The sequence below is a fragment of the Arthrobacter sp. SAFR-023 genome (assembly GCF_051965295.1).
Classification (GTDB): domain Bacteria; phylum Actinomycetota; class Actinomycetes; order Actinomycetales; family Micrococcaceae; genus Arthrobacter.
The window spans coordinates 329,254-420,272 of the sequence record NZ_JBQCMF010000002.1 but is presented as its reverse complement, the minus strand read 5'-3'; the positions used below and the strand labels follow the sequence as shown (position 1 = coordinate 420,272).

85 protein-coding genes, 1 tRNA gene, 2 pseudogenes and 1 riboswitch (1 of these 89 running past the window's edge) are annotated in these 91,019 nt (G+C 67.0%); of the genes and pseudogenes, 49 read left to right on the top strand and 39 right to left on the bottom strand.

The annotated features are described in order from the left end of the window. The 9 genes and pseudogenes from ACTHQX_RS04070 to ACTHQX_RS04030 form a co-directional block, all read right to left on the bottom strand. Nucleotides 1-809, bottom strand: a pseudogene (locus ACTHQX_RS04070) (hypothetical protein); the annotation flags it as partial. An 87-nt stretch (nt 810-896) separates the two neighbouring features. Next, nucleotides 897-2,087, bottom strand: a complete 1,191-nt coding sequence (locus ACTHQX_RS04065) for a hypothetical protein (protein WP_440155784.1) — start codon at nt 2,085-2,087, stop codon at nt 897-899. A gap of 123 nt (nt 2,088-2,210) precedes the next feature. Further along, a complete protein-coding gene (locus tag ACTHQX_RS04060; protein WP_236807613.1) occupies nt 2,211-3,281 on the bottom strand; it encodes a Gfo/Idh/MocA family protein in 1,071 nt (356 codons plus the stop codon). A gap of 193 nt (nt 3,282-3,474) precedes the next feature. Then, the gene (locus ACTHQX_RS04055) at nt 3,475-4,182 is read right to left on the bottom strand and encodes an ABC transporter ATP-binding protein (RefSeq protein WP_236807614.1); all 708 of its coding nucleotides are present in this window, start codon (nt 4,180-4,182) and stop codon (nt 3,475-3,477) included. Nucleotides 4,183-4,184: 2 nt separating this feature from the next. After that, nucleotides 4,185-5,666: an ABC transporter permease gene (locus ACTHQX_RS04050; protein WP_236807615.1), complete on the bottom strand. Its 1,482-nt coding sequence runs from the start codon at nt 5,664-5,666 to the stop codon at nt 4,185-4,187. Nucleotides 5,667-5,914: 248 nt separating this feature from the next. Next, nucleotides 5,915-7,015, bottom strand: a complete 1,101-nt coding sequence (locus tag ACTHQX_RS04045) for a substrate-binding domain-containing protein (RefSeq protein WP_102970605.1) — start codon at nt 7,013-7,015, stop codon at nt 5,915-5,917. Nucleotides 7,016-7,069: 54 nt separating this feature from the next. Further along, nucleotides 7,070-8,347 carry a multiple monosaccharide ABC transporter permease gene (mmsB, locus tag ACTHQX_RS04040; RefSeq protein WP_102970606.1) on the bottom strand — a complete coding sequence of 426 codons (1,278 nt, stop codon included), beginning with the start codon at nt 8,345-8,347 and terminating at the stop codon, nt 7,070-7,072. A gap of 44 nt (nt 8,348-8,391) precedes the next feature. Then, nucleotides 8,392-9,948: a multiple monosaccharide ABC transporter ATP-binding protein gene (gene mmsA / locus ACTHQX_RS04035; protein ID WP_440155781.1), complete on the bottom strand. Its 1,557-nt coding sequence runs from the start codon at nt 9,946-9,948 to the stop codon at nt 8,392-8,394. A 129-nt stretch (nt 9,949-10,077) separates the two neighbouring features. Beyond that, nucleotides 10,078-11,268 (bottom strand): ROK family transcriptional regulator, encoded by a 1,191-nt coding sequence (locus tag ACTHQX_RS04030; RefSeq protein ID WP_236807616.1) that lies wholly within the window; start codon nt 11,266-11,268, stop codon nt 10,078-10,080. 196 nt (nt 11,269-11,464) lie between these two features. Between ACTHQX_RS04030 and ACTHQX_RS04025 the strand changes: the two genes are divergently transcribed. After that, entirely contained in the window at nt 11,465-12,292 is an 828-nt protein-coding gene (locus tag ACTHQX_RS04025) for a nitrilase-related carbon-nitrogen hydrolase (RefSeq protein WP_236807617.1), read from the top strand. On the opposite strand, the gene ACTHQX_RS04020 is transcribed toward ACTHQX_RS04025, so the two are convergent. After that, nucleotides 12,289-14,070 (bottom strand): PucR family transcriptional regulator, encoded by a 1,782-nt coding sequence (locus ACTHQX_RS04020; protein ID WP_236807618.1) that lies wholly within the window; start codon nt 14,068-14,070, stop codon nt 12,289-12,291. The genes ACTHQX_RS04025 and ACTHQX_RS04020 overlap by 4 nt on opposite strands. A gap of 102 nt (nt 14,071-14,172) precedes the next feature. Between ACTHQX_RS04020 and ACTHQX_RS04015 the strand changes: the two genes are divergently transcribed. Next, nucleotides 14,173-15,711: an amino acid permease gene (locus ACTHQX_RS04015; protein WP_236807619.1), complete on the top strand. Its 1,539-nt coding sequence runs from the start codon at nt 14,173-14,175 to the stop codon at nt 15,709-15,711. 33 nt (nt 15,712-15,744) lie between these two features. Next, nucleotides 15,745-17,469: a flavin monoamine oxidase family protein gene (locus ACTHQX_RS04010; RefSeq protein ID WP_440155778.1), complete on the top strand. Its 1,725-nt coding sequence runs from the start codon at nt 15,745-15,747 to the stop codon at nt 17,467-17,469. Nucleotides 17,470-17,535: 66 nt separating this feature from the next. Here ACTHQX_RS04010 and ACTHQX_RS04005 read toward each other — a convergent pair whose 3' ends face one another. The 3 genes from ACTHQX_RS04005 to ACTHQX_RS03995 form a co-directional block, all read right to left on the bottom strand. Then, nucleotides 17,536-18,060, bottom strand: a complete 525-nt coding sequence (locus ACTHQX_RS04005; protein WP_440155776.1) for a gamma carbonic anhydrase family protein — start codon at nt 18,058-18,060, stop codon at nt 17,536-17,538. Nucleotides 18,061-18,138: 78 nt separating this feature from the next. After that, a complete protein-coding gene (locus tag ACTHQX_RS04000; protein WP_440155775.1) occupies nt 18,139-18,459 on the bottom strand; it encodes a DMT family transporter in 321 nt (106 codons plus the stop codon). A gap of 94 nt (nt 18,460-18,553) precedes the next feature. Then, a complete protein-coding gene (locus ACTHQX_RS03995; RefSeq protein WP_440155773.1) occupies nt 18,554-19,966 on the bottom strand; it encodes a PLP-dependent aminotransferase family protein in 1,413 nt (470 codons plus the stop codon). Between ACTHQX_RS03995 and ACTHQX_RS03990 the strand changes: the two genes are divergently transcribed. Then, nucleotides 19,965-20,951 carry a DMT family transporter gene (locus ACTHQX_RS03990; protein WP_440155772.1) on the top strand — a complete coding sequence of 329 codons (987 nt, stop codon included), beginning with the start codon at nt 19,965-19,967 and terminating at the stop codon, nt 20,949-20,951. The two genes, ACTHQX_RS03995 and ACTHQX_RS03990, sit on opposite strands and share 2 nt — an antisense overlap. 12 nt (nt 20,952-20,963) lie before the next feature. Here the strand turns inward: ACTHQX_RS03990 and ACTHQX_RS03985 are convergent, their stop codons facing one another. Then, nucleotides 20,964-21,323: a class I SAM-dependent methyltransferase gene (locus ACTHQX_RS03985; protein WP_440155770.1), complete on the bottom strand. Its 360-nt coding sequence runs from the start codon at nt 21,321-21,323 to the stop codon at nt 20,964-20,966. Between the two features lie 69 nt (nt 21,324-21,392). Continuing rightward, a complete protein-coding gene (gene purU, locus ACTHQX_RS03980) occupies nt 21,393-22,253 on the bottom strand; it encodes a formyltetrahydrofolate deformylase (protein ID WP_440155769.1) in 861 nt (286 codons plus the stop codon). A gap of 42 nt (nt 22,254-22,295) precedes the next feature. Continuing rightward, nucleotides 22,296-22,382, top strand: a riboswitch (ZMP/ZTP riboswitch). Between the two features lie 174 nt (nt 22,383-22,556). Here purU and glyA point away from each other — a divergent pair. The 13 genes from glyA to ACTHQX_RS03915 all read left to right on the top strand — a co-directional run bounded on the left by glyA (nt 22,557) and on the right by ACTHQX_RS03915 (nt 34,288). After that, nucleotides 22,557-23,861, top strand: a complete 1,305-nt coding sequence (glyA, locus tag ACTHQX_RS03975; RefSeq protein ID WP_236807627.1) for a serine hydroxymethyltransferase — start codon at nt 22,557-22,559, stop codon at nt 23,859-23,861. A 3-nt stretch (nt 23,862-23,864) separates the two neighbouring features. Beyond that, complete coding sequence (locus ACTHQX_RS03970) at nt 23,865-24,764, top strand: bifunctional methylenetetrahydrofolate dehydrogenase/methenyltetrahydrofolate cyclohydrolase (protein ID WP_236807628.1); 900 nt, start codon at nt 23,865-23,867, stop codon at nt 24,762-24,764. A 160-nt stretch (nt 24,765-24,924) separates the two neighbouring features. Further along, entirely contained in the window at nt 24,925-26,121 is a 1,197-nt protein-coding gene (locus ACTHQX_RS03965) for a sensor histidine kinase (protein WP_440174536.1), read from the top strand. Then, entirely contained in the window at nt 26,118-26,783 is a 666-nt protein-coding gene (locus ACTHQX_RS03960; RefSeq protein ID WP_440155765.1) for a response regulator, read from the top strand. The genes ACTHQX_RS03965 and ACTHQX_RS03960 overlap by 4 nt, the downstream gene beginning before the upstream one ends. A gap of 138 nt (nt 26,784-26,921) precedes the next feature. Further along, a complete protein-coding gene (locus ACTHQX_RS03955) occupies nt 26,922-27,230 on the top strand; it encodes an SHOCT domain-containing protein (protein WP_440155763.1) in 309 nt (102 codons plus the stop codon). Nucleotides 27,231-27,335: 105 nt separating this feature from the next. After that, nucleotides 27,336-28,307 carry an ABC transporter ATP-binding protein gene (locus ACTHQX_RS03950; protein WP_440155835.1) on the top strand — a complete coding sequence of 324 codons (972 nt, stop codon included), beginning with the start codon at nt 27,336-27,338 and terminating at the stop codon, nt 28,305-28,307. Next, a complete protein-coding gene (locus tag ACTHQX_RS03945; RefSeq protein ID WP_440155762.1) occupies nt 28,300-29,166 on the top strand; it encodes an ABC transporter permease in 867 nt (288 codons plus the stop codon). The genes ACTHQX_RS03950 and ACTHQX_RS03945 overlap by 8 nt, the downstream gene beginning before the upstream one ends. After that, a complete protein-coding gene (locus tag ACTHQX_RS03940; RefSeq protein WP_440155760.1) occupies nt 29,163-29,996 on the top strand; it encodes an ABC transporter permease in 834 nt (277 codons plus the stop codon). Before ACTHQX_RS03945 ends, ACTHQX_RS03940 begins: the two co-directional genes overlap by 4 nt. A 62-nt stretch (nt 29,997-30,058) precedes the next feature. Then, nucleotides 30,059-30,622: a hypothetical protein gene (locus ACTHQX_RS03935; RefSeq protein WP_236807634.1), complete on the top strand. Its 564-nt coding sequence runs from the start codon at nt 30,059-30,061 to the stop codon at nt 30,620-30,622. A 10-nt stretch (nt 30,623-30,632) separates the two neighbouring features. Further along, nucleotides 30,633-31,466 (top strand): exodeoxyribonuclease III, encoded by an 834-nt coding sequence (locus ACTHQX_RS03930; RefSeq protein WP_440155758.1) that lies wholly within the window; start codon nt 30,633-30,635, stop codon nt 31,464-31,466. A gap of 18 nt (nt 31,467-31,484) precedes the next feature. Further along, on the top strand, nt 31,485-32,573 hold the full coding sequence (gene trpS / locus ACTHQX_RS03925; protein ID WP_440155756.1) for a tryptophan--tRNA ligase: 1,089 nt from the start codon (nt 31,485-31,487) through the stop codon (nt 32,571-32,573). A gap of 16 nt (nt 32,574-32,589) precedes the next feature. After that, nucleotides 32,590-33,186, top strand: coding sequence for a 2'-5' RNA ligase family protein (locus tag ACTHQX_RS03920; protein WP_236807637.1), 597 nt, complete (start codon nt 32,590-32,592; stop codon nt 33,184-33,186). A gap of 37 nt (nt 33,187-33,223) precedes the next feature. After that, nucleotides 33,224-34,288, top strand: coding sequence for a YihY/virulence factor BrkB family protein (locus ACTHQX_RS03915; protein ID WP_236809055.1), 1,065 nt, complete (start codon nt 33,224-33,226; stop codon nt 34,286-34,288). Here the strand turns inward: ACTHQX_RS03915 and ACTHQX_RS03910 are convergent. The 5 genes from ACTHQX_RS03910 to sdhC form a co-directional block, all read right to left on the bottom strand. Further along, on the bottom strand, nt 34,245-35,015 hold the full coding sequence (locus tag ACTHQX_RS03910) for an alpha/beta hydrolase family protein (protein WP_236807638.1): 771 nt from the start codon (nt 35,013-35,015) through the stop codon (nt 34,245-34,247). The genes ACTHQX_RS03915 and ACTHQX_RS03910 overlap by 44 nt on opposite strands. 110 nt (nt 35,016-35,125) lie before the next feature. After that, entirely contained in the window at nt 35,126-35,908 is a 783-nt protein-coding gene (locus ACTHQX_RS03905) for a succinate dehydrogenase iron-sulfur subunit (RefSeq protein WP_111904067.1), read from the bottom strand. 1 nt (nt 35,909) lies between these two features. Next, nucleotides 35,910-37,712 (bottom strand): succinate dehydrogenase flavoprotein subunit, encoded by a 1,803-nt coding sequence (gene sdhA, locus ACTHQX_RS03900; RefSeq protein WP_236807639.1) that lies wholly within the window; start codon nt 37,710-37,712, stop codon nt 35,910-35,912. A 105-nt stretch (nt 37,713-37,817) separates the two neighbouring features. Further along, a complete protein-coding gene (locus ACTHQX_RS03895) occupies nt 37,818-38,309 on the bottom strand; it encodes a succinate dehydrogenase hydrophobic membrane anchor subunit (protein WP_236807640.1) in 492 nt (163 codons plus the stop codon). A gap of 3 nt (nt 38,310-38,312) precedes the next feature. Continuing rightward, nucleotides 38,313-38,693 (bottom strand): succinate dehydrogenase, cytochrome b556 subunit, encoded by a 381-nt coding sequence (gene sdhC, locus ACTHQX_RS03890; RefSeq protein ID WP_076798412.1) that lies wholly within the window; start codon nt 38,691-38,693, stop codon nt 38,313-38,315. A 257-nt stretch (nt 38,694-38,950) separates the two neighbouring features. Between sdhC and ACTHQX_RS03885 the strand changes: the two genes are divergently transcribed. From ACTHQX_RS03885 to ACTHQX_RS03790, 20 genes are all read left to right on the top strand, one after another. After that, a complete protein-coding gene (locus tag ACTHQX_RS03885; protein WP_236807641.1) occupies nt 38,951-40,084 on the top strand; it encodes a mannose-1-phosphate guanylyltransferase in 1,134 nt (377 codons plus the stop codon). Between the two features lie 134 nt (nt 40,085-40,218). After that, the gene (locus tag ACTHQX_RS03880; protein ID WP_236807642.1) at nt 40,219-41,418 is read left to right on the top strand and encodes an amidohydrolase; all 1,200 of its coding nucleotides are present in this window, start codon (nt 40,219-40,221) and stop codon (nt 41,416-41,418) included. Between the two features lie 131 nt (nt 41,419-41,549). After that, entirely contained in the window at nt 41,550-41,984 is a 435-nt protein-coding gene (locus ACTHQX_RS03875) for a MarR family winged helix-turn-helix transcriptional regulator (RefSeq protein WP_440155754.1), read from the top strand. A 43-nt stretch (nt 41,985-42,027) separates the two neighbouring features. Continuing rightward, entirely contained in the window at nt 42,028-42,459 is a 432-nt protein-coding gene (locus ACTHQX_RS03870; RefSeq protein WP_440155753.1) for an organic hydroperoxide resistance protein, read from the top strand. Beyond that, nucleotides 42,456-43,484 (top strand): NADP-dependent oxidoreductase, encoded by a 1,029-nt coding sequence (locus tag ACTHQX_RS03865; protein WP_440155752.1) that lies wholly within the window; start codon nt 42,456-42,458, stop codon nt 43,482-43,484. The genes ACTHQX_RS03870 and ACTHQX_RS03865 overlap by 4 nt, the downstream gene beginning before the upstream one ends. A gap of 229 nt (nt 43,485-43,713) precedes the next feature. Beyond that, nucleotides 43,714-44,145, top strand: a complete 432-nt coding sequence (locus ACTHQX_RS03860) for a cytidine deaminase (protein WP_440155751.1) — start codon at nt 43,714-43,716, stop codon at nt 44,143-44,145. Further along, nucleotides 44,142-45,455, top strand: a complete 1,314-nt coding sequence (locus ACTHQX_RS03855) for a thymidine phosphorylase (RefSeq protein ID WP_440155749.1) — start codon at nt 44,142-44,144, stop codon at nt 45,453-45,455. The genes ACTHQX_RS03860 and ACTHQX_RS03855 overlap by 4 nt, the downstream gene beginning before the upstream one ends. 2 nt (nt 45,456-45,457) lie before the next feature. Next, a complete protein-coding gene (locus ACTHQX_RS03850; RefSeq protein WP_440155748.1) occupies nt 45,458-46,075 on the top strand; it encodes a DedA family protein in 618 nt (205 codons plus the stop codon). Between the two features lie 102 nt (nt 46,076-46,177). Further along, the gene (locus ACTHQX_RS03845) at nt 46,178-46,864 is read left to right on the top strand and encodes a DedA family protein (RefSeq protein WP_440155746.1); all 687 of its coding nucleotides are present in this window, start codon (nt 46,178-46,180) and stop codon (nt 46,862-46,864) included. A 121-nt stretch (nt 46,865-46,985) separates the two neighbouring features. Next, on the top strand, nt 46,986-48,131 hold the full coding sequence (locus ACTHQX_RS03840) for an adenosine deaminase (RefSeq protein WP_440155744.1): 1,146 nt from the start codon (nt 46,986-46,988) through the stop codon (nt 48,129-48,131). A 94-nt stretch (nt 48,132-48,225) separates the two neighbouring features. Next, nucleotides 48,226-48,837 carry a MazG nucleotide pyrophosphohydrolase domain-containing protein gene (locus tag ACTHQX_RS03835; protein WP_440155833.1) on the top strand — a complete coding sequence of 204 codons (612 nt, stop codon included), beginning with the start codon at nt 48,226-48,228 and terminating at the stop codon, nt 48,835-48,837. Nucleotides 48,838-48,956: 119 nt separating this feature from the next. Further along, entirely contained in the window at nt 48,957-50,237 is a 1,281-nt protein-coding gene (eno, locus tag ACTHQX_RS03830) for a phosphopyruvate hydratase (RefSeq protein ID WP_236807650.1), read from the top strand. 88 nt (nt 50,238-50,325) lie between these two features. Beyond that, nucleotides 50,326-51,141, top strand: coding sequence for a septum formation initiator family protein (locus ACTHQX_RS03825; RefSeq protein ID WP_440155742.1), 816 nt, complete (start codon nt 50,326-50,328; stop codon nt 51,139-51,141). Between the two features lie 75 nt (nt 51,142-51,216). Further along, on the top strand, nt 51,217-51,927 hold the full coding sequence (locus ACTHQX_RS03820; protein ID WP_440155741.1) for a DUF501 domain-containing protein: 711 nt from the start codon (nt 51,217-51,219) through the stop codon (nt 51,925-51,927). Continuing rightward, entirely contained in the window at nt 51,924-52,880 is a 957-nt protein-coding gene (locus ACTHQX_RS03815; RefSeq protein ID WP_440155740.1) for a Ppx/GppA phosphatase family protein, read from the top strand. The genes ACTHQX_RS03820 and ACTHQX_RS03815 overlap by 4 nt, the downstream gene beginning before the upstream one ends. A gap of 18 nt (nt 52,881-52,898) precedes the next feature. After that, nucleotides 52,899-54,296 carry a S8 family serine peptidase gene (locus ACTHQX_RS03810; RefSeq protein WP_440155739.1) on the top strand — a complete coding sequence of 466 codons (1,398 nt, stop codon included), beginning with the start codon at nt 52,899-52,901 and terminating at the stop codon, nt 54,294-54,296. 34 nt (nt 54,297-54,330) lie between these two features. Continuing rightward, nucleotides 54,331-55,803 carry an NAD(P)/FAD-dependent oxidoreductase gene (locus tag ACTHQX_RS03805; RefSeq protein WP_440155737.1) on the top strand — a complete coding sequence of 491 codons (1,473 nt, stop codon included), beginning with the start codon at nt 54,331-54,333 and terminating at the stop codon, nt 55,801-55,803. Between the two features lie 179 nt (nt 55,804-55,982). Beyond that, nucleotides 55,983-56,933 (top strand): N-acetyltransferase, encoded by a 951-nt coding sequence (locus tag ACTHQX_RS03800; protein WP_440155736.1) that lies wholly within the window; start codon nt 55,983-55,985, stop codon nt 56,931-56,933. A 20-nt stretch (nt 56,934-56,953) separates the two neighbouring features. Beyond that, nucleotides 56,954-57,027 (top strand) — tRNA-Leu (locus ACTHQX_RS03795). A 173-nt stretch (nt 57,028-57,200) separates the two neighbouring features. Further along, entirely contained in the window at nt 57,201-58,547 is a 1,347-nt protein-coding gene (locus ACTHQX_RS03790; RefSeq protein ID WP_111904087.1) for an ABC transporter substrate-binding protein, read from the top strand. A gap of 66 nt (nt 58,548-58,613) precedes the next feature. Here the strand turns inward: ACTHQX_RS03790 and ACTHQX_RS03785 are convergent, their stop codons facing one another. Genes ACTHQX_RS03785 through ACTHQX_RS03770 form a run of 4 tightly spaced genes read right to left on the bottom strand, consistent with a single transcriptional unit; the run spans nt 58,614 to nt 62,727 of the window. Further along, nucleotides 58,614-59,384 carry an ABC transporter ATP-binding protein gene (locus ACTHQX_RS03785; protein ID WP_111904088.1) on the bottom strand — a complete coding sequence of 257 codons (771 nt, stop codon included), beginning with the start codon at nt 59,382-59,384 and terminating at the stop codon, nt 58,614-58,616. Further along, on the bottom strand, nt 59,381-60,457 hold the full coding sequence (locus tag ACTHQX_RS03780) for an ABC transporter ATP-binding protein (RefSeq protein ID WP_440155733.1): 1,077 nt from the start codon (nt 60,455-60,457) through the stop codon (nt 59,381-59,383). Before ACTHQX_RS03780 ends, ACTHQX_RS03785 begins: the two co-directional genes overlap by 4 nt. Further along, nucleotides 60,454-61,422, bottom strand: coding sequence for a branched-chain amino acid ABC transporter permease (locus ACTHQX_RS03775; protein WP_440155731.1), 969 nt, complete (start codon nt 61,420-61,422; stop codon nt 60,454-60,456). The genes ACTHQX_RS03780 and ACTHQX_RS03775 overlap by 4 nt, the downstream gene beginning before the upstream one ends. Before the next feature lie 9 nt (nt 61,423-61,431). Further along, nucleotides 61,432-62,727, bottom strand: coding sequence for a branched-chain amino acid ABC transporter permease (locus ACTHQX_RS03770; protein ID WP_440155831.1), 1,296 nt, complete (start codon nt 62,725-62,727; stop codon nt 61,432-61,434). Between the two features lie 347 nt (nt 62,728-63,074). Here ACTHQX_RS03770 and ACTHQX_RS03765 point away from each other — a divergent pair, with 347 nt between their 5' ends. Further along, nucleotides 63,075-63,953: a Bax inhibitor-1/YccA family protein gene (locus tag ACTHQX_RS03765; protein WP_440155729.1), complete on the top strand. Its 879-nt coding sequence runs from the start codon at nt 63,075-63,077 to the stop codon at nt 63,951-63,953. A gap of 134 nt (nt 63,954-64,087) precedes the next feature. Here the strand turns inward: ACTHQX_RS03765 and ACTHQX_RS03760 are convergent, their stop codons facing one another. Genes ACTHQX_RS03760 through ACTHQX_RS03745 form a run of 4 tightly spaced genes read right to left on the bottom strand, consistent with a single transcriptional unit; the run spans nt 64,088 to nt 68,671 of the window. After that, nucleotides 64,088-65,326, bottom strand: coding sequence for an acetyl-CoA C-acetyltransferase (locus tag ACTHQX_RS03760; RefSeq protein ID WP_236807663.1), 1,239 nt, complete (start codon nt 65,324-65,326; stop codon nt 64,088-64,090). Between the two features lie 35 nt (nt 65,327-65,361). Beyond that, nucleotides 65,362-66,522 carry a galactokinase gene (gene galK, locus ACTHQX_RS03755; protein WP_440155728.1) on the bottom strand — a complete coding sequence of 387 codons (1,161 nt, stop codon included), beginning with the start codon at nt 66,520-66,522 and terminating at the stop codon, nt 65,362-65,364. Next, on the bottom strand, nt 66,519-67,712 hold the full coding sequence (galT, locus tag ACTHQX_RS03750) for a galactose-1-phosphate uridylyltransferase (RefSeq protein WP_440155727.1): 1,194 nt from the start codon (nt 67,710-67,712) through the stop codon (nt 66,519-66,521). Before galT ends, galK begins: the two co-directional genes overlap by 4 nt. Next, entirely contained in the window at nt 67,709-68,671 is a 963-nt protein-coding gene (locus ACTHQX_RS03745; protein ID WP_440155725.1) for a DeoR/GlpR family DNA-binding transcription regulator, read from the bottom strand. The genes galT and ACTHQX_RS03745 overlap by 4 nt, the downstream gene beginning before the upstream one ends. Before the next feature lie 171 nt (nt 68,672-68,842). Here ACTHQX_RS03745 and ACTHQX_RS03740 point away from each other — a divergent pair, with 171 nt between their 5' ends. The 4 genes from ACTHQX_RS03740 (at nt 68,843) to ACTHQX_RS03725 (ending at nt 73,192) form a co-directional block, all read left to right on the top strand. After that, the gene (locus ACTHQX_RS03740; RefSeq protein ID WP_440155724.1) at nt 68,843-69,820 is read left to right on the top strand and encodes an aldose 1-epimerase family protein; all 978 of its coding nucleotides are present in this window, start codon (nt 68,843-68,845) and stop codon (nt 69,818-69,820) included. 145 nt (nt 69,821-69,965) lie between these two features. Continuing rightward, on the top strand, nt 69,966-71,336 hold the full coding sequence (locus tag ACTHQX_RS03735; RefSeq protein ID WP_440155723.1) for an AI-2E family transporter: 1,371 nt from the start codon (nt 69,966-69,968) through the stop codon (nt 71,334-71,336). Between the two features lie 3 nt (nt 71,337-71,339). After that, nucleotides 71,340-72,578 carry a threonine ammonia-lyase gene (gene ilvA, locus ACTHQX_RS03730; RefSeq protein ID WP_236807669.1) on the top strand — a complete coding sequence of 413 codons (1,239 nt, stop codon included), beginning with the start codon at nt 71,340-71,342 and terminating at the stop codon, nt 72,576-72,578. Nucleotides 72,579-72,586: 8 nt separating this feature from the next. Continuing rightward, complete coding sequence (locus ACTHQX_RS03725; protein ID WP_236807670.1) at nt 72,587-73,192, top strand: rhomboid family intramembrane serine protease; 606 nt, start codon at nt 72,587-72,589, stop codon at nt 73,190-73,192. A gap of 98 nt (nt 73,193-73,290) precedes the next feature. Here the strand turns inward: ACTHQX_RS03725 and greA are convergent, their stop codons facing one another. Beyond that, complete coding sequence (gene greA, locus ACTHQX_RS03720; RefSeq protein WP_440155720.1) at nt 73,291-73,785, bottom strand: transcription elongation factor GreA; 495 nt, start codon at nt 73,783-73,785, stop codon at nt 73,291-73,293. 202 nt (nt 73,786-73,987) lie between these two features. Further along, nucleotides 73,988-74,455, bottom strand: coding sequence for a DUF4307 domain-containing protein (locus ACTHQX_RS03715; RefSeq protein WP_236807672.1), 468 nt, complete (start codon nt 74,453-74,455; stop codon nt 73,988-73,990). Nucleotides 74,456-74,539: 84 nt separating this feature from the next. Between ACTHQX_RS03715 and mca the strand changes: the two genes are divergently transcribed. The 3 genes and pseudogenes from mca (at nt 74,540) to ACTHQX_RS03700 (ending at nt 78,065) form a co-directional block, all read left to right on the top strand. After that, on the top strand, nt 74,540-75,445 hold the full coding sequence (mca, locus tag ACTHQX_RS03710) for a mycothiol conjugate amidase Mca (protein WP_440155718.1): 906 nt from the start codon (nt 74,540-74,542) through the stop codon (nt 75,443-75,445). Between the two features lie 181 nt (nt 75,446-75,626). Continuing rightward, on the top strand, nt 75,627-75,905 hold the full coding sequence (locus ACTHQX_RS03705) for a hypothetical protein (RefSeq protein WP_440155717.1): 279 nt from the start codon (nt 75,627-75,629) through the stop codon (nt 75,903-75,905). Continuing rightward, nucleotides 75,883-78,065 (top strand): annotated as a pseudogene (locus tag ACTHQX_RS03700) (thioredoxin domain-containing protein). The gene ACTHQX_RS03705 and the pseudogene ACTHQX_RS03700 overlap by 23 nt, the downstream one beginning before the upstream one ends. Here the strand turns inward: ACTHQX_RS03700 and trhA are convergent. Next, complete coding sequence (gene trhA, locus ACTHQX_RS03695) at nt 78,046-78,765, bottom strand: PAQR family membrane homeostasis protein TrhA (RefSeq protein ID WP_440155716.1); 720 nt, start codon at nt 78,763-78,765, stop codon at nt 78,046-78,048. The pseudogene ACTHQX_RS03700 and the gene trhA sit on opposite strands and share 20 nt — an antisense overlap. A 174-nt stretch (nt 78,766-78,939) precedes the next feature. Here trhA and ACTHQX_RS03690 point away from each other — a divergent pair, with 174 nt between their 5' ends. Then, complete coding sequence (locus ACTHQX_RS03690; RefSeq protein ID WP_236809082.1) at nt 78,940-79,701, top strand: isoprenyl transferase; 762 nt, start codon at nt 78,940-78,942, stop codon at nt 79,699-79,701. A gap of 303 nt (nt 79,702-80,004) precedes the next feature. Beyond that, complete coding sequence (locus ACTHQX_RS03685) at nt 80,005-81,441, top strand: PhoH family protein (RefSeq protein ID WP_236807676.1); 1,437 nt, start codon at nt 80,005-80,007, stop codon at nt 81,439-81,441. A 47-nt stretch (nt 81,442-81,488) separates the two neighbouring features. Here ACTHQX_RS03685 and ACTHQX_RS03680 read toward each other — a convergent pair whose 3' ends face one another. From ACTHQX_RS03680 to ACTHQX_RS03670, 3 genes are all read right to left on the bottom strand, one after another. After that, complete coding sequence (locus ACTHQX_RS03680) at nt 81,489-82,160, bottom strand: GNAT family N-acetyltransferase (protein WP_440155714.1); 672 nt, start codon at nt 82,158-82,160, stop codon at nt 81,489-81,491. Nucleotides 82,161-82,213: 53 nt separating this feature from the next. Further along, complete coding sequence (locus tag ACTHQX_RS03675) at nt 82,214-82,768, bottom strand: hypothetical protein (protein ID WP_440155712.1); 555 nt, start codon at nt 82,766-82,768, stop codon at nt 82,214-82,216. A 107-nt stretch (nt 82,769-82,875) separates the two neighbouring features. Next, nucleotides 82,876-83,658 (bottom strand): hypothetical protein, encoded by a 783-nt coding sequence (locus tag ACTHQX_RS03670; protein WP_440155711.1) that lies wholly within the window; start codon nt 83,656-83,658, stop codon nt 82,876-82,878. A gap of 58 nt (nt 83,659-83,716) precedes the next feature. Between ACTHQX_RS03670 and ACTHQX_RS03665 the strand changes: the two genes are divergently transcribed. Continuing rightward, nucleotides 83,717-84,268 carry a prepilin peptidase gene (locus ACTHQX_RS03665; protein ID WP_440155710.1) on the top strand — a complete coding sequence of 184 codons (552 nt, stop codon included), beginning with the start codon at nt 83,717-83,719 and terminating at the stop codon, nt 84,266-84,268. A gap of 130 nt (nt 84,269-84,398) precedes the next feature. Here ACTHQX_RS03665 and ACTHQX_RS03660 read toward each other — a convergent pair whose 3' ends face one another. The 5 genes from ACTHQX_RS03660 to ACTHQX_RS03640 form a co-directional block, all read right to left on the bottom strand. Then, complete coding sequence (locus tag ACTHQX_RS03660) at nt 84,399-86,102, bottom strand: MDR family MFS transporter (RefSeq protein ID WP_440155709.1); 1,704 nt, start codon at nt 86,100-86,102, stop codon at nt 84,399-84,401. Next, nucleotides 86,099-86,782, bottom strand: a complete 684-nt coding sequence (locus ACTHQX_RS03655) for a TetR family transcriptional regulator (protein ID WP_440155707.1) — start codon at nt 86,780-86,782, stop codon at nt 86,099-86,101. The genes ACTHQX_RS03660 and ACTHQX_RS03655 overlap by 4 nt, the downstream gene beginning before the upstream one ends. 256 nt (nt 86,783-87,038) lie before the next feature. Beyond that, nucleotides 87,039-88,466: a class II fumarate hydratase gene (locus ACTHQX_RS03650; RefSeq protein ID WP_440155705.1), complete on the bottom strand. Its 1,428-nt coding sequence runs from the start codon at nt 88,464-88,466 to the stop codon at nt 87,039-87,041. Nucleotides 88,467-88,553: 87 nt separating this feature from the next. Continuing rightward, the gene (locus ACTHQX_RS03645) at nt 88,554-89,168 is read right to left on the bottom strand and encodes a carbonic anhydrase (protein WP_236807688.1); all 615 of its coding nucleotides are present in this window, start codon (nt 89,166-89,168) and stop codon (nt 88,554-88,556) included. A gap of 9 nt (nt 89,169-89,177) precedes the next feature. Then, nucleotides 89,178-89,846: a DUF4245 domain-containing protein gene (locus ACTHQX_RS03640; RefSeq protein ID WP_440155829.1), complete on the bottom strand. Its 669-nt coding sequence runs from the start codon at nt 89,844-89,846 to the stop codon at nt 89,178-89,180. Between the two features lie 205 nt (nt 89,847-90,051). Between ACTHQX_RS03640 and glpX the strand changes: the two genes are divergently transcribed. Continuing rightward, nucleotides 90,052-91,019, top strand: partial view of a class II fructose-bisphosphatase gene (gene glpX, locus ACTHQX_RS03635; RefSeq protein ID WP_440155703.1) — the 5' portion only. Its footprint extends 64 nt past the window's final position; 968 of the gene's 1,032 nt are visible here — the first part of the coding sequence; the start codon lies at nt 90,052-90,054; its stop codon lies beyond the right edge, outside the window.

Genomic DNA, 91,019 nt, shown 5'->3' with positions numbered 1-91,019 from the left:
TTGCCGAGGTTGACGTCGACCAGGGCGGTGGCGTCGGCGGCGGGAACGACGGTGTCCGTTCCCGACACGGTGGTGTTGCCGAGGTTGACGTCGACCAGGGCGGTGGCGTCGGCGGCGGGAACGACGGTGTCCGTTCCCGACACGGTGGTGTTTCCGAGGTTGACGTCGACCAGGGCGGTGGCGTCGGCGGCGGGAACGACGGTGTCCGTTCCGGGTGCCGCGTTGCCGAGGTTGACGTCGACCAGGGCGGTGGCGTCGGCGGCGGGAACGACGGTGCCGGTTCCCGTCGTCGTGTTTCCGAGGTTGACGTCGACCGCGGCTGCTACGTCAGCGGCGGGAACAGTGGTGCCCGTTCCCGTCACTGCGGTATTACCGAGGTTGACGTCTGCGGCAGCTGCCACAGTGGCTGCGGGAGCAGTCGGGGCGGCATCCGCCGTCGTGTTGCCGAGGCTAATGTCTACAACCGCGGTGGCGTCAGCCACCGGAGCAACCGTCCCCGTTCCGGTGCCACCGAGATTGACGTCGACCAGGGCGGTGGCGGCTGGTGCCACGGCGGCAGTGTTGCCGTTCGGGGTACCGGTGTTGAGATCGAGGTCGGCATTGACGCTGACCGCGGAAGAATTCGACGGCGCTGGGCCACCCAGCAGACCCAGCGACGTCGAAGCATTGAGGTCCGCCGAGGCGGTTTCAGACGCGATATTGACCGCGCCTGTGGCAGTGGTATCCGCGCTCGCCGCGGTTGCGCCGAGGGCCAATAGCCCTCCGGCAAAGAGGGTGCCTAATAGGCCCCTGCGAACTGTCTGGTGCATTGTAATATCTCCTGAAAAGTTGTTGTCAGGTGCTCAGGGCAACCTGATTGGCCGTGTGTCTGCCGCAGGGAGGCAGAAGGGGCCCAACTAGTCAGGAGAGGAGCCGGGGCTGATGGCCACCGGCGAAGGAACATGCTGAAGGGGGCCGCTGACAGGGACAAAGCCCATGAGCGGCAGGTATTCAAAGGGGCTGTTCAGCCAGGCGGCCGAAGCGGAAGGGCCGCCGGATGACGTGCCGCTTCCCGAGCCTGAGGCCGGAGCCGGAAGCAGCGCGTCCGGTGAGGGGGTGCGGTCTTCACCGGATGGCGAGTTTCCGCCGGCAGGAACCTTTGGAGCCGCCCCCGGGTCTGCGGCCTTCGGCGCAACCGTGTGGCTGAAATGAGCCGGTGATCCGACGGCCGGATGGACAGGCAGCGCGGACACCAGAGAAGGCCCGGCGGCGAGGCCAAGCGGGGCCTCTGCACTTGCGGGAATTGGCCTGATTTCGGCGAGCTCAACTCCGGGGAGCCGCTCTGGAACCGCTACAAGGCCCGCCACGACGTCCGTGACGCGTGCAGTGACAGGTGCCGTCAGAGGTGGCGCCTGAGTGAGCACGTCAGTGACCGGAAGCTCGACAGGGAGGGCATCAGTCACCGGGCTCACGGCGTCGGTTACTGGTTTCACGACCTCGGCTACTGGTTTAACTGCCTCGGCCACCGGTTTCGCGATAGTTTCGGCCGCGTCCGTGAGCGCCTCATCAGCAACGGAGGCTACGGGGCCGGTGACTCCAGCCAGGGTGTCATCAGGAAGTGTCTCGCCCAGAGGCAGTCCGCCGAGAGCGGCGTCAACGGGCTCCACAATGGATGCCACAACCGGCGCAACGACGGCGGCGGGTGGCGCTGGCGTGGAAGGAACGGGAGTCACAGGTGGAGGAGCAACCGCCGGAGGCTGTTCGGCCGGCGCCGGCGTAACCGTAGCGGGCAAGGATGCCGGGAGGGCTGCCGGGTCGGCGGCCGGAAGCGGCAGGGGAACTACGGCCGGCGCGGGCTGAGCAGCGGTGCCGGCTTCACGCGCTGTCGCGGAGACCAGCGCGCCAACGGTTCCAGCCACGCTGTCCGTACTGCCTTCGACGGACGAGACCGTCGAGGAAATGCTGCCGCCAAGCGAATCAGTGAGGTGTGAATTGTCGGCGTCGGCGGCCGGGGCGGATACCGCCAGCCAGGCCGCTGCAGCCGCGCCAGCCAAAAGCACCGGGCGCAAAGGGCGCAGCGTAGACCACGACAAAGCCGCAATGGTCATGCTTAACACCCCCAGGTCCATCGAGTGAATCGACGATCGACTACAGCCTAAGCCTGCTCCAAAGTGAGAGTCCAGACCCGGGAGAATAATTCTTTCGATTTGATGAAGGGCCGCAAGGGCTCCTCAGTGGGCATCGTTCGGATACGCGACACCTAGCTGGGCGCGCACGCCATCGAACAGCCGCATCGTATTAAGGGAGTCCTCCAGCGGCATGACCGGGCTCTCGGTGAGACCTTGCTGGACGCACCGCGTCACTTCACGAAGCTCGTACGTGTAGCCCCGGCCCATCACCTCGAAGTGTTCCGCTCGCGGCGGCTCCTGCCCGATCCCCACCACCAGTTTTTTGGGGTTATTGATGGAGCCGAGTGTCTGCAGGTACCCCAGGCTGCCTGCTACCGTTGCGGCGCGGGGGCCATGGGCCAGCAGGGACGAGGTGAGCTGTGCCTGGGCGCCGTGGTGGTAACCCAGCGTGAGCGCATTCTGGGCGTCCACGCCGTCGTCGTTCAAAGTGCCCATGGCACTGACCGTCTGCGGGAAACCCAGGGTGCCGAGGGCCCACAGCAGCGGGTAGACGGTGAGGTCCAGGAGGGCGCCGCCGCCGTCCTGGACGGCCCAGAGCCGGGCGGTGGGAGAGTAAGGCGCCGGGAAGCCGAGGTCCGCCGTGACCCACTGGACGGTTCCGAGTTCGCCGGAATGCGCGATCTCGAAGGCCCTCTGCATGCTGGGCAGGAAGCGGCTCCACACGGCCTCCATCAGGAACAGCTTCTTCTCGCGGGCCACCTCGATCAGCTCGGCCGCCTCACGGGCGTTGATGGTGAAGGCCTTTTCGCAGAGCACATGCTTGCCCGCCCGCAGCGCAGCGAGCACCACCCGGTGGTGCTGGGCGTGCGGGGTGGCCACGTACACCACATCCACAGTGTCGTCGGCGAGGAGCCGCTCGTAGCCGTGCTGTCCGCCGTCGTCCCCGTACCCCACGGCAAAACCGAATTCGGCTGCAAAAGCGTCCGCGGTGTGCTGGGTGCGGGAGCTGACGGCGTAGAGTTCCGCGTCCTCCAGCAGCGCCAGGTCCTGCGACACCAGGGAAGCGATCCGACCCGTGGCAATGACACCCCAGCGCAGCCGGCGGCCTGTGGCGGCAAGGGGATCCTGGTTGGACTGGCTGAAGAGCCACGGCTTGGCGATCGGCGAGGTCATGACGCCATCCTCTCACCCGAGTGCGGGAGCGTTGGGTCAAACCCCGGGAAAAGTGAGGAAGGATCGCGTCAAAACCTGCGAAAGGTGAGGAAGGATCGGGGGGAAACGTGCGAAAGGTGAGGGAGGGTTTTCGGCCCGCCCCCACCATTCCGTTCGTCTGCGACGCTCCAGCTACGCCGCCGCCGCTGCCTGCCTAGACTGCCGCCGGCTCAGCAGCGCGGCCGCGGACGGGCTCCTCCGTCAGCCTGCCCTGCTGCAGCCGGAACCGGCGGTCCGTCTTGTTGGCGAGCGTGCGGTCGTGCGTGACCACCAGGATGGTGGTGTTGTGGTCGCGGCTGAGGGAGCTGAGCAGTTCGATGATGTGCTCGCCGGTCTGCTCATCGAGGTTGCCCGTGGGCTCGTCGGCGAGGATCAGCTTGGGTTCGTTGGCGAGGGCCCGGGCAACCGCCACCCGCTGCTGCTCGCCGCCGGAGAGCCGGTTGATCCGCCGGCCCTGCTTGTCCGGGTCGAGCTGCACCTGCTCCAGCAGCGCCCGTGCCCGCTCTGCCCGGACGGACTTCCGCACCCCGGCGAACTCCATGGGCAGCATGACGTTGTCCAGCGCGGACAGGTTGGGGACAAGGTTGAACTGCTGGAACACGAACCCGATGTCGCGGCGCCGGTATTCAGTCAGCTTGCCGTCCGGCATGCCTGCCAGGCTCACGCCGTTGACGACGACGTCTCCGCTGGTGGGCTTGTCCAAGGCACCCAGGAGGGACAGGAGAGTGCTCTTGCCGCTGCCGCTCTTGCCCACGATGGACGCCAGCGTGCCCTGCGCCAGTTCGAAGCTGACACCGTTGACCGGTTTGATGGTGCGATCGCCGGACTTGAACGTGCGGACCAGATCCTTGACTTCAATCATGGCTATTCTCCTCGGAGGACTTCGATGGGGCGGATGCGGGCGGTGAGCAGGGCGGGAACCAGCGCGCCGATGATGGCGACGCCGAACACTGCCGCGATGCCGGCGGCAAGGATGCCGGGGGAGACGCTGGCGGTGACGGAGGTCAGCAGCTGGGAGGCGCCGCCGAACGGGCCGCCCTGGCCGCCGGGAACCCCTGCGCCGGGGAATCCGCCGGCCGCCCCGGCGAACCCGCCGCCGCGCTGGCCGGAGGGGGCCGCCGTCGCGCTGGTGCTGGAGCTGACCAGTGCGGAGGCGATGCCGCCGCTGGCGAAGGAGGCGACGACGGCGCCCACCACGCTGCCGAGGGCCACCAGAACCAGGGCCTCGAGCACGAACTGCAGGCCAACGGTGCGGTTCGGTGCGCCGATGGCCTTGAGGACACCGATTTCGCGGCGGCGCTCGCGGACCAGCATGACCATGATCAGCAGGATGATCAGCCCCGCGGTACCGAGTGCGGCGATGAACGCCACCATGGAGATGTTCTTGACGCTGTCCAGGGATGTGACGGCGGTTTCGAGGTTGCGCTGGCCCTGGGTGACGTCGGCCTTGTCGGTGCCCAGCGCGTCCTGCAGTGCGGTCTTGGCGGTGTCCACGTTCTCCATGCTGTTGACCGTGACGATCATCGTGGACAGCTCGCCGGGCAGCTCGGCCAGGGTCTGGGCTGTGGGGAGCGTGACGTAGAGGGCGTTGTTGCCGAATGTGGTGCCGGCGTCGAACAGGCCGGCGACGGTGAAGGTCTTGCTGTTGATGGTGAAGGTGGAGCCCACCTTGAGGTTGTTCTTTTCGGCAAGGGTGGCGCCGAGGAGCGCCTTGGTGGACTCGGCCGTGTAGTTGCCCAGGCCGGTGCCCGAGGTCAGTTCCAGCGCCTTGCCGGTGCTGTCCACCTCTGCGCCGGTTCCGGTCGCGGTGATGGGAAGGGACCGCGCCGGCTGGGTAGTTGCGGTGCTGCCGCCGGTCCCTGTAGTCCCGGTGGTGCCTGTGGTTCCGGTGCTGTCCTGGTTGCGCGCGCCGAGCGTTCCGGCGTCGACTGCGGCGGTGAGGCTGGTGGTCAGCGTGGTGGTGGCCTGGCCGCCGGGGCCGCCCTGCCCGCCGCCCGGACCGGCCTGGGTGCCGGCTGCCGCCTGCGCGGCGGCTTCGGTCGCGTTGCGCAGCCGCAGTGCCTTGGTTCCGACGACCGCGGTCACGTTCGGGACGTCGGCCGCGGTCGCAGCTTGCTCGGCGGTGAGCGGCTCGCCGCCGCCTTCGAAGCCCTGGCCGCCGGCCGGGTTCACCGTCAGCACGGTCCCCACCGAAGCGTTCAGCTCCTGGACTTTGGCGCCGACGGCCTGGTTGGCCACGAGCATGGCCAAAGCCAGGCCGATGGCGACCGCCAACACGGCCACAACCGCGGCCGTTCGGACCTTGTTTCTAAACGCATTGCCTACACTTCGGGCGAGGACGCTCACTGCACTCCTTGGGATCACATGCCGGGGGATTGGCCGGCTTCGGATCCCACACTGGTGCCCGCTGCTGTGCGCGAAACGGGCCGAACCTATGTTTGCGCTGTGAAGCCGGGAGCGCGAAAGTGAGGGAGCCTCGGGTCAAAGGTTGCAGGAAGTGATCGAGCTTCACGTGGCAGCGCAAGAGCCCCGGCCCTCCTTTGTGAACTGGTCACTTGCGGGGGAGCCGGGGCTCTGTGGCGTCTGTGTCGGTGTTACTTGGTGATCGGGCCGAGTACCGGATCGTCCACGTAGGCCGTCTTGACGTTTTCCTTGGTTACGATGACCGGCTCCAGCAGGTAGGCCGGAACGGTCTTGACCTTGTTGTTGTAGGACTTGTCGTCGTTGATCTCAGGCTTCTTGCCGGCCTGGATGTCCTTGACCATGACGATCGCGTGCTCAACGAGCTTGCGGGTGTCCTTGTTGATGGTGGAGTACTGCTCGCCGGCCATGATGGATTTGACCGATTCAACCTCGGAGTCCTGGCCGGTGATGACTGGCGTCGGCTTGCCGGCACCCTTGACCGCGGTCAGGACAGCACGGGCCAGGGTGTCGTTCGGGGACAGGACGCCGTCCAGCGAAGCGCTGCCGTAGCTGCCGGTCAGGAGCGTGTCTGCACGGCGCTGGGCGTTTTCTGCCTTCCAGCCCTGGGTCACAGCCTGTCCGAAGGACTTCTGTCCGGAGACCACCTTGAGCGTGCCGTCGTCGATCTTCGGCTGCAGGACGCTCATGGCGCCGTCGAAGAAGACCTTGGCGTTGGCATCGTCAGGGGAACCGGCGAAGAGCTCGATGTTGTACGGGCCCTGCGGCTTCTTGGCCTGCATGCCTTCCAGCAGTGCCTTGCCCTGCAGTTCGCCGACCTTGAAGTTGTCGTAGGCCACGTAGTAGTCCACGTTCTCGGTGTTCAGCAGCAGCCGGTCGTAGGCGATGATGGTGGCGCCGGCGTCCTTGGCCTGCTTCAGCTGGGTACCCAGCTGCGCGCCGTCGATCGCGCCGACGACGATGACCTTGGCGCCCTTGGTGATCATGGCGCTGATCTGGTTCTGCTGCTCCGAAACGCCGCCGTTGGCAAACTGGACGTCCGCTTTGAAGCCCGCCTCCTTGAGGCCGTCGTTGAACAGCTTCTCCGCCAGGACCCAGTTTTCACTGGTCTTCTGGGGAAGTGCGACGCCGATCGAGGAATCCTTGGGGAATGCCTCGCCGCCCGCAGTGCCAGCGCCCGTTGTGCCGGTGTCGGAACGGCCGCAGGCTGTCAGCGCCAGTGCCGCAATGGCAGCGACTGCTGCCGCCTTTCCTGCTTTACCAATCATTCGCATTTGTTCGGTTCACTTTCTATAGGGGTGGGAAATGCATCCGGGAAGTGGCGGTGCTCAGGCTTCCCGGGAGATAGTTTCCTTGGTGGAAGTCACTTCGTCCGGCTGGAGGGGGGTACCGCCGCTGGGGCGGTTGAAGCTCTGAGTCAGCATGCCGATGATGGACCGCTTGCCCTGGCTCTTGTTGTAGACGTCGAACGCGACGGCGATCAGCAGGACCAGACCCTTGATGATCTGGGTCAGGTCGGCGCCGACGCCGAGGAGCTGCAGGCCGTTGTTCAGCACGGCCATGACGAGGCCACCGACGATCGAGCCGATCACGGTGCCCACACCGCCGGTCACCGCTGCGCCGCCGATGAAGACTGCGGCAATGGCGTCCAGTTCCCAACCCACGCCGTCGAACGGTCCGGAGGCCGTGGAGCGGCCCACGAAGATCATGCCCGCGAGGCCGGCCAGGATGGCCATGTTCATCATGACCAGGAAGTTGACCTTCTTGGACTGGACGCCGGAGAGCTCGGCGGCGTGGCGGTTGCCGCCAACCGCGTAGATGTGGCGGCCGACGACGGTCTTGGAGGCGATGAAGCCGTAGATCAGGACCAGGACGGCCAGGATGAGGCCGGGGATGGGGAAGGACGTGCCCGGGCGGCCGGTGGCAAACAGGTAGGTGGCGTAGAGGATCGCGCCGCAGACCAGCACCAGCTTGGTGATGACCACCCAGCCTTCGGGAACCTCGGCGCCGAGGGCCTTGGCAGTGCGCCGGGAGCGGAGTTCGCTGAAGACCACGAAGGCTGCGCCCAGCAGGCCCAGAAGCAGTGTCAGGTTGTTGAAGCCGGTGTTGGGGCCTACCTCGGGCAGGTACCCGGAGCCGATGTACTGGAAGTCCGAGGGGACCGGGATGGTGTTGGACTTGCCCACGAACTGGTTGAAGCCGCGGAACAGGAGCATGCCGGCCAGCGTGACGATGAACGCGGGGATGCCCACGTAGGCCGTCCAGAACCCTTGCCAGGCTCCGATCAGGGCACCGAGGGCGAGGCCGAGCAGAATGCCCGCGTACCAGGGGATGCCCCAGTCGCGGATGGCGAGGGCCACCGTGACGCCGACGAAGGCCGCCACGGATCCGACTGACAGGTCGATGTGGCCGGCGATGATCACCAGCACCATGCCGATGGCCAGGATCAGGATGTAGGAGTTGCCGTTGAAGAGGTTGATCACGTTGCCCGGCGTCAGCGTGCGGCCCTCGGTGGCGAATTGGAAGAAGACGATCAGTGCAACCAAGGCGAAGATCATGCCGAATTGGCGGGTGTTGCCGCCAAAGAGCTTCTTGAGCGCGTTCATTGTGTCAGTCCTTGTTCTGGAAGGTTCTGGAGGATTCCAGAAGGTCAGGCGGTTTTTCGGGCGGAGGTCATGAGTTTCATCAGGCTTTCCTGGCTGGCGTCGTCTTTATCCAGGACGCCGGTGATGGACCCTTCGAAGATGGTGTAGATGCGGTCCGAGAGGCCCAGCAGTTCGGGGAGTTCGGAGGAGATGACGATGACGCCCTTGCCCTGGTTGGCCAGCTGCTGGATGATGCCGTAGATCTCGTACTTGGCCCCGACGTCGATGCCGCGGGTGGGCTCATCCAGGATCAGCAGGTCCGGGTCGGTGAACATCCACTTCGCCAGGACCACCTTCTGCTGGTTCCCGCCGGACAGTTTGGCCACGCCCTCCTCCACGGATGGCGTCTTGGTCCGCAGGGACTTGCGGTACTGCTCGGCCACCGTGAATTCCTTGTTCGCATCGACCACCAGGCCCTTGGTGATCTTCTTCAGCGCCGCCGAGACGGTGGTGGTCTTGATGTCGTCCAGCAGGTTCAGGCCCAGCGACTTCCGGTCCTCCGTGACGTAGCCCAGTCCGGCGTCGATGGCCTGCTTGACGTTCTTCAGGTGGAGTTCCTTGCCGTTCTTGTAGATCTGGCCGCTGATGAAGCGGCCGTAGGAACGGCCGAACACTGACCGTGCCAGTTCCGTGCGGCCGGCGCCCATCAGTCCGGCGAAACCGACGATCTCGCCGCGGCGGACGAAGAAGTTCGAACCCTTGCAGACCAGGCGGTCCTGCACCTGCGGGTGCCCGACCGTCCAGCCCTTGACCTCGAACAGGACCTCCCCGATCTTGGGTTCGTGGTCCGGGAACCGTGATTCCAGGGTGCGCCCCACCATGCCCTTGATGATGCGGTCCTCGTCGACGCCGTCGGCCTTCACGTTGAGGGTCTCGATGGACTTGCCGTCACGGATGATGGTGATGGAGTCGGCGATCTGTTCGATCTCGTTGAGCTTGTGGGAAATGATGATGGACGTGATGCCGCGGCCCTTCAGGCCGAGGATCAGGTCCAGCAGGTGCTGGGAGTCGGATTCGTTCAGTGCGGCCGTCGGCTCGTCCAGAATGAGGAGCTTCACGGACTTGTTCAGCGCCTTGGCGATCTCCACCAGCTGCTGCTTGCCGACGCCGATTTCCTTGATCGGGGTGTCCGGGTCCTCGCGCAGGCCCACCCGGGCGAGCAGCTCGCGGGAGCGGGTGCGGGCTTCGGCCCAGTCGATCACTCCGCGCTTGACCGGTTCGTTGCCCAGGAAGATGTTCTCCGTGATGGAGAGCTCCGGGATGAGCGCCAGTTCCTGGTGGATGATCACGATGCCGGCGTGCTCGCTGGCCCGGATGTCCTTGAACTGCTGGACCTCGTTTTGGTACACGATGTCGCCGTTGTAGCTGCCATAGGGGTAGACGCCGGAGAGGACCTTCATGAGGGTGGACTTTCCGGCGCCGTTTTCCCCGCAGATCGCCTGGATCTCCCCGGCCTTCACCACCAGATTCACATCGGACAAGGCTTTAACGCCCGGGAATTCCTTGGTGATGGACCGCATCTCTAGGAGAACCGGCTCGCTTTGCGTGTTGAGGGACGTCATTTGCCCTTACGCCTCCAATGCATTGACTTCGTTGTCTTCCCTGCAATCCGCAGGGCCGTCTGATGAAAAAAGTAGATGGAGCATGCCGTTGTCGTCAAGTATTTAACGCAACGGCGGGATAACGAAACGCTACGTGCGCCGGATTCCGGCGTGCTGGAAGACCAGGGATGCGGCGCCCAGGGCCTCCGCGCGGTCATTGAGGGATGACATGGTCAGGGTGGTGGTTTCGCCGATCACCGGGACGGCGTGCCGCACCAGACCTCGCCGGATGGGGTCCAGCAGCAGGTCGCCCAGACCCGCCAGGGGTCCGCCCACCACAATGACTTCGGGGTTGATCAGGTTGGCCACGTTCCCCAGCGCCCGGCCCACCGCAAGGCCGGCGTCGTCCACCACGCGCAGGGTGGCGGCATCCCTTGCCAGTGCCTTCCGGACGATGTCCTCGGGGGTCAGCGGACGCTCCTCGCCCCGGCTCAGCAGCTCGATCATGGTGGTGGTGGAGGCGATGGTCTCCAGGCACCCCCTGTTGCCGCAGCGGCAGATCAGGCCGTGTTCGTGGATAGTGGCGTGGCCGATTTCGCCCGTAATCCCGACGTTGCCGTAGTACGGGTTGCCGTTGAGGATCAGGCCCGCGCCGATGCCTGACCCGATCTTCATGAACAGCAGGTTGCTGATGCCGCTGTGTGGCCCCCAGGTGACCTCGGACAGTGCACCAAGATTAGAGTCATTGTCCACGAATATGGGGAACTGGAACGCCTCTTCGAGGCGTTCCAGGATGTCGATGCCCACCCATTCGGGCAGGATCGCCCCCTGCGCTACGGTGCTGGTCCGGCGGTCTATCGGGCCGGGGATTCCGACGCCGGCACCCACCACGGCGCTGCGCTCAACGCCGCTGTCCGCCAGCAGTTTTTCGAGGAGTGCGACGGCGGCCCGGATGCCCTGCTCCGCCTGGTGTCCGAGGGGCAGGAGCACCGATTCCTCGGCGATGATGTGGTAGCTGAGCGAGGCCAGAACCACCCGCAGGTGGCGCCGGCCGAAGTCGATGCCCACCGCTACGGCACCGTTGCTGTTGAGCCGGACGTTGAGTGCGCGCCGGCCGGAACTCGTGGTCGGCTCGGTGGAAGCCAGGCCGGAGTCCTGCATGATCTTGACGATGTTGGACACTGTCGCGGTGGACAGTCCCGTCTGCCGCGCCAGTTCCGCCTGGGTCGAAGGACCATTGAGCAGGCATTCGATAATGCGCTGCTGGTTCAGGTGTCTGAGGGCGGACTGCGACCCGGGGTTTTTGGTACGGCTCCTCGTTGAGCGCGCTGTTGAGGGCATGAATGAACATTGCACTATCCGCGGCCTTGTAGTCAAGAAGTTAACGCAACGGCCGGTGTCGGCAAGGCCTCGGGCGCCGGACGATCCGTCCCGCGGGCCGTCGGGGACAGTGCAAATGGACCGGATCGGCACTGCCGCACGCGGATACGCTGAAGGAAACGACGTCCGGTGCGGCCGGCGTCCACGAAGACTTGAGGTGATCACGGTGAAGCTGGCGCTGATGCAGGGGAACTCCGGTGTTTTGGACATCGCACGGAACTGCGAAGCCATCGACCGGGCGGCACGGACGGCGGCGGAAGCGGGAGCCGGCGTGCTGCTGACCCCCGAGCTTTTCCCGGTGGGCTACGCCCCGTTGCGCGTCAGGGCGGAGCTGGAGACCGACGCCCTGCCGGGCGTCCGGCGTACTCTGGCCGGCATCGCCGCCCGGTACCAAATCGCCCTGGTCTACAGCCTGCCCGCGGTCACGGCCGGCGGGCAGTGGCAGATCACCGCGACGGTCCTGGACAGCGGCGGGAACGAACTGCTCAGCTACGCCAAGGTCCACCTTTTCGGTCCGGAGGAGCGCAAGGTGTTCAGCCCCGCGGAAGCAGCCCCCGCCGTCGTCGATCTGGGTGGCATCAAAACCTCGCTGGCCATCTGCTACGACGTGGAGTTCCCCGAGACCGTGCGCGCGGCCGCCGCGGCCGGCGCCGACCTGCTCGTGGTACCCACAGCGCTGGCCCACGGCTTCGAATCGGTGCCGCAGGTACTGCTGCGGGCCCGTGCGCTGGAGAGCCAGCTGACGGTGGCGTACGCCAACCACTCCGGGGAGGAGGACGGCTGCACCTTCCTGGGAGGAAGCGTCATTGCCGGCCCGGACGGCGAACTGCTGGCCACCGCCGGCGCCGGTCCCGAGCTGCTGTTCGCGGAGGTCAGTGCCGAGGCGGCCCGCCAGGCACGGGATGCCGTGCCGTATCTGCGCGAACGGCGGCCTGACGTTTACCGCGCCTGGGACGAGGCTGCCGGCGGGCATAGTCAGGGCTAGGGGGCGGGCAGCCCGTCCACGTACTGCAGCGCAATCCAGAGTTCAGCGCGCACCTGCGCCTGGTTCAGGTCAGTGTCCAACAGCTCGGCCACCGCATTGATCTGCCGCCGGACGCTGTTCCGGTGCAGGCCCAGCGCCTTGGCGCTGGCGTCCCAGTTCCCGTTCTCGCCAAGCCACGCCCTCAGCACGGACAGGTGAGCGGTCCGGCGGTCGCTGTCCTGGCTGAGCACGGGCTCCAGCAGCCGCGCGGCCAGCATGGTTCCGGCTTCCTGCCCCAGCAGTCCGGCGACCGTCCACGTCACTTCACCCACCCTGGCGCTCTTGCCGGTGGACTGGACACGCTGCCGCAGCGCCGTCACCCGCTGGTAGGCGCTGCCCAGATCGGTGAGCTCGCTGGGGTCCCCGATGACCAGCCGCCACCCGAGCTTCTCGACTTCGGCCAGCAGCGCGTCGTCCACCCGAAGCCGGGTGATGGCGGCGAAGCCGTAGTCCGTGAGCTCCACCAGTTTGGTGTCGAACAGGCGGCGCCACTGCAGCAGCTCCCGTACCGGGCTGTCTGCGGCGCGTCCCGCAGCCTGCCCTGCGGCCTGGGCTGACCGAATGCCTTGCTCAGCGCCGCTGCCCTGCGCTGCGCTGACACCCTGCCCTGCGCTGATACCCTGCGCTGCGCTGACACCCTGCCCTGCGCTCACACCCTGCACAATGCGCAAGGGAGCTGAACGCGTGGACGAAGTGCTCTGGGCCAGCAGATCCCGGAGTCCGTTGAGCTGCCGCGCTCCGCCGGCGGACAGGCTGTCCGGGTGCAGCAGCAGCGACGTCGCCAGCTGGCTCGGCGCCAGTGAGCCACTGGTCCGTTGCCGGACCAGGAGCTCCAGGAGTCCGACGGCGGAGGAGACCACGCTGTTCTGCGCTGGGGTCAGCGGCGTGTCAGTGCCCAGCACCAGCGCCCCGAGGTTGGCGTCGCGGGTGCTGCGCAGCGGATGGCCAAACACGAGCCGGGACCCCGGGCGGTCCAGGGACTCCATCTCCACCCGGGGACCGCTTCCGCCCAGGAGCCGGCCGAGCAGCGGTTGCAGGGCCGCTGTCTCGACGCCGGAACCCGCCCGGGCGCGCACGCGCCCGTCGGCACCGATCAGTATGGCCCACACCGGAACCCGCTGGGCCAGGGCGGCGAGCAGTTCGTGTTCCGGCCGGGCGGACAGGACGGCCCGCATCAGCTGCCGGTTGGTGTCCGCGAGGTGCCTGAACAGTTTCGCGTTGTCCGATTCGAGGAGCCGGGAGAACTCGAGGCCGATGGCGGCAAACGGGACCGTGCTCGGCACCTGCACGAGCGTCAGGTTGTGCCGGACGCAAGCGGCCAGCACCGGATCCGGGACTGCACTGAAATAGGGCTCCAGGCCGAAGCCGAGTGCCACCACCCCGGCCTTGACGAGGCGCCGGACGTAGGCGTCAACCGCGGATGCTCCTCCTGCGGCGTCGCCCGCGTCGCCGGCGTCGCCCGCGCTGTCCACTGCGCCGCCCACGAAGGGCAAGCCTGCCGTCAGAAGGAATTCGCCGTCGAGCAGGTACGGCGTGGGGTCCTCCAGCTCACTCGGTTCAACCCACCGCAGCAGGCCGGAACCGCTGCCGCCGTCGTGAACCACCACCACCTCGACGGGCAGCTTCGCCAGGAGCTCATCAAGGGTGACCCCGCTCCGATGTTCTCCCGCTGAACCGGCCGCCGGAGAGGTGCCGCCGGCCGCATCGGGCGGGCCCATCTGTTGTGCATTACGTCCCATGCCAGAACACTCTAGGTCATTTTGCACAGCATTGAGAGGTGACTCACACGCCTAGGCTGGAGCGACGGAAAGCCCCCAACTACTTACGAACGGACGTCAATGATGACTGTGCCCACACAAGCAGGACAGCGGCCTCCGGTGCAGGCCGGCCGCCTGGGACTGGCAGCCCAGCTGCTCCGTCGCAAGCCGATCGGGCAGATGGTCCAGGAGGCCGAGACGGGCCATGGCGGAACCCGCCTGGTGCGCAGCTTCGGAGTCCTGCAGCTGACGATGATCAGCGTGGGAGCCACCCTCGGCACCGGCATCCTGGTGATCCTGGGCGAGTCCGTGCCGCTGGCCGGACCGGCCATCTGGATCTCCTTCGCCATCGCCGGCCTGGCCGCGCTGCTGTCCGCCGTGTCCTACGCCGAAATGGCCGGCCTGGTGCCGGCCGCGGGCTCCAGCTACTCCTACACGTACGCCACCATGGGTGAGGGTATGGCCTGGATCTGCGGCTGGTGCCTCGTGCTCGAATACGCCGTTTCCGTCGCTGCCGTGGCAGTGGGCGCCGGCCAGTACGTCAACGAGACGCTGGCAGTCTTCGGACAGGTCCTGCCCAATGCTGTCTCGCAGCCGCCGGGCGACGGCGGCCTGGTCAACATCCCGGCCATGGTGATTGTGGTGCTGGCCATGGTCCTGTTGGTGCGCGGCGCCAAGGAAAGCGCGTGGATCAACACCGCGATCGTGCTGGTCAAGGTGGGAATTCTGGCGTTCTTCTGCGCCGTGGCGTTCACCGCGTTCAACGGTGGCCACTTCGAACCGCTCCTGCCGATGGGAGCCGCCGGCGTCTCGGCCGCCGCCTCCCGGGTGTTCTTCTCCTACATCGGCTTCGATGCCGCCTCCACCGCGGGCGAGGAAGCCCGCAACCCCAAGCGCGACCTGCCCCGGGCCATCATGCTCTCCATGCTGATCGTCACCACCATCTACGTGCTGGTTGCCGTTGCCGCCATCGGCGCCCGCCCGTGGGGCTGGTTCGACGGCACTGAAGCTGCACTGGTGAAGATCCTGGAGGAAATCACCGGCCAGCCGTGGGTGGCGCTGGTGTTCGCCGTCGGAGCTGTGCTCGCCATTGCCAGCATCGTGCTGACCGTCCTCTACGGACAGACCCGCATCCTCCTTTCCATGTCCCGCGACGGACTGGTTCCCCGTGTCTTTGGGCGCGTCTCCCACCGCACCGGCACGCCCGTTGCCGGAACCCTGATCGTGGGAACCGCCGTCGCCTTCACCGCCGGGCTGGTCCCGCTCGGGGCGCTCGCGGACGCCACCAGCATCGGCACCCTGTTCGCCTTCGCCCTGGTGAACGTGGCCGTCATTTACCTTCGCCGCACCCGGCCGGAGCTCACGCGGACCTTCCGGGTTCCGCTGTTCCCGCTGACACCGATACTGGGCGCCCTGATGTGCGTCTACCTGATGGCCAACCTGGGTGCCGAAACGTGGGTGACCTTCGGGATCTGGATGCTCGTGGGGCTGGCCGCCTACTTCGGCTACGGCAGGCGGCACTCGCGGGTGGCTGCGCTGGGGCAGGAGGAATACCGTGAACTATCCGCCCGTGATTCTTCCCCGGCTCCCATACGTGCCGAACAGACAACTTCCCACCAGTAAGACAACACACGAGACCAGGGAGACAGACCTTCCATGACAACCGCTACCGAACTGCCGGCATCCGACCCGTCCAGCGCCGCCAGCGCGTCCGGCCTGCCCGGAGCACCGGGCCACGCCCCGGTGACCATGCTGAACCCGGACTTTCCGTTCAGTTACGACCATTACCTGTCCCACCCGGGCGGCCTGGGTTCGGTCCCGCCGGAACTGCACGGCACCGAAATCGCCGTGGTGGGTGCCGGGCTGTCCGGGCTGGTGACGGCGTACGAGCTGATGAAGCTGGGGCTGCGTCCGGTGCTCTACGAAGCGGACCAAATTGGCGGGCGGCTGCGCACTACCAGCTTCCCGTCGGCCCCGGATGTGGTGGCAGACCTGGGCGGCATGCGGTTCCCGGTATCCGGCAAGGCGTTCTACCACTATGTGGACCTGCTGGGACTGGAGACGCGGGACTTCCCCAACCCGCTGGCGCCGGCGACCTCCAGCACCGTGATTGAACTGGCGGGGCAGAAGCATTACGCCACCACCTCCGCGGACCTGCCGCCGTTCTTCCGCGAAGTGGCCGACGCCTGGAAGGCCGCCGTGAACGACGGCGCCCAGTTCACCCAGATGCAGGAAGCCATCCGGGCGCGGGACACCGCGAAGATCAAGGAACTGTGGAACGAGCTTCTTCCGGAGCTCGACGAGGAGACCTTTTACGGCTTCATCGCCGGCAGCCAGGCGTTCCGGAAGGCGGGCTTCGCACACCGCGAGGCGTTCGGCCAGGTCGGCTTCGGCACCGGCGGCTGGGACACCGACTTCCCCAACTCCATCCTCGAAATCCTCCGCGTCGTCTACACCGACGCCGACGACCAGCACCGCCTGATCGCCGGGGGAGCTCAAAGGCTCCCCGAGGCACTATGGCGCCACGCGCCGTCGGGCATGGTGCACTGGCCGGAGGGCACGTCCCTGGCGTCCCTGCACTCCGGTTCCCCCCGAGGAGCCGTGGAGCGGATCAGCCGCGACGCCGACGGCAACCTCCGCATCCGTGAGCGCTGGGGGAGGGAAGCCTCCTACCCGGCCGTGGTCACCACCTGCCAGTCGTGGCTGCTGTCCACCCGGATCCACACCGAGGAGGCGCTGTTCCCGGCTGAGCTGTGGACGGCGATTGAGCGCTCGCACTACATGCAGTCGTCCAAGACGTTCGTGATGGTGGACCGGCCGTTCTGGAAGGACATCGATCCGGACACCGGCAGGGAGGTGCTGTCCATGACGCTCACCGACCGGCTGAACCGGGCCACGTACCTGCTGGACAATGGCCCCGATCAGCCCGCCGTGATCCTGCTGTCCTACACGTGGAACGACGACGCACTGAAGTGGCTGGCGCTCGACGCCGACGAACGGGTGGAACTGATGCTGCACTCGCTCGAGCAGATCTACCCCGGCGTGGACATTGCCAGCCACATCGTGGGCCAGCCCATCACCGTCTCCTGGGAGGCCGACCCCAACTTTATGGGCGCGTTCAAGGCCAACCTGCCCGGCCACTACCGTTACCAGCAGCGGCTCTTCACGCACTTCAAGCAGGACCAGCTGCCGGAATCCCAGCGCGGCATCTTCCTCGCCGGCGACGACGTATCGTTCACCGCAGGCTGGGCCGAGGGCGCGGTGACCACAGGCTTGAACGCGGTGTGGGGCGTGGTGAACCACCTCGGCGGCTCGTCAGCACCCGGCAACCCCGGCCCCGGCGATCTGCTGGACGAACTGGGCCCGATCAGCCTGGACTGACCCGCGGTCCCCAACTGGGTAGCACTTCAGGGCGTTCCCAGCGCTGGGAACGCCCTGTGCTGCGACCTACTTGGGTGAGTGGAGTTCGCGGTGCGCCCGGGCGAGCTCCCGGTACCGCGCCGCGTTGTTCTTCACGCCGTCGAACTCCTCATCGGTAAGTTCGCGACGCACCTTGGCCGGGACACCGGCCACCAGCGAGCGGGGCGGGACGACAGTCCCTTCCAGCACGACGGCGCCGGCGGCCACGAGCGAGCCGGCGCCGATCACCGCGCCGTTCAGGATGGTGGCGCTCATGCCGATGAGGCAGTCGTCCTCCACGGTGCAGCCATGGACGACGGCGCTGTGCCCGACGCTGACGCGCGCCCCCACGCTGCAGGGGAAGCCGGGGTCGGCGTGCAGCACCACGTTGTCCTGCAGGTTGCTGCCCGTGCCCACGGTGATGGCGGCGGTGTCCGCGCGCACCGAAACGCCGTAGAACGCGCTGGCATCCTCGGCGAGCGTGGCGCGGCCTATGACCGACGCCGTCGGCGCAACGAAAACGGAGGGGTGAATGTCCGGGCTGTCACCGGCGAAGGGGTAAATGGGAGCCATGCCCCAAGCCTAGGACACCGCCACCCGATGCCCCCTCCTCATCCGAGCCGGCATGCGGATCTCCTGCCGGGAATGCCGTCAGTGGGCTCCGCCGACGTTCAGGACGACGACGCCGGCCACCACCAGTGCGATCCCGAGGATCTTCATGGGGTTCAGTTCCTCGCCAAGAAAGACGGCGCCGATGGCCACGATGGCGACTGTTCCGAGGCCTGACCACAGGGCATAGGCAACGCCGACGGGTACGCTCTTGACCACCTGGGACAGCAGCGCGAAGGCAACCCCGTAGGACGCCAGGCACCAGACACTGGGCCAGAGCCGGCTGAATCCTTCTGTGGACTTCAGCAGGCTGGTGCCCAGGACCTCGACGGCGATCGCCAGTGCCAGATAGACGTAGCCCAAGAAGTATTGTCCTCTCTCATTGCTGGGGCCTGTCCGGCGTGCTGCCGGCGTTGCGCACCCACGGTCCCATCCTAGGTGCGCGCGGACGGCGGACTTACCCAAGGGTCCCCGAGAGCGCCTGGCCGAGAATCCGCGTCCCTTCGGGGAAGGCGCCCGGGTTGGGGCCCGCGTAGTTCAGCCGGATGAAGGGCCCGGCCGGTTCTGCGGGGAACCACTCTGTCCCCGGGGCGATGATGACGCCGGCGCTTTCGCAGCTCCGCGTGAGCTGATCGACGTCGGTTCCGTCGGGAAGACGTGCCCAAAGGTTGAGTCCTCCCTTGGGAACGTGCTCGATGTGGGCCTGCGGTGTGTGCTGCACCAGGCTCGTGAGCAGCAGGTCGCGCCGGGACTGCAACTGGTGCCGGAGGCTTCGCAGGTGGGTCTGCCAGCCGGGCTGCGTGACGACGTCGAGCGCCGCGGCCTGGAGCAGGCCGCTGACGTACATCGACTCGGCTCCACGGTCGGCAAGGATGCGTTCCCGCGCGGGGCCGCGGGCGATGATGGCAGCCACCCGGATGGCAGGTGACACGCTCTTGGTCAGAGAGCGTAGATACACAACGTGGCCGGAATCGTCGCGGGCGGCTAGGGGTTCGGAGGCTGTGGTGATGCCGAAGTCATGCGCCCAGTCGTCTTCGAGCAGGAACGCGCCGTTCGCGCGCACGACGTCCAGCACCTGCTCGCCCCGCCGGGCCTGCCACTGGGCCCCCGTGGGATTCGCGTAGTTCGGCTGCGCGTAGAACATTCGCGCCCCGGTCTCCTCAAAGGCCCGGCTCAGTTCTTCCGGGTCCGGCCCGTCGGGCCCGCTGGGCACGGGGACGACCCGGACGCCGGCCTGTGCCGCAGCCTGGATGGCGCCCCAGTAGGTGGGGGATTCGACCAGCAGCGGCTGGCCGTAGCCGACCAGCGCCCTAAAGATCGAGCTGAGCCCGCTCTGGCTGCCGGGAAGCACGACGACGTCGCTCGGGGTTGGCGGCGTGATGCCGGCCGGCGTTGAGCTTCGGAGCTCGTGGGCGAACCAGGACTGCAACTCGGGGAGGCCCGCAGCCGGAGGGCGCGACAGCGCCGCCTCACCGCGGGCCGCCCGGGTGAGCGCCGCACGCACCAGCCGCTCCGGCAGGAGCTCCCGGTCCGGGTACCCGGAGTGGAACGCGATGACGTCGTTGGGGGCGGTGCGCATTGCCGTGAAAGCCGGGCGAAGGGGTGCCAGCGGGGAACGCAGCGCTGCGGTCTGCCAGCCGTAATCAGCAGGCCGTGCGGTGCGGACGGCCCGCACAAAGGTCCCCACTCCCGGCCGGCTCTCAATGACGCCCTCCCGGGTGAGGGCCTGAAGCGCCTTTTGGACGGTCACCGGGCTGGCCTGGTACTCGGCAACAAGCGACCTTGTCGAGGGCAGCCGGGCCCCGGGTGCCGCCCCCGCGATCCATGCCCGCAGGCGCGCCGCGATCCGCGAACTGCTATCGTTGTTCATGAGAGACAATAGTAGCGCTACTGTCCTTGTTCACCCAGTGGTACCGGGTGGCGGGACTACTTCGCGGCCACGTTCCGGAATCTGGTGGTGCCTCCTGGGAGTGGCGGCGTTCTCGTTCACCGTGCCCTTCACCCGCCTCGCAGTGGAGGGGCTGTCGCCGTTGTTCGTTGGCTCGGCCCGGGCGGTCTTGGCGGCTGTCCTGGCCGCCGCTGCCCTGGCGCTGACGCGGCAGCGGCTGCCCCGTGGCACCGAGTGGGCCCGCCTGGCTGTGGTGGCCGGCGGGGTGGTCGTCGGCTTCCCCCTGCTCACGTCGTTCGCACTCACCGCCGCGCCGGCGAGCCACGGGGCCGTGGTGATCGCGCTGCTCCCGGCAGCGACGGCCACCATGGCGGTACTCCGGGGCCGGGAGCGTCCGCAGCGGGCTTTTTGGGTAGCGACGGGCGCGGGCGCCATGGCTGCCATCGGTTTCGCCTTCATCCAATCGGGCGGCTTTGGACAGCTGCAGTGGACCGACCTGCTGTTCTTTGCTGCCGTGGCGGCTGCGGCGGTCGGCTACGCGGAAGGGGGATTGCTGGCACGCGAGCTTGGCGCCTGGCAGACCATCTCCTGGGCCCTCGTCCTGGCCTCGCCGCTGATGCTCGCCCTCATGGCCTTCTCCATGGCCCAGCAGTCGCCGTCGGGAACACCGGCACAATGGGCAGCCTTCGCGTACCTGGGCGTAGTGAGCATGTTCCTGGGCTTCTTTGCCTGGTACCACGGACTGGCCATCGGGCCCATGGCCCAGGTGAGCCAAGTGCAGCTCATCCAGCCGGTAATGACCATCTGCTGGGCCGCGCTCCTCCTTGGCGAGCAGCTGACGTGGGCCACCACCGCCGGCGGACTTGCCGTCATACTCTGCGCCGGCGCGGCCGTCCGCGTGCGGCTCAACCGGCCGCCGGCCATGTCAGCCGGCGGGCCGGAGAGCGGGACTGGACTCAGTCGCTGACCGGCTGCGGGGTCAGGGAAGGACGACGGCGATCGGCGCACCCGGTTCTGCCACCCGCTCCAGTTCCCGCACGACGTCGTCCGCCTGGTCTGCGGTTAGGCCCTCCAGGGACTGGACCGCCCACACTGCCGGAAACGTGTTCGCGGCGAAGGGCAGTCGCGTCGGCTCCGCCACGGACACGCTCAGCCGGCGGGCCATGGCGTACCGGACATTGCCGTCGAAGGGGTCAACGCCCGTGTAGTGGATCCCGGCCTGGACGAACCGCAGGCCGTCGTCGCCCGGCCCGCAGCACACGTCCAGCACCGCGTGCCTGCCCTGTGCCTTGAGCAGGGCAATGAAGGGTTCCAGTGAGGTTTCCGTCAGCAGGGTCATTGTGTTAACCAGTCTTGGTTAAAACCCTCCCTGTGTGAACCGCTGGCCAGCCCCGCTAAAGGCGGAGCGTCAGTTAAAGACGACCGTCCGGTTGCCGTCCAGGAGCACGCGGTGTTCGGCGTGCCACTGCACGGCCTGGGCGAGGGTGCGGCCTTCCACGTCCCGGCCCATCTGCACGAACTGCTCCGGCGTGCGCGCGTGGTCCACCCGGATGACTTCCTGCTCGATGATCGGGCCCTCGTCCAGCGCAGCGGTGACGTAGTGCGCGGTGGCCCCGATCAGCTTCACGCCGCGGGCATGGGCCTGGTGGTAGGGCTTGGCGCCTTTAAAGGACGGCAGGAAGGAGTGGTGGATGTTGATGGCCTTGCCGGTCAGCTCGGTGCACAGGTCATCGGAGATGATCTGCATGTAACGGGCCAGGACGGTCAGTTCGACACCCTCTTCGGCGATGATCTTGCGCAGCTGGTCCTCGGCCTGCTCCTTCGTGTCGGCCGTCACCGGGATGTAGTGGAACGGAATGCCGTAAAACTCGGCCAGCCCGGCCAGATCGCGGTGGTTGGAGACAATCGCCGGAATCTCGATGGGGAGCGTGCCGGAGCGCTGCAGGAACAGGAGGTCATTGAGGCAGTGGGCGGACTTGCTTGCCATCAGCAGGGTGCGGACCTTCCGGCCCACGGGGTTCAGGTTCCACTGCATGCCGAAGGCGTCGGCCACCGGCTCCAGGGCGGCGACCACTTCGCTCTGGGAGGCGGTGGTGGTGGCTTCCACGCGCATGAAGAAGGTCCCGGTGGACTCGCTGCCGTACTGCTGGGAGTCCGTAATATTGCAACCCGCCACGAGCAGGGCGCCGGCCACGGCGTGGACGATGCCCGGGCGGTCGGGGCAGGACAGGGTTACGACGTACGATTTGGCGAGCTGGTCTTCATTCACGAAGAACAGCCTACCCGCGCGTCGGTCGCGCTTTTGATAGTGTGGTGGCGTCGCAACTGGCGTTTGGGTGGCTAACCACCAGGGAGCGGCATTCACGAAGACCACGGATCGTACGCCTGGGCCGAGGGTCATGTTTTGCCGGTAGCGCTGCGCTTCTCGAAGAGCGGCCACCCGATTGCGCTGCGGCGCCCTGAATAGACCTGCGCCCGGAACGTTTCCGGATGGTGGTCACTGACGGGCGGAGCAACGTTCCAGCCGGTAGCCTGACCTTTAGCAGTGCCCGTCCCTAGCCAGGAGTTCTTCGTGACCACTTCACCGACTTCCGTTAGCACCTCCGCCGTCAGCAACCAGCCGCTGGCTGAGCTCGATCCCGAGATCGCCGCAGTACTGGACCAGGAACTCGGCCGCCAGCGCGGCACCCTGGAAATGATCGCCTCTGAAAACTTCGCCCCCCGCGCCGTCATGGAAGCCCAGGGCTCCGTTCTGACCAACAAGTACGCCGAGGGCTACCCGGGCCGCCGCTACTACGGTGGCTGCGAGTACGTCGACGTCGCCGAGCAGCTGGCGATTGACCGGGTCAAGGACCTGTTCGGTGCCGAATACGCCAACGTCCAGCCGCACTCCGGCGCTCAGGCCAACGCCGCCGCGCTCTCCGCCATGATCACCCCCGGTGACAAGATCCTGGGCCTGTCCCTGGCCCACGGCGGGCACCTCACGCACGGCATGAAGCTGAACTTCTCCGGCAAGCTCTACAACGTGGCCGCCTACCAGGTGGAGCAGGACACCTTCCGCGTTGACATGGACAAGCTCCGCGAGCAGGCCATCGCCGAGAAGCCGCAGGTGATCATCGCCGGCTGGTCCGCCTACCCGCGCCACCTCGACTTCGCCGCGTTCCGCTCCATCGCCGATGAAGTGGGCGCCCTGCTCTGGACGGACATGGCACACTTCGCCGGCCTCGTGGCAGCAGGCCTGCACCCGAGCCCGGTGCCGCACTCCGACGTCGTCACCTCCACCGTGCACAAGACCCTCGCCGGCCCCCGCTCGGGTGTGATCCTGGCCAAGCAGGAGTGGGCCAAGAAGCTCAACTCCAACGTCTTCCCGGGCCAGCAGGGCGGACCGCTCATGCACGTCATCGCCGCCAAGGCCGTGGCCTTCAAGATCGCCGGCACCGCCGAATTCAAGGAGCGCCAGGAGCGCGTCCTGGAAGGCGCCAAGATCATCGCCGACCGCCTCAACCAGTCCGACGTTGCCGAGGCAGGCGTGTCCGTCCTCACCGGCGGCACCGACGTTCACCTGGTCCTGGTGGACCTGCGCAACTCGCAGCTGGACGGCCAGCAGGCCGAGGACCTCCTGCACTCCGTGGGCATCACCGTCAACCGCAACGCCGTGCCGTTCGACCCGCGCCCGCCGATGGTCACCTCCGGCCTGCGCATCGGCACCCCGGCCCTGGCCACCCGCGGCTTCGGCGCCACGGAATTCACCGAGGTTGCCGAGATCATCGCCACCGCCCTGAAGGCCGGCTCCGCCACGGACGTCGAGGCCCTGCAGGCCCGCGTGGACAAGCTCGCCGCCGACTTCCCGCTGTACCCGCAGCACGAGCAGTGGTGATCCGTGACTGAAACCGCAAAAACCGCGCAGATCCTTGACGGCAAGGCTACCGCCGCCGCCATCAAGGCAGAGCTGACCGAACGCGTGGCCGCACTCAAGGCCAAGGGCGTCACTCCGGGACTGGGCACCATCCTGGTGGGGTCCGACCCCGGCAGCACCTGGTACGTGGGCGGCAAGCACAAGGACTGCGCCGAGGTGGGAATCAACTCCATCCGCCGTGACCTGCCCGAGGAAACCACCCAGGACGAGCTCCTGGCCGTGGTCCGCGAGCTGAACGATAACCCGGAGTGCACGGGCTACATCGTCCAGCTGCCGCTGCCCAAGCACATCGACCAGGACGTCATCCTGGAGGCCATGGATCCGGACAAGGACGCCGACGGCCTGCACCCGATGAACCTGGGCCGGCTCGTGGCCAACATCAGCGGTCCCATGAAGTCCCCGCTGCCCTGCACCCCCAAGGGCTGTGTGGAACTGCTCACCCGGCACGGTATTGACCTGAAGGGCAAGCGGGTCCTCGTGGTGGGGCGCGGTGTGACCATCGGCCGCCCGGTGGGCCTGCTGCTGACCCGCAAGGACGTCAACGCCACTGTGGTGCTGGCACACACCGGCACCACCGACCTGGCCGCCGAACTCCGGCAGGCCGATGTCGTGATCGCCGCGGCCGGCGTGCCGCACCTGGTCAGGGCGGAGGACCTGAAGCCGGGTGCCATCGTGCTCGACGTCGGCGTGAGCCGCGTGGACGACGGCACCGGCAAGGCGGTGGTCACCGGAGACGTGCACCCCGACGCTGCCGACGTCGCCGCCTGGCTGTCCCCGAACCCGGGCGGCGTGGGTCCGATGACCCGCGCCATGCTCCTGGCAAACGTGGTGGAAACCGCGGAACGCCAGGCGGGCATCGCTTAGCCAGCAGGCGTCGGTATGACTAGCTGGGCCCACGCCCGCAGGGTTCCCTGGCCGAGCTTGCGAAGTTAGGGGGCGGGTGGGGCGTCTACTCCTTCGGGAGTAGGCGCCCTACGCCCTTAAGCCGACGACGGGCGGGGCCTTCCCGGCTAGGCTCGGACCTATGCAGCACCGTTTCCGGGGACCGCCCACAGCAGCCATCGTGGTGGCCGTGGCCGTCTTCGAGGTGGTGGGCACTGGCTTCGCCTCCGCCCGGCAGCCGGACCACCGGCCGCTGGATGCCCTCGCGTTCGTCCTGCTGCTGGCGGGGCCGGCCTCCCTGTCGCTGCGGCGCCGCGCTCCGCTGGTCATGCTTCCTGCCGCGGCGGCTTCCGTGGCTGCCTACCTGGCGCTCGGCTACGCGTGGGGTCCGGTGTTCCTGTCGCTGGCGCTGGCGATCGTGCTGTCCGCGGCGGCCGGGAAGCGCTGGCAGACCTGGACCGTGGCCGGGGCCTGCGCAGCGGTGCTGATGGCCGGCGCGGCAGCCGGCGGTGACGAGTTCGGACTGGTCCGGGCCTTCGCCGGCACGTCATGGCTGGCCATTCTGGTGCTGATGGGGGAGGGCATCAGGCTCCGCACGGAACGGGTGGCGGAACGCCACCGCCAGCGCGAGGCGCGCGAACAGGCTGCCCGCGACGAGTACCGGCTGACGCTCGCCCGGGACATCCACGACGTCGTTGCCCATTCCCTGTCGCTGATCAACGTCCGTGCCTCGGTGGCACTGCACCTGGGGGAGAAGGACCCCGCCCAGTTCCGCCCCGCGCTGGAAGCCATCAAAGCCGCGAGCAAGGATTCGCTCGCCGAGGTGCGCCAGCTCCTGGGCGTGCTCCGCGAGGACGCCCCGCTGAGTCCCGCGCCGCCGCCGCGGCTGGACAGGATTCCCGGGCTCGCCGACGACGCCCGTCGTGCGGGGCTTGAGGTCAGCCTGACCCAGCCGGAGGCCGCCGCTGTGCGGCAGCTTCCGAATGCCGTCCAGGAAGCCGCGTACCGGATCGTCCAGGAGGCGTTGACCAACGTGGTGCGGCATTCCGGCGCCCGGAAGGCCGCCGTCGTCCTTGCCCTGGAGGGCCCGACGCCGCCAGGTAGCCAAGGCACGCAGCTCACCGTGACCGTTGACGACGACGGCGCGGGGGCCGTCGGAGTGCCGGAAGGCAACGGGGTGACGGGGATGCGGGAGAGGGCCGCCGCAGCCGGAGGTTCGCTGCAGGTGGCGCCGCTAAACCTTGCGCCGCTGCATCCGGGCTGGCGGGTCCGCGCGGTGATCCCGGTCGCCGGGCCGCTGGCCGGCCCCTTGCCGGGACCCGGACAGGAGGCGCGGTGATCCGCATCCTGCTGGCCGACGACCAGACCCTCATCCGCGCCGGCTTCCGCGCCCTCCTGAACGCCGAACCGGATATGGAGGTGGTGGCCGAGTGCGGCACCGGCCGCGACGCAGTCCGCCTGGCCGCCCGGGAGCGCCCCGACGTGGTGCTCATGGACATCCGCATGCCCGAGATGGACGGACTGGAGGCCACCCGGAAGATCATGGCGGACCAGGGCCTCGCCGGCACGCGCATCATCATCCTCACCACCTTCGAACTGGACGAATACATTGCGGAGGCGGTGCGGGCCGGGGCGGCAGGGTTCCTGGTGAAGGACACCGAACCCGAGGAGCTGCTCCGGGCCGTCCGTGTGGTCCATGACGGAGACGCCCTGCTCTCGCCGTCGGTGACCCGGCGTATCATGGCCCAGCTGGCGCTGCAGTACCGGGCGACGGCGGCCCCGGCGAAGCTGGCGAACATCACCGAGCGTGAGCGCGAAGTCCTGCGGCTCGTGGGCGAGGGCCTGAACAACGCCGAGATCGCGGAGCGGCTGGTGATCACGCCGCTCACGGCGAAGACGCACGTCTCACGCATCATGACCAAGCTGCTGGTCCGCGACCGCGCCCAGCTGGTGGTGCTGGCCTACGAATCGGGGCTCGTCCGGCCCGGCTGGGCCGGCTGAGGCAGCAGGCGCGTGACTCCCGGCGGAGTACGCGGGGCACCCAAGGTGACTCCCGGCGTCGGACGACCCGCCACCGTCGGACGGCCAGACTCGAACCAGAGCCGAAAGCCGGCCCGTACCGAGATTTGGGAGCACAACATGACTTCATCCCTAGCCACCACTTTGACGGTCCAGTCCGCGCAGCTGCTGGCCGATCCCGTCGCCCACGGCCCGTGGGGCACAGGATTCTCGCCATGGTTCCTGCTGTTCCCGCTGTTCTGGATCCTGGTGATCGGCCTGTTGATCTTCTTCGCCCGGCGCACCTGGCGCAGGAACCACGAGTGGGCCACGGCCCGCGGCGGCGAAAGCGTCCTGCGCGAGCGCTACGCGCGGGGCGAAATTGATGAGACCGAATACCGCCAGCGGCTGGAGGTCCTGCGGGGGGATTCCCGGGGGAACCGCAGGTAGCGCCTGCCGCGTTTTTGAGATTTAGCTATTCCTTTGGCCCGCGCCGCGTACTAGCGTGATGGGGTGCCAGAACTCCATTCCGCCCAAGGAACGTCCAAGAAGCCTGTGCCCGCTCACGAGACAGGGCCCGAGAACCACAAAGAGCCCGCCGCGCCGCAGTATGTCATTACCGCAGAGAACCTGACCAAGACCTACGGCGACGTTATCGCCGTCGACGGCATTTCCTTCAGCGTTCCCGCGGGGGAGTCCTTCGGGCTGCTGGGGCCGAACGGCGCGGGCAAGTCCACCACCATGAAAATGATCGGCGGAGTGTCCCAGCGGACGTCCGGGAACCTGACCATCATGGGGCTGGATCCCGAGCAGAACGGTCCCGAGGTGCGGGCGCACCTGGGCGTGGTACCGCAGCAGGACAACCTGGACGAGGAACTCAAAGTCAGGGACAACCTGCTCGTCTACGGCCGCTACTTCGGCCTGCCCATGAGCTACCTCAAACCCAAGGCCGACGAGCTCCTCGAGTTCGCTCAGCTGACGGACAAGGCCAAGTCCAAGGTGGACGCCCTGTCCGGCGGCATGAAACGCCGCCTCACCATCGCGCGCTCGCTCATCAACGAACCCCGCATCCTGCTGCTCGACGAGCCCACCACCGGACTGGATCCGCAGGCGCGGCACATCCTGTGGGACCGGCTGTTCCGCCTGAAGGAGCAGGGCGTCACGCTTATCCTCACCACGCACTACATGGACGAGGCCGAGCAGCTTTGCGACCGGCTGATCGTGGTGGACAAGGGACGGATCATGGCGGAGGGATCGCCGGCCGCCCTCATCCGGGACTACTCCACCCGCGAGGTCCTGGAGCTGAGGTTCGGGTCGGAGCGCAACGCCAGCATCGGGGCCGAGCTCGAGGGCATCGGCGAACGCCTGGAAACGCTCCCGGACCGGGTACTCATCTACACGCACGACGGCGAGGCCGCGCTGGAGGAAGTTTCCGGCCGCGGGCTGCGGCCGCTGACGTCGCTGGTGCGCAGGTCCTCGCTGGAGGACGTGTTCCTCCGGCTTACCGGCAGGAGCCTCGTTGACTGAGCCGCTGGCTGCTGCGGATGGTACGACGGCGGGACGCACCCTGCGCGCGCATGCTCCGGAGGTGGCGGCCGCCAGGGCGCGGCGCTGGGGTGCTTTCTACTACGCCGAGCAGGTCCTGCGCGTCATGAAGGGGTACGGCTGGTCCATCTTCCTGTACAGCGTGGGCCAGCCCGCCGCGTACCTGTTCGCGATGGGCGTCGGCCTGGCCACGCTGGTGGACACCAACGCCGTCTCCGAGTTCGGCGGGGTCAGCTACATCGCCTTCATCGCGCCGGCACTGCTCGTCTCTGCCGCGGTCATGACCGCCGCCACCGAATTCACGTTCCCCGTGATGGACGGCTTCAAATGGCGCCGCGTCTACTATGGACCGCACGCCTCCCCGCTGACACCGGAACAGATCGCGGCGGGGCAGATCATCGCGGTGACCCTGCGGTTCCTGCTGCAGTCTGTCATCTACTTCGTGATCGTGGCCCTGTTTGGCGCATCACCGAGTGGCTGGGGCTGGGGCTCCGTGCTGGTGGCAACCCTGGCCGGGCTCTCGTTCGGCCTGCCGCTCATGGCGTACGCCGCATCCATCAAGGAGGACAAGGGCCAGTTCGCCATGGTGATGCGGTTCATCGTCATGCCGCTGTTCCTGTTCTCCGGCACGTTCTTCCCGCTGGACACGCTGCCCGTGCTGGTCCGCTGGATCGGCTGGATTTCGCCCATATGGCACGGCACGGAGCTGGGCCGGGTGATGACGTTCGGCTACGAGGAATCCCCGGTGCTGACCATCATCCACGTCGTGTTCCTGCTGGCCCTGGCCTGGTTCGGCTGGGTGCTCACCAAGCGCCAATTCGTCAGGAGGATGGGGCAGTGACACTCCTGACCCAGGGACACGCCGTCACCGAGGAAGCCCGGAACCGGCGCTTCGGCCCGCTGTACTCGCGCAACGCCCGCGCGGTGATCGGGCGCGGGCTGATGGCCACTAAGAGCAGCAACTGGATGGTCATGCTGTCCGGGTTCTTCGAGCCGGTGCTGTTCCTGATTTCCATGGGCGTCGGGATGGGTGCCGTGGTGGGTTCCGTCTCCGGCCCGGGCGGCCAGGAGATCAGCTATGCGGCGTACATTGCCCCGGCGCTCCTTGCGGTCTCGGCCATGAACGGGGCGGTGTACGACTCCACCTGGAATGTCTTCTTCAAGATGAACTTCGCCAAGCTCTACCAGGGGATGCTGTACACCTCGCTCGGGCCCCTGGACGTGGCCATCGGCGAGATCATCCTGGCCCTGCTGCGCGGCCTGCTGTACGCCACCGGGTTCACGGCGGTCATGGGGCTGATGGGCCTGATCACCACCCCGTGGGCGCTGCTGATGATTCCGGCCTCGGTGCTGATCGCGTTCGGATTCGCCAGCTTCGGTATGGGCATCACGAGCTTCATGAAGACCTTCCAACAGATGGACTGGGTGAACTTCATCATGCTGCCGATGTTCCTGTTCAGCGCCACCTTCTATCCGCTGAGCGTCTACCCCGAATACATCCAGTGGCTGATCCAGGCCATGCCGCTGTGGCACGGTGTGGAGCTGCTGCGGCAGATCAGCGCGGCCTCCTTCACCCCGGCGACGGCCATCCACGTGGGCTACTACCTGGTGATGATCGTGCTGGGCCTGATGCTCACCACCGGCAGGCTGCGGAGCCTGTTCCTGAAGTAGACAGGTGTTCGCCGCCGGTGGAAGCGTCCTGGGGCGGTCCGGGGATTTGAGAGAATAGCTTCATGCAATCTCTGGGCAGCTCCAAGTCTTCCTCCACCCCGGGCCGGGGCGGATTCTCCATGTTCCGCATCAGCGGTCCGGGCCTGCTGGTCCTGATCACCGCCTTCCTGGTGGCAGTGATCTTCGCCGCCAACCAGAACGACGTCGTCGGCTGGGTTGTCGCCGTCATCGCGCTGTTCTGGCTGGCGCTGGCTTCCTTCGTGGTCTTCAGCATCCAGCGGGCGGCCAAGAAGGCCGGCGCGAAGATCAACGAGGCGCACAACGCGTTCAACGCTGCCGCGGGCCGCGCGCCCTCCACCGTTTCGGCCGACCACGGCGGAACCCGCCTGGTCCGCGAACGCGGCGAGGCGGAGGAGATCCGGGACATGAAGCTGGACCACTCCTTCAAGATCGTGCAGGTGCAGGTGCGCGTGGTGGAGCAGGAACAGGCCAAGGGCGCAGCCGCGGACCAGGACACCATCCGCCGCGCCCTGGAGACCATCGAGATCACCGCCACCAACGCACGTGACATGATCAAGTCGTCCGGCGGCTCCGGCGAGCCCGTGACCGGAACCATCATCGACTAGAGTGGAACGGGTGAGCTCGGCATTGAAGAAGGACCACCTTCGCATCGCAACAGTCAACGTCAACGGCCTCCGTGCTGCCTACAAAAAGGGCATGTCGGAATGGCTCGCGACCCGCGAAGTGGACATTCTGACGCTGCAGGAAGTCCGGGCCCCTGACGCCATCGTCCGCCAGCTCATCGGCGAAGGGTGGCACATCCTGCACGCCGAAGCCGAGGCCAAGGGCCGCGCCGGCGTCGCCATCGCCTCCCGCGAAGAGCCCCTCGTCACCCGCGACCACATCGGCGACGACTACTTCGCCGCGGCCGGCCGCTGGGTGGAGGCGGACTTCCGCGTCCGCGACGCCGAGGGCAACGCCTCCCAGCTGACCGTTGTGAGCGCTTACGTGCACTCCGGCGAGGCCGGCACCCCCAAGCAGGAGGACAAATACCGCTTCCTGGATCTCATGAGCACGCGTCTGCCCGAGCTCACCAAGCACAGCGACCACGCTCTGGTGACCGGCGACTTGAACGTCGGCCACACTGAGCTGGACATCAAGAACTGGAAGGGCAACGTCAAGCGTGCCGGCTTCCTGCCCGAGGAGCGTGCCTACTTTGACCGCTTTTTCGGTGAGGAGATCGGCTGGAAGGATGTTCACAGGGGCCTGGCGGGTAACGTCAACGGCCCCTACACCTGGTGGTCGCAGCGCGGCCAGGCCTTCGACAACGACACCGGCTGGCGCATCGACTACCACCTGGCCACCCCCGCCCTCGCGGCCGCAGCAGTTTCGGCCACCGTGGACCGGGCACCCTCGTGGGACACCCGCTTCTCTGACCATGCCCCGCTGGTAGTGGACTACCGGCTCTAGCTCCAAAGGTTTCGACGAATGACCTCCACTTCCACCGTGACCGACGCCGCTGCTGCGCAGCCCGAAGCAGCAAACGGAACGCAGCCGGCTACCGAGATCCGGCACCGGATCCTTTCCGGCATGCAGCCCTCCGCCGATTCGCTGCACCTTGGCAACTACCTCGGCGCCCTCGTCAACTGGGTGCGCATGCAGGATGAGTATGACGCCGTCTTCTTCATTCCGGACCTGCACGCGATCACAGTTCCCCAGGATCCCGCCGAACTGGCTCGCCGGACGCGGGTCACGGCGGCGCAGTACATTGCCGGCGGCGTGGACGTGGACAAGTGCACCCTGTTCGTCCAGTCCCAGGTTCCCGAACACGCCCAGCTGGCCTGGGTCCTGAACTGCATCACCGGCTTCGGCGAGGCGTCCCGCATGACGCAGTTCAAGGACAAAGCTCACAAGCAGGGCTCGGAACACGCCAGCGTTGGCCTGTTCACCTACCCCATCCTGCAGGCCGCGGACATCCTGCTCTACCAGCCGCACGGCGTCCCCGTCGGTGAGGACCAGCGCCAGCACGTCGAGCTCAGCCGCGACCTCGCCGCACGCTTCAACACCCGTTTCGGCGAGACCTTCACCGTGCCCAAGCCCTTCATCCAGAAGGAATCGGCGAAGATCTACGACCTGCAGAACCCCACCGCCAAGATGTCCAAGTCCGCGGACTCACCCGCCGGGCTGATCAACCTGCTCGACGAGCCCAAGGTCACGGCCAAGCGGATCAAGTCTGCGGTCACGGACACGGAAACAGAGATCCGCTTCGACCGGGAAACCAAGCCCGGGGTCTCCAACCTGCTGACCATCTACTCGGCCATCACCGGAAAGTCTGTGGACGCCCTCGTCGGCGAATACCAGGGCAAGATGTACGGCCACCTCAAGGTGGACCTTGCCGAGGTGGTGACGGAGCGCCTGACGCCGATCCGCGACCGCGCGAACGAACTGCTCGCGGACCCGGCCGAGCTGGACCGCCTGCTGGCCCACGGTGCCGACAAGGCCCGCACGATCGCCTCCGCCACCCTTGCGGACGTTTATGCCAAGACCGGCTTCCTGCCATATGCCGGAGCCCGCTAGCGAGATGCCGGCCCCCATGCCCGCCAACAGCGGAGTCAGCAACGGAATGAGCCTAGGGGTCATTCTGGGCTTCCCGCCTGAAATCGCCGAGGAACTGCAGCGGTGGCGGGCGTCCTTCGGGGACCCCATGGCCACGGTCATACCGGCGCACATCACGCTGGTCACCACCACGCCCACCAATGACTGGGAAACGGCCCGTGACCATGTGCGGCAGGTGGCCCGGACGCAGGCGCCGTTCATGGTGACCATCTGCGGAACGGGGTCCTTCCGGCCCGTCTCCCCGGTGGTCTTCATCAACGTGGAGGACGGCTTCCAGGAATGCGTCGACCTGCACGAAAAGCTCCAGACCGGACCGCTCGAACGTGAGCTGCCTTTTGCCTACCATCCCCATGTGACCATTGCCCACGACGTCGCACCCGAAAGCCTCGATGAGGCCGAAACGGTGCTGAAAGACTACAGGGCCACCTTCCCGGTGGTTAGCATGGGACTTTACGAGCACGACACCAACGGTATTTGGCAGCTACGGGAAGAGCTTGACTTTGGTACCGAACCAGACGACGAACGGGACGCACTCCGGGCACCAAACGCCGACGGAGCCACCGCTCCCCACTGAGCGTGCGCAGCTGTTGCTGGAGGTCATCCGCAAGCAGGTGGAGTGGGGCAAGGCCCGCAGGTCCGGCAAGGGAACGTTTCCCCAGCTCATGGCCCTGGTCCAGTGGCTGCAGGCCCGGCTGAACGCCTTCCGCCCGATGCGGGCCTGGCAGCACTACACCCGGCAGCACGGTCCGCTGATGAGTGCGGGCATCGGCTTCAACATGTTCTTCTCCATCACCGGCCTGCTGGCCACCGGGTTCTCCATCGCCGGGCTGGCGCTGCGCGGCCAGCCGGCACTCCTGGACCGGATCACCGCCAGCGTGGCCGCAAGCGCCCCTGGGCTGCTGAAGGTCGACGGCGGGGATGGGCTTGTCGATCCGAAGGACCTCCTGAACCCCGACGGTCTCGGCTGGACGGCAGTGATCGCCGCCGTCGTTACCGTCATCACGTCCCTGGGCTGGATCGCCGGTGCCCGGGAGGGGCTCCGCGGCGTGATGATGCTGGGCCCGCTCAAGCTCAATCCGGTGGTCCTCAAACTGCACGACGCCGGCACGCTGCTGCTGCTCGGCGTCGCCCTGGTCATCAGTTCGGGTGCCTCCCTCGTGTTCGGCACCGCGGCGGGCTGGGCGATGGAGCAGCTACGCCTGGACCAGGCGGTGGCCGGCCCGATGGCGGCGCTGATCAAGATCGCCGTGCCGCTGGTCCTGAACTGGATCACGGCGCTGATCATGTTCCGCCTGGCCGGCGGCCTGAAGCTGTCCCGGCGGGCGCTGCTGGAAGGAACCATCCTCGCGGGCGTGGGTACCACTGCGCTGCAGGTCTTCAGCACCGAACTGCTGGCCGGTGCCGGACGCAACCCCATCCTGGCGCCGTTCGCGATCATCATCGGGCTGCTGATCTGGTTCAACCTGGTCAGCCAGGTCTACCTCGTGGCAGCGGCCTGGTCAGCGATCCGTGAGGAGGACCTGAAGGCCTCGCCGGCAGCGAAGACCACCGGCTGGGGGCCACGGCAGGTGCAGCCCGGAAAGACGCCGGTGGAAGGATACCACCCGGCCGGGCATCCGCGCCCCGCGGGCGTCAGTGTCCGGCGTCGAGGTACTGGTCGGCCCACGCCGCGATAATCTTCGCGGCCCGCGCCGCCTGCCCCTTGCCGGTCAGCAGATGGTCGCTGCCCTCCAGCGAGACGAAGTTCCGCGGATGGCGGGCCGTCTGGAAGATCGTGCTGGCGTTCTCGATGCCCACCGTGTTGTCCGTGGGGGAGTGCAGGACCATCAGGGGCTTGTGCAGCCGCTTGATGCAGTCGGTGAGGTCGGCGTTCTCCAGGTCCTCCACGAAGTGCCGGCGGATCTCCACGCGCTTGCCGCCCAGGTCCACCTCGGCGCTGCCTTCGCTGAGGATTTTGTCCAGCGCCGCATCGAAGACGTGGGCCACGTGCTTGGGGGAGAAGGGCGCCCCGACCGTGGCGACCGCATCGAGCTCCGGGATCTCGGACGCGGCGGCGAGGACGGCAGCGCCGCCGAAGGAATGCCCCACGAGCAGGGAGATGGCCCGGCCCTCGGCCCGCATGTACTCCGCAGCACGGACGGTGTCCGCCACCTTGTGGCTGAAGGACCCGGCGGACCACTGGCCCGCTGAGCCGCCGAGGCCCACGTTGTCGAAGCGGAGCATGCCGATCCCGTTGTCCGCCAGCGCCTTGCATATCCGGGACGCCGCGGGGCTGTCCTTGCCCAGCGTGAAGCCGTGCGAGAAGACTCCCCAGCCCTTCACCGGGCCGTCCGGCACATCGAGGATGCCGGAGAGCAGTTCGCCGGTGGTGCCTTCGAACGAGACTTTTTCGGAGCGGGACACGTTGTCTTCTTTCGTGTGGTGCGAGTGGCTCTGCCGGGAAAACGACGACGGCGCCGCTCACCGTACGTTTACCGTACGCGGTGAGCGACGCCGTCGTCCGCGTTTAATCCTTAGATCTTGCGGGCCAGGATGGCCTGCTTGACCTCTGCGATGGCCTGTGTGACCTGGATACCGCGGGGGCAAGCCTCCGAGCAGTTGAAGGTGGTGCGGCAGCGCCACACGCCTTCCTTGTCGTTGAGGATCTCCAGGCGCATGTCGCCGGCATCGTCACGGGAGTCGAAGATGAACCGGTGGGCGTTGACGATCGCTGCCGGGCCGAAGTACTGGCCGTCGGTCCAGAACACCGGGCAGGACGACGTGCACGCGGCGCACAGGATGCACTTGGTGGTGTCGTCGAAGCGCTCACGGTCTTCGGCGGACTGCAGGCGTTCCTTCGTGGGGGCGTGGCCCTTGTTGATGAGGAACGGCATGACCTCGCGGAAGGACTGGAAGAACGGCTCCATGTCCACGATCAGGTCCTTCTCCACCGGAAGGCCCTTGATGGGCTCAACCGTGATGGGCTTGGACGTGTCCAGGTCCTTCAGCAGGGTCTTGCAGGCGAGACGGTTTCGGCCATTGATGCGCATGGCATCGGAACCGCAAACGCCGTGGGCGCACGAGCGGCGGAAGGAGACGCTACCGTCGATTTCCCACTTGATCTTGTGCAGGGCGTCCAGCACGCGGTCCGTGCCGTACATGGTCAGCTTGTAGTCGTCCCAGCGGGCTTCGGCGGAAACCTCGGGGTCGTAGCGGCGGACGCGCAGGGTGATGTCGAACGTCGGGATTTCCCCGCCGCCGCCAACACCGGCGGGAAGTTCGATCTTGGAGGCTGGCTCAGCAAGTTCAGCGGACATATTAGTACTTCCTCACCATCGGCTCGTAGCGCGTAAAGACAACCGGCTTGGTGGCAAGCCGGACACCGGCGATTGCCTCCTCCGCGGAACCGTCGGCCGGTGCGTGGTCTTCTTTGTACGCCATGGAGTGCTTCATGAATTTTTCGTCGTCGCGGTCCGGGAAGTCCTCGCGGAAGTGGCCGCCGCGGGATTCCTCACGGTGCAGGGCAGCCACCGTCATGACCCGGGCCAGTTCCAGCAGGAACCCGAGTTCAACGGCCTCCAGCAGGTCAAGGTTGAAGCGCTTGCCCTTGTCCTGGACGTTGATGCGCTGGTAGCGCTCCTCGAAGGACTCGATGTCCCTGAGGACCTGGTTGAGCGTGTCAGCCGTGCGGAACACCTGCATGTTGGCGTCCATGGTGTCCTGCAGTTCCTTACGGATTGCGGAGACCTTCTCGGTGCCATTGGCGTTGCGGGCCACGTCCAGCAGCCCGATCGTGAAGGCTTCCGGGTTCTCCGGCAGCTCCACGAAGTCGGCCGTCTTGGCGTATTCAGCGGCGGCGATGCCGGCGCGCTTGCCGAACACGTTGATGTCCAGCAGGGAGTTGGTGCCCAGACGGTTGGAGCCGTGCACGGAAACGCAGGCCACTTCGCCGGCGGCGTAGAGGCCCGGAACAACAGTGTCGTTGTCCTGCAGGACCTCGGTGGTGATGTTCGTCGGGATGCCGCCCATGGCGTAGTGGGCCGTCGGGAAGACGGGGACCGGCTCCGTGTAGGGCTCCACGCCGAGGTAGGTGCGGGCGAACTCGGTAATGTCCGGCAGCTTGGCGTCGATGTGGGCCGGCTCAAGGTGCGTCAGGTCAAGGAGCACATAGTCCTTGTTCGGACCGCAGCCGCGGCCTTCGCGGACCTCGTTGGCCATGGAGCGGGCCACGATGTCACGCGGGGCAAGGTCCTTGATGGTGGGGGCGTAGCGCTCCATGAAGCGCTCACCCTCGGAGTTGCGCAGGATGGCACCTTCACCGCGGGCGGCCTCGGACAGGAGGATGCCCAGGCCGGCGAGGCCGGTCGGGTGGAACTGGAAGAACTCCATGTCCTCCAGGGGGATGCCGCGGCGGAACGCGATGCCCATGCCGTCACCGGTCAGGGTGTGGGCATTTGAGGTGGTCTTGAAGACCTTGCCGGCGCCGCCAGAGGCGAACACCACGGATTTGGCCTGGAAGACGTGCAGCTCGCCGGAGGCGAGGTCGTAGGACACGACGCCGGCCACGCGCTTCTGCTTGAACGGCGTGCCGTCCTCACGCACGGCGTCCTCCTCGACGGTCAGGAGGTCCAGGACGTAGTACTCGTTGTAAAACTCAACGTTGTGCTTGACGCAGTTTTGGTACAGGGTCTGCAGGATCATGTGGCCCGTGCGGTCGGCGGCGTAGCACGCGCGGCGCACCGGAGCCTTGCCGTGGTCACGGGTGTGGCCGCCGAAGCGGCGCTGGTCGATGCGGCCCTCGGGCGTGCGGTTGAACGGCAGGCCCATCTTCTCGAGGTCCAGCACCGCGTCGATGGCTTCCTTGGCCATGACCTCGGCGGCGTCCTGGTCAACCAGGTAGTCGCCGCCCTTGATGGTGTCGAAGGTGTGCCATTCCCAGTTGTCTTCCTCGACATTGGCCAGGGCTGCACACATGCCGCCCTGCGCCGCACCCGTGTGGGAGCGGGTGGGGTACAGCTTGGTCAGTACTGCTGTTCGCGCACGCTGACCGGACTCGATCGCGGCGCGCATCCCGGCGCCACCGGCACCGACGATGACGACGTCGTACTTATGGACCTGCATACCAGACGCTCTTTCTCTCAAAATTCGCAATAAAACAGCGGGCGGCCTGAGCCGTCTCCGCACAAAACTGCGGCCCGCCAAGGGATGGCGGGCCGCCAGGGGATGCTACGCGGGGCAGAAGCCGCCGGGCAGCTGGACGCCGTCCACCACCGGGCACGGGTTGAAGGTGAAGATCACCAGGGTGCCGAGGATGATGATGACGGCGGAGGCTGCGTAGAGAACCATCTTGAGCCAGAAGCGGGTGGAATCCTTCTCGGCGTAGTCGTTGATGATGGTGCGCACGCCGTTGGTGCCGTGCAGCATGGCGAGCCACAGCATGGCCAGGTCCCAGAACTGCCAGAACGGATCTGCCCACTTGCCGGCAACGAAGCCGAAGTCGATGGCGTGGATGCCTTCGCCCACCAGGAGGTTCACGATGAGGTGGCCGAAGATCAGCACCACCAGGACCACGCCGGAGAGGCGCATGAACAGCCAGGCCAGCATTTCGAAGTTGCCGCGGGAGCTGCCGTTGCGGCGGTACTTCGGGGCGATCTTGCCGGACTCGGGCTTGCCGGCGATCTGTCCGCTGCGCGGGGACTGGATCTCAGTTGCAGACATGGCTTAGTGACCTCCGAGCGCGAGGGATAGGTGGCGGATGGCGAAGGCGACCATGGTGACGACCCACAGGCCCAGCACCACCCAAAGCATCTGGCGCTGGTACTTGGCGCCCTTCTTCCAGAAGTCGACGGCGATGATCCGCAGGCCGTTGAAGGCGTGGAACACGATCGCTGCGACGAGGCCCGTTTCACCCAGGGCCATCAGCGGGTTCTTGTAGGCACCGATTACAGCGGTGTAGGCCTCGGGCGACACCCTCACCAGGGAGGTGTCCAGCACATGGACCAACAAGAAGAAAAAGATCACAACACCTGTAATGCGGTGTCCAACCCAGGACCACATGCCTTCACGGCCGCGGTACAAGGTGCCAGCTGGTTTCGTCGGCACTGAATAAACCTCCCTGAACACAGCGGCGCTGGCGCGGGATCCACGCCGGGGGAAACGCCTGCTGCGAGAGCACTCGTAGCTCAGGCCTAAATCTAGGCTTCGCTTACAGCTTATTCAATTCAGGCGTTCCTTGCCCGCCACGTACTGTACGGATTTTCGGCAATTTTGAGACGAAGACCACATCTGTTGCCACTGTATCCGCATGCTGGGCGGCCGCGAAAGGCCGCCCTGGGGTGCGTCGGCTAAAGTAGGCCTTGATGAGTAACGACAAAGTGACAAGCCAGGATTCACCTCTCAGCCGTTTTATCGCTGTGATTCCTGCGGGCGGTGTGGGGACCCGCCTCTGGCCTCTGTCACGTGCAGCAGCTCCCAAATTCCTTCATGACCTCACCGGTTCCGGCAGCACGCTCCTTCGTGCCACCTACGACCGCCTTGAACCGCTGGCCGGCAACCGCGTCCTCGTGGTCACCGGCGTGGCGCACCGGAACGCCGTGTGCAGCCAGCTGCCCGAGGTCCAGGACGCCGACCTCGTGCTCGAGAGTGAGCCCAAGGACTCCGGGGCCGCAATCGGCCTGGCCGCGGCCATCCTGCACCAGCGGGATCCGGACGTCATCATGGGTTCCTTCGCGGCGGACCACGTGATCAGCCCGGACGGGCTGTTCCAGGATGCCGTCCGCGAAGCCATCCACACCGCCGCGGCCGGCAAGATCGTGACCATCGGCATCAAGCCGACGCACCCGTCTACGGGCTTCGGCTACATCCGGTCCGGGAACTCGCTGCGCATCCCCGGCGCGCCCAGCGCCCAGGCGGTAGTGGAGTTCGTGGAAAAGCCGAACGAAGACGTCGCCCAGCAGTACGTGGACAGCGGTGAGTACGTCTGGAACGCCGGCATGTTCGTGGCGCCCGTTTCCCTTATGCTCAAGCACCTGGAAGCGAACCAGCCCGAGCTGTTCACCGGCCTCCAGAAAATCGCCCAGGCCTGGGACACCCCGCAGCGGGACGAGGTCACCGCCCGGATCTGGCCCACCCTGCCCAAGATCGCCATTGACTACGCCGTGGCCGAGCCCGCAGCGGCGGCCGGGGACGTCGCCGTCGTACCCGGCTCCTTCCGCTGGGACGACGTTGGTGACTTCGCCTCCGTGGGCCGGCTGAACAGCGCCAAGGAAGTGGACGAGGTGACCGTCCTCGGCGAGGGCGCCCGCGTCTTCACCGAAAACGCCAGCGGCGTGGTGGTCTCGGACACCAAGCGCGTCATCGCACTGATCGGCATCAAGGACGTCGTCATTGTGGACACGCCGGATGCGCTGCTGGTTACCACCAAGCAGCACTCCCAGCGGGTGAAGCAGGCGGTGGACGCGCTGAAGGCCAGCGGCGACACCGACGTTCTCTAGCAAGCCGACCTCTTATTGGAGGGACCGCCGATAATCCGGCGGTTCCCTCCAATAATGCGTTAAGCGGAGATGGCAGACACGTAACGCGGAGAAGGCGATGCCGCTAATCTTTTCGGTCTCGCTACAGTTGAGGTGTGCGCAATTACACTACCGAAGCTGAGCCCACCGCCCTCGTGGGGCCCTGGCTCGAGCCCCTGCTGCCGGAACTGATCGATTTTCGCCGTGACCTGCATGCGCACCCCGAACTGTCCTTCAGGGAATTTCGGACCACCGACAAGCTGGCGGAGCGGCTAGAGGCTGCCGGACTCAAGCCCCGGCGGCTGGAGGGTACGGGCCTGACCGTTGACATCGGCGAGGGTCCGATTGCCACGGCGCTGCGCGGCGACATCGATGCGCTCCCGATCATCGAGGAAACGGGACTGCCCTTCGCCTCAAAGAACCACGGCGTCACCCACGCCTGCGGCCACGACGTGCACACCACCACCATGCTGGGCATCGCCCTGGTGCTGCACCGCATGCACCAGGAGTCCCCGCTGGGCGGCACGGTCCGCATCATCTTCCAGCCGGCCGAGGAAACCATGCCCGGCGGCGCGCACTCCTGCATCGAGCAGGGCGTCCTCGAAGGCGTGCCCCGTATCCTGGCACTGCACTGCGACCCGCGCATCGAAGTGGGCAAGATCGGCACCCGCATCGGTGCCATCACCTCGGCGTCGGACACCATCCGGATTGAACTATCCGGCCGTGGCGGGCACACCTCGCGCCCGCACCTGACCGAGGATCTGGTTTTCGCGCTGGCGCAGATTGCCGTGAACGTGCCGGCCGTCCTGTCCCGCCGGGTGGATGTCCGCAGCGGGGTCTCGGTGGTGTGGGGACACATCTCCGCGGGCTCGGCGCCCAACGCCATCCCCGGCACCGGGTACATGGCAGGGACCATGCGTTGCCTGGACCGCGACGCGTGGCACAGCGCCGGCGAACTGCTGGATGAAGTGGTGCACCAGGTGGCCGCTCCCTACGGCGTCGACGTCCGGCTGGAGCATACCCGCGGCGTTCCTCCGGTGGTCAACTCCGAGCATGAGACAGCACTGATCGAGGCCGCGGCCCGCGCCGAGATCGGCGAGAGTTCGGTGGTGTTGACGCCGCAGTCCATGGGCGGGGAGGACTTCGCCTGGTTCCTCGCCGAGCTGCCGGGAGCCATGATGCGCCTCGGCACCAAGACCCCCGGCGGCGAGGAGTACGACCTGCACCGCGGCGACTACATCCTGGACGAGCGTGCCCTCGGCTTCGGCATCCAGGTCCTCACCGCCGCAGCGCTCCGCACCATCCGCGACCTCTAGGCCCCGGCTTCGAGCGCGAACTGGCAGGTAACGCCCTCAAATTCCACTTTTGAGGGCACTAGCTGCCAGTTCGCGCCCTTGTTTGCGGCGGTAAGTTGTGCACAATTGAATTGCCCGCTACCGTTGTGGGTATGCCCGATGCTCCCCGCCTTGACCGCCAAGTGTGCTTTGCCCTGTACTCCGCGTCGCGCGCTGCCACCGCCGTCTACCGCCCGCTCCTGGAGGAGCTGGGCCTGACGTACCCGCAGTACCTCGTCATGCTGGTGCTCTGGGAAAGCGAGCCGCGCGGCGTACGGGAACTGGGGGAGGAGCTTGGGCTCGACTCCGGAACCCTCTCGCCCCTCCTCAAGCGGCTCGAGGCGCTGGCCCTCGTTGAGCGGCGGCGCTCGGCCGAGGATGAACGCCGCGTCGCCGTGCATCTGACCGACGCCGGCAGGGCCCTGAGTGGCAAGGCCTCCGGAGTGCCGCAGCACCTCGCTGCCGCAGCGGGCCTGAGCCCCCGCGAGCTTGACCAGCTGCGCGAAACCCTCGGCAAGCTCACAGCAGCCCTGCACGACTCGCTCTAGGCAGCCCCCAAACCACCAGCCCTCCCCACCAGAAGGAAACACAGTGAAGACTCTCTACACAGCCGAGGCCCTGGCGTCCGGCGAAGGCCGCGACGGCTCCGCGCGAACCAAGGACGGCAAACTCGACGTCAACCTCGCCAGCCCGGTGGAGCTGGGCGGCAGCGGCGAGGGCACCAATCCGGAGCAGTTGTTCGCCGCCGGCTATGCGGCGTGCTTCCACTCTGCACTCCGCGTGGTCGGCCGGCAGGCCCGGGCAGACCTCACGGACTCAGCCGTCGCCGCCAAGATCCACTTCGGCGCCCTCGAGGACAGCGACGGCTACGGCCTCGCCGCCGAGCTGGAAATCGCCCTCCCCGCCCTGGACCGCGGCACTGCCGAGAGCCTCATGGCCAAGGCGCACAGCATTTGCCCGTACTCCAACGTGACGCGCGGCAACATGGACGTCGCCCTGACGCTCGTGGAGTTCGCAGCGTGAGTGCGGGTGCAGCAACAGCGGTGCCGGCGACCACGCGCGAGATCCAGCTGGCCTCCCGGCCGGAAGGACGGCCTATCCCGGAAAACTTCAGGCTCGCCGAGACGGCAGTTCCGGCCCTCAGCGACGGCGAGATCCTGGTCCGGAACCTGTTCATCTCGGTGGACCCCTACATGCGCGGCCGCATGAACGACGCCAAATCCTATTCAGCGCCGTTTGCGCTGGACAAAGCGCTCGACGGCGGGGCGGTGGGTCAGGTGATAGCGTCCCGGTCCGATAAGCACAAGGTGGGGGACGTCGTCGTCCATCAGCTCGGCTGGCGGGAGCATGCGGTGGTGGACGCGGAGCGGACAACTCCCGCGGACACGGACCTCGCCCCGGCATCAGCTTTCCTGGGTGCGCTGGGCATGACGGGACTCACTGCGTACGCAGGCCTGCTGAAGGTTGCGGAGTTCAAGCCCGGCGATGCCGTGTTCGTCTCGGGCGCGGCCGGTGCGGTGGGCTCGCTCGTGGGGCAGATCGCCAAGGCGATGGGGGCCTCAAAGGTGATTGGCAGCGCGGGCACGCCGGAGAAAGTTGCCCGGCTGCTGGACCTGGGCTTCGACGCTGCGTTCAACTACCGCGATGCCCCGGTCCTGGACCAGCTGAGGGCCGCCGCCGGCAGTGACGGCATCGACGTGTACTTCGACAACGTCGGGGGAGACCATCTCGAGGCCGCACTGTCGGTCCTGAACGTGGGCGGCCGCGTGGCCATGTGCGGCGCCATCTCCCAGTACAACTCGACGGAGCCGCCGGCCGCGCCGCGCAACCTCGCCGTGGCGATCGGCAAGCAGCTCACGCTGCGCGGGTTCCTCGTGGGCGGCCAGCGCCAGCATGCCGCGGAGTTCGCCGGGCGGATGGCCGGCTGGCTGGCCGACGGCACCGTCCGCTACGACGAGACCGTGGTGGACGGCCTGGAGAACGCGCCGCAGGCCTTCATGGACATGCTCGACGGCGGCAACACCGGAAAAATGCTCGTCCGGCTTTAGCCAGCACAGCAGTCGCCCCTAGCGCGAACTGGCAGCTGATGCCTTCAAACTCCACGTTTGAGGGCATTAGCTGCCAGTTCGCGCTGTGCTTTGGGGCCACCAGTGTACGTTCGCGCCTGGCGCGTTACCCGGGCGTGTTACCGGGACATGGAGCAGGACACTAAAGTGGGCTCATGAGTGCGCTGCTGCGCACCCGGGTGCCGGCCAGCGGCATCCCGTACGCCAAGGGGTGACGGCCGTGCAGAACGACGCCAACGAAGAGGGCGCCAGTATCGACTGGACGGCCCTGGAGACCGCCGCGCTCGACGCCATGAAGAACGCCTACGCGCCCTATTCGAACTTTCCGGTGGGGGCCGCGGCCCTCACAGCAGACGGCCGGATCGTGAGCGGCTGCAACGTGGAAAATGCCAGCTACGGCCTGACGCTGTGCGCCGAGTGCGTTCTCGTGGGCAACCTGCAGATGACCGGCGGCGGCCTGCTCCGCGCCTTCTGCTGCGTGGACGGCGGCGGCAACGTCCTCATGCCCTGCGGGCGCTGCCGGCAGCTGCTGTATGAGTTCCGGGCGCCCGGCATGGAGCTCATGACGACGCTTGGGATCAGGACCATGGACCAGGTGCTGCCCGACGCCTTTGGCCCCGAACACCTGGAGGGAACCCGGTGACCCAAAAGAACGAGGCGTTCGACGCCGTCGACATCATCCGGACCAAGCGCGACAAGCGCGCACTCAGCCCTGAGCAGATCGACTGGACCATCGACGCCTATACCCGCGGCGTCATCGCGGAGGAGCAGATGGCCGCCCTGAACATGGCCATCCTGCTCAACGGCATGGACCGTGCCGAGATCTCGCAGTGGACCGCGGCGATGATCGCCTCGGGGCAGCGGATGGACTTCTCCGGCCTCCGGCGGCCCGACGGCGGCGTGAAGGTAACCACCGACAAGCACTCCACCGGCGGGGTGGGGGACAAGATCACCCTGCCGCTGGCGCCCCTCGTCGCCGTCTTCGGAGTAGCGGTGCCGCAGCTGTCCGGTCGCGGGCTGGGCCACACCGGCGGCACGCTGGACAAACTGGAGTCCATTCCCGGCTGGCGCGCGGCTCTGAGCAACGCCGAAATGCTGGCCCAGCTCCAGGAGGTGGGCGCGGTGATCTGCGCCGCCGGACCGGGGCTCGCCCCTGCGGACAAGAAGCTCTACGCACTCCGCGACGTCACGGGCACTGTCGAGTCCATCCCGCTGCTTGCCTCGTCGATCATGAGCAAGAAGATCGCCGAGGGCACGGGCTCGCTGGTGCTGGACGTCAAGGTGGGCAGCGGGGCGTTCATGAAGGACGAGGCCGGCGCGCGCGAACTTGCCGAGACCATGGTGGCCCTCGGCAAGGACGCCGGGGTGGAAACCGTGGCCCTGCTGACCAACATGGGCACCCCGCTGGGGCTAACCGCGGGCAACGCCATCGAGGTGGAGGAATCGGTTGAGGTCCTCGCCGGCGGCGGCCCGGCCGACGTCGTCGAACTGACGGTGAGGCTCGCGGAGGAGATGCTGCGGTGCGCCGGTGTTTCCGACGCCGATCCGGCCGCGGCGCTCAAGGACGGCAGGGCGATGGACGTCTGGAACCGGATGATCGCGGCGCAGGGCGGCGACCCGCGGGCGAAGCTGCCGGTGGCGCGGGAATCTGAAACCATCTACGCGCCCGCCGACGGGGTCCTCGTGGAGCTCGACGCATTCGCCGTGGGCGTGGCGGCCTGGCGGCTCGGCGCCGGGAGGGCCCGAAAGGAAGACGCAGTGCAGGCAGCTGCAGGCGTCCGCATGCACGCCAAGCCCGGTGCATCTGTGCGTGCCGGCGAACCGCTGATGACCCTGCTGACGGACACGCTGGAGAAGTTTGCCCGGGCCAAGGAGGCCCTTGACCACGCCGTCACCATCGCACCGGATGGCTCCAGGCCCGCCCAGCAGCTCATCATCGACCGCATCGCCTGATCGTGCAGGCCATCAACGACTTCATCCTGGCTGCCGCCGGGCAGCCTTGGGTGCTTTTCATAGTCCTGGCCTGCTGCGTCATCGACGGCTTCTTCCCGCCCATTCCCAGTGAATCGGTGGTGGTGGGGCTGGCGGCCGTCGCAGCGACGGCTGACGTTCCCAACCCGTGGCTGCTCGCGGCCGTGGCCGGGTTGGGCGCGTTCACTGGCGACAATGCCGCCTACCTCCTCGGCCGGGGTGTGGGTACACAGCGCTGGGCCTGGATGCGCGGGCCGCGCATGCAGCGGGCCTTCCGCTGGGCCGGGCGCGAGCTGCGCAAACGGCCGGCGTCGCTGATCCTCGTGGCGAGGTTCGTCCCCATCGGCCGGGTGGCGGTCAACCTGACCGCGGGTGCCACCCACTATTCGCATCTGCGCTTCGTCGGGCTGACTGTCCTTTCCGCCACCCTTTGGGCCTCGTATTCGGTGGCCATTGGACTTTTCTTCGGCCAGTGGTTTGAGGAGAACCACCTGCTGGGGGCCGTGATCGCCATTGTTTGCGCCATCGTGCTGGGGATCCTGGTGGACCTCGTCATCAACCGGCTGCGGGGCCGCATCCAGGACCCGTTGCAGGAAAGTTGACTTTCCAATCAAGGCGTAGCGGACTATCCTCCGGCCGTGCGACACTAAAGAGCGATTTGCGTCACTTCCTGTCTTGTTATATTGCCGAGGAGCAACACCCGCGTGGAGTTTATTAATGAGGCCGTGCTCCATGCAGCGGGTCAGTGGTGGATTTATCCCGTTCTGCTCATGTTCTTCTTCGTTGACGGGTTCGCGATGGTGGTCCCCAGCGAGACGCTCATCGTGGCGCTGGCGGCCTTTTCCCGGCACAGCGGCGAGCCCAACCTGTGGATCCTGGGCCTGACTGCGCTGACCGGCGCCATGGCCGGTGACAACATGGCCTACATGCTGGGCCGGAAGATCGGACTGGAGCGCTGGAAATGGATGCGCCGGCCCAGGGTGCAGAAGGTCTTCGGCTGGGCGCGCTACGAACTGGAGAAGCGCGGTGCCGTGCTGATCTTCACGGCGCGCTACATCCCGTGGGGGCGCGTGGCGGTGAACTACGTTGCCGGAACCACCGGATACCCGCACCGCAGGTTCTTCCTGCTGGACGCGTTTGCCTGCTTCACGTGGGTCGGTTACTCGATCGGGATCGGCCTCGTCGCCAGTTCCTTCCCGTGGCTCCACAGCAACCCGCTGCTGGGCGCCGGCATCGCCGTGGTGTTCGCCATCATTCTGGGCATCATCATTGACCACGCCCTCCGCTGGTGGCACAAGCGGCTCGGCCGCAATGATGCCCACGCTGCGCCGGAAAAGAGCCCGGCACCCGAACAGGGCAGCATCCCGGAACAGACCAGCCGCGTGGCTTAGCAGCGCAGACGGCTTTATAGGGCAGGTGGCTTAGCAGGGCGGTTCAGCGGCCTTTCAGGCCGCCCGTCGCCGTGCAGCGCGCCCGTTGGCATTGCCGCCGGTGCAACCCTAGAGTTGGTACGTGACTGAGCCAATCGTTGACGCCGCCCCTGCCCTTGACTTCGACCTGAAGAGCCTGCCCAAGGTATCCCTTCACGACCACCTGGACGGCGGCCTGCGCCCTGCCACCATTATTGAGCTGGCGGAGGCCTTGGGGCACACCCTCCCGTCGACAGACCCGACAGCCCTGGGCGAATGGTTCCGCGAATCCGCCGACTCCGGCTCGCTGGTCCGCTACCTGGAAACGTTCGACCACACGGTCGCCGTCATGCAGACCAAGGAAGGTCTGTTCCGCGTCGCCAAGGAGTTCGTGGAGGATCTGGCGGACGACGGCGTGGTGTACGGCGAAGTGCGCTGGGCACCTGAGCAGCACCTCCAGAATGGACTGACCCTGGACGAGGTTGTCGAGGCGGTCCAGGAAGGACTCGAAGCCGGCGTGGAGGCTGTGGCCGAGACCGGCCGAGAGATCCAGGTGGGCCAGCTCATCACGGCCATGCGGCACGCTGACCGCGGCCAGGAAATCGCTGAACTCGCCGTTCGGCACCGCGACAAGGGCGCCGTCGGGTTCGACATTGCCGGCGCCGAGGACGGCTTCCTGCCGTCGCGCTTCCGCGACGCCTTCACCTACCTGGCCGAAAACAACTTCCCGGCCACCGTGCACGCCGGTGAAGCCGCCGGCCTGGACAGCATCCAGTCCGCCCTCGTTGACGGCCGCGCGCTGCGCCTTGGCCACGGTGTCCGCATCGCCGAGGACATCATGGTGGAGTTCGACGAGGACGACGCCGACGACGAGGACAGCGACAACATTGGCCTGGTCACCCTCGGCAACCTGTCCAGCTGGATCCGGGACCGCGGCATCGCCCTGGAAATCTGCCCGTCCTCCAACCTGCAGACCGGTGCCATTGCCGCGTTCGGTGAGGGCATTGAAAGCCACCCGCTGGACATGCTCTACCAGCTGGGCTTCAACGTCACCATCAACACGGACAACCGGCTCATGAGCGGCGTGACGCTCACCGATGAGTTCGAGCTCCTGGTGGAGACTTTCGACTACGACCTCGATGACCTGCTGGAGCTCACGCTCAACGCCGCCGAAGCGTCCTTCCTGCCCCTTGAGGAAAAGGAAGCCCTCGTGGAGTACATCAACGACGCGTACGGCGACCTTGGCTGAAACCGTCCGGCAGCCTGAACCTACCGGCCCGGTGGGGGAGCTCGTGGGGGAACTGCTGGGGGTGATTGCGGCCCTCCGCGAGCACTGCCCCTGGATGGGCGCGCTCACCCACGAGTCGCTCGTGGAGTACCTGCTGGAGGAGGCCTATGAAGTGGCCGAGACCATCGAGACCGGCGCGGACGAGGCTGAACTGAAAGGCGAGCTGGGCGATGTGCTGCTCCAGGTGGTGCTGCACGCCCGGCTCGCCGAGGAACGGGGCGTGTTCGGCTTCGGCGACGTCGCCCGCGGCCTCACCGAGAAGCTGATCCGCCGCAACCCCCACGTGTTCCGTCCGGACGGATCCCTCCAGGACACCTTTCCTGCCACGGTGGAGGAGATCGTGCTCAAGTGGGATGCCGTGAAAAAGGCCGAAAGCCCGCAGCGCAGCACGCCCTTTGAGGGCATTCCGGTGGCTCTGCCTGCACTGGCCCAGGCGCAGAAAACCCTGGACCGGGGCGAGCGGGCCGGGCTGCAGGCCCCGGAGGCTGAACGAAACCCGGTGGTTGAGCTCGCCGAAACAATAGAAACCGAAGCCGAACTCGGCGAGCTGCTGCTCGCCGTCGTCCGTTCGGCCCGGAGCAGGGGGTTCGACGCCGAACGCGCCCTCCGCGGGGCCGTCCGGCACTACCAGAACCGTTATCCGGAAACGTCCGCGCCCGGATCATGACGTCCGGGTTCTGGATAGGTTTCCGTAACGTGCACCACTCTCGACTACGCTAGTCCTGACGAGGACGTCGAGATTTTTCCCCTAAAGTCCCCAGTAAATCGCCCACAAGGAGCACATCCATGGCGCTTATCGATGCCATCCACGCCCGCGAGATCCTCGATTCCCGTGGCAACCCCACCGTCGAAGTTGAAGTTCTCCTCTCCGACGGCCAGATCGGCCGCGCTGCCGTTCCGTCCGGTGCATCCACCGGCGAGCACGAAGCCGTTGAACTGCGCGACGGCGACAAGGGCCGCTACCTCGGCAAGGGTGTCCAGAAGGCCGTTGACGCCGTCATCGACCAGATCGCACCGGCCCTGACCGGCTTCGACGCCACCGACCAGCGCAGCATCGACCAGGCGATGATCGACCTGGACGGCACCGCCAACAAGGGCAAGCTCGGCGCCAACGCGATCCTCGGCGTCTCCCTGGCAGTTGCCAACGCCGCAGCAGCCTCCGCCGACCTGCCGCTGTACAAGTACCTGGGCGGCCCGAACGCCCACGTCCTGCCCGTTCCGCTGATGAACATCCTCAACGGCGGCTCGCACGCGGATTCCGACGTCGACATCCAGGAATTCATGATCGCCCCGATCGGCGCCGAGACCTTCTCCGAAGGTCTGCGCTGGGGCGTCGAGGTGTACCACAACCTCAAGTCCGTGCTGCAGCAGAAGGGCCTCTCCACCGGCCTTGGCGACGAGGGCGGCTTCGCCCCGAACCTGCCGTCCAACCGCGCTGCCCTGGACCTGATCCAGGAAGCCATCCAGAACGCCGGCTACACCCCGGGCACCGACATCGCCCTGGCCCTGGACGTCGCCTCCTCCGAGTTCTTCAAGGACGGTGCCTACCAGTTCGAGGGCAAGGCCCTGAGCGCCGCCGAGATGAGCGCCTACTACGCCGAGCTCGTTGCCGACTACCCGCTGGTTTCCATCGAGGACCCGCTGGACGAAAACGACTGGGAAGGCTGGAAGATCCTCACCGACACCATCGGTGACAAGGTCCAGCTGGTGGGCGACGACCTGTTCGTCACCAACCCCGAGCGCCTGCAGCAGGGCATCGACGCCGCCACGGCGAACTCCCTGCTGGTCAAGGTCAACCAGATCGGCTCCCTGACCGAAACCCTGGACGCCGTTTCCCTGGCCCAGCGCTCCGGTTACACCACCATCACCTCGCACCGCTCCGGCGAAACCGAGGACACCACGATCGCCGACATCGCCGTTGCCACCAACGCCGGGCAGATCAAGACCGGTGCCCCGGCCCGCTCCGAGCGCGTTGCCAAGTACAACCAGCTGCTGCGCATCGAAGAGGAACTCGACGACGCCGCACGCTACGCCGGACGCAGCGCGTTCCCGCGTTTCAAGGCCTAGTAGCCCAAGAAACAGCTGACCGGTGGCTATGGTGGAAAGACCATAGCCACCGGTTTTGTTTTAGGCGCCCACACGTTACAGGAGTGTCATGGCTACCCGCCGTCCCAAAGTTCCCAGGGTGACCCCACCAGCACAGCAGTCCTCCGCCGGCTCCGCCGGGGGAGACGTCATCCAGGCGGACTTCGGCGGCTCCCGTTCGGCGCACGCCACCCATGAGTCCGGAACGGGACACGAAGCCAAGGCGGCGGGCAGGGCCAACGGCTCTGGTGCCACATCCGGCGTTGGTAGCAGGACGGGCGCGGGTTCCATCGGTTCCACGGGTTCGAGTGCCACGGGCGCCGGTGCGAAAGGCCCAGGCACGAAGGGCACAGGTTCGGCAGCTGGCGCGGCCTCAAAACCTGGCGCTGCCTCAAAACCTGGCGCGGCCACCAAAGCCAGCGCCGGGAAGCCGGGCAGCAGCCGCGGGAAGTCCGGATCGTCAGCCGTCACCGCGGGGGAAGACAACCTCGACCCCGTTCCTGCCAAGGCGTTCTCCGGCCGCATGCTGGCGCTGGCCGTGGTGATGGTTGCCATCACCATCATGCTGGCCCCCACCGTGAAGATCTTCATCGACAAGCGGGCGGAAATCGCGGCCCTGGAATCGGACATCTCGGCCAGCAAGGCGGACCAGGACAGCCTCAAACGGCAGGTCTCGCGCTGGCAGGATCCCAACTACGTCAAGCAGCAGGCACGCGACCGCATTAACATGGTTATGCCGGGTGAGACCGGCTACTGGGTTTTCGGCAGCGACCTGCCGGCCGGCGCATCAGCCAGCCAGCCCAGTGCAGCACAAACACAAGACCCCGCCGACGTGCCCTGGGTGGATTCCCTCTGGGAGTCCATCAGGCGCTCGGCAACAGACTAGGAGCGGCGCCCGCCGCGGGACTGCCTACCGGAATTTCGGTGCAGCCAGATCCGGGCAGGAAGGACGGCCACGCCAGTGGACGACAACACGGCAACCGCCCCCGGAGACTACAGGCAGCCATCGGCACAGGACCTCGATGTGCTCAGCCGCCAGCTGGGGAGGCCGGTGCGCGACGTTGTGGAAATCCCGGCGCGCTGCGTCTGCGGGAACCCGCTTGTGGCCGCAACATCCCCGCGCCTCAGCAACGGAACTCCCTTCCCCACCACTTTTTACCTGACGCACCCCGTCATCACGTCGGCGGTCTCCCGGCTTGAGGCGTCCGGCCTCATGAACGACATGAACGACCGGCTTGCCGCGGACGAGCCGCTGGCTGCCTCCTACCGCGCGGCCCACGAGGCCTACCTGGCTGCCCGTGCCGAGATCGGGGCACGGTCGGGAATCGGCGACGTCCCGGAGATCGACGGGGTCTCCGCCGGCGGCATGCCCACCCGCGTCAAGTGCCTGCACGTCCTGGTGGGACACTCGCTGGCCGCCGGGCCGGGCGTGAATCCTCTGGGCGACGAAGCCATCGCGGCCATCGGTGAATGGTGGACTGCCGACCGCTGCTACTGCGAGGGTGCCTGGGACACGGCCGGCGAAGCGCCGTCCCGGGACCTCAGCCGCCACGGCCCGCAGGGGTTGCCGGACATCGTCGGCCGGCCGGCGCCCGTCCGCAGATCCAAGACTGACGAAGCGGCGGGGGCCGGATCCACGACACACGCAACCACAACGGAGGCGGGCGCATGACCCGGGTGGCCGCCATCGACTGCGGAACCAACTCCATCCGCCTGCTCATCGCCGACATCGACCGCAGCAATGGGACCACGAAGCTCACCGACGTCGTGCGTGAAATGCGTGTGGTGCGGCTCGGCCAGGGCGTGGATGCCACCGGCGAGCTGGCGCCCGAAGCACTTGAGCGCACCTTTGCAGCGACGGCCGATTACGCCGCGCTCATCCGCGAGTACCAGGCCACGAAAATCCGGTTCGTGGCCACCTCGGCCAGCCGGGACGCCCGGAACCGCCAGGTCTTCGTGGACGGCATCCAGAACCTCATTGGGGTGGAGCCGGAGGTGATCACCGGCCACGAGGAAGCTGCGCTTTCCTTCGCCGGCGCCAGCAGTGTGCTGCCCATCTCGGCAGAGGACAAGGTGCTGGTGGTGGACCTGGGCGGCGGCAGCACGGAGTTTGTGCTCGGCGACGCCAGCGGCGTGATCGCCGCAAGGTCCGTGGACATCGGCTGCGTCAGGCTCACCGAACGCCACCTCACCTCGGACCCGCCCACCGCCGAGCAGATCGCCGCCGCGGAGGCCGACGTCGACGCCGCCATCGCCGAAGCGCGACTGGACGTTCCGCTGGAACGCAGCACCGCCGTCGTCGGGGTTGCCGGCTCCATCACCACCATCACGGCGCACGCGCTCAGGCTGCCCGAATACCTGCCGGGGGCCATCCACGGCGCAGAACTGTCCATCTCCGCCGTCCAAGCCGCGGCCACCGATCTGCTGCAGATGACGCGGGCGCAGCGGGCCGAACTGCCGTACATGCACCCCGGCCGGGTGGACGTCATCGGCGCAGGCGCGCTCGTCTGGCGGCGCATCCTCACCCGCATGGGCGAGCTCAGCGGCGGCCGCATAATTACGGCCACCGCCAGTGAGCACGATATTCTTGACGGAATTGCCCTGAGTGCCGAGGCACCGAGTTAACCGAAAATTGGATTCTGAATGACCAGAGCAAGAGCCCGGCTTCGCCGGACGGTCTCGGCCCTTCTGTCCGCGGTGCTTGCCGGCGGCATCGCCGCGTCCGCCGTCGCCACCGCACCGGCCGCGCAGGCCGATTCCTGGCGGGACAAGGAGTACTGGCTCAAGGAAGCCGGCATCACCAAGGCCTGGGAAGTGTCCAAAGGCGCCAATGTGAAGGTCGCTGTGATCGACAGCGGCGTGGACGGAAGCCATCCCGACCTCAAGGGCGTGCTGGCCGGCGGCCACGACGTCTCGGGCGCCGGCGCCCCCGACGGCGAGAAGAGCATCGGTGCCAAGCCCGAGCACGGCACCCTCGTGGCCACCATGCTTGCGGGCCGCGGACACCAGGCGCCGAAGAAGGCATCGTCCAGCGCCAAGCCCTCCCCGAAGGCCACCGCAGCGGCATCCAAAGCCATGCCGGACGGCATCATGGGCGTGGCACCAGAGGCGCAGATCCTCTCCGTCTCCACCTGGCTGGGTTCGGAGAATCCCGGCGGCAAGAGCGACCAGGACCAGATCCCCGAAGCTGTGCGCTGGGCGGTGGACAACGGCGCAAAGGTCATCAACATTTCGCTGGGCAGCACGTCGCCGGAGTGGCCGCAAAGCTGGGACGCCGCCTTTCTGTACGCCGAGCAGAAGGACGTGGTCATCGTGGCCGCGGCCGGTAACCGCGTCGGCGGCAACGTTCAGGTGGGGGCTCCGGCCACCATCCCCGGCGTGCTGACAGTCGCGGGCCTGGACCGGACCGGACGGGCGAGCACCGATTCCTCCTCCCAGGGCATCAGCATCGGCGTGGCCGCGCCGGCCGAGAAGCTAGCCGGCGGACTGCCCGGCGGCAGCTACGCGGAATGGGCCGGCACGTCCGGTGCCACCCCCATCGTCTCCGGCGTTGCGGCGCTGATCCGCTCCAAGTGGCCGGAGATGAGTGCCAAGCAGGTCATCAACAGGATCGTCTCCACCGCCAAGGACTCGGGCACGCCGGGCAAGGACCCGCTGTACGGCTTCGGGGTCCTCAATGCGGAGGCGGCGCTCAAGGACGACGTGGCCGAAACGAAGGCCAACCCGCTGGGTTCCATCGCGGAGTGGATCCGCGTCCACCGGCGCGGGAACTTCGCCACGCCCGCTCCCGAGCCGACCACCGCCGCCCCCGCCCCGCAGGCCACGCTGCCCAAGGCGACGGTGCCGGTCGCCGTGCCGCCGTCACAGCTGGACAGCGCGCTGCCGGCGGCAGTGGTCATCGGGTTCGGTGCACTCTTCGTGGCCATTATTGCGGCGGGCGCGGTTCAGTTGCGGCGGGTGTACCGTGCGTCCGGCGGCGGAGCGGACGAGCCGGAAACGGGTGCGGTGACGAGCGTGGATCCGGCAGACCGGCCGAGCTAGTGAAGATTTTCACAAAGTACGGTACTCTGGAGTTATGGCAACCACCCCACAGCTCCAGGATCGTCCGCGTGTGCTCGTCGTCGGCGGCGGGTACGTCGGCCTCTACGTAGCCCTCAAACTGCAGAAGAAGATCGCGAACGCAGGCGGGATCGTCACCGTCGTCGATCCGCTGCCCTACATGACCTACCAGCCCTTCCTGCCGGAAGTTGCGGGCGGAAACATTGAGGCCCGCCACGCAGTGGTCTCCCACCGCCAGCACCTCAAGCAGAGCGAGCTCATCCAGGGCCGCGTCGTTTCCATCGACCACGCCAACCGCGCGGCCGTGGTTGCCCCGGCTGACGGCGGCGACAACTTCGAGGTGCCCTACTTCGACGTCGTGCTCTCCGCCGGCGCCATTACCCGCACGTTCCCCATCAAGGGCCTGGCGGACAAAGGCATCGGCCTGAAGACCATCGAGGAAGCCGTTGCGCTGCGCAACAAGGTCCTTGACCGCATCGAGGTCGGCTCCACCATGACCGACCCCGCCGAACGCGCCCGCGCCCTCACCTTCGTGGTGGTGGGTGGCGGCTTCGCCGGCATCGAGTGCATCACCGAAATGGAGGACCTCGCCCGCGCTGCGGTCCGGAACAACCCTCGCGTCAAGCAGGAGGAAGTCCGCTTCGTCCTCGTCGAGGCCATGGGCCGCATCATGCCCGAGGTCACCGCGAAGCAGGCCGAATGGGTCGTGGAGCACCTTCGCAGCCGCGGCATCGAGGTCCTGCTGAACACGTCGCTGGACAACGCTGAGGGCGCCCTCAAGCTCATCAACCTGCCGGACAAGACGCTGGCCCAGGAATTCGAGTCCGACACCCTCGTGTGGACCGCCGGTGTCCAGGCCAACCCGATGGTCCGCTCCACCGACTTCCCGCTGGAACCCCGCGGCCGCGTCCGCGTCCTGCCGGACCTGCGCATCTCGGGTGACGAAGGCATCATCGACAACGCCTGGGCTGCCGGTGACATCGCCGCGGTTCCCGATCTGACGGGCTCTGGCCTGCCGGACGGCACGTGCGTTCCCAACGCCCAGCACGCGCTGCGCCAGGCCAAGCGCCTGGCCAAGAACCTGTGGGCTTCCCGCTGGGACAAGCCGCTCGTCGACTACAAGCACAAGAACCTCGGTGCCGTGGCCGGCTTCGGCGAGTGGAAGGGTGTTGCCAACATCAACCTGCTCGGCCGCATCGGGCTCAAGGGCCCCCTCGCCTGGCTGGCCCACCGCGGCTACCACGGCATGGCCATGCCGACCTTCGAGCGCAAGTTCCGCGTGATCCTCAACTGGATCCTGAGCTTCTTCGCGGGCCGCGACACCACGCAGCTGCTGGACCTGGACAACCCGCGCGGCGCCTTCGTGGCCGCCGCCACCCCGGCTCCGAAGCCGGCTGCTGCGGCTCCCGCCGTACCTGCGCCGGCTGAGAAGGCTGCGGCCGCTGCCCAGGGCGGCGCCAAGGATCCTGTCAAGGCTGAAGCCAAGTAAATCCCCACCGCCTCCCTCGCTTCGCTCCGCTCAGCCAGGGAACCCTCGGCGGCGGTGGCCCCGAATACGACGGCGGCCGTTCCCTTCCGGGGAACGGCCGCTTTCGGGTTTCCCTGGGGAGGTTTCCCCGGTGGGGACAGCCTCGCCGGCAGGGCAGGGCGCACACATAGACTGGCTCCATGACGGGTGAAAAGAACCTCCAGACGCTCCTTACCTCGATGCATCCGGTAGTCCGGGAAGGGGAGTACGTCTACGCTCTTTGGCCGCACGGCAAGCCGCTTGCAGGGCATATCGAAGCCGCCGTCCGGGAAGCCGAGGGGCTCACGGTGGTCCTGCCCCGGGCCGAAGCGGATGCGCTGGAGCTGCCCTACGATTTTGTTGCGGCCTGGATCACCTTGGAGGTCCATTCGGCACTGGAAGCGGTGGGCCTGACCGCGGCGGTCAGCAGGGCGCTGACCCAGGCCCGGATCAGCTGCAACGTGCTCGCAGGCTTCCACCACGACCATCTGCTGGTGCCCGTGGGTGACTCGGCCCGGGCGCTGGAGGTCCTGTCCGAGCTTTCGGCCGCCAGCGCCCCCGAGCCCGAACCGGTGCGGGAAGTGGTGCTCCGCAGCGAGCAGCCCGGTGACCGTGACGCCGTCCTTGCGCTGACCGCCGAAGCTTTCGCCGTCTCTCCGGTCACCGGACTGCCCGTGGAGGGGGAGCCTGTTGAAGTGAGGGTGCTCCGCGAGCTGTTCGTCGCCGACGAGTACCTGCCGGAGCTCAGCATCGTCGCCGAACTCGACGGCGAGATCGTCGGGCATGTGATCAGCACCCGCGCGTGGGTGGAGGACCTCCAGCTGCTGGGGCTCGGGCCCATTGGCGTGACTCCCCGGCTGCAGCGGCACGGCATCGGCTCGGCGCTGATGCGCGAAACTGTCGTCCGTGCGAACGCCGCGGGGGAGAAGGGCATCGCGCTGCTCGGAAGCAGCGACTATTACTCCCGGTTCGGCTTCGTCCCGGCGTCGACCCTGGGCATCGAGGCGCCGGACAGGAAGTGGGGCGACCACTTCCAGCTGCTGCCCCTCGCCCTGTGGCCCGGCGGGGTCCACGGCACGTTCCGGTACGCGGGGCCCCTGGCAGACGTTTGAGGCGATACGATTGACCGGGCGCCCCAGTAGCCCAATTGGCAGAGGCAGCGGACTTAAAATCCGCGTGTTGTGGGTTCGAGTCCCACCTGGGGTACTACATTTCTCCTTCGCGTCACCGGTGTTCCAATATGCAACGAGTGTTATGAGGATGTGACCTTAGTCACTTATTTTCAGGCTCGAATTGGATTAGCTTGAACTTAGCTCAGGAACCCCTGACCAAAAATCGCATCAAAGGCCGTACGCGCCTTTCGATCGAGGAGACTCTAAATGATTTCACTCCCCCAGGCGGCGCCCCGGGTTGCTAAGCTCACAGCGCTTAGTATAGGCGTCGCCCTTCTGGCCACGGCTTGTGGTGGCGGTTCCACCCCGAGTGCGACAGAATCCTCCGCAGCAGCCGGCGGCATCGCGTGCCCTGCACCCAGTGATACTGCCGGGGCATCCAGCACCGCCACCGAGACCGGCGCCGTACCGGCAGCAACCACCACCACCCCTACACCGCTGAAAATTGGATCGCTTCTGCCGACGACGGGGTCGCTGGCGTTCCTCGGCCCGCCCGAAATTGCGGGCGTTAACCTGAGCGTCAAGGAAATCAATGCCGTTGGCGGCGTGCTCGGCAAACCCGTCCAGGTGGTGCACCGCGACTCGGGCGACACCAAGACCGACATCGCCACCCAGTCGACCACTGCCCTGCTGGGCCAGGGCGTCAGTGCCATCATCGGGGCGGCGTCTTCGGGTGTGTCGAAGACGGTCATCAACCAGATCACCGGAGCGGGTGTTCTGCAGTTTTCGCCGGCCAACACTTCTCCGGACTTCACCACCTGGGACGACAAGGGCCTGTACTGGCGTACCGCTCCTTCCGACGTCCTGCAGGGTCAGGTCCTGGGCAACTATATGGCCACCTGCGGCGCCCAGACACTTGGCATGATGGTCCTGAACGATGCCTACGGCACCGGCCTGCAGAAGAACGTGAAGGCAGCCTTCACGTCCGCCGGTGGCCAGGTAGTGGCTGAGCAGCTCTACAACACCGGTGATTCGCAGTTCAGCAGCCAGGTTGATGCGCTCGTCGCCGCCAAGCCCGACGCCATCGCACTCATCACGTTCGATGAAGCCAAGAGCATCATTCCGTTGCTCACCGGCAAGGGCATCAAGCCGGAACAGCTGTTCCTGGTTGACGGTAACCTTTTCGACTACAGCAAGGACTTCAAGGCTGGCACGCTCAAGGGTGCCCGCGGTACGCAGCCCGGGACCTTTGCCAAGGAAGATTTCAAGAAGTCACTCCTTGCGATTGATCCCGCCCTCCGCACGTTCAACTATGCAGGGGAGGCGTATGACGCCGTCAACATGACCGCGCTTGCGTCCGAAGCGGCAAAGAGCACTAAGGGAGCGGACATCGCCAAGCAGCTCAAGGCGGTCTCCGAAGGCGGCGAGAAGTGCAACACCTTCCCGTCCTGCGTCACGCTGCTCCGAAACGGCAAGGACATCGACTACGACGGACAGTCCGGTCCGGTCACGTTCTCTGATGCCGGCGACCCCACGGAGGCCTACGTCGGCATCTACGAGTATGACGACAGCAACAAGCCCCAGCCCGCAAAGGAAGAGTTCGGCAAGCTGTAAGCCGCTTCCCGAAGCATACACGGAAGCCCCCGTCCAGCCGGACGGGGGCTTCTGTGTGTGCGGTACCTAGTTCTCGTCGGCCAGCGTGCCGAGGTACAACTGGATGACTTTCGGGTCCTTCATGAGCTCACGGCCCGTGCCGGTGTACGCGTCCCTGCCCTGGTCCAGGACGTAGCCGCGGTCGCAGATCTGCAGGCAGCGGCGGGCGTTCTGTTCCACCATGATGACGGACACGCCGGCGCGGTTGATCTCATGCACCCGCAGGAAGGTCTCGTCCTGTTTGACGGGGGAGAGGCCTGCCGAGGGTTCGTCCAGCAGCAGGACTGCCGGCTCCATCATCAGGGCCCGTCCCATCGCCACCATCTGCCGCTCCCCGCCGGACAGGGAGCCCGCACGCTGCGCCCTGCGTTTACCCAGCTCGGGGAAAAGGCTGGTGACGAACTCGAACCGCTTGGCAAAGTCCTTGGGCCGCTGGAACATGCCCATCTGCATGTTCTCCTCGATGGTGAGCGTGGCGAAGACGTTGTTGGTTTGCGGCACGAAGCCGACGCCCTGGGTCACCAGCTTGTTGGCCTTGAGCCCTGTCAGCTCCCGGCCCCTGACCACCACGGATCCGGAGTGCACCTTCACCAGACCGAACATGGCCTTGAGCAGTGTGGACTTGCCGGCCCCGTTCGGGCCGATGATGCCGATCAGTTCGCCCTTCCGGGCCTCGATGCTGCACCCGTTGAGGATGTTGACGCCGGGGAGGTAGCCGGCCACCAGGTCGGTGACTTTGACGACGACGCCGTCCTCGGCTGCGCTGCTTGCGGCCGGGGCCGCGCTCGTGGCACTCATGCGTTGTCCTTGTCTGTGCGGCCGGCGTCTGTGCCGCTCGCATCTGTGCGGCTGGCACCCGTCCGTCCGGTGTCCGGGCCGGCCTCGGTGATCGTGGGTGTGGTGGCGTCCGCGGCGATCATGCCCGCGTTCTCGGTGCCGACGATTGACTCCTCGTCCGCCGCCAGTTCCTGCTCCAGTTCCTTGATGCCCTCGGTGTCGCCGAGGTCCACGTCGTGGTGGGCGCCCAGGTAGGCGTCGATGACGGCGGGGTCCTTCATTACCTCGCCCGGGGGTCCCTCGGCCACGATCTTCCCTTCGGCCATGACCACCACCCAGTCCGCGATGTGCCGGACCATGTGCATGTCGTGTTCCACGAAGAGGACTGTCATGCCCTCGGACTTAAGGTTCTTGATGTGGTCCAGCAGCGACTGCGTCAGCGCCGGATTGACCCCTGCCATTGGTTCGTCCAGCATCACCAGTTTGGGCCGGACCATCAGGGAGCGGGCCATTTCCAGCAGCTTGCGCTGGCCGCCGGAAAGCGACGCCGCGTAGTCGTCCTTCTTGGTGTCGAGCTTGAATTTCTCCAGCAGGACGTTGGCGTGCTCGGTGATTTCCTTCTCGCGGCCGCCCCAGATGTTCTTGAACAGCGCCTTGGACAGCCTCTCGCCCGGCTGGTTGGACGCGCCGAGCCGCATGTTTTCCATGACGGTGAGCTTGCCCATGACCTTGGTGAGCTGGAACGTGCGCACCATTCCCATTCTGGCCACCTTGTAGGAGGACACCCCGGCGATGCTGTGGCCCTCGAACTGCCACTTGCCCGAGTTCGGCGTGTCAAAGCCGGTGAGCAGGTTGAACAGTGTGGTCTTGCCGGCTCCGTTGGGGCCGATGAGTGCCGTGATCTTGTGCCGCGGGATCTCCAGATACTCAACGTCGACGGCGTTGATGCCGCCGAAGCTGCGGGTGACGTTTTCGGCGACGACGATGGCGTCCCGCTTCTTGCAGCCGGGGGTGTTGTCCCCGACGGCAATCGGCCGGGCATCAGTCATGTAGTCGATGCCGGCTTCCATTGATTCCTCGCTGTGCTTGCTCATGCGAACGCCAGCTCCTTCTTGTTGCCAAAGACACCCTGCGGCCTGAAGATCATCAGCAGCATCAGGGCGATGCCCACCAGGATGTAGCGCAGCTGGCCGGCCTGGACCGTGGTCAGCCAGGTCACCGCACCGGATTCGATCAGTCCGTACAGGACGCCCTGGGTGAGGGACAGGACCACCCAGAAGATCATGGCGCCGATCACCGGCCCCAGGACCGTGGCCATGCCGCCCAGCAGCAGGCAGGTCCACAGGAAGAACGTCAGTTCGGTGCCGTAGTTGGCGGGCTGGACGGCGCCGCGGGGGAGCGTGAAGATCATCCCGGCCAGAGCGCCGAAGATACCGCCGATCACCAGTGCCTGCATCTTGTGGGCGTACACGTTCTTGCCGAGTGAACGCACTGCGTTCTCGTCCTCGCGGATGCCCTTCAGCACGCGGCCCCAGGGGCTGCGCATCAGGAGCCAGACGAGGGCGCAGCCGATGACCACGAGCCCCCAGCCCACCACCCTGATGAAGAAGTCACGGTTGTTCATGCCAAAGTAGGAGCCCTCGGGGAACGGGTTCATGGAATAGAACCCGCCCTCGAAGGCGGCGAGCCCGTTGGCGGAGCCGGTCACGGACGTGAGCTGGTTGGTGGTGACGACGTAGCGGACGATTTCCGCTGCCGCGATGGTGACGATGGCCAGGTAGTCCGCGCGCAGGCGGAGGGTGGGAATGCCCAGCACCAGCGCAAAGAGCACCGAGCAGATGACGGCGATCAGGAGGCCCACGAAGAAGGGTGCCCGGAAGCTGAGCGTCGAGATCGCGAAGCCGTACGCACCCACCGCCATGAAGCCGGCCTGGCCGAAGTTCAGCAGGCCCGAGTAGCCGAAGTGCACGGCGAGGCCGAGCGCCGCGAGGGCGTAGGCCGCCGTCGTCGGGCTGAAAAGTTCGCCCGCCGCGCTGGAAAGGATTAGTCCGAAGTCCATGGCTGTCTCCTAACCCACGCGCTCGCGGCGGCCCAGGATGCCCTGGGGACGGAACAAGAGGACAACGATCATGATGAAGAGTGCTCCCACATATTTGAGGTCGGCCGCGAGGCCGAACACGGTGGTCAGTTCGACGAAGATGCCGACAATGACAGATCCGATCAGGGCGCCGAAAACGGTGCCCAGGCCGCCGAGGGTCACGCCGGCGAAGATGAGCAGCAGGATCTGCGAGCCCATGTCGAAGGTGACGCCCGGGCGGTAGTAGGCCCAGAGGATGCCGCCCAGCGAGGCCAGGACACCGCCGACGATCCAGACCAGGCGGATGACGCCGTCGACGTCGATTCCGGAGGCGGCGGCCAGAGCCGGGTTGTCGGCTACCGCGCGGGTCGCCTTGCCGAGCCTGGTTTTCAGGAGGACGATGCCGATGATGCCGATCACGACGGCGCTGATGACCAGGGACCACAGGTTGTTGGGCGAGATGGAGACCGGGCCCAGCTGGATTTCCGCGCTCTGCGCAAACGGCAGCTGCTGGGTGGCCCCGCCGAAGTAGAACTGAATGACGTAGCGGACCGCCAGGGCCAGGCCGATGCTGACGATCATCATCGGCACCAGGCCGGTACCGCGGCGGCGCAGCGGACGCCAGAGCCCGGCGTCCTGCACATAGCCAAGGAGTCCGCCGCCGAGCAAGGCAAGGATGACGGCCAGCCAGAAGGGCAGGTTCATGGCGCTGAATCCAAATACCAGCACGGCGCCGAGGGTCACCATCTCACCGTGCGCGAAGTTGGTGAGCCCGGTGGTGCCGAAGATCAGGGACAGACCCACCGAAGCCAGTGCCAGCAGAAGGCCGAAGCTCAGGCCGGCCACGAGCCTGTTGAGCAGGTTCTGGCCAAAGTCCTGCTGCTGCACCACAATGCCCTTGCCGAAGGCGAAGATGACTGAGAGGTTTGACGTCTGGCTGAACGTGACATTGCGGGGATTCGACTGCCCCTCGGCGAGCTTGATCCCCTCGGGAAGTGTGGATTCGTCCAGCTGGATTTCATAGGTGCCCTGGCTGGGAACGCCTATCCGCCAGGACCCGTTGGCGGCCGACGTTGCCTCTCCAGTGAAGTCGCCATTCTTGGCGGTGATCTTGACGCCTTCGAGCGGGCGCCGTGCGTCGTCGCGGAGGAATCCGCTGATGCTGTTCTGAAACTGCTGGTTCGACGGGGGTGGCGTCGGAGCTGGAGTGCCGGCCTGCGCTGCCGGCGCTGCGGCCAGCAGAAGTGCCACGACGGCGGAGGCAATGGCCCCCCATACCTTCAGCAGCCCGGCCGGCCGCCGGATAGGCAGACCTCTCGGTGTGCGTCTCAAATTGAAAACCTCCACGTGGGGGTGGTTGCGGCTGCTTCGTTGCAGCCGCTGCGAACGGAGGGTGGCGGATATCGTTGCTGGTGGAGCGGGTCTTGACTTGCTGTGATATTCGTCACCCTGACCCGCTTATCGTACAGCGCAAGCAGTACAAACCGTGTGGGCGGAGCTGACCATCAGATAGCGATCCGGTAACAACTCAAAAGCCCGCTCCCCGGGCGGAACTTTCCCTGCCGCTGGTGCGTAGGAATTGGTAGCGTGAGCTTTAGGACCATCACTCAACCCCTAGACGGAGGACACCCGCAATGGCACTTGGCGGAAACCCGATCTTCAACGGAAAGAATTTCCGTGGAGCCACCCAGGCACCGCCTGTCCCGCAGGCGTACGGCCACAACAACTACGGCCAGAACCAGTTCGGCCAGCAGGGTTATGGCCAGCCCGGCTACGGCCAGCAGAGCATGTCAAATGACCAGCTACAGCAGATGTACAACCGGCCTGCCGCCGGCCCGGCCGAAACCGGGAGGATGACCTTCGACGACGTCATCGTCAAGACGGCGGTCTGCCTCGGCGCCGTGGTCGTCGGTGCCGCGGTCACCCTGTCGGTGGCCCTGGGCCTGGCATCCATGCTCATGATCGTCGGCGCACTCGGCGGATTTGTGCTGGCCCTCGTCAACACCTTCAAGAAGCAGCCGTCGCCGGCGCTGATCCTGGCCTACGCCGCGCTCGAGGGCCTGTTCCTCGGCGGCCTGACCCGTGTTCTCGACACCATGTACCCCGGCGTCGGCCTGCAGGCCGTGGTCGGCACGCTGTCCGTGTTCGCCGTGACGCTGCTGCTGTTCAAGAGCGGCAAGGTCCGGGCCACGCCCAAGGCCATGAAGTTCTTTATGATCGCCATCGTCGGGTACGCGCTGTTCTCCGTGGTGAACATGGTCATGATGCTGACAGGGCTGACAACTGAACCGTTCGGCCTGCGCAGCGGAATCATCGGCGTCGTTATCGGCATCCTGGCCATCGGCCTGGCCGCGTTCTCCCTGGTCATGGACTTCACCAACATCGAAGAAGGTGTCCGCAACGGGGCCCCGGAGCGGTTCTCCTGGACCGCCGCCTTCGGCCTGACCGTCACGCTGGTCTGGCTGTACGTGGAAATCATCCGCCTGCTGGCCATCCTCCGCGGCGACGACTAAGAGTTCAACAGCACCAACAGAGAGTGGGCCCCGCCAACCGGCGGGGCCCACTCTCGCGTTAAGGGCGGAGTTTTTGTCCACTTATTGGGACTTCGGGGGCACTAAAGTCGCGACAAATGGACAAAAACTCCAAGCTAGGTGAGGCGCTCCAGCACCACGGCCATGCCCTGCCCGCCGCCAACGCAGAGTGTGGCCAGGCCCAGCGTCCCGTCCGTCTCGCGCAGGCCGTTGAGCAGCGTGGTGGTCATCCGGGCACCGGTCATGCCGAACGGATGGCCCAGTGCGATGGCGCCGCCGTGCACGTTGAGTTTTGCCGGGTCGATCTTGAGTTCACGGGCGCTGGCCACCACCTGGACGGCGAAGGCCTCGTTGAGCTCCACGAGGTCGATGTCGTTCATGTCCAGGCGGGCGCGGGCGAGCGCCTGCCGGGAGGCTTCCACCGGCCCCATCCCCATCAGCTCGGGCGACAGGGCGGTGGCTCCGGTCGAGACGATTTTGGCCAGCGGCTCCAGCCCCAGGTCCCGGGCCAGGTCGTAGCTCATGACCACGAGTGCGGCGGCACCGTCGTTGAGCGGGCACGCATTGCCTGCCGTGACGGTGCCCTCCCGGCGGAAAACCGGCTGCAGGGCGCTGACGGCGTCCAGGGTCACGCCCGGCCGCGGCGAATCGTCCCGGTCCACCACCGTGCCGTCGCGGCGTTCGTACGGCGTGATTTCGCGGGCGTAGAAACCGGAGGCGATCGCGGCCTCGGCCCGGTTCTGGCTCAGCACGGCCCACTCGTCCTGGTCCGCGCGGCTGATCCCGTAGGAGGTGGCCACGTTCTCCGCCGTCTGGCCCATGGCGATATAGATGTCCGGCATCCGGCCGCCCAGCCGCGGATCCGTCCAGGGCGTGTTCGACTCGGCGCGTGCGGCGGTGCGCTGGCGCGCAGGCTCGAACAGCGGGTTGTGGTTCCGGGCTCCGGTTTCGCCCGCCCCGGCCCAGTCCTGGTAGCGCGACACGGCTTCGACGCCGGCAGCCACGAACGCCTGGCCCTCGCCCGCGCGGATGGCATGGAAAGCCATCCGCAGCGTCTGCAGGCTGGAAGCGCAGAACCTGTTGACGGTGGCGGCAGGCACGTTATCCAGGCCAGCGAGGATGGTCACGACGCGGGCCATGTTGGAACCCGCCTCACCGCTCGGTTCGGCGCAGCCGAGGTACAGGTCGTCCAGGCCGGGCCCGCTGTCCCCGGTGGGGTCGAATGCCGGCAGTTTGGCCAGCGCGGCCCGGACCATGGCCGCGGCGAGATCGTCCGGCCGCTCGTCCTTCAGTGAGCCCTTGAAGGCACGGCCGATCGGGCTCCTGGCGGTTGAAACAATGACTGCTTCAGGCATGCGACCAGCCTACGCCCGTCCCTCGGCATGAACAGCTACGCGAGCCGCATTGCCCCTGCAGCCGGGGTGACCGTGAAGATGTCCGGTGCCGTGTACCCTGCCTCCGCGAAGGCGCGTACGACGGCGGCACGCACCTGCTGCTCCCCGCTCACCGGAGTCAGGGCGATGGCGGCGCCGCCAAAACCCCCGCCGGTCATCCGGGCGCCGATGGCGCCGTTTGCCCGGGAGGCCTCGACGGCGAGATCCAGTTCGGCGCAGGAGATCTCGAAGTCGTCGCGCATGGAGGCATGGCTGGCGTCGAGCAGGGCACCGATGGCCGACGGGCCCTGCTGCCCCAGGAGTTCCACGGTCTGCAGCACACGGTCGTTCTCAGTGACGATGTGCCGGACGCGGCGGAAGGTGACCTCGTCCAGCAGCCCGCTGGCTTCCTCCAGGTCTCCCGGGGTGACATCGCGCAGAGCCTTGACGCCCAGCACCTCGGCGCCCAGTTCGCAGGAGGCACGGCGGGAGGCATAGCCGCCGTCGGCATGGGAATGGGAAACCTTGGTGTCGATGACCAGCAGGACGAACCCGGCAGCCTCGGCCTCGAAGGGGACCAGCCGGACGCTCTGGTCACGGCAGTCCAGGAACACAGCGTGGCCCTTCGAGCCGCGCAGCGAGGCGGACTGGTCCATGATGCCCGTGGGTGCACCGACGAAGTCGTTCTCGGCGCGCTGGGTGGCCAGCACCATGTCCTCCGGTCCCAGGCCAGCGCCGGTGAGGTCATTGAGTGCCGAAATCACCGCACATTCAATGGCGTGCGAGGAGGACAGCCCGGCGCCGAGGGGGACGTCGGAGTCCAGCAGCAGGTCCAGGCCAGGAACGTCGATGCCGCGCTGCTGCAGGGACCAGATGACGCCCAGCGGGTACTTGGTCCAGCCCTTGGCCGCCGCGCCTTCCAGCGAAGCCGTGTCCGCCGTCGTGATTCCCTGGTCGCCGTAAGTCGAGAGCAGACGGAGGGTGGAGTCGGGGCGGACGCCCACGGCTATTCGGGCGGTCCGGTCGATGGCGAACGGCAGCACGAAGCCCTCATTGTAGTCCGTGTGTTCCCCGATCAGGTTGACCCGGCCGGGGGCCTGCCACACGCCGTCGGGCTGGCGGCCGAACGCGGCGGAGAACCGGGCCTCGAGGTCGGTGGTGGTGGCGGGGGCGGTCATGCGTGGGCTCCTTCGATGAGATTTGGTTCGGTGAGGCCGGCTTCGATGAGGCCCGGTGCGGCCGGGGCGAGCGCCTCGGCCGGGGATGCCGGAACGGTCACCGAGCGCAGCCGCTCTGCCACCTCTTCGGGGGTGGTGTCGTTGATGAAGGCGCCCATGGCGGCCTCGGACCCGGCCAGGAACTTGAGCTTGTCTGCCGCGCGGCGCGGGGAGGTCAGCTGCAGGTGCAGGTAGCTGGCGGGGCGCAGCAGGTCATCCACCGGAGCCTGGTGCCAGGCCGAGATGTAGGGCGTCGGGGTGGGGTAGAGGGCGTCGAGGCGCTTGAGCAGATCCAGGTAGACGTGGGCCAGCTCGTCCTTCTCCTCCCCGGTCAGCCCGGCCAGGTCGGGGACCTGGCGGTGCGGAACGAGGTGGATCTCCAGCGGCCACCGGGCCGCGAACGGAACGTACGCGCTGAAGCTGTCGCTTTCCAGCACCATCCGGCTGCCGTCCTCGCGTTCGGCGCGCAGCAGCGAGCCGGTCAGCGTCTGCCGCCCGCCGGCGTCGTCATAAAACCTGCGCGCGGCGGCGCCCATGACGGCGGCGCGCGGCGTGACATAGGGGTAAGCGTAGATCTGGCCGTGCGGGTGGTGCAGGGTGACGCCGATGTCCGCGCCGCGGTTCTCGAACGGAAAAACCTGCTTGATGCCGGGCAGTGCGCTGAGGGCTGCCGTCCGGTGCGCCCACGCCTCCACCACGGTACGGGCACGCGTTTCGCTCAGGCCGCTGAACGACCCGGTGTGCTCCGGGGTGAAGGTGACGACTTCGCACCGTCCGAAGGCGGGACCAGTTGTGCCCCAGCCGGGGTTGGCGGGTACGGGGCCCACGGCCGGGCCGAGGGAGGGGAAGCGGTTCTCGAACACCACGACGTCGTAGTCCGCGGCGGGGATCTCCGACGGGTTGGTGTCTGTGGTGGGGCAGATGGGGCACTGGTCAGCGGGTGGCAGGTGCGTGCGGGTCTGCCGGTGCGCGGCCACGGCCACCCATTCGCCGGTCAGTGCGTCGTACCGGACTTCGCCGGGCTCCCCGCGGGGCGGGAGGTCCCTTTCGTCGCGGCTCGCCTCGACAGAGCGCCGGCGGGTTGAGCCGGCGTCGTCGAAGTAGAGCAATTCGCGGCCGTCGGAAAGCTGGGTGCTGGTGATGTGGGTCATGCGTCGTGTCCTTTGAACGCGGTGGCCGACGGCGTCTGGCCGTCCGGGAGGCGGGTGGGGCGGGAAGTAAGTGGTTCGTTGTCCCAACTGGGTAGCAGCTCAGGGCGTTCCCAGCCTTGGGAAGGCCCTGAGCTGCTACCTAGTTTGGAAGCTGGAGGTGCCGCTGCCGGGGTAAGGGGTGCCAGCCGCAGCTCCCCGACGGCCTGCCGGAGCAGCTCTTCGGCGCCAGGGCCGGCGGAGCCTGTGCTGATCCGGCGGTCGGTGATGAGGGTGCCGACGGCTGACAGCGGGGCGATTCCGGCGAGCCCCACGCTCCCGTACTTCGTGGCGTCCGCGATCACTGCCAACGCGTCCGACGCCGCGATCATGGCGGCGTTGACCTCGGACTCCAGGAGGTTCGGTGAGGTGATGCCGGCCTTCGTGTCGAAGCCGTGCACGCCCATGAAGCACAGGTCGGCATGCAGGCTCTCCACGGCGTGCACCGTTACCGGGCCCACCAGGGCCTCGGAGGGTGTGCGCTGGCCGCCCAGGACCACGGTGCGGATGCCGCCGTCGCCGGCCGACTCCAGGGCGCCCGCCACCATGAGGGAGTTGGTGGCTACCGTGAGCCCGAGATCCCGGGGGAGCAGCCGCGCGAGCTCATGGGTGGTGGTGCCGCCGGAAACCAGCAGGGTCATGCCCGGGCGGAGCAGCGTGAGCGCCTCCGCGGCGATGGCCCGTTTAGCGTCCGTTTCCCGGACCGACTTGGCGCCGAAGCCCGGTTCGAGCGCACTGAACGCCGCAGCGCGTGTGGCGCCGCCGTGTACCCGCAGCAACTGGCCTTCGGCGTCGAGCGCGTCGATGTCGCGCCGGACGGTCATTTCGGACACCCGGAGCAGGTCCGCCAGAGCCGCCACCCGGACAGTGCCTTCGGCGTCAAGCTCCTGGAGGATGCGGTGTTGCCGCTGCGTAGCGAGCATGTTGCTCCTCCTTCCTCGGCATTCGGTAACCTGTGCGCCCGGTCACTATTTGCGGTTGTTCCTATTGTGGCACAAAGCGATCAAAAACAAATAGTTTCTAACAAAAGGTAACAGAAAGTGCTCCGTGAAGGGGGTGCACGCGTTGTGGGGCGTGCGTTGTACGGTAGGTCCATGACTTCCGGTGCGACTTCCGAAACCAGCGATTTCCCCACAGCCAGCGATTCCCTCACAGCCCAGCAGCGCTACGCCACCGGCAGGCAGTACGAGCTCAGGCGCGGCGATGCGCTCGCCGTGGTCACCGAGCTGGCCGCGGGGCTGCGGTGGTACAGCCGCGGAGGCGTCCAGCTGACGGAGTCCTACGGGGACTCCGACATTCCACCCGGCGCCACGGGCATCACCCTGGCCCCGTGGGCCAACCGGATAGAGGATGGCGTCTGGCACCTGAACGGCACGAAGCAGCAGCTGGACATCACCGAGGTTTCCAAGAACAACGCCAGCCACGGGCTCCTGCGCAACGCGTCATACTCCCTGGTTGCCGAATCCGAGTTTGCCGTGACCCTCGAGGCGACCATCTTTCCCCAGCACGGCTACCCGTTCCTGCTGCGGCACCGCGTGGAGTACTCCCTGGCCGGGGACCTGGGCCTGGAGGTGCGGCAAACGCTGGTCAACGATTCCGAGGCCGAGGCGCCGTTCGTGCTGGGCGCGCATCCGTATCTGCGGATCGGCGGCATCCCCTCCGAGGACCTCACGCTGAGAGTGGATGCCGCGACGCGGCTGGTGGCGGATGAGCGGCTCATCCCGCGGAGCTCCGAACCCGTGTCCGGGGACAGCGACCTGCGCCACGGGAGAAGGGTGGGGGACCTGGAACTCGACGCCGCCCTGACGGATCTGGCGTTCGACGGCGGGATCGCCCGCCACACGCTGACCGCACCGGACGGCCGCAGCGTCAGCCTCTGGCAGGACGAGGCCTGCGCGTTCGTCCACGTATTTGTCAGCCGTATCTACCCGGGCCGGCCCGCGGCCGTGGCAGTGGAACCGATGACGGGACCGGCCAACGCCTTCAACTCCGGGGACAGCCTCCGCTGGCTTGCTCCCGGGGACTCGTTCACCATCACCTGGGGGATCCGCGCCGACCTGGAAGGTGCCTAAGCTGAGGAGTGCCCGACTGGGCAATGCCTGACCCGCTCGGTGCCTGACCCGCTCGGTGACTGACCTGCGTCCGCCCACCTGGGCAGTGCACAGCCGGGGCCGTGGCGCGTTTCCCATAGCCGGGCGGCTAGGGAAGTATTGGGCTATGACGCCAGCAAAGGACGCCACTCCAGACGACGCAGCCAACACGACAGGCGGTGCCAGCGCCACGGGCGGCACGAGCAGACCAGTCGCTGCCCAGCCCTTCGGACGCCTGGAGCCGCGGCGTATCAGGACCGACCGTGACCTTGAACAGGACATTCCCTACGGCGTTCGCATTGCGGCGGCATGGGCCTGGCGGCTGGGGCTGATCCTGCTGATCACCGGTGCCCTGGTCTGGCTGCTGGCCAAGGTCAGCTTCCTCATCATTCCCGTGATGGTGGCGGCACTGCTGGCTGGCCTGCTGAGCCCCGTGGTGAAGTGGCTGCGGGAGTCACGCGTCCCCAACGGGGCGGCCGTCGCGCTCACGGTCCTGGGCTTCATAGGACTGATCGCCGGTTCCCTTGCCCTCGTGGGCCGGCAGCTGGCCCTCGGTTTCCAGGAGCTATGGAGCGAGGCGCTGACCGGGGTCCAGCAGATTCAGGACTGGCTGTCGCAGGGGCCGCTGCACCTGAGTGCGGCGCAGATCGACCAGTACATCCAGGAGGCCACGGCCGCCCTGCAGAACAACAGCAGCAGCATCCTCAGCGGGGCGCTATCCTTCGGCAGCACGGCCGGGCATTTTGCGGCCGGGATGGTCCTGGCCCTGTTCATCCTGATCTTCTTCCTCCTCGAAGGCGGACGCATCTGGGCGTTCCTGGTCCGGCTCCTCCCTCGGCAGGCGCGGATCCCCGCCGACGGCGCCGGGCGGCGCGGCTGGGCGTCAATGGTGAGCTATGCGCGGATCCAGATGTTCGTGGCCTTCGTGGATGCGGTGGGCATCGGCGTCGGCGCTGCGATCATCGGTGTCCCGCTGGCGCTGCCGCTGGGCGTGCTGGTTTTCATCGGCTCGTTCATCCCGGTCGTCGGTGCGCTCGTGACGGGTGCCATCGCGGTGCTGCTGGCCCTGGTGGCCACCGGTCCGGTCAACGCCCTGATCATGCTGGGCATCGTGCTGCTGGTGCAGCAGCTGGAAAGCCACATCCTGCAGCCGCTGGTCATGGGCAAGGCCGTCGCCCTGCATCCGGTGGCCGTGATCCTGTCCGTAGCCGCCGGTTCATACCTCGCCGGCATCCCCGGGGCGCTGTTCTCCGTCCCCATCCTGGCCGTAGCAAATTCGGCGATTCGGTATATTGCTGCCAGAACGTGGGAACATGAATTTGTGCCGGCTGCCGCGGGTACGGCAGGCCCGGCCCCAGCCGACGAGGACAACACCTTCAAGGATGTCCGGCTGCCGGGCTCGCATTCCGGCCACGGCAACGCTGCCGGCACTGCACACGGCACCCCGGGCGGCAAGGCTGCTCCCGGTGCCGACGTCGAATCACCCAAAGGAGAATAGTTCGTGAACACCCCCGAAAGCCTTCCCGTCACGCTGGACGATGTCCTTGAGGCGCAGAAGCTGCTGGACGGGATTATTGCGCGGACCCCGGTGGAGTCCTCCCGCGCCTTGGGCCGCCTGGTGGGCGGCGAGGTCTACTTCAAGTGTGAGAACCTGCAGCGCGCCGGCTCTTTCAAGGTGCGCGGCGCCTACGTGCGGATGGCGCGCCTCTCCGAATCGGACAAGAAGCGCGGCGTGGTGGCGGCTTCCGCCGGCAACCACGCACAGGGCGTGGCCGTCGCCGCCAAGAGCCTGGGCATCAAGGCCCGCATCTACATGCCCCTCGGCGTGGCACTGCCCAAACTCGCCGCGACGCGCAGCCACGGCGCCGAGGTGGTCCTGCACGGACACAACGTGGACGAGGCACTGGCAGAGGCCCAGCGCTATGCCGACGATACCGGCGCAGTCTTCGTCCACCCCTTCGACAACGTGGACGTCGTGGCCGGCCAGGGCACCCTGGGGCTGGAGATCCTCGAGCAGGTGCCCAACGTCGACACCATCCTGATGGGCGTCGGCGGCGGCGGCCTGCTGGCCGGCGTCGCGGTGGCCGTCAAGGCCCGCGCCAAGGAACTCGGCCGCGACATCCGCATCATCGGCGTGCAGGCAGAAAATGCGGCCGCCTACCCGCCGTCGCTGGCAGCGGACGCCCTGGTGCCGCTGAAGAAGGTTTCCACCATGGCCGACGGCATCGCCGTGGGCCGGCCCGGGCAGCTGCCGTTCAGCATCATCCGCGAACTGGTGGACGATGTGGTCACCGTCAGCGAAGACTCCCTGGCGCGGGCCCTGATCTTCCTGCTGGAACGCGCCAAGATGGTCGTTGAGCCCGCCGGTGCGGTGGGCGTGGCGGCCCTTATGGACGGCAAGATCGAGAACCCCGGAACAACCGCCGTCGTGCTGTCCGGCGGCAACATCGACCCCATGCTGATGCTCAAGGTGATCCAGCGCGGCCTCTCCGCCGCCGGCCGGTACATGACCGTGCGGATGATGCTCGATGACCGCCCGGGCTCGCTCGCCACCATCGCCCGCATCATCGCCGAGAACGACGCCAACGTGACGGGCCTCGACCACACCCGAGTGGGCGGCTCCATAAGCATGGGCGACGTCTCCATCACCGTGAACCTCGAGACCAAGGGCCACGAGCACGGCGAACAGGTTCTCGGCGCTCTCCGCGCCGAGGGCTTCCAGCCGATCGTGGTGCACTAGGGGAAGCGATGCTGGACAGCCCGGGAGAGGCACCCGCCACCAGGGAAACGGCGGCCGCCCGTGCCAAGGGCGGGCTGCTGGTGGTGGGATCGTTCGTGGCGCTCCTGTTCGCCATCGAGCTGCTCAACACGGTGCTGCTGCACTCGCTGAACGGCGTCTTCGGCCTCAGGCCCAGAAGTGCCGACGGCGTCCTGGACGTGTTCACCTTCCCGCTGCTGCACGCCAACCTCAACCATGTGCTGTCCAATGCGCTGCCGCTGATCATCTTCGGGTTCCTGGTGTTCCTGTCCGGGCTCCGGGTCTTCGTCACGGCCGTTGCCTGCAGCTGGCTCGGCTCCGGGCTGGCCGTGTGGCTGATTGGCGCCGGCGGGGTCACCGTGGGCTCGTCCGGACTGGTCTTCGGCCTGTTCGCGTTTCTCCTGGTGCGTGGATTCTTCAACCGCAGCTGGTGGCAGATCCTTCTCTCGGTGGTGCTGTTCCTGACCTACGGCAGCATCCTTTTCGGGATCATTCCGAACATTGCCGGATACGTGTCCTGGCAGGCCCACCTGGGCGGCGCCGCAGGCGGCGTCCTGGCCGCCGTCGTGCTCCGGGCGCGGGCATCCCGGCGCTGACATTCCCCCCAACGCGTCTTAAAGCACGACGCCGGCCGTCCCCGAAAGTGGGGGAGGCCGGCGTCGTGCGTTTGCTGTGACCGCGGACGGGTGCGGTGTTAGCCCGAGTAGGGCTTGGCGGAAATGATCTCCACCGCGATGTCCTTGCCGTTGGGGGCGGTGTAGCTGAGCTTGTCGCCCTCCTTGTGACCCATGATCGCGGCACCGAGCGGCGACTTGTCGCTGAAGACGTCCAGGTCCGAGTCGCCGGCGATTTCGCGGGAGCCGAGCAGGAAGGTCTCCTCGTCGCCGGCGATGCGGGCGACGACGATCATGCCCGGCTCAACAATTCCGTCGTCGGCCGGTGCCTCGCCGACGTGGGCGTCGCGGAGCAGGACGGTCAGCTGGCGGATGCGGGCCTCGATCTTGCCCTGCTCTTCCTTCGCAGCGTGGTAGCCGCCGTTCTCCTTGAGGTCACCCTCCTGACGCGCAGCGTCGATCTTCTGGACGATTTCCGCACGGCCAGGGCCGGAAAGGTGGTCCAGCTCTGCCTTCAGGCGGTCAAAAGCTTCCTGGGTAAGCCAAGCTGCAGGCGCGCTGTTAGTGGTAGACACGGACTTCTCCTCTAGTGGGTGTACAAGCGGTCATACAAACAAACACCCCGCCATGGTGGCCACCTGTGGAACTCAGTAACCATCTCAGCGGGGTAAAGGTATTGATCCATTGTAGTCAATCCTGTGGAGTAAACCCAATAACCAAGCGGTGTGGGTCACATGCCTTCTTGTGCTGCCGGTTTGCTGCGGGCCCGGCTGGTTCCTAGGCCGCGGGCTTCGGGATCCAGCAGCTGTCCACGACACCCGAGACAGCCTGCGATTCGGTGCGCAGGACTACCCGCTGGGCGAGGGTGCGCCCGCCGTCGGCACTCTGCCCCTGCGCGTCCTGCTCTACCGGCGGAATGTCGACCACTTTCCAGCCGACCACGGCGAACTTGGAATCCAGCGCCTTGACGGCGCACTTGACCGCCGTGCCGGGTTCCCTAGTCACCTGGAAGTCCACCACGGACTGGGTGGCGTCGGTGGTCCGGTAGCCGATGTCCTTGAACGTCACCGACGCCGTGGCGTTGGACGTGGAGACCCAGGCCAGAAAGCCCATCCCGATTGCCAGGGCAACGATAACCGCCCAGCGCTTGGCCCTTCGGGACAGCCCGCGCTTTGGACGGCCATAGCGATTGGCTAGGCTAATGTCTGCAGGCTGGGAAGTGCCCGACTTGTCCTCGGTAGTCACCCTTCCAGTTTAGTGGCGATCTCCCGGGTAAATGTCCGGCGTCAGCACTGCAGTCAGTCCCAGGAGAAAGAGGAGCAGTCCCAGATGACAGCGTCCACCAGTCAGCCGCCGAAGCTTCGCCTGCTGACAGTCCACGCCCACCCGGATGACGAATCCAGCAAGGGCGCAGCCACCATGGCCATGTACGCCGCGGCCGGCGTGGACGTTATGGTCGCCACCTGCACGGACGGCTCCCGCGGTGACATCCAGAACCCGGCCATGGAGGGCGCGCCCCATCCGAAGCGCGACATGGCCGGTGCCCGCCGCCTCGAAATGAACGAGGCCGCCAGGATCCTCGGCGTCCGGCAGCGCTGGCTGGGATTCGTGGACTCGGGGCTGCCCGAAGGGGATCCGCTTCCGCCCCTGCCGGCCGGTTGCTTCGCGCTGCAGCCCTTGGAACGGGCGGCGGGGCCCCTGGTCAGGCTGGTCCGGGACTTCAAGCCCCACGTCATCGTCAGCTACGACGAAAACGGCGGCTACCCGCATCCGGACCACATCATGGCGCACCGGGTTGCGGTGGAGGCCTTCGAGGCCGCAGGGGACCCGGCCAGGTATCCCGGCACCGGTGATGCGTGGGAGCCGAGCAAGCTCTACTACGACCGCGCTTTCAGCCCGGAACGCTTCCGCGCCCTGCACTTCGCGCTCGAGGAGGCCGGGCTCCAGTCGCCCTACGCCCAGCGCCTGGCCGCCTGGCTTGAGGCCGATGCCGAGGGGCACACCCCGCCGCCGCCAAAGCATGAGACCACCACCCAGGTTGACTGCGGCGACTTCTTCGAAGCCCGCGACGACGCCCTCCGCGCCCACCGGACCCAGGTGGACCCGCTGGGTTTCTTCTTTGCGGTGTCGGCTGAGATGCAGGCGCGCGTCTGGCCGTGGGAGGACTACACGCTGATCCAGTCGAAGGTGGCCCCGGAGCTGCCGGAAAAGGATCTCTTTGCGGGGCTAAGATAGAGACAAGAGACATTTTCTATCCCCCGTAGAACAACCCCAGAAGAACCGCGTAGAAGACCGCGCAGAAGAACCGCGTAGACACCGTGTGGCGGCCAAAGCGGCCGCGGCTGCGCGGGTACCAACGGGCCAGGCGTCAGCCCACGCGGCGGACGGCGGTCCCAGCCTTGAGAAGGTTTGAATAGTGCACCATTTGCTCATCGCCCTGGCATCGTCCCCGGCACCCTCGCCGTCGCTGCGCCCCGGCCTGTCCCAGGACCAGGTCACGCCCGGCCTGCTTGGGTTCCTGCTGACCGCCTTCATAGTGGTGCTCTCCGCGCTGCTGATCGTGGACATGGTGCGCCGCATCCGCCGGGTGCGGTACCGCGCCCAGGTGGAGGAGGAACGGATGGCTGCCGCCGAGGCCGCGGACATCTCCCGCGACGATGCCGCCAACGGCAATGCAGGCCGCACCGACACCTGATCCACGATCAGGGCAGCCCGGGTCGCGGGAGCCCAAGCCGGGGGAGCGCAACGCCCTCGGCGCGGAACCCTCTGCCTACCTCCGCCAGCACGCCGGCAACCCGGTGCACTGGCAGCCCTTCGGGGACGCCGCCTTTGCGGATGCCGCGTCCCGGGACGTCCCCGTGTTTTTGTCCATCGGCTACGCCGCCTGCCACTGGTGCCACGTCATGGCCCGGGAATCGTTCGAGGACCAGGCCACCGCTGACTACCTGAACGGCCATTTCGTTGCGGTGAAGGTGGACCGTGAGGAGCGTCCGGACGTCGACGCCGTCTACATGGCCGCCACGCAGGCCATCAGCGGCGAGGGCGGCTGGCCGATGTCCGTCTTCCTGACCCCGGAAGGCCGGGCCTTCCACGCCGGCACCTACTTCCCGCCGCGGCCCATGCCCGGGCGGCCCTCCTTCCGCCAGGTCCTCGAGGCAGTGCACGAGGCGTGGACGGAGCGCCGCGACGCCGTGGAGGAGAACGCCCGCTCCCTCGCACAGAACATGGGCCAGGTGCAGCTCGCGGCGGCCGTGGACGTCTCCCGGCCGCCGGAACCGCTCGACGCCGGACTGCTGCAAGCCGCCGTGCGCTCCTTGGCCGGGTCTGAAGACCCCGACGACGGTGGGTTCGGCACCGCCCCCAAGTTCCCGCCGTCGGCCGTCCTGGAGTTCCTGGTCCGGCACGCGGCGGTGCCCTCGGACACCGCCGAAGAGGCCAGGGAGATGGCCGGGCGCACCCTCGCGGCCATGGCCCGCTCCGCGCTCTTCGACCAGCTCGACGGCGGCTTCGCGCGCTATTCGGTGACACGGGACTGTCCGTTCCGCACTTCGAGAAGATGCTGTACGACAACGCCCAGCTGCTGCGCGTCTACGTGCACTGGATCAGGCTCGGCGGCACGGCCGGGTTCCCGGCCACCGAGGCCGCCGATGTTGCGGCGCGCACCGCCGACTGGATGCTCACGGCCCTGGGGCTGCCCGGCGGCGGACTCGCGTCCTCGCTGGATGCCGACACCGTGGTGGACGGCGAGCACCACGAAGGGGCCAGCTATCTGTGGACCCCCGGTGAGCTGGAGCGGGTGCTTGGCGCGGAGGCTGCCGCGGCCGTCGCATGGATGATGAACGTCGGCGCCCGGGGCACCGTCTCGGAGCTCGGCTCGCCGCTGCACCCGGGCCGGGCGCTAAACGGTGACGAGGCGCGGCTCTGGCTGGACGTGATGCCCAGGCTCCGGGAGGCCCGCGCGCGCCGTCCGCAGCCCGCGCGGGACGAGAAGGTGGTGGCGGGCTGGAACGGACTGGCGGTGGCTGCGCTCGCGGAGGCCGGGGCAGTCCTGGACCGGCCGGACCTAGTGGCGGCAGCCGGCCGGATTGCCGGATATCTGGAACGGGTCCACTGGCGGCCGGTTACAGGGCAGTCGGCGCCGGGGGAGTTGGTCCGTGTTTCTCATGGCGGCGCGGCCCGGGGCATCGGCGGCCTGCTGGAGGATTATGCGTTCTGCGCGGACGGCTTCCTTGCCTTGTACTCGGCCACGGGCTCGCCGCGCTGGTACACGCTGGCCGAGGCGGTGATCCAGGCGGCGGGCACCGGGTTCGTTGACGGCGGGCGGCTCGCCGATTCGGCCGGGGAATCGGCGCAGGTGGTCAGCGCCCAGGGCGGGACGCCCGGCCTGGACTTCTTTGATGACGCCACGCCCAGCGGTGCGGCGGCCTTTGCCGGCGCCCTGCTGACCTACGCTGCCCTGTCCGGGTCCGCGGAACACCGGACCATGGCCGAAAGCATCCTCGTCCTGGTGCCCCCGCTCGCCACACGGGCACCGCGGGTGGCGGGCTGGCTGCTGGCCACAGCGCAGGCCGTGCTGGCGGGGCCGCTGGAGGCCGCCGTCGTCGGACCTGCCGGTCCCGAACGGGACGCCCTGCAGCGCGCGCTGCTGCTGTCCCCGACTCCGGGGCTGGTGGTGGCGGTTAGGGAGGCTGAGGCGGACGACGGCGGGAAGCCGGCCGAGGTGCCGCTGCTGCGGCAGAGGCCCGCCGGGCCCGGCGGTGCGCCGCTTGTCTACGTCTGCCGCGGCATGGTCTGCGACCGACCCGTGGCGACCGTTGAGGCGGCGTTGGAGCGGGTCAGCTCAGCACTGCGATGAGGATGGCCGCGAAGTGCGCGGCGAACGCCAGCACCGTGAAGGCGTGGAACAGCTCGTGGAAGCCGAAGTGCCGGTAGCTGAAGTTGGGCTTTTTGAGGGCGTAGAACACTGCCCCGGTGATGTAGAAGGCCCCGCCAACGCAGATGAGCAGCGCCGCCGGGACGCTCGCCGCGAAAAAGGCAGGCAGGTAGAAGAGGGACCCGCATCCGAGGCCGATGTAAATGGGCACGTACAGCCAGCGGGGTGCGTCGGTCCAGAGCAGCCGGAACAGCACGCCCAGGATTGCGGCGGACCAGATCAGCCAGAGCAGGAACTCCGCCGTCGGCCTGTCCAGGAGGCTCCACGCGAGCGGCGTGTAGCTGCCGGCGATCACCAGCATGATGTTGGTGTGGTCCAGCCGTTTGAGGACGCGTTTGACGCCGGGGGACCAGTTGCCGCGGTGATACACGGCGCTGATGCCGAACAGCAGGACACCGGTGAACGCGTAGATGGCGGACGTGATCTTGCGGTCCGCGGTTGGCGCCACCGCCACCAGGACGATCCCGGCAGCCAGGGCGAACGGGGCGGTGACCGTGTGGATCCATCCCCGCCACTTGGGCTTGATCGTCAGCAGTTCCGCGATGCGTGCCGCGGCGTCGTCCACGGCGGTGGGTTCTGCCTTTGACGGCTCCGGTCCGCCGTCCGGGGCGTTGCTTTTCATGTCATCCAGAATAACCTACGGTTCAGTAAGTTACTCTCCGGTAGCATCTACCTGCGGGGTTCCTGCCGCCCGTCCGGTGGGCTTCGGAGGGCCACCTGCACGCGGCCGCAGCCTCCGGGCGGTAGCCTAGGACTTGCACAAAAGTCGTACAGAGGAAGTCAGGTGAGTCTCCGGATGGAATGGCCCGGGTTCCTCTATGGCTTCTATGAGCGCAAGCTTCTCCGCTCCCTGGAGCCGGAGCGGATCCCCCGGCACATCGGCGTGATGGTGGACGGCAACCGGCGCTGGGCCCGGCAGTTCAATGCCCCCACGAGCCAGGGCCACCAGGCCGGTGCCGACAAGATCCATGAGTTCCTCGGCTGGTGCCAGGAGCTGGGCGTCAGGGTGGTCACGCTGTATATGCTCTCCACGGACAACATGAACCGCTCCGGCGAAGAGCTTGACCTGCTCATGGGCATTATCGCCAACACGCTGGACCGCCTCGACGAGGACGCCGACATTTCGGTCCACGCCATGGGTGCCCCGGAGCTGCTCCCGGACTACCTGGCGGAGCGCCTGACCACCCTCACGGCAAGGACGCCGGTGCGGGAGAAGCTGCACGTGAATGTGGCCGTCGGCTACGGCGGCCGGCGCGAGATCGTGGACGCGGTGCGCGAGCTGCTGCACGACGCCGTGGCGCACAAGGCGGACATCAGCGAGCTGGCCGACACCCTGAGCGTGGAGGACATCTCGCGTTTTCTCTATACGCGCGGCCAGCCTGATCCGGACCTGGTCATCCGGACTTCCGGCGAGCAGCGGCTCTCAGGTTTTCTGATGTGGCAGAGCGCCTACAGCGAGTTCTACTTCTGCGAGGCCCTGTGGCCGGCCTTCCGAAAGGTGGATTTCCTTCGCGCCCTGCGCGACTACGCCGGCAGGCAGCGGCGCTTCGGGTCCTAACCGTTGCCGGCGCCCGTAGGCGGTCCTTGGGACCGCCCTTTGGGCCGCCGTCGTGCACTCTTCGTCCGCCTCAGTTCACGCCAAATTCACACGCCGGCAACAGGAATCGCCGGAAGAAGACGTTGGAAATTAGTTCGGGGCGAATTACGTTGAATCCATCAGCAGGCAAACCGCCGGCTGATCGGGGAGGCCAGTACATGGAGCGATTCATCGCACCGGTTGTATGGGAGGCCGGATCCGGCCTCGTGGCCGAGCCGCCTCACCAATAACAATTCCGGGCAGCGCCCCGGGGCTGGAGTCGATGTGGCTATTTCTGAACAACTGCCCGACGTCATCACGGACAAGGGTGAGAAGGCTACCTCTCGCGCCAAGCGAGCCAATTCAAAGACCGGTGCGGACACGAAAGACGCCGCAGCCGGTCTTGCTGTTTCCGGCCCACAGACTGAATCCCAGCCATCAGTCTCCACTTTCGTCATCGACACCTCCGTGCTGCTCTCCGACCCCCGCGCCCTGCTGCGTTTCGCGGAGCATGAAGTCATTGTGCCGATCGTGGTGATCACCGAACTTGAAGGGAAGCGGCATGACCCCGAACTCGGTTACTTCGCACGGAAGGCGCTCCGGCTCCTTGATGACCTTCGCATCCAGCACGGGGGGCTGAACCGGCCCATCCCGCTGGGCGACGCCGGCGGGACGCTCATGATCGAGATGAACCACATCTCGGCCGAAGTCCTGCCGGCCGGGTTCCGCGGCGGGGACAACGACAGCCGCATCCTCGCCGTCGCAAAGAACCTCTCCAACGAGGGGCGCAACGTCACCGTGGTGTCCAAGGACCTTCCCATGCGGGTCAAGGCCTCGGCCATGGGCCTGCTGGCCGACGAATACCGCAACGAGCTCGTTAAGGACTCCGGCTGGACCGGCGTCGCCGAGATCGATGCCAGCGACGAGGAGATCTCCACGCTCTACGGGCACGAACCGGTTTTCATCCCGGCGGCTGCAGAGATGCCGGTCAACACCGGCCTCGTGGTGCTCTCCAGCCGGGGATCGGCGCTCGGCCGCGTCGGTGCCGACAAGCAGGTCCGCCTGGTCAAGGGGGACCGCGACATCTTCGGCCTCCACGGCCGCTCTGCGGAGCAGCGGCTCGCCATCGACCTGCTGATGGACCCTGCGGTGGGCATCGTGTCCCTGGGCGGGCGCGCGGGCACCGGCAAGTCGGCCCTTGCCCTGTGTGCCGGCCTGGAGGCGGTTCTGGAACGCCGTGAGCACCGCAAGGTGATCGTCTTCCGCCCCCTGTTCGCCGTCGGTGGCCAGGAGCTCGGCTACCTGCCGGGCTCGGAGCAGGAGAAAATGAACCCCTGGGCGCAGGCGGTTTTCGACACCCTGGGCGCGCTCGTGAGCCAGGAGGTCGTGGAGGAGGTCATGGACCGCGGCATGCTGGAGGTCATGCCGCTGACCCATATCCGCGGACGCTCCCTGCACGACGCCTTCGTGATCGTGGACGAGGCCCAGTCGCTCGAGAAGAACGTCCTGCTGACCGTCATGAGCCGGATCGGGCAGAACTCGAAGATCGTCCTCACCCACGACGTTGCCCAGCGCGACAACCTCCGGGTCGGACGGCACGACGGCATCGCAGCCGTCGTCGAAACGCTGAAGGGCCACCCGCTCTTCGGCCACATCACCCTCACCCGGTCCGAACGCTCGCCCATCGCGGCACTCGTCACGGACCTGCTCGAAGGGGCGTAGCTATCGCTGGTTGAGCTTGCCGAAACCGAGTGCTGGTTTCGGCAGGCTCAACCACCCAGCCTCAGCCGGCAGCGACGCCCAGGAGGAACTTCGCCGTGGGTGCGTGGGCCCTCTACCCTCAATTGCCAGTCTGGGCGGCGGAAGGTCGCCGGGGTGAGGCGGACCCGTTGGACTGTCTCCTGCTTGCCGCCCCACGACATGCGGGTGACGCCGTTCAGTTCGTAGCCGAGCGACCGGGAGACGCCCAGGGAGGCGGCGTTCCAGTCGGCGGCCTCGGATTCGCAGACGTCGGCGCCAAGCCAGTCAAAGGCGTAAAGCGCGACGGCGGCCCGCATCTCCTTGCCGAAGCCGCGGCCCTGCGCACTCTTCCGCAGCCACGATCCGGTGGCGACTGTGCGGAGGACCGTGAAGTCCCTGGCCACAATGTCCTGGCAGCCGAGGAAGGTGCCCTCGTGCCAGACGCCCAGCGTCAGCGTCCAGGATTCGGGAGTGGAGGCGGCGCGGCACTGCCAGTACCAGCGGGCCATGTTGGCTCCAAGGTCACCGGCCGGGACAGCGGTCCAGGGTGTGCTGAACGGGTTGCGGCCCTCATCGTGGATGCCACTGGCCGCCGCTTCGACGGCGGCGGGGATGTGGTCGTCGCGCAGAGGCCGCAGCGTGAGCCGGGGAGTGGCCAAGGTGAGCGCGAACGGAGGCCACACGGAGATCAGCTCGGTCATGCCGGAATCCTAGCCGACGTGTGGGCCCTGCCTATGCCGCCGGGGCGCCGCCGTCAGCTGGTGTGGTGCGACAGGCCGAGGGACAGCCGGGTGTTGCCGGGCCCCTCCAGCACCAGGGCGATCGCCTGGTTGGGCAGCTCAAAGACCATGGTGGCGTCCACTGTATCTCCCTGCCCGAGCTGCGCGTTCGCCGGAGACGTCCACAGCGGATGAATGCTGTTGGCGCCAAGACCGGTCACCGAGAACTGCGACGTGTCCAGCGTGATGCCTTCACCTTCGAGAGCGGTGAACTGCACCAGAATCCTGACCCGGTGTGTCCCCGCGGACGGGCCCTCGTCCAGGACCTGGACGCGTTCAGGCGGAAGCCAGCCGTCCTTTTCCAGCGGGATGATGCCATTGACCCGCGCCGTTCCGCCGGGGATCGCCGCGCTCGCGCCCAGCGGGGTGCTGGCTTCCGGCTTGGCCGTCAGGAAGAGATATCCCAGCACGAGCCCCAGGGCGCAAAGCAGGGAGAGCGGGATCAGCAGCAGCTTCCGACGCCGCCGGGTACCGGTCCTGCCGGTGGCGGCCGCGTCAGGTGTCGATACGTCTGGAGCCATGGTTGACATGGCACGAGTTTGCGGCCGGCAGGTTGGAAAAAGCCTGCGCGGCACCCCGCATTCCGGGTGGCCCGGGGCGGGGGTTTGTCGGGAGGGTCGCCCGGGGCGGGGGTTCGTCAGGCAGGGTTGGGACGCAGCGGCCACTGGATGTGCTCGCGCACATCAGTGAGGTTCATCGGTTCCGCCACGAAAAGATCATCCAGCATGTACTCATCCACGGCCAGGATCCGGATGCTGTGCCCGGGCAGCTGCCCCCCGCCGTCGAGCGGTTCGGCGCAGACACACACCCCCGTCCCGGCATCGATGCGGATTCTGGTCCGGCCCGGTCCGCACAAGGGTGCCGCCGGATCCAGCGGCCGGTACCCGGCATTCGGTGAGACCACGGTTTCCAGCGCCGCGCGGCCCTCGTGCGTCAGTTGCTGAACCGGCTCCAACAGTTCGACGGCGTTGGCGTTGGGGAACTCCAGCGGCACCGGGGCATTTCCGGCCAGCTCCACTGGATCCAGTGCAGCAGCGAACCGGCCGTTGCCGAACGAGGGTTCGCCGTACGCGGCCTCCGGGCGGCGCCGCACCAGCCCGCCGTCGTCGTACACCGGCGTCACCAGATGCGCGGGAAGAAGCCACGACTTCCGCGTGGCGCTGATGTACAGGCCGTCACGGGAATCATTGATGCCCGTGGTGCTGCCCAGCAGCGTGCCGTCGTCAGACTCCAGGCGCAGCGCGCCGGGGCGGCGCAGCCAGGCGCGGACGGTGCCGGTGCCGGGAGTTTCGGCGTATTCGAAGCGCAGGGACTGCCATTTCCACGGGGACGAGCGGCAAAGGTTGCGAAAGGAAACGGCCGACGTGGGCGTGGCACCGCCGCCGTGTTCCTGCCGGTGTTTGGCGTCCCAGGTCCCCATATCCACAGTTTACGCGCGGCCCCGAGCGGCAGGCGGGCCAATCCAGTAGCATCCGAGAGTGATCCAACGACTTGGCGGGCTATGGGAAGCGGCTCCACTCGCGTTCTGGCTGCTGCTGGCCGCGTGCGCCTACTTCGCCGTGATGGCCGTGCGGCTCACGGTCATCGACGTCCGGCACCACCTCCTGCCGAACAGGATTGTCTTCCCCTCCTATGGCGTTGCCGGTGTGCTGCTGCTGGGGGCGGTGTTCACCCTCGCGGCGGTGGAACCGTCCGGACTGCCCGACGGCGCGGCCCGCCTTTTCGGGGTGCCGGCGCTGAGGATTGCGGCCGGGGCAGCGGTGCTGTGGCTCTTCTACTTTGTGCTGCGCCTGGTGTATCCGCCCGGCATGGGCTTTGGGGACGTGAAACTCGCCGGCGTTCTGGGGCTGTACCTGGGCTACCTCGGCTGGCCGCATGTGTTCGCCGGGACGTTCGCCGCGTTCCTGCTCGGCGGTTTTTGGAGCATCGGCCTGCTGGCACTGCGGCGCGGGACGCTCAAATCGGCCATTCCGTTCGGTCCGTTCATGCTGGCCGGGGCCGCCGCGGCGATGGTCCTGCTGCCCGCCTGACGGCAGCCCCAGGCGCCACCCGCCCCGGCACGAACGCAACCACCCGCCCCCGGCACGAGATGGCAGCTAATGCCTTCAAATCCCTGATTCGAGGGCATTAGCTGCCAGTTCGCGCTCGTACAGCGGCAGGTCAGCGGCGCTGGCCGGCCAGCTCGCCGTCGTCGTCCTTTACGCCGTCGTTGTCCTTTGCACCGTCAGCTTCACGCATGGCCGGTTCCCGAACTGCCGGTTGGCGCAGCGCGGCCTCGAGGAGCTCGGCCTCCTCGCCGCCCACCGCCTCGCCGCGGGCCACCATGCCGGCGGTGTCCGAGAGCGGGATCTGCTTCAGCGTGATGGCCAGGAGCAGTGCAACGGCGATGAACGGGACGAGGTACCAGAACACCGGTGCCAGGGAATCGGCGTAGGCGTTGACGATCGCGTCCCGGAGTTGCTCCGGAAGCTGGCCGAGGGTCTGCGGGTCCAGCGTCTTCGTGGACTGGGAAGCCTGGCTGGCAGATGCGCCGGCGCCGGTGAAGGCGTTCGTCAGGGAGTCCGCGAGCCGGTTGGTGAAGATCGAGCCGAACACCGCCACGCCCAGGGCGGCCCCCACTTCGCGGAAGTAGTTGTTGGTGCTGGTGGCCGTGCCGATCTGGTCCGCCGGAACGGAGTTCTGCACCACAAGGACGATGACCTGCATGATCAGGCCCAGGCCGGAGCCGAACAGGAACAGCTGGACGCAGATGATCCAGATGGGCGTCTCGGCAGACAGCGTGGTGAACCACAGCATGGCGGCGATGGTCAGGCTGGCGCCGAGAATCGGGAACATCTTGTACTTGCCGGTCTTGGAAATGCGGATACCGGAGTAGATGGACGTTCCCATCAGGCCGGCCATCATCGGGAGCATGAGGAGCCCCGACTCGGCGGCGGAGGTGCCCGAGGACATCTGCAGGAACGTGGGCACGAAGGCGATGGCGGCGAACATGCCCAGACCCAGGGTGAAGCCGATGGCGGTGGAGTTCACGAAGATCCGGTTCCGGAACAGGCTCAGCGGGATGATCGGATCTTCCGCGCGGCGTTCGGCCGCGACGAAAGCGGCTGCGGCGAGGACCAGTCCGGCGCCGAAGGCCCAGGTCAGGGGCGAATCCCAGCCTTCGTCCTTCTTGCCGCCGAAGTCCGTGAAGAAGATCAGGCAGGTGGTGGCAACGGACAGGAACAGGACGCCCAGGAAGTCGATCCGCTTTTCGGCTTTCTTGTTGGGAAGCGTCAGAGTGAACCAGGCGATGGTGAAGGCGGCGATGCCGATGGGGATGTTGATGTAGAAAGCCCACTCCCAGGTGAGGTGGTCAACGAAAAAGCCGCCCAGCAGCGGTCCGGCCACGGCGGACAGGCCAAAGATGGCGCCCAGCGGTCCCATGTACTTGCCGCGCTCCTTGGCAGGAACGATGTCCGCGATGATGGCCTGCGAGAGGATCATCAGGCCGCCGCCGCCCAGCCCCTGGATGGCCCGGAAGACGACAAAGCCCCAGAAATCCGTGGCGACGGCACAGCCTACGGACGCAAGCGTGAACAGCGCGATGGCGACGAGGAAGAGGTTCCTGCGGCCGAGGATATCGCCGAATTTGCCGTAGACCGGCATGACGATGGTGGTGGCCAGGAGGTACGCGGTGGTGATCCAGGCCTGGTGCTCGACGCCGCCAAGCTTGCCCACGATGGTGGGCATGGCAGTGGAGACGATGGTCTGGTCGAGGCTGGAGAGCAGCATGCCGGCGATCAGCGCGGAAAAGATGATCCAGATGCGTTTCTGGGTCAGCAGCAGCGGTCCGGCTGCGGCTCTGGAACTGACGGCGGTGCTCATGGCTGTCCTTCTGCGGAGGGGGAAACGGGGTGGCCGGTCGGGCGGGAATACGGTTGGGAGAGCAGCAACCTGGCGGCCTCGAAGTTTTCGAGCAGCAGGTCACGGTACGTGCGGGTGTTGCCTTCGGAGAAGTAGGCGAGGCTGGTGTGCCGGGCGATGTTGCCCATGACCACCACCGCCATGCGCACCACGGGGTGGTCGGCCGGAACGCCTTCGCGCTCGGCGAGGAGCCGGGCAAAGTGGGCTTCCCGCTCCTCCGTGGCGCCGATGATCTTGAGCATCAGCTGCGGTTCCTTCTTGATGACGCCGATCAACTCGCGGGTCTCCTCCTCGGAGCTGCTCATCCGCTCGGACATGCTGAGCGAGAGCTGAAGGAGGTCCTGAAGCAGGTTCGCGGAGAGCTCGCCCTTCGGGGAACCCTGCCCACCGCGGAGGAATTCGTCGAAGAGGTCCTCGGGCATTTCGTCGTCCACGTGCCCCAGGATGGCGTCTTCCTTGGTGGGGAAGTAGTTGAAGAAGGTCCGCCGGGAGATGCCCGCCTGCTCGCACACGTCTTCCACGGTGTAGCCGCTGAGGCCGCGCTCGGACGTCAGCGAACGGGCGACGGCGGTGAGCGCCGCCCGTGTCGCGGCCCGTTTGCGTTCGCGGAGCCCGCCGCCAATAGTTGCACTTTCATTCACAAAGTACAGTTTTGCACTCAGACTGAATTAGTGCAACTTTCTAACTGGCGGCAAAGTGGGCGGCGCGGAGAGCTGCCGCCATCCGGTTGGAGAGGCTTCGAGTTTTTGTCCACGTATCGCGACTTAAGCGCTCTCCAACTCGCGACATCTGGACAAAAAACTCCAAGGCGGGGGGGGAGGGGAGCTAAACGCGAACGACGGCGGCCGCCCGCCTTCGCTGGGAAGGTGGGCGGCCGCCGTCGTACTTCTTGAGAGGTTAGGCCTTGTGGGCCGGAGCCGTCATGGTGGTGACGTCCAATGCCTTGTCCAGGTCAGCCTCGGAAACCTTGCCTTCGCCTTCACCGACGAAGCCGAGCTTCTCGGTGGCCTGCCGGACGGTCAGGCCCTCCTTGACGGCGGTCTTGGCGATCTTGGCGGCGTTTTCGTATCCGATGTACTTGTTCAGCGGGGTCACGATGGACGGCGAAGCCTCGGCGAGGAAGCGGGCGCGCTCGACGTTGGCGGTGATGCCGTCGATCATCTTGTCCGCCATGACGCGGCTGGTGTTGGCCAGCAGGCGGACGGACTCGAGCAGGTTCGCGGCCATGACCGGGATGCCGACGTTCAGTTCGAAGGCGCCGTTGGTGCCGGACCAGGCGATGGCGGTGTCGTTGCCGATGACCTGGGCGCACACCATGATGGACGCTTCGCAGATGACGGGGTTGACCTTGCCCGGCATGATGGACGAGCCCGGCTGCAGGTCCGGAATGGCGATCTCGCCGAGGCCGGTGTTGGGGCCGGAGCCCATCCAGCGCAGGTCATTGTTGATCTTCATGAAGGAGATGGCAATGTTACGCAGCTGGCTGGAGGCTTCGATGAGGCCGTCGCGGTTGGCCTGGGCCTCGAAGTGGTCACGGGCCTCGGTCAGCGGCAGGCCGGTGTCCGTGGCGAGCAGCTCGATGACGCGCTCCGGGAAGCCTGCCGGGGTGTTGATGCCGGTGCCCACGGCGGTGCCGCCGAGGGGAACTTCGGCCACGCGGGGGAGCGCGGCGTTGATGCGCTCGATGCCGTAGCGAACCTGCGCGGCGTAGCCGCCGAACTCCTGGCCCAGGGTGACCGGGGTGGCGTCCATGAGGTGCGTGCGGCCGGACTTGACGACGTCCTTGAACTCAACGGCCTTGCGCTCCAGCGATTCGGCGAGGTAGCCGAGGGCCGGAATGAGGTCGTTGATCAGGGCCGAGGTGGCGGCAACGTGGACGGAGGTGGGGAACACGTCGTTCGAGGACTGCGAGGCGTTGACGTGGTCGTTGGGGTGGACCACCTTGTCACTGCCGGCAGCCTTCAGGGCGCGCGTAGCCAGTTCGGCGAGGACCTCGTTGGTGTTCATGTTCGAGGACGTGCCGGAGCCGGTCTGGAAAACGTCGATGGGGAAGTCGCCGTCGTACTTGCCCGTAGCCACCTCGTCGGCAGCTTCCGCGATCGCCTTGGCCAGCTCGCCGTCGAGCACACTCAGTTCAGCGTTGGCCTGGGCAGCGGCCTTCTTGACCCGGGCCAGCGCCTCAATGTGCGCACGTTCCAGGGTTTTTCCGGAGATCGGGAAGTTCTCGACTGCACGTTGCGTCTGCGCGCGGTACAGGGCGTTCACGGGGACGCGGACTTCGCCCATCGTGTCATGTTCAATGCGGAACTCTTCAGTGGAAGTCATGGGGCTAGCTTAGGACGCCCGGGCACCGCATCGAAAACCGTGAACGGCTTGCTACAGGCGGCCGGCCCGGGCGTCTTCAGGCTGCTTCTAGAGCTCGCCGATTCCGGAAACAAGCTCCGCGTGGCCGTCCGCGAGGCTGTAGGAGAGCCCGATCACGGCGGCCCGGCCCGACTCGATTGCGTCCGAAATCACACGCGAGCTGTCCACGAGGCGGTGCGAGGTCTGCTTGACGTGCTCCACCACCATGTCGTTGACCTCCGTCTGGTCGTTGCGGAGCGAGGTCAGGACCGACGGCGTGATGCGCTCGACGAGGTCGCGGATGAAGCCGGCCGGCATCTGGCCGGTTTCGACGGCGGACTTCGTGGCGGTGACCGCTCCGCAGCTGTCATGGCCGAGGACCACGATCAGCGGCACGCCAAGCACACCGATGCTGTACTCGAGCGAACCGAGGACGGCGTCGTCAATGACCTGGCCCGCGGTCCGGACGACGAAGACGTCGCCGAGTCCGACGTCGAAAATGATCTCGGCCGCGAGCCGTGAATCGGAGCAGCCGAAGATCACCGCAAAGGGATGCTGGGTTTCCACCAGGGATGAGCGCCGGGAGGCGTCCTGGTTCGGGTGCGAGGATTCACTGTTAACGAAGCGTTCGTTGCCTTCGCGCAGACGGCGCCAGGCCAGGGCAGGAGTCAGGTAAGTGGTCACGGCCCCACCTTACGGTGCGGGGCTCGCCGAAGGGGAAACGGTGACAGGGGGGTTACTTTCCAGGGATTTGACGACGGCGGCGGCCAGGACTGCGAATTCCTCCAGTTGGGCGTCGCCGGCCAGGACCACGGTGGTTCCCCGGTACGCGAGCACCATGCTCTTCTCGCCCTTGCCCGTGTCATGGAGTTCCCACTCCTTGCCGCCGGCGTTGCGCGTGCCGGTGACGGGAGCGTTCTTGGTCTGCTGCACGAGCCAGCTCGGGTTAGCCTTGCCGGTCTGTGTCAGACCGATAAATTTTTCCTTCGGGGTGATGTAACCGACCTCCCAGGCCGCGACGCCGGTGCCGCTGGCCGCCGCCCAGCGGGCGTAGTTCGGGTGGAATGTGTCGCCCGCCGCGGGGGCCACCGGTGTGAATCCCGCCACACCTGCAGCGTTCGAGGCTATGGCGCTGACGTCGATGTTGGGGCGGAAGCCGTCCGACTTCGGGGACGGGTTCATCAGGACGATCGGCAGGAACGCCGCGACGCTCACCAGCAGGGCGATGATCATTCCGATCACTGAGGCGTTGGCCCTTTTCGCGGCGGCCGCGGGAATTACGGGCTTGACGGGCTGGCTGACCGTGGAAGGGGAGGGGGCGGGAGCCTGCACGCGGCTCGAGGGGGCGGACTGGTCCTGCATATCACTCACCCTTCTATAGTCGCCCATGCAGGGTGCGAACTCACATTCGATGCCGGCGGCGGTGAGGCCGGCCGTCCGTTACGAGGTGTAGTCATCCCACGCCCGGGCCCCGCGGTGGCGACTATGATCAGTTACAGAGGAATCACCGCGATGGTCGACTCAGGCCTGGCGGGTCCAATGATCGCCACTCGAAGAAGAGGTTCACGTGTCACCAGCTACCCAGAAGTACTCAACGCTTTCCCCGTCGCTCGCCGTCGGAACTGACGAGCCGGACCGCAACCTCGCCCTTGAACTTGTCCGCGTCACCGAAGCCGCGGCCATCGCCGGCGGCCACTGGGTTGGCTTCGGTGACAAGAACAAGGCGGACGGCGCAGCCGTCGATGCGATGCGTTCCTTCCTTCAGACCGTCCACTTCAACGGCGTCGTGGTCATCGGTGAAGGCGAAAAGGACGAAGCTCCGATGCTGTTCAACGGCGAACAGGTTGGTGACGGTACCGGTCCCGAGTGCGACGTCGCCGTCGACCCCATCGACGGAACCCGCCTGACCGCACTGGGCATCAACAACGCCCTGGCCGTCCTGGCCGTCGCCGAGCGCGGCTCCATGTTCGACCCCTCCGCCGTGTTCTACATGGAAAAGCTGGTCACCGGACCTGAAGCCGCCGACATGGTCGACCTGCGTTTGCCCGTCAAGCAGAACCTGCACCTGATCGCCAAGGCCAAGGGCGTGAAGGTCAACCAGCTCAACGTCATGATCCTGGACCGTGACCGCCACCGCCCGCTGGTCGAGGAGATCCGCGACGCCGGTGCGCGCACCAAGTTCATCATGGACGGCGACGTTGCTGGCGCCATTGCGGCTGCCCGCTCCGGCACCGGCGTCGATGCCCTGATGGGCATCGGTGGAACCCCGGAAGGCATCGTGGCGGCCTGCGCCATCAAGTCCCTGGGCGGCGTGATCCAGGGCCGGCTGTGGCCCACGAGCGATGACGAGAAGCAGAAGGCGATCGACGCCGGCCACGACCTCGAGCGGGTCCTCTCCACCAACGATCTCGTCACCAGCGACAACTGCTACTTCGCCGCCACCGGCATCACCGACGGCGACCTCCTCAAGGGCGTGCGCTACTCCAAGGACAAGGTCCTGACGCAGTCGATCGTCATGCGCTCCAAGTCCGGCAC

What these genes read in the sequence shown, in the direction of transcription:
- ACTHQX_RS03670 (WP_440155711.1), bottom strand. Translation starts at nt 83,658, where the DNA reads ATGGGGACCTGGGACGCCAAACACCGGCAGGAACACGGCGGCGGTGCC.
- sdhA (WP_236807639.1), bottom strand. Translation starts at nt 37,712, where the DNA reads ATGCAGGTCCATAAGTACGACGTCGTCATCGTCGGTGCCGGTGGCGCC.
- ACTHQX_RS03995 (WP_440155773.1), bottom strand. Translation starts at nt 19,966, where the DNA reads ATGAACAACGATAGCAGTTCGCGGATCGCGGCGCGCCTGCGGGCATGG.
- ACTHQX_RS03800 (WP_440155736.1), top strand. Translation starts at nt 55,983, where the DNA reads ATGACGGGTGAAAAGAACCTCCAGACGCTCCTTACCTCGATGCATCCG.
- ACTHQX_RS03765 (WP_440155729.1), top strand. Translation starts at nt 63,075, where the DNA reads ATGGCACTTGGCGGAAACCCGATCTTCAACGGAAAGAATTTCCGTGGA.
- galK (WP_440155728.1), bottom strand. Translation starts at nt 66,522, where the DNA reads ATGACCGCCCCCGCCACCACCACCGACCTCGAGGCCCGGTTCTCCGCC.
- ACTHQX_RS04055 (WP_236807614.1), bottom strand. Translation starts at nt 4,182, where the DNA reads ATGATTGAAGTCAAGGATCTGGTCCGCACGTTCAAGTCCGGCGATCGC.
- ACTHQX_RS03990 (WP_440155772.1), top strand. Translation starts at nt 19,965, where the DNA reads ATGAGAGACAATAGTAGCGCTACTGTCCTTGTTCACCCAGTGGTACCG.
- ACTHQX_RS03760 (WP_236807663.1), bottom strand. Translation starts at nt 65,326, where the DNA reads ATGCCTGAAGCAGTCATTGTTTCAACCGCCAGGAGCCCGATCGGCCGT.
- ACTHQX_RS03780 (WP_440155733.1), bottom strand. Translation starts at nt 60,457, where the DNA reads ATGAGCAAGCACAGCGAGGAATCAATGGAAGCCGGCATCGACTACATG.
- galT (WP_440155727.1), bottom strand. Translation starts at nt 67,712, where the DNA reads ATGACCCACATCACCAGCACCCAGCTTTCCGACGGCCGCGAATTGCTC.
- mmsB (WP_102970606.1), bottom strand. Translation starts at nt 8,347, where the DNA reads ATGAACGCGCTCAAGAAGCTCTTTGGCGGCAACACCCGCCAATTCGGC.
- ACTHQX_RS03905 (WP_111904067.1), bottom strand. Translation starts at nt 35,908, where the DNA reads ATGTCCGCTGAACTTGCTGAGCCAGCCTCCAAGATCGAACTTCCCGCC.
- ACTHQX_RS03660 (WP_440155709.1), bottom strand. Translation starts at nt 86,102, where the DNA reads ATGAGCACCGCCGTCAGTTCCAGAGCCGCAGCCGGACCGCTGCTGCTG.
- ACTHQX_RS03805 (WP_440155737.1), top strand. Translation starts at nt 54,331, where the DNA reads ATGGCAACCACCCCACAGCTCCAGGATCGTCCGCGTGTGCTCGTCGTC.
- ACTHQX_RS03815 (WP_440155740.1), top strand. Translation starts at nt 51,924, where the DNA reads ATGACCCGGGTGGCCGCCATCGACTGCGGAACCAACTCCATCCGCCTG.
- mmsA (WP_440155781.1), bottom strand. Translation starts at nt 9,948, where the DNA reads ATGACGTCCCTCAACACGCAAAGCGAGCCGGTTCTCCTAGAGATGCGG.
- mca (WP_440155718.1), top strand. Translation starts at nt 74,540, where the DNA reads ATGACAGCGTCCACCAGTCAGCCGCCGAAGCTTCGCCTGCTGACAGTC.
- ACTHQX_RS04020 (WP_236807618.1), bottom strand. Translation starts at nt 14,070, where the DNA reads ATGGGACGTAATGCACAACAGATGGGCCCGCCCGATGCGGCCGGCGGC.
- ACTHQX_RS04005 (WP_440155776.1), bottom strand. Translation starts at nt 18,060, where the DNA reads ATGGCTCCCATTTACCCCTTCGCCGGTGACAGCCCGGACATTCACCCC.
- ACTHQX_RS04015 (WP_236807619.1), top strand. Translation starts at nt 14,173, where the DNA reads ATGACTGTGCCCACACAAGCAGGACAGCGGCCTCCGGTGCAGGCCGGC.
- ACTHQX_RS03785 (WP_111904088.1), bottom strand. Translation starts at nt 59,384, where the DNA reads ATGAGTGCCACGAGCGCGGCCCCGGCCGCAAGCAGCGCAGCCGAGGAC.
- ACTHQX_RS04065 (WP_440155784.1), bottom strand. Translation starts at nt 2,087, where the DNA reads ATGACCATTGCGGCTTTGTCGTGGTCTACGCTGCGCCCTTTGCGCCCG.
- ACTHQX_RS03735 (WP_440155723.1), top strand. Translation starts at nt 69,966, where the DNA reads ATGACGCCAGCAAAGGACGCCACTCCAGACGACGCAGCCAACACGACA.
- ACTHQX_RS04045 (WP_102970605.1), bottom strand. Translation starts at nt 7,015, where the DNA reads ATGCGAATGATTGGTAAAGCAGGAAAGGCGGCAGCAGTCGCTGCCATT.
- ACTHQX_RS03675 (WP_440155712.1), bottom strand. Translation starts at nt 82,768, where the DNA reads ATGTCAACCATGGCTCCAGACGTATCGACACCTGACGCGGCCGCCACC.
- ACTHQX_RS03790 (WP_111904087.1), top strand. Translation starts at nt 57,201, where the DNA reads ATGATTTCACTCCCCCAGGCGGCGCCCCGGGTTGCTAAGCTCACAGCG.
- ACTHQX_RS03725 (WP_236807670.1), top strand. Translation starts at nt 72,587, where the DNA reads ATGCTGGACAGCCCGGGAGAGGCACCCGCCACCAGGGAAACGGCGGCC.
- trhA (WP_440155716.1), bottom strand. Translation starts at nt 78,765, where the DNA reads ATGAAAAGCAACGCCCCGGACGGCGGACCGGAGCCGTCAAAGGCAGAA.
- ACTHQX_RS03650 (WP_440155705.1), bottom strand. Translation starts at nt 88,466, where the DNA reads ATGACTTCCACTGAAGAGTTCCGCATTGAACATGACACGATGGGCGAA.
- trpS (WP_440155756.1), top strand. Translation starts at nt 31,485, where the DNA reads ATGACCTCCACTTCCACCGTGACCGACGCCGCTGCTGCGCAGCCCGAA.
- ACTHQX_RS03680 (WP_440155714.1), bottom strand. Translation starts at nt 82,160, where the DNA reads ATGACCGAGCTGATCTCCGTGTGGCCTCCGTTCGCGCTCACCTTGGCC.
- ACTHQX_RS03775 (WP_440155731.1), bottom strand. Translation starts at nt 61,422, where the DNA reads ATGGACTTCGGACTAATCCTTTCCAGCGCGGCGGGCGAACTTTTCAGC.
- ACTHQX_RS03835 (WP_440155833.1), top strand. Translation starts at nt 48,226, where the DNA reads ATGGGCGCGCTCACCCACGAGTCGCTCGTGGAGTACCTGCTGGAGGAG.
- ACTHQX_RS03955 (WP_440155763.1), top strand. Translation starts at nt 26,922, where the DNA reads ATGACTTCATCCCTAGCCACCACTTTGACGGTCCAGTCCGCGCAGCTG.
- ACTHQX_RS03875 (WP_440155754.1), top strand. Translation starts at nt 41,550, where the DNA reads ATGCCCGATGCTCCCCGCCTTGACCGCCAAGTGTGCTTTGCCCTGTAC.
- ACTHQX_RS03825 (WP_440155742.1), top strand. Translation starts at nt 50,326, where the DNA reads ATGGCTACCCGCCGTCCCAAAGTTCCCAGGGTGACCCCACCAGCACAG.
- ACTHQX_RS04030 (WP_236807616.1), bottom strand. Translation starts at nt 11,268, where the DNA reads ATGCCCTCAACAGCGCGCTCAACGAGGAGCCGTACCAAAAACCCCGGG.
- ACTHQX_RS03740 (WP_440155724.1), top strand. Translation starts at nt 68,843, where the DNA reads ATGACTTCCGGTGCGACTTCCGAAACCAGCGATTTCCCCACAGCCAGC.
- ACTHQX_RS03640 (WP_440155829.1), bottom strand. Translation starts at nt 89,846, where the DNA reads ATGCAGGACCAGTCCGCCCCCTCGAGCCGCGTGCAGGCTCCCGCCCCC.
- ACTHQX_RS03985 (WP_440155770.1), bottom strand. Translation starts at nt 21,323, where the DNA reads ATGACCCTGCTGACGGAAACCTCACTGGAACCCTTCATTGCCCTGCTC.
- ACTHQX_RS03745 (WP_440155725.1), bottom strand. Translation starts at nt 68,671, where the DNA reads ATGCTCGCTACGCAGCGGCAACACCGCATCCTCCAGGAGCTTGACGCC.
- eno (WP_236807650.1), top strand. Translation starts at nt 48,957, where the DNA reads ATGGCGCTTATCGATGCCATCCACGCCCGCGAGATCCTCGATTCCCGT.
- ACTHQX_RS03895 (WP_236807640.1), bottom strand. Translation starts at nt 38,309, where the DNA reads ATGTCTGCAACTGAGATCCAGTCCCCGCGCAGCGGACAGATCGCCGGC.
- ACTHQX_RS03920 (WP_236807637.1), top strand. Translation starts at nt 32,590, where the DNA reads ATGCCCGCCAACAGCGGAGTCAGCAACGGAATGAGCCTAGGGGTCATT.
- ACTHQX_RS03690 (WP_236809082.1), top strand. Translation starts at nt 78,940, where the DNA reads ATGGAATGGCCCGGGTTCCTCTATGGCTTCTATGAGCGCAAGCTTCTC.
- ACTHQX_RS03885 (WP_236807641.1), top strand. Translation starts at nt 38,951, where the DNA reads ATGAGTAACGACAAAGTGACAAGCCAGGATTCACCTCTCAGCCGTTTT.
- ACTHQX_RS04010 (WP_440155778.1), top strand. Translation starts at nt 15,745, where the DNA reads ATGACAACCGCTACCGAACTGCCGGCATCCGACCCGTCCAGCGCCGCC.
- ACTHQX_RS04060 (WP_236807613.1), bottom strand. Translation starts at nt 3,281, where the DNA reads ATGACCTCGCCGATCGCCAAGCCGTGGCTCTTCAGCCAGTCCAACCAG.
- ACTHQX_RS03965 (WP_440174536.1), top strand. Translation starts at nt 24,925, where the DNA reads ATGCAGCACCGTTTCCGGGGACCGCCCACAGCAGCCATCGTGGTGGCC.
- ACTHQX_RS03810 (WP_440155739.1), top strand. Translation starts at nt 52,899, where the DNA reads ATGACCAGAGCAAGAGCCCGGCTTCGCCGGACGGTCTCGGCCCTTCTG.
- ACTHQX_RS03935 (WP_236807634.1), top strand. Translation starts at nt 30,059, where the DNA reads ATGCAATCTCTGGGCAGCTCCAAGTCTTCCTCCACCCCGGGCCGGGGC.